General features: G+C 39.5%; 105 protein-coding genes, 9 pseudogenes and 1 riboswitch (1 of these 115 running past the window's edge). Of the genes and pseudogenes, 47 read left to right on the forward strand and 67 right to left on the reverse strand.

Annotated elements, in window-relative coordinates; all coding sequences use genetic code 11:
* Both MKY22_RS16130 and MKY22_RS16135 read left to right on the forward strand, forming a co-directional pair.
* Positions 1-2983 (forward strand): CDP-glycerol glycerophosphotransferase family protein (locus tag MKY22_RS16130; RefSeq protein ID WP_341090213.1); only part of this gene is annotated, 2983 nt, incomplete at its 5' end.
* A 76-nt stretch (positions 2984-3059) separates the two neighbouring features.
* Positions 3060-3689 (forward strand): annotated as a pseudogene (locus MKY22_RS16135) (AbiU2 domain-containing protein).
* A gap of 102 nt (positions 3690-3791) precedes the next feature.
* On the opposite strand, the gene MKY22_RS16140 reads toward MKY22_RS16135, so the two are convergent.
* The 8 genes and pseudogenes from MKY22_RS16140 to MKY22_RS16175 form a co-directional block, all read right to left on the reverse strand.
* Positions 3792-4061: a hypothetical protein gene (locus tag MKY22_RS16140; RefSeq protein WP_341090215.1), complete on the reverse strand. Its 270-nt coding sequence runs from the start codon at positions 4059-4061 to the stop codon at positions 3792-3794.
* 37 nt (positions 4062-4098) lie between these two features.
* Positions 4099-5241 (reverse strand): annotated as a pseudogene (locus MKY22_RS16145) (CDP-glycerol glycerophosphotransferase family protein).
* A 43-nt stretch (positions 5242-5284) separates the two neighbouring features.
* Positions 5285-5674: a glycerol-3-phosphate cytidylyltransferase gene (gene tagD / locus MKY22_RS16150; protein WP_341090217.1), complete on the reverse strand. Its 390-nt coding sequence runs from the start codon at positions 5672-5674 to the stop codon at positions 5285-5287.
* A 238-nt stretch (positions 5675-5912) separates the two neighbouring features.
* The gene (locus tag MKY22_RS16155) at positions 5913-7937 is read right to left on the reverse strand and encodes an acyltransferase family protein (RefSeq protein ID WP_341090221.1); all 2025 of its coding nucleotides are present in this window, start codon (positions 7935-7937) and stop codon (positions 5913-5915) included.
* Between the two features lie 63 nt (positions 7938-8000).
* On the reverse strand, positions 8001-8867 hold the full coding sequence (gene galU / locus MKY22_RS16160) for a UTP--glucose-1-phosphate uridylyltransferase GalU (protein ID WP_341090223.1): 867 nt from the start codon (positions 8865-8867) through the stop codon (positions 8001-8003).
* 57 nt (positions 8868-8924) lie between these two features.
* Positions 8925-10412: a glycosyltransferase gene (locus MKY22_RS16165; RefSeq protein WP_341090224.1), complete on the reverse strand. Its 1488-nt coding sequence runs from the start codon at positions 10410-10412 to the stop codon at positions 8925-8927.
* Between the two features lie 409 nt (positions 10413-10821).
* Complete coding sequence (locus MKY22_RS16170; protein WP_341090228.1) at positions 10822-11178, reverse strand: hypothetical protein; 357 nt, start codon at positions 11176-11178, stop codon at positions 10822-10824.
* Between the two features lie 29 nt (positions 11179-11207).
* Complete coding sequence (locus MKY22_RS16175; protein WP_341090229.1) at positions 11208-11444, reverse strand: hypothetical protein; 237 nt, start codon at positions 11442-11444, stop codon at positions 11208-11210.
* Positions 11445-11634: 190 nt separating this feature from the next.
* Between MKY22_RS16175 and MKY22_RS16180 the strand changes: the two are divergent.
* Positions 11635-12965: pseudogene (locus MKY22_RS16180) on the forward strand (IS3 family transposase).
* A gap of 122 nt (positions 12966-13087) precedes the next feature.
* Here MKY22_RS16180 and MKY22_RS16185 read toward each other — a convergent pair.
* The 7 genes and pseudogenes from MKY22_RS16185 to MKY22_RS16215 form a co-directional block, all read right to left on the reverse strand.
* Complete coding sequence (locus MKY22_RS16185) at positions 13088-13450, reverse strand: hypothetical protein (protein WP_341090231.1); 363 nt, start codon at positions 13448-13450, stop codon at positions 13088-13090.
* A gap of 35 nt (positions 13451-13485) precedes the next feature.
* Positions 13486-13920 (reverse strand): annotated as a pseudogene (locus tag MKY22_RS16190) (SAR2788 family putative toxin); the annotation flags it as partial.
* Positions 13921-14268: 348 nt separating this feature from the next.
* Positions 14269-14997 carry a GntR family transcriptional regulator gene (locus tag MKY22_RS16195; RefSeq protein ID WP_341090233.1) on the reverse strand — a complete coding sequence of 243 codons (729 nt, stop codon included), beginning with the start codon at positions 14995-14997 and terminating at the stop codon, positions 14269-14271.
* Positions 14998-15079: 82 nt separating this feature from the next.
* Positions 15080-16501: a glycoside hydrolase family 1 protein gene (locus MKY22_RS16200; protein ID WP_341090234.1), complete on the reverse strand. Its 1422-nt coding sequence runs from the start codon at positions 16499-16501 to the stop codon at positions 15080-15082.
* A gap of 47 nt (positions 16502-16548) precedes the next feature.
* Positions 16549-17886, reverse strand: a complete 1338-nt coding sequence (celB, locus tag MKY22_RS16205) for a PTS cellobiose transporter subunit IIC (protein WP_341090237.1) — start codon at positions 17884-17886, stop codon at positions 16549-16551.
* 15 nt (positions 17887-17901) lie between these two features.
* Positions 17902-18231 carry a PTS lactose/cellobiose transporter subunit IIA gene (locus MKY22_RS16210; RefSeq protein WP_341090445.1) on the reverse strand — a complete coding sequence of 110 codons (330 nt, stop codon included), beginning with the start codon at positions 18229-18231 and terminating at the stop codon, positions 17902-17904.
* Between the two features lie 5 nt (positions 18232-18236).
* Positions 18237-18533: a PTS sugar transporter subunit IIB gene (locus MKY22_RS16215; protein ID WP_341090239.1), complete on the reverse strand. Its 297-nt coding sequence runs from the start codon at positions 18531-18533 to the stop codon at positions 18237-18239.
* A 146-nt stretch (positions 18534-18679) separates the two neighbouring features.
* On the opposite strand from MKY22_RS16215, the gene MKY22_RS16220 reads away from it, so the two are divergent.
* Both MKY22_RS16220 and MKY22_RS16225 read left to right on the forward strand, forming a co-directional pair.
* Positions 18680-20473, forward strand: coding sequence for a type I phosphomannose isomerase catalytic subunit (locus MKY22_RS16220; protein ID WP_341090241.1), 1794 nt, complete (start codon positions 18680-18682; stop codon positions 20471-20473).
* Between the two features lie 241 nt (positions 20474-20714).
* A complete protein-coding gene (locus tag MKY22_RS16225) occupies positions 20715-20795 on the forward strand; it encodes a hypothetical protein (RefSeq protein WP_341090447.1) in 81 nt (26 codons plus the stop codon).
* A 98-nt stretch (positions 20796-20893) separates the two neighbouring features.
* Here MKY22_RS16225 and MKY22_RS16230 read toward each other — a convergent pair whose 3' ends face one another.
* Positions 20894-23515, reverse strand: a complete 2622-nt coding sequence (locus MKY22_RS16230) for an Ig-like domain-containing protein (protein ID WP_341090243.1) — start codon at positions 23513-23515, stop codon at positions 20894-20896.
* Positions 23516-23791: 276 nt separating this feature from the next.
* On the opposite strand from MKY22_RS16230, the gene MKY22_RS16235 reads away from it, so the two are divergent.
* On the forward strand, positions 23792-24529 hold the full coding sequence (locus tag MKY22_RS16235) for a hypothetical protein (RefSeq protein WP_341090246.1): 738 nt from the start codon (positions 23792-23794) through the stop codon (positions 24527-24529).
* A 145-nt stretch (positions 24530-24674) separates the two neighbouring features.
* Positions 24675-25484, forward strand: coding sequence for a hypothetical protein (locus MKY22_RS16240; RefSeq protein WP_341090248.1), 810 nt, complete (start codon positions 24675-24677; stop codon positions 25482-25484).
* Between the two features lie 100 nt (positions 25485-25584).
* Here MKY22_RS16240 and MKY22_RS16245 read toward each other — a convergent pair whose 3' ends face one another.
* The 13 genes and pseudogenes from MKY22_RS16245 to MKY22_RS16295 all read right to left on the reverse strand — a co-directional run bounded on the left by MKY22_RS16245 (position 25585) and on the right by MKY22_RS16295 (position 36386).
* Positions 25585-26391 (reverse strand): hypothetical protein, encoded by an 807-nt coding sequence (locus MKY22_RS16245; RefSeq protein ID WP_341090250.1) that lies wholly within the window; start codon positions 26389-26391, stop codon positions 25585-25587.
* The gene (locus MKY22_RS16250) at positions 26388-27167 is read right to left on the reverse strand and encodes a ParA family protein (RefSeq protein WP_214725417.1); all 780 of its coding nucleotides are present in this window, start codon (positions 27165-27167) and stop codon (positions 26388-26390) included. Before MKY22_RS16250 ends, MKY22_RS16245 begins: the two co-directional genes overlap by 4 nt.
* Positions 27164-27850: a DUF3102 domain-containing protein gene (locus tag MKY22_RS16255; RefSeq protein ID WP_341090257.1), complete on the reverse strand. Its 687-nt coding sequence runs from the start codon at positions 27848-27850 to the stop codon at positions 27164-27166. The genes MKY22_RS16250 and MKY22_RS16255 overlap by 4 nt, the downstream gene beginning before the upstream one ends.
* Positions 27834-28649, reverse strand: coding sequence for a ParA family protein (locus tag MKY22_RS16260; RefSeq protein ID WP_341090449.1), 816 nt, complete (start codon positions 28647-28649; stop codon positions 27834-27836). Before MKY22_RS16260 ends, MKY22_RS16255 begins: the two co-directional genes overlap by 17 nt.
* Before the next feature lie 621 nt (positions 28650-29270).
* The gene (locus tag MKY22_RS16265) at positions 29271-30347 is read right to left on the reverse strand and encodes a hypothetical protein (RefSeq protein WP_341090259.1); all 1077 of its coding nucleotides are present in this window, start codon (positions 30345-30347) and stop codon (positions 29271-29273) included.
* Positions 30348-31472: 1125 nt separating this feature from the next.
* Positions 31473-32906 (reverse strand): hypothetical protein, encoded by a 1434-nt coding sequence (locus tag MKY22_RS16270; RefSeq protein WP_341090261.1) that lies wholly within the window; start codon positions 32904-32906, stop codon positions 31473-31475.
* A 137-nt stretch (positions 32907-33043) separates the two neighbouring features.
* A complete protein-coding gene (locus tag MKY22_RS16275) occupies positions 33044-33283 on the reverse strand; it encodes an SDR family oxidoreductase (protein ID WP_341090263.1) in 240 nt (79 codons plus the stop codon).
* Positions 33280-33501, reverse strand: a complete 222-nt coding sequence (locus MKY22_RS16280) for a hypothetical protein (RefSeq protein ID WP_341090264.1) — start codon at positions 33499-33501, stop codon at positions 33280-33282. Before MKY22_RS16280 ends, MKY22_RS16275 begins: the two co-directional genes overlap by 4 nt.
* Before the next feature lie 369 nt (positions 33502-33870).
* Positions 33871-34386: a DinB family protein gene (locus MKY22_RS16285; protein WP_341090266.1), complete on the reverse strand. Its 516-nt coding sequence runs from the start codon at positions 34384-34386 to the stop codon at positions 33871-33873.
* A gap of 79 nt (positions 34387-34465) precedes the next feature.
* Positions 34466-34804 carry a hypothetical protein gene (locus MKY22_RS17390; RefSeq protein ID WP_445298385.1) on the reverse strand — a complete coding sequence of 113 codons (339 nt, stop codon included), beginning with the start codon at positions 34802-34804 and terminating at the stop codon, positions 34466-34468.
* Positions 34802-34864: pseudogene (locus MKY22_RS17395) on the reverse strand (WYL domain-containing protein); the annotation flags it as partial. The gene MKY22_RS17390 and the pseudogene MKY22_RS17395, both read right to left, overlap by 3 nt.
* A 15-nt stretch (positions 34865-34879) precedes the next feature.
* Complete coding sequence (locus tag MKY22_RS16290) at positions 34880-35371, reverse strand: helix-turn-helix transcriptional regulator (RefSeq protein ID WP_341090268.1); 492 nt, start codon at positions 35369-35371, stop codon at positions 34880-34882.
* Positions 35372-35621: 250 nt separating this feature from the next.
* Entirely contained in the window at positions 35622-36386 is a 765-nt protein-coding gene (locus tag MKY22_RS16295) for an excalibur calcium-binding domain-containing protein (protein ID WP_341090272.1), read from the reverse strand.
* 807 nt (positions 36387-37193) lie between these two features.
* Positions 37194-37294, forward strand: a riboswitch (TPP riboswitch).
* 133 nt (positions 37295-37427) lie between these two features.
* Between MKY22_RS16295 and MKY22_RS16300 the strand changes: the two are divergent.
* The 3 genes and pseudogenes from MKY22_RS16300 (at position 37428) to MKY22_RS16315 (ending at position 41999) form a co-directional block, all read left to right on the forward strand.
* A pseudogene (locus MKY22_RS16300) lies at positions 37428-38178 on the forward strand (3-oxoacyl-ACP reductase).
* A 1066-nt stretch (positions 38179-39244) separates the two neighbouring features.
* A complete protein-coding gene (locus tag MKY22_RS16310) occupies positions 39245-41287 on the forward strand; it encodes a DEAD/DEAH box helicase (protein ID WP_341090274.1) in 2043 nt (680 codons plus the stop codon).
* Position 41288: 1 nt separating this feature from the next.
* Positions 41289-41999 (forward strand): hypothetical protein, encoded by a 711-nt coding sequence (locus MKY22_RS16315; RefSeq protein WP_341090277.1) that lies wholly within the window; start codon positions 41289-41291, stop codon positions 41997-41999.
* A 78-nt stretch (positions 42000-42077) separates the two neighbouring features.
* Here MKY22_RS16315 and MKY22_RS17400 read toward each other — a convergent pair whose 3' ends face one another.
* The 12 genes and pseudogenes from MKY22_RS17400 to MKY22_RS16360 form a co-directional block, all read right to left on the reverse strand.
* Positions 42078-42272: an IS3 family transposase gene (locus MKY22_RS17400; protein WP_445298386.1), complete on the reverse strand. Its 195-nt coding sequence runs from the start codon at positions 42270-42272 to the stop codon at positions 42078-42080.
* Positions 42251-42598 (reverse strand): DDE-type integrase/transposase/recombinase, encoded by a 348-nt coding sequence (locus MKY22_RS17405; protein WP_445298387.1) that lies wholly within the window; start codon positions 42596-42598, stop codon positions 42251-42253. The genes MKY22_RS17400 and MKY22_RS17405 overlap by 22 nt, the downstream gene beginning before the upstream one ends.
* A gap of 85 nt (positions 42599-42683) precedes the next feature.
* Positions 42684-43201 (reverse strand): annotated as a pseudogene (locus MKY22_RS17410) (IS3 family transposase); the annotation flags it as partial.
* A 57-nt stretch (positions 43202-43258) separates the two neighbouring features.
* Positions 43259-43360: pseudogene (locus MKY22_RS17415) on the reverse strand (IS3 family transposase); the annotation flags it as partial.
* Positions 43361-44331: 971 nt separating this feature from the next.
* A complete protein-coding gene (locus MKY22_RS16325; protein ID WP_341090281.1) occupies positions 44332-44502 on the reverse strand; it encodes a hypothetical protein in 171 nt (56 codons plus the stop codon).
* A gap of 451 nt (positions 44503-44953) precedes the next feature.
* Positions 44954-45484, reverse strand: coding sequence for a hypothetical protein (locus MKY22_RS16330; protein WP_341090284.1), 531 nt, complete (start codon positions 45482-45484; stop codon positions 44954-44956).
* Entirely contained in the window at positions 45456-46175 is a 720-nt protein-coding gene (locus MKY22_RS16335; protein ID WP_341090287.1) for a hypothetical protein, read from the reverse strand. The genes MKY22_RS16330 and MKY22_RS16335 overlap by 29 nt, the downstream gene beginning before the upstream one ends.
* 18 nt (positions 46176-46193) lie before the next feature.
* Positions 46194-47030: a hypothetical protein gene (locus MKY22_RS16340; RefSeq protein ID WP_341090292.1), complete on the reverse strand. Its 837-nt coding sequence runs from the start codon at positions 47028-47030 to the stop codon at positions 46194-46196.
* Positions 47031-47282: 252 nt separating this feature from the next.
* Positions 47283-48311: a tyrosine-type recombinase/integrase gene (locus MKY22_RS16345; protein WP_341090296.1), complete on the reverse strand. Its 1029-nt coding sequence runs from the start codon at positions 48309-48311 to the stop codon at positions 47283-47285.
* Positions 48312-49585: 1274 nt separating this feature from the next.
* Positions 49586-50356: an endonuclease/exonuclease/phosphatase family protein gene (locus MKY22_RS16350; protein ID WP_341090298.1), complete on the reverse strand. Its 771-nt coding sequence runs from the start codon at positions 50354-50356 to the stop codon at positions 49586-49588.
* A 298-nt stretch (positions 50357-50654) separates the two neighbouring features.
* Entirely contained in the window at positions 50655-50897 is a 243-nt protein-coding gene (locus tag MKY22_RS16355; protein WP_341090301.1) for an AAA family ATPase, read from the reverse strand.
* Positions 50898-51006: 109 nt separating this feature from the next.
* Positions 51007-52701, reverse strand: coding sequence for a hypothetical protein (locus MKY22_RS16360; protein ID WP_341090304.1), 1695 nt, complete (start codon positions 52699-52701; stop codon positions 51007-51009).
* A 553-nt stretch (positions 52702-53254) separates the two neighbouring features.
* Between MKY22_RS16360 and MKY22_RS16365 the strand changes: the two genes are divergently transcribed.
* From MKY22_RS16365 to MKY22_RS16445, 17 genes are all read left to right on the forward strand, one after another.
* Complete coding sequence (locus MKY22_RS16365) at positions 53255-59170, forward strand: DNRLRE domain-containing protein (protein WP_341090306.1); 5916 nt, start codon at positions 53255-53257, stop codon at positions 59168-59170.
* Complete coding sequence (locus MKY22_RS16370) at positions 59170-59592, forward strand: hypothetical protein (RefSeq protein WP_341090308.1); 423 nt, start codon at positions 59170-59172, stop codon at positions 59590-59592. The genes MKY22_RS16365 and MKY22_RS16370 overlap by 1 nt, the downstream gene beginning before the upstream one ends.
* A 280-nt stretch (positions 59593-59872) precedes the next feature.
* The gene (locus MKY22_RS16375; protein WP_341088539.1) at positions 59873-61054 is read left to right on the forward strand and encodes an IS256 family transposase; all 1182 of its coding nucleotides are present in this window, start codon (positions 59873-59875) and stop codon (positions 61052-61054) included.
* Positions 61055-61577: 523 nt separating this feature from the next.
* Positions 61578-62066: a helix-turn-helix transcriptional regulator gene (locus tag MKY22_RS16380; RefSeq protein ID WP_341090309.1), complete on the forward strand. Its 489-nt coding sequence runs from the start codon at positions 61578-61580 to the stop codon at positions 62064-62066.
* Between the two features lie 359 nt (positions 62067-62425).
* On the forward strand, positions 62426-62614 hold the full coding sequence (locus MKY22_RS16385) for a hypothetical protein (protein ID WP_290774284.1): 189 nt from the start codon (positions 62426-62428) through the stop codon (positions 62612-62614).
* Between the two features lie 14 nt (positions 62615-62628).
* Positions 62629-62853 carry a TrbC/VirB2 family protein gene (locus tag MKY22_RS16390; RefSeq protein ID WP_341090313.1) on the forward strand — a complete coding sequence of 75 codons (225 nt, stop codon included), beginning with the start codon at positions 62629-62631 and terminating at the stop codon, positions 62851-62853.
* A 92-nt stretch (positions 62854-62945) separates the two neighbouring features.
* Positions 62946-64037 carry a hypothetical protein gene (locus MKY22_RS16395; RefSeq protein WP_341090315.1) on the forward strand — a complete coding sequence of 364 codons (1092 nt, stop codon included), beginning with the start codon at positions 62946-62948 and terminating at the stop codon, positions 64035-64037.
* On the forward strand, positions 63991-66429 hold the full coding sequence (locus tag MKY22_RS16400; protein WP_341090318.1) for a VirD4-like conjugal transfer protein, CD1115 family: 2439 nt from the start codon (positions 63991-63993) through the stop codon (positions 66427-66429). Before MKY22_RS16395 ends, MKY22_RS16400 begins: the two co-directional genes overlap by 47 nt.
* Before the next feature lie 12 nt (positions 66430-66441).
* The gene (locus MKY22_RS16405) at positions 66442-66693 is read left to right on the forward strand and encodes a hypothetical protein (RefSeq protein WP_029343409.1); all 252 of its coding nucleotides are present in this window, start codon (positions 66442-66444) and stop codon (positions 66691-66693) included.
* A gap of 19 nt (positions 66694-66712) precedes the next feature.
* Positions 66713-67129, forward strand: coding sequence for a hypothetical protein (locus tag MKY22_RS16410; protein ID WP_341090322.1), 417 nt, complete (start codon positions 66713-66715; stop codon positions 67127-67129).
* A 26-nt stretch (positions 67130-67155) separates the two neighbouring features.
* The gene (locus MKY22_RS16415) at positions 67156-69060 is read left to right on the forward strand and encodes a pLS20_p028 family conjugation system transmembrane protein (protein WP_341090323.1); all 1905 of its coding nucleotides are present in this window, start codon (positions 67156-67158) and stop codon (positions 69058-69060) included.
* Positions 69061-69064: 4 nt separating this feature from the next.
* Positions 69065-69376 (forward strand): DUF5592 family protein, encoded by a 312-nt coding sequence (locus MKY22_RS16420; protein WP_341090326.1) that lies wholly within the window; start codon positions 69065-69067, stop codon positions 69374-69376.
* Between the two features lie 4 nt (positions 69377-69380).
* Positions 69381-70016: a hypothetical protein gene (locus MKY22_RS16425; RefSeq protein WP_341090331.1), complete on the forward strand. Its 636-nt coding sequence runs from the start codon at positions 69381-69383 to the stop codon at positions 70014-70016.
* A 7-nt stretch (positions 70017-70023) separates the two neighbouring features.
* Positions 70024-71967, forward strand: coding sequence for a VirB4 family type IV secretion system protein (locus tag MKY22_RS16430; protein WP_341090334.1), 1944 nt, complete (start codon positions 70024-70026; stop codon positions 71965-71967).
* The gene (locus MKY22_RS16435; protein ID WP_341090337.1) at positions 71967-73073 is read left to right on the forward strand and encodes a lysozyme family protein; all 1107 of its coding nucleotides are present in this window, start codon (positions 71967-71969) and stop codon (positions 73071-73073) included. The genes MKY22_RS16430 and MKY22_RS16435 overlap by 1 nt, the downstream gene beginning before the upstream one ends.
* 13 nt (positions 73074-73086) lie before the next feature.
* Positions 73087-73644, forward strand: coding sequence for a hypothetical protein (locus tag MKY22_RS16440; protein ID WP_341090339.1), 558 nt, complete (start codon positions 73087-73089; stop codon positions 73642-73644).
* The gene (locus MKY22_RS16445; RefSeq protein ID WP_341090341.1) at positions 73645-74484 is read left to right on the forward strand and encodes a hypothetical protein; all 840 of its coding nucleotides are present in this window, start codon (positions 73645-73647) and stop codon (positions 74482-74484) included.
* 221 nt (positions 74485-74705) lie between these two features.
* Here MKY22_RS16445 and MKY22_RS16450 read toward each other — a convergent pair whose 3' ends face one another.
* A complete protein-coding gene (locus tag MKY22_RS16450; RefSeq protein WP_341090344.1) occupies positions 74706-74852 on the reverse strand; it encodes a hypothetical protein in 147 nt (48 codons plus the stop codon).
* A gap of 138 nt (positions 74853-74990) precedes the next feature.
* Here MKY22_RS16450 and MKY22_RS16455 point away from each other — a divergent pair, with 138 nt between their 5' ends.
* Together MKY22_RS16455 and mobP2 are read left to right on the forward strand one after the other, a co-directional pair.
* Positions 74991-75242 (forward strand): hypothetical protein, encoded by a 252-nt coding sequence (locus tag MKY22_RS16455; RefSeq protein WP_341090346.1) that lies wholly within the window; start codon positions 74991-74993, stop codon positions 75240-75242.
* Positions 75235-76395, forward strand: coding sequence for a MobP2 family relaxase (gene mobP2, locus MKY22_RS16460; RefSeq protein WP_341090349.1), 1161 nt, complete (start codon positions 75235-75237; stop codon positions 76393-76395). The genes MKY22_RS16455 and mobP2 overlap by 8 nt, the downstream gene beginning before the upstream one ends.
* A 47-nt stretch (positions 76396-76442) precedes the next feature.
* Here mobP2 and MKY22_RS16465 read toward each other — a convergent pair whose 3' ends face one another.
* On the reverse strand, positions 76443-76907 hold the full coding sequence (locus tag MKY22_RS16465; protein WP_341090351.1) for an SRPBCC domain-containing protein: 465 nt from the start codon (positions 76905-76907) through the stop codon (positions 76443-76445).
* 109 nt (positions 76908-77016) lie between these two features.
* Here MKY22_RS16465 and MKY22_RS16470 point away from each other — a divergent pair, with 109 nt between their 5' ends.
* The 3 genes from MKY22_RS16470 to MKY22_RS16480 are packed head-to-tail and all read left to right on the forward strand — an operon-like array spanning position 77017 to position 79216.
* Positions 77017-77472, forward strand: coding sequence for a hypothetical protein (locus MKY22_RS16470; protein ID WP_312068223.1), 456 nt, complete (start codon positions 77017-77019; stop codon positions 77470-77472).
* A complete protein-coding gene (locus MKY22_RS16475; RefSeq protein ID WP_341090355.1) occupies positions 77469-77747 on the forward strand; it encodes a hypothetical protein in 279 nt (92 codons plus the stop codon). The genes MKY22_RS16470 and MKY22_RS16475 overlap by 4 nt, the downstream gene beginning before the upstream one ends.
* 5 nt (positions 77748-77752) lie before the next feature.
* Positions 77753-79216, forward strand: coding sequence for an ArdC-like ssDNA-binding domain-containing protein (locus MKY22_RS16480; RefSeq protein WP_341090357.1), 1464 nt, complete (start codon positions 77753-77755; stop codon positions 79214-79216).
* Positions 79217-79511: 295 nt separating this feature from the next.
* Here the strand turns inward: MKY22_RS16480 and MKY22_RS16485 are convergent, their stop codons facing one another.
* The 8 genes from MKY22_RS16485 to MKY22_RS16520 all read right to left on the reverse strand — a co-directional run bounded on the left by MKY22_RS16485 (position 79512) and on the right by MKY22_RS16520 (position 86825).
* A complete protein-coding gene (locus MKY22_RS16485) occupies positions 79512-80693 on the reverse strand; it encodes an IS256 family transposase (RefSeq protein WP_341088539.1) in 1182 nt (393 codons plus the stop codon).
* Positions 80694-80772: 79 nt separating this feature from the next.
* Positions 80773-81348 (reverse strand): hypothetical protein, encoded by a 576-nt coding sequence (locus MKY22_RS16490; RefSeq protein WP_341090361.1) that lies wholly within the window; start codon positions 81346-81348, stop codon positions 80773-80775.
* Positions 81349-81397: 49 nt separating this feature from the next.
* Positions 81398-81622 (reverse strand): DUF3006 domain-containing protein, encoded by a 225-nt coding sequence (locus MKY22_RS16495; protein WP_341090363.1) that lies wholly within the window; start codon positions 81620-81622, stop codon positions 81398-81400.
* A complete protein-coding gene (locus MKY22_RS16500) occupies positions 81619-82467 on the reverse strand; it encodes a ComEC/Rec2 family competence protein (protein ID WP_341090366.1) in 849 nt (282 codons plus the stop codon). The genes MKY22_RS16495 and MKY22_RS16500 overlap by 4 nt, the downstream gene beginning before the upstream one ends.
* Positions 82468-82606: 139 nt before the next feature.
* A complete protein-coding gene (locus MKY22_RS16505; RefSeq protein WP_341090368.1) occupies positions 82607-82807 on the reverse strand; it encodes a hypothetical protein in 201 nt (66 codons plus the stop codon).
* Positions 82808-83034: 227 nt separating this feature from the next.
* Positions 83035-83238 (reverse strand): hypothetical protein, encoded by a 204-nt coding sequence (locus MKY22_RS16510; RefSeq protein WP_341090371.1) that lies wholly within the window; start codon positions 83236-83238, stop codon positions 83035-83037.
* Between the two features lie 653 nt (positions 83239-83891).
* Positions 83892-84344 carry a JAB domain-containing protein gene (locus tag MKY22_RS16515; protein ID WP_082318459.1) on the reverse strand — a complete coding sequence of 151 codons (453 nt, stop codon included), beginning with the start codon at positions 84342-84344 and terminating at the stop codon, positions 83892-83894.
* 429 nt (positions 84345-84773) lie between these two features.
* On the reverse strand, positions 84774-86825 hold the full coding sequence (locus tag MKY22_RS16520) for a heavy metal translocating P-type ATPase (protein ID WP_445298384.1): 2052 nt from the start codon (positions 86823-86825) through the stop codon (positions 84774-84776).
* 271 nt (positions 86826-87096) lie between these two features.
* Between MKY22_RS16520 and MKY22_RS16525 the strand changes: the two genes are divergently transcribed.
* On the forward strand, positions 87097-87600 hold the full coding sequence (locus tag MKY22_RS16525) for a PCYCGC motif-containing (lipo)protein (RefSeq protein WP_341090375.1): 504 nt from the start codon (positions 87097-87099) through the stop codon (positions 87598-87600).
* A gap of 43 nt (positions 87601-87643) precedes the next feature.
* Here MKY22_RS16525 and MKY22_RS16530 read toward each other — a convergent pair whose 3' ends face one another.
* The 3 genes from MKY22_RS16530 to MKY22_RS16540 all read right to left on the reverse strand — a co-directional run bounded on the left by MKY22_RS16530 (position 87644) and on the right by MKY22_RS16540 (position 89356).
* Entirely contained in the window at positions 87644-88324 is a 681-nt protein-coding gene (locus tag MKY22_RS16530) for a response regulator transcription factor (RefSeq protein ID WP_341090378.1), read from the reverse strand.
* A 319-nt stretch (positions 88325-88643) separates the two neighbouring features.
* Entirely contained in the window at positions 88644-88970 is a 327-nt protein-coding gene (locus MKY22_RS16535) for a four-helix bundle copper-binding protein (protein WP_341090380.1), read from the reverse strand.
* Between the two features lie 89 nt (positions 88971-89059).
* A complete protein-coding gene (locus MKY22_RS16540; protein ID WP_341090383.1) occupies positions 89060-89356 on the reverse strand; it encodes a multicopper oxidase family protein in 297 nt (98 codons plus the stop codon).
* 56 nt (positions 89357-89412) lie between these two features.
* Between MKY22_RS16540 and MKY22_RS16545 the strand changes: the two genes are divergently transcribed.
* A protein-coding gene (locus MKY22_RS16545; protein WP_341086024.1) for an IS3 family transposase occupies positions 89413-90974 on the forward strand; the annotation gives its coding sequence in 2 pieces (ribosomal slippage) (positions 89413-90043 and positions 90043-90974; 1563 coding nt in all).
* 42 nt (positions 90975-91016) lie between these two features.
* Here the strand turns inward: MKY22_RS16545 and MKY22_RS16550 are convergent.
* Complete coding sequence (locus tag MKY22_RS16550) at positions 91017-92255, reverse strand: multicopper oxidase family protein (protein WP_341090385.1); 1239 nt, start codon at positions 92253-92255, stop codon at positions 91017-91019.
* 186 nt (positions 92256-92441) lie between these two features.
* Here MKY22_RS16550 and MKY22_RS16555 point away from each other — a divergent pair, with 186 nt between their 5' ends.
* Complete coding sequence (locus MKY22_RS16555; protein ID WP_341090387.1) at positions 92442-93014, forward strand: YdhK family protein; 573 nt, start codon at positions 92442-92444, stop codon at positions 93012-93014.
* Between the two features lie 61 nt (positions 93015-93075).
* Here MKY22_RS16555 and MKY22_RS16560 read toward each other — a convergent pair whose 3' ends face one another.
* From MKY22_RS16560 to MKY22_RS16575, 4 genes are read right to left on the reverse strand one after another with little or no spacing between them, the layout of a single operon-like run.
* On the reverse strand, positions 93076-93747 hold the full coding sequence (locus MKY22_RS16560; RefSeq protein ID WP_341090389.1) for a response regulator transcription factor: 672 nt from the start codon (positions 93745-93747) through the stop codon (positions 93076-93078).
* Positions 93744-95060: a sensor histidine kinase gene (locus tag MKY22_RS16565; RefSeq protein ID WP_341090391.1), complete on the reverse strand. Its 1317-nt coding sequence runs from the start codon at positions 95058-95060 to the stop codon at positions 93744-93746. Before MKY22_RS16565 ends, MKY22_RS16560 begins: the two co-directional genes overlap by 4 nt.
* Positions 95061-95109: 49 nt before the next feature.
* Complete coding sequence (locus MKY22_RS16570) at positions 95110-95916, reverse strand: hypothetical protein (RefSeq protein WP_341090393.1); 807 nt, start codon at positions 95914-95916, stop codon at positions 95110-95112.
* Between the two features lie 37 nt (positions 95917-95953).
* A complete protein-coding gene (locus MKY22_RS16575) occupies positions 95954-96652 on the reverse strand; it encodes a cytochrome c biogenesis protein CcdA (RefSeq protein WP_133208791.1) in 699 nt (232 codons plus the stop codon).
* Positions 96653-96882: 230 nt separating this feature from the next.
* On the opposite strand from MKY22_RS16575, the gene MKY22_RS16580 reads away from it, so the two are divergent.
* Positions 96883-97602 (forward strand): peptidoglycan DD-metalloendopeptidase family protein, encoded by a 720-nt coding sequence (locus MKY22_RS16580; protein WP_341090398.1) that lies wholly within the window; start codon positions 96883-96885, stop codon positions 97600-97602.
* Positions 97603-98117: 515 nt separating this feature from the next.
* Here the strand turns inward: MKY22_RS16580 and MKY22_RS16585 are convergent.
* Positions 98118-98408 (reverse strand): type II toxin-antitoxin system RelE family toxin, encoded by a 291-nt coding sequence (locus MKY22_RS16585; protein ID WP_341090399.1) that lies wholly within the window; start codon positions 98406-98408, stop codon positions 98118-98120.
* Positions 98409-98411: 3 nt separating this feature from the next.
* Complete coding sequence (locus tag MKY22_RS16590) at positions 98412-98732, reverse strand: hypothetical protein (protein ID WP_341090401.1); 321 nt, start codon at positions 98730-98732, stop codon at positions 98412-98414.
* Positions 98733-99335: 603 nt separating this feature from the next.
* Here MKY22_RS16590 and MKY22_RS16595 point away from each other — a divergent pair.
* The 5 genes from MKY22_RS16595 (at position 99336) to MKY22_RS16615 (ending at position 106587) form a co-directional block, all read left to right on the forward strand.
* A complete protein-coding gene (locus MKY22_RS16595; RefSeq protein WP_312086051.1) occupies positions 99336-100238 on the forward strand; it encodes a DNA/RNA non-specific endonuclease in 903 nt (300 codons plus the stop codon).
* A gap of 116 nt (positions 100239-100354) precedes the next feature.
* Positions 100355-101713 carry a hypothetical protein gene (locus MKY22_RS16600; RefSeq protein WP_341086190.1) on the forward strand — a complete coding sequence of 453 codons (1359 nt, stop codon included), beginning with the start codon at positions 100355-100357 and terminating at the stop codon, positions 101711-101713.
* Positions 101714-101715: 2 nt separating this feature from the next.
* Positions 101716-104247 (forward strand): hypothetical protein, encoded by a 2532-nt coding sequence (locus tag MKY22_RS16605; protein WP_341086187.1) that lies wholly within the window; start codon positions 101716-101718, stop codon positions 104245-104247.
* Positions 104244-106019, forward strand: a complete 1776-nt coding sequence (locus MKY22_RS16610) for a hypothetical protein (protein ID WP_341086185.1) — start codon at positions 104244-104246, stop codon at positions 106017-106019. Before MKY22_RS16605 ends, MKY22_RS16610 begins: the two co-directional genes overlap by 4 nt.
* Positions 106000-106587 carry a hypothetical protein gene (locus MKY22_RS16615; RefSeq protein ID WP_255178788.1) on the forward strand — a complete coding sequence of 196 codons (588 nt, stop codon included), beginning with the start codon at positions 106000-106002 and terminating at the stop codon, positions 106585-106587. The genes MKY22_RS16610 and MKY22_RS16615 overlap by 20 nt, the downstream gene beginning before the upstream one ends.
* A gap of 652 nt (positions 106588-107239) precedes the next feature.
* Here the strand turns inward: MKY22_RS16615 and bcrC are convergent.
* The 3 genes from bcrC to bcrA are packed head-to-tail and all read right to left on the reverse strand — an operon-like array spanning position 107240 to position 108470.
* A complete protein-coding gene (bcrC, locus tag MKY22_RS16620; protein WP_341086184.1) occupies positions 107240-107584 on the reverse strand; it encodes a quaternary ammonium compound efflux SMR transporter BcrC in 345 nt (114 codons plus the stop codon).
* Between the two features lie 17 nt (positions 107585-107601).
* On the reverse strand, positions 107602-107919 hold the full coding sequence (gene bcrB / locus MKY22_RS16625; RefSeq protein WP_255178789.1) for a quaternary ammonium compound efflux SMR transporter BcrB: 318 nt from the start codon (positions 107917-107919) through the stop codon (positions 107602-107604).
* A gap of 11 nt (positions 107920-107930) precedes the next feature.
* Entirely contained in the window at positions 107931-108470 is a 540-nt protein-coding gene (bcrA, locus tag MKY22_RS16630; RefSeq protein ID WP_255178790.1) for an efflux transporter transcriptional regulator BcrA, read from the reverse strand.
* A gap of 499 nt (positions 108471-108969) precedes the next feature.
* Between bcrA and MKY22_RS16635 the strand changes: the two are divergent.
* From MKY22_RS16635 to MKY22_RS16650, 4 genes and pseudogenes are all read left to right on the forward strand, one after another.
* Positions 108970-109428: pseudogene (locus MKY22_RS16635) on the forward strand (DNA/RNA non-specific endonuclease); the annotation flags it as partial.
* 325 nt (positions 109429-109753) lie between these two features.
* Complete coding sequence (locus tag MKY22_RS16640; protein ID WP_341090404.1) at positions 109754-110056, forward strand: hypothetical protein; 303 nt, start codon at positions 109754-109756, stop codon at positions 110054-110056.
* Positions 110057-110578, forward strand: coding sequence for a hypothetical protein (locus MKY22_RS16645; protein ID WP_341090407.1), 522 nt, complete (start codon positions 110057-110059; stop codon positions 110576-110578). It abuts the gene before it with no gap.
* 221 nt (positions 110579-110799) lie between these two features.
* Positions 110800-111786, forward strand: coding sequence for an Abi family protein (locus tag MKY22_RS16650; protein WP_341090410.1), 987 nt, complete (start codon positions 110800-110802; stop codon positions 111784-111786).
* Positions 111787-111913: 127 nt separating this feature from the next.
* Here MKY22_RS16650 and MKY22_RS16655 read toward each other — a convergent pair whose 3' ends face one another.
* Positions 111914-112726, reverse strand: coding sequence for a polymorphic toxin type 44 domain-containing protein (locus MKY22_RS16655; RefSeq protein ID WP_341090413.1), 813 nt, complete (start codon positions 112724-112726; stop codon positions 111914-111916).
* A gap of 112 nt (positions 112727-112838) precedes the next feature.
* Here MKY22_RS16655 and MKY22_RS16660 point away from each other — a divergent pair, with 112 nt between their 5' ends.
* Together MKY22_RS16660 and MKY22_RS16665 are read left to right on the forward strand one after the other, a co-directional pair.
* Entirely contained in the window at positions 112839-113126 is a 288-nt protein-coding gene (locus MKY22_RS16660; protein ID WP_047392391.1) for a hypothetical protein, read from the forward strand.
* A 684-nt stretch (positions 113127-113810) separates the two neighbouring features.
* The gene (locus MKY22_RS16665; protein WP_341090418.1) at positions 113811-114011 is read left to right on the forward strand and encodes a DUF6290 family protein; all 201 of its coding nucleotides are present in this window, start codon (positions 113811-113813) and stop codon (positions 114009-114011) included.
* A gap of 213 nt (positions 114012-114224) precedes the next feature.
* On the opposite strand, the gene istB is transcribed toward MKY22_RS16665, so the two are convergent.
* Both istB and istA read right to left on the reverse strand, forming a co-directional pair.
* Complete coding sequence (istB, locus tag MKY22_RS16670; RefSeq protein ID WP_341088992.1) at positions 114225-114926, reverse strand: IS21-like element helper ATPase IstB; 702 nt, start codon at positions 114924-114926, stop codon at positions 114225-114227.
* An 11-nt stretch (positions 114927-114937) separates the two neighbouring features.
* On the reverse strand, positions 114938-115343 hold the end of the coding sequence (gene istA / locus MKY22_RS16675) for an IS21 family transposase (RefSeq protein WP_341090422.1). It continues 1031 nt past the right edge of the window; only the last 406 of its 1437 coding nucleotides appear in the window; its start codon lies beyond the right edge, outside the window — the gene reads right to left on this strand; its stop codon occupies positions 114938-114940.

The following is a 115343-nucleotide window of genomic DNA, read 5'->3' on the forward strand; positions in this document are numbered from 1 at the left end:
GCAGATCCCTGCGCCGCTCGCGCCGTTGATGGATGAGACGTTCAACGAATTCGTCCAGTTGTATACGGACCTAAAAGGCAACCTGCGTCTGTTGCTGAACAAAGAACCGCAGACGAAGCCAAAGATTCAAATCGATGCGGTCCGCAATGAGACGAAAGCGACGACGGTCATCAGCGGAAAAGCCTTTACCCGTCACGCGTTCATCAAGACGGGACGTTTGCTCCTCGTGCACCGGGAGAGTGGCAATCAAGTCCCGGTCCCGATCGATTGGTTATACCAAAATGAGACGAGCGCGAAGAAATTCGGATTGTATCGCTATCACTACACGGCGACGATCCACTGGTCGCAACTCTATCAAGCAGCACAATTACAAGAAGGCGTCTACGATGCCTTCATCGCGCTCGACTTCTATCACCGGTCGGAGCCGAAATTACACCGTCTCGGTCGTGCTCGGTACATCACACGTCAATTGACACCGGAAGCGTTAGGAAAAGATGAGACATCGACGATGCATATCATCCCGTACTACACGGTCGGTCACCGGAATCTATCGTTTGAGATGACCGAGTTCACGAATGAAAACTACGCCTATTTGAATCATTTGATGACGTTCGCCCCGCTCTACCGGCTGTTTGCCGAGAAGAACACGTGGCTCGTCGGAGAACGTCCCTATAAAGCACAGGACAACGGGTATCACTTTTTCAAATACATGCGCGAGACCTATCCGGAGCGACCTGTCTATTACGTCATCGATCCGACGTCAAACGAATACGCACAAGTCGCTCCGCTCGGCAACATCTTGCCGATCAAATCAAAGGAACACATCTATCACTCGTTGATGGCGAAGAAGGTCATCGGGACACACCACGCGGAATACTTGTACCCATTAAAATCAGAACCCTTTAAAAAGAAAATGAAGGCAGACCGAATTTTTATCCAGCATGGTGTTTTAGGTACTAAAAATATGAATGAGCAGTATGGAAAATTCGCACCGGCATTTAATACGGATTTGTTCCTTGTCAGTTCTGAGCGTGAAAAGCGTCTCGTTACCCAAGATATGGGTTATTTAGACCGAGAAGTCAAAATCACTGGGCTATCTCGTTTTGATACGTTACTCCGAGATGATGTTGAGGTTAAACGTCAGATGCTCGTCATTCCGACGTGGCGCTCGTGGCTACAGACGCCACTCCAGTTCTTCGAATCAGAATATTATCAGCAGTACCAAGCGTTCCTATCGAGTGAGCGTCTGCATGCATACGCAAAACAACATCGTCTCGAGATCGTCCTTTGCCTGCACCCGAACATGCAGCAATACTCGAGTCACTTCGAGAACTTACCAATCACGGTCATCCATCAGGGTGAACGTGATGTCCAAGGGTTGTTAAAGGAAAGCCTCTTGCTCGTCACCGACTACTCGAGTGTCGCTTTTGACTTCAGTTTCTTGAAACGACCGGTCCACTACCTGCAATTCGATCCGAAACGCTTCATCGGTCCACTCGGTTCATATCTCGATCTCGAGAACGAATTACCAGGTCGAATCTCGAAGACGATCGATGACTTGTTCGAGGATCTCGACGCGACGGCGCGCCGTGACTTTGAAATGGATGACGAATACAAACGACGCGCTGACGTCTTCTTGACGAAAACGGATACGACCTATTCCGATCAGGTCTATCAAACGATTACGAACTATACAAAACAGACAAGTCTTTTGGAAAAGATTCAGACGAACGAAGCGGCGAACATCCTCTTTAAGGTCTATCGTCGGAGCCGGTTCTACTTCCCGACGATGAAGGCAGGATATCGACTCATGCAACGCGTCTTACCTGTCGACCCGAAACTCGTCGTCTTCGAAAGCGGTCTCGGTAAACATTACGCGGACAGCCCGCGTTACATTTACGAAGAACTGAAGCGACAAGCGCTCGGTTATAAAGTCGTCTGGATCTATAACAAAAAGCTCTATCTTGGTGATCCGAACGCAAAAGTCGTCAAACGCCTGTCTCCTGCCTACTTCTATTACATGGCGACGGCGAAGTTCTGGGTCAACAATCAGAACTTCCCGCACTACATGACACGACGGAAAGAGACGACGTACATCCAGACATGGCACGGCACGCCGTTGAAGAAGATGTTGTTCGACTTAGATGAGATCCATGGACGGGATGAAGGTTACGTTGAACGGGTGACGAATTCGATCGCGCAATGGAGTGTCCTCTTGTCTCCGAGTCCTTACGCGACGAACATCTTTAGAAGCGCGTTCCAGTACGATGGACCTGTCGTCGAATCCGGTTATCCGCGAAATGACCTTTTCTTTACAGCGAATGATGAAGCAACGATCGAACGGATCCGGACACAGCTGCAACTACCGGAAGGCAAAAAAGTCATCTTGTATGCACCGACCTTCCGCGATCATCAATCGCTCGGGAAAGGAAAGTTCTACTTCGACTATCCGTTTGATTTCGACCGGGTCGCGGAAGCTTTAGGCGATGAGTACGTCTTCTTGATTCGGACGCACGTGCTCGTCACGAAAAAACCGAAGATTCCAGTACAGCACCGGGAACGATTCATCGATGCGACAGCGTATCCGGACATTCAGGAACTGTACTTGATCACCGATTTACTGATCACAGACTATTCTTCTGTTTTCTTCGACTTTGCGAACATGAATCGTCCGATGATGTTCTATGCGTATGACCTTGATCTCTATCGGGACACGCTACGCGGATTCTATCTCGATTACTACAACGATCTTCCGGGACCCATCTTAGAGACGGAAGAGGCTTTGCTTCACGCCTTATCGGACATTCCGCGTCTGACGAAAATGTATCAAGCGCAACTCGATACGTTCCGTGCGACGTACGGTCCGATGGAGGATGGGTTTGCCGCCTCTCGTGTCGTCGATACTTACTTCAATATGGATCAAACGATGCGCGCTGATGCACTCGAATTGCGTGAACAATCGGACGGTAGTTATTCAAAGTAAATAACATAATATAAATAAGGGATATGTATATTTTATCCTTTATTTATATTAGATATTTAGGGGGGAATTTACTTTAATGAATCAACTCAAAAATCGATTCAATAATGATTTAGAGGGATATATAAATGAAGTTCAGAACATTCAAGATAATTATACTTTGCATAAATATTTAAAGGAAAAGACTTCTATTCCAGAAGATTTAAATGCATTAAATAAAGCTCCTGCATTTTTCACTATAGCAACGCACTCATTTCAATATACAGTTATCATGGGCTTGGCAAAATTATTTGAACCTTCTAGAGGAGGGGCTAAGAATCTAAGTAAATTGTTAAAGTTTCTCGAAGTGAATCATTCTTACATCTTTTCTAATGATCCTCAAGAGATGGAGAGACTCGGACGAACTACAGTGATTGATGCTTCTACTGTTTCTTCACATAAAAAAACTCTTGAAGAAATGCAACCCTCGATTAAACATCTAATCACATGGTGAGATAAATTGTTTGCCCATAATGATCCAGCATATTTTGTTGATAGATCTCGTTTAGTCACAGATTATCCTATCACTTATGGAGAAATTGAAAGATTAATTGGTTTTGCTATTGAAATGCTAAATACGTATAATGTAGGCTTTAGCGGAAGTGTACGATCATTTGACTCAACGAACATTAATGATGTAGATAATGTACTTAGGGCTTTAAAATTATAATTATGTACTAAATCTAAAGCACTCATTTCAACTTTAAAATGAGTGCTTTAGATTTAGTCTAAAAAGATTATTACTGCGCTACTGATAAGTTATTAATTTATATTAATCAGATAGACAGGTAATATATATGTTCCGATCGTGGAGAAGTTTTAGATTTTGCTTTATTTCCTCGTTTGAATCTCCAAAAACTTCAACCGTTGCAACGATAAGTTCTTCTTCCGGAACTAACAGCTGAATCATTTCTTCGAGAGACGACTTACTATTTTCCTCTCCTTCGCAACGAAGAATCATAAGTTGATGATGCTCATTAATAAGTGTGACTTGTTTTTGACAATCGGAATCGTGATTTAAAGGACGTACCAAACCAATCATTCGCCTACTCCTTTCTAACAAAATCATGAATTAACAATCATACATAGTAATGTCGGATAATGCGATCAACTGCTTCTCCTGGCTTCTCCTCATACCATATACTTTGAAAGACGTGCATTGCTTCTTTACCTTCCATCAAACGTTCGTCAGACTTTATCCAGTCCAATACATCATCGAAGAATGAAGAATACGTAACCGGCAAAAGACCCGGATAATTTGGAATGACACCTTGCGTTTCATCATATCGTTCATAGTCCGGCGTATACAAAAAGGTAGGGATCGCAAGCAAACAACTCTCATACGGAATGGAAGAGTAATCTGTAATCAAAACATCCGTGATCAATAAATAATCGTTGATTGTGTAAGTATCATCTACAATCGTTATACCTGGAACTTCATCCAAAGACAGATGTTGCTGAACAGTAGGATGCAGTTTAACGAGCACCTTCCAGCCTAATCCGTGGAGCTGCTGTATTTGCTTTAATGTCTCACTGACATTTCACTCATATTCTCGATAAGTCGGAGCATATAGCAAGACACGCTTTTTTTTAACATCGAGCGTTCGTCTCAATTGCTCTTTTAGCCCCTCATTGTTATCGAACCAGTAATCTGTTCGAGGCATCCCTAACGTGATAAATCTTTCTCTTGGTAATGACATAGCACGCCCAAACAATTCCGCACAACCTTCTCCTGGGACAATAAAATCACCATAGTTTAAATAGGTCTTTTTAAAACGCTTAATCGTTGATCGAGTTGCTGCATACGTTTGAGGAGTCATTAGTGCAAACTCTTTTAAAGTACCTGCAGCATGCCACAACTGCACTCGCTTTGTTCCTCTTCTAATCTTAGAAACACTCAGTTCGGATACATAATTGTCTAGGAAGACATATTTTGATATGGCTAAGTAGTATGCGAGTAAGATGCACTGAGTCACGCTATATCGTATAGATCGCTCCACGTGCCAGGATTCAACATCCTTTACGTATTTTTGATCATGAATCAGGACACGCTTGTGTTCACGACGTGTCCTCTTCAATCGATCATTTATAGGCTTTACATTGTCGCCATACGTGACCCAGAAGACGCTTGTGTCTTGTAACGGAAGTATGGAAAACAACACATAGAAACATCGAAATGCGAAAAGGTAGCTAGTGATTAACCGTTCACGCATATAGTACATCGGATAGGATTGATTCCGTATGCTTCATTCCTGACCACTCCGTTCATTTCTCACTTAATTCATTCTTTATCTGGCTAGTCGAAATCCCTTCAGTTCTGCTTAAATATACGACTTCACAATAATCTTTTAGAAAATCAAATTCTCCCGCCCAGTCATCACCCATAACAAATAGATCGATACCATGGTTTTGAACGTCTTGAATTTTTTGTTCCCAATCATTTTCTGGAATGACTTCATCTACATATCGGATTGCTTCTAATATCATTTTCCGATTTTCATAGTTATGGTACGCTTCCTTATGTTTTAATCGATTGAATTCATCTGTAGAAATCGCAACTACTAAATAATCGCCCATTTCTTTTGCTCTTCTTAGAATATTGATGTGTCCCCAGTGCAATAAATCAAACGTACCATAAGTAATCACTTTTTTCATATTCATTCTCTCCTTTAATTGGACTCGTTTTTTTTGATCTGTGAGTCTCTCTACGTCTTACTATAAATCAAGAATATTATATGAAATATACAATCCGTTTACGAATCTCATATTTCGTTTACAATTACTATTAATTTGTATACCCAGCTCACACTCATTTTAAGTATTCCTTTGAAAGAAAAAGAGCTGTAGCGCCTCCCGAAGGATTTCCTACAGCTCTATTTCATATTTATAACGTTTACTTACTACCTAATTTTTCACTCAAGACTTCAGTAATCTTTTCTTTAAATAAAGGTCCGAAACTTTTCGCGTACGTGTTAGTCATATGACTGTTATCGCGATAAATGACGACATTACCGATAACTGGACGATATTCACCCTTCACGTGGAAATAGCGTGTCAAATCCATTTTATAAAGTGATTTATTCGTTTTTTCGAAGTTTTTCCAAAATGCTTCATCCGTTTGATTATCTTGAGCATTCATTTTTTTCGTCGTGTCCTCAATGCTGGAGGTTTCGAGAGCTTCGAGAACGTTAAAGTCATACCGTGGATTATCACGCAATGCCAAGCCGTCGATTCCGTACTCATCTTTCACAAATTGCATTTGATCAATCATTTGTTGATGAATCCGATCTTTTGAAGCATCCGCTGCCGTGACGTGAGAAATAATCAAATCAACATCAGCATCTTTTAAATAGTCGAGGACATTCTGATTCCAAGTTCCTTTTAGTGAGTCTGGTTCATACCCCGTCGAAAAGCGTGTTCCCGATCGCGTTAAGTTGATGAGTCGGATATCTGTTCCCTTGACGGCTTCATGCAAGGCACCAAACCATTGCTCTGAGTGTGAGCTACCGACAAGTGCGATGGTTGCTTTATAATCCTTCTTCTTCCCATATTGACCAACTTTGACATCACTGTCTTTCAATCCTTGGTTACTGCCATCTGTATGGACAAGCGGTAAATCGTTGAAAACATTCGCATATGAAGGGAACGGATTTTCTTCCGAAACATTTAATGCGTTCTTGATCGCCATAGCACCAGGATAGCGATCACTACTCACTTGCTTTTTCAATTCCTGTTCCTGCATGTATGACATGCCGAGCAATGAACCAATCAAGAGAATATTTACTCCCATCATCGCCTCTAGCTTTTTAAAGGCAATTTGATTTACAGTAGCTGTTCGAATCGGCTTTTCAATCCATTCGGTCATTAAATAGGATAAAGCAATCGAAGATACGATAATGAGTGATCCCATCAAAAGACCTGGCGTTTGTTGTACGTTGTAGCGGTAAAATTCAAGCAGCACCCAATGCCATAAATAAATACCGAACGCGATGCCTCCTAGCTTCACCATCGGTTTAGAGCCAAGAAAACGCTTCAGACCGAAACGTGTATCCTGCGTGCCTGAAAGAACGATAAATAAAGCACACGTCATCGGCCACAGTGCGATGTATCCTGGAAACATTTGTGACACGTTGAAGAGGATACCCGTCGCAATTAAACCAACGAGTCCTAGCCAACCAATGATCACCGCAATCCATTTCGGAACACGGATTGCTGAGAGATTGATACACAACAAACTACCCAACGCAAATTCCCACACACGCGTCATCGTAATGAAATACGCCCATGGTTGATTTACCTCAGTCAGATAAATCGAATACGACAATGACGTAACAAACAAAACACCCAAGATCATATTGATCACAGTTTTAATCGACTTGATCTGATATTTGTTCATCATCCATAAAATGAAAGAGAACAATACGAACCAAATCAAATAGAATTGACCTTGAATCGATAATGCCCAAAAATGCTCGACCGGGGACTTCATCTGAGTAGCATCTAAATAATCGGTACTCGAGATTGCTAATTGCCAGTTCTGATAGAAAAACATCGACGCGACGACTTCTCGTATCGTTTTTCCAAGAATCGACTCTGGTAAAAGAAAGGTACTTAAGATTAATACGACCGCCAGTATAAATAAAACGGAAGGTAATAAACGCTTAAGCAATTTCGTCACATACGGCAGAAACTTAAACTCACCCGTTCGATTGATTGTCGAAATGATTGATGTTGTAATTAAGAACCCTGAGATAACAAAGAAAACATCGACGCCTCCCGAGACGCGGTTAAACCAAATATGGTAAATCGCAACGAGAAGTGCTGCTACGACTCGTAACCCTTCGATTTCTGGTCTAAATTTACTTTCAATATCAATGCGCTTCTGCAGCCCCAGTTCTTTTATATTACGTTCGTTCATGTATTGTTCCCCCTGAAATGAATGAAGAGCTCCCCCTGCGACCCTCCACTTACGAATTCACTTTTATAGATTTAATCCTTTAATGAACGCTTTGAGTTCTGTTTGCATTTCTGCATCTTTCAACGCATATTCGATTGTCGTTTTAACAAAACCTAGTTTTTCTCCCACGTCATAACGATTGCCTTCAAAATCGTAAGCATATACTTGATTGTCAGCATTCAAGCGTTCAATTGCATCTGTTAGTTGGATTTCTCCTCCTGCACCTTCTTCTTGATTTTGCAGATAAGCAAAAATGTCTGGTGTCAGAACGTATCTACCCATAATGGCAAGATTCGAAGGTGCCGTTCCTGGAGCAGGTTTCTCGACGAATTTTTTCACATCGTAAAGTCTACCTTCTTGTTTTTTCGGATCAATGATGCCATATCGCGATGTATCTTCCGCTTTTACCTCTTGAACACCGATAACCGATTTCTCCGTCTGCTCATAGACTTCCATCAGTTGCTGAATCGCCGGTACTTCCGAATCGACAATATCATCACCAAGTAGCACAGCAAATGGTTCGTCACCGATAAACTGCTTAGCGGTCAAGATAGCGTGTCCTAGTCCCTTTTGCTCTTTTTGGCGCACATAAAAGATATTTGCTAGGTTTGTCGAAAAGCGAACCTTCTCCAGTAGTTCAAGCTTATTCGTTTTTTCTAAAGTAGCCTCTAATTCACCTTGATTATCAAAATGATCCTCAATTGCGCGTTTGTGCTTTCCAGTGACAATGATGATATCTTCAATCCCTGCTCGCGCAGCTTCCTCAACAATGTATTGAATCGTTGGTTTGTCAATGATAGGTAACATTTCTTTTGGCATGGCTTTCGTAGCTGGAAGAAAGCGTGTACCGAGTCCTGCTGCTGGGATGATTGCTTTAGTAATCTTTTTCATGGTAATCTCCTCGAAATACTCTGTCTCTCACTCTAAACTAGTTTGAATGATGATTGATTATTTTTTTAATTCTTTGATTAATTGATCATAATTCTGAACCGCTGTCGACTTGAACAACGTTTCTTGTGTCCGAACATCTTGAAGTGGATGTTCTATACAGTGAACCATCGCTTGAGCAAACGCTTCAATATCGTTTGCCGGAACGAGATAACCATTTTCACCATGGCGAATGATCTCACGTGGTCCATACTTTACATCATATGAAATCACCGGACATCCGACATTGATACTCTCCATGACAGTTAGACCAAATCCTTCAAACTCACTTGTTAAGAGCGAAGCTTTGGATTCACGGAATACTTGACTCGGATTTTCTGTATAGCTATGAATTTCGACACTCTCTCGGATGCCTAATTCATCAATTAACTCTACCATCATCGCTAACTGCCCTTGTTCGTCCATGCCGTATAAGACTAATTTTGTTTCATGTCCTGATTGTTTGAATAGGGCATAGCTTTTGAGTAAGTGATCCATTTGTTTTTGTAATCCAAAGCGTCCAATGAAGCAAAACTGATCTTTGATAAAAACAGATGCTAGATTTGATTCTGGCTGTATGAAATGAGGAACGACTGCCATCTTTTCTTCAGGAATATCGAATTGTGCTAAAATATCTTCTTTCTGATGTTGCGTAAGCACAAGGTATCGTGTGATCTTTTCAGATTCTAACAATGCACTTTTATAAGAAGATTTTAATTCTTCACCATCTAAGTGTGAGTTATGAAGAACAAATACTCGCTTGATATTTGCAGTAACATCTAAAATTGGACGATCCAACAATCGTGCATCGACGAACACAATGTCTTCGTCTTTAAACAAATGATTGAAGTAATATGCAAATAGCTCTTTTTCTTTTTTAAACGATTTCATCATACGACCATCTCGATACAAACTAATCAAGATAAGACTTGGTTTTACCTCATCGCTATAGAATTTTCTACAGTAAACTGAACCAGCGGTATCATAAAATTCTTCGACGAGTTTTCCGTGATACGTTGGCGAGTAAATAGTCTTCCGATGTAATTCTCCATAAGCATTGTATTCCCAGCGTTCTGTTTTCTTTCGGGAAACCTCACTCATGAAGTCTTCAATTTCTAAAATATTTGTATTTGGTTGGTATTTTCGATATAAAACATAGCTTTCTTGATCGTAATATCGAACGACATCACCTTTCTCAACACTTTTTAACCCTGGCATCGAACGATCCGTTGTCACTTTAATCGCTTTATTTAGAAATCGACTGGTCGGAATCTTAAATAGTTGACGTCCAGATAACCAATCATATAAATTGTCAAACTTCACTTGTGAACCAGCCTTACCGTCTTTACGAAACTGGTCGTAAACGGTCGGATAATTGGCGTTGTAATTGGTCGTGACAATAGTAGAGTATTCATTTAATTCATTTTCAATTAAGGCAATCCGACTTAAAAGAGCTTTCGTTCTTCCTCCGTGTTTTGGAGGTAAGGTTGACGTGATGGTGTATAGCATTCTCTTTTCTCCTTACTCTCTGTATCTAAATATGGTCATTACTGCATTCGATTTATCACTTTAGACAAAAACGATAACTGTTAATTATGTGTGTATTTTTATAATCAAGTCAATTACTTTAACAACTTTTTAGTCCTATTCGTTTGTTTACTCAATTTAAACTCATAAGAGCAACCATAAATATGTATTTATACTCCAGCTCGAATAGTGTAAGGATTGAATTTATAGTTGCTTTACATGCTATAACTGATCCAAATAAAAAACCTTAAACAAAGTGCACAATGTCCACTCGAATAAGGTCTCAATGTATGATAAAACAATTGTTTAAATATAGAACCTCCGAATAGAAGAAATTGATTCCTATTTACATACAAAATCATTCTTGTTCTCACTGTATCGAAATTTCGATTTAATTTAATGGACTTGATTTTGAAGCATGTGCTTCTGAAGCATCAACCACAATATGATCAATCTCAACTGAGTCGGAAATTTTATTAGGTTCACGTTCTGCGATGTTTTCGAGTGCTTCTTTTTGATCATTCTTTGCTAGAGGTTCGGCCGAACGTTCGTCTAACCATTCTATTTGAATTCCCTTCAAAAAACTTACTAATATAGCTACCCTATCTGCATATAAATTAAAGAATGGCTCACACATTTTTAAGATAACGTGCACAATAAAAGCTGCAAGAAAATAAATTACAAAATAAAGGACTAACTCTTTATTGGTTACTTGAACCTTATTGGAAAGAATCGAAATCAATGTCACGCCGATAACAACAAATGGAAGAGCGACACCTAACCGTTTCTGATTTCCATCTCGCTCTTCAGCGAGAGTTTAATAAGTATATCAAGTTGAGCACTATTAACTATATTTTCTTCATTTAATTTTTCTTTTAACTCTTCTTTGTATTTCTCATCCTCGTATTTCTCATCCTCGTTTACAAAAAATTCTGTTTCTCTTTCTAAATAATTGAAATGACGGTATGTCCCTATCGCAAATATAGTAGGTAGTATCCATGAAACTGGAAGCATGAACTGTTTAGACAATAACGGAACTAGAATTACACTGCCAAAAAAAACACATTATCAAAAAAACACTGAAGGCAAATTCTGAACTGAACCCCGAATGATAGACACTTGAAAAAAAGTGTATCATTCGGGGTTTTTCGTGTGGATACGACTCTCTATAATGAACCTATTCATTCAGACAGGAGAAACAACTATGAGTAAAATCACCTTCATTATGACTCAAATCAACCAGCTCGAAGAAAATCCGAACGTCGCTTCAGTATCAGAACGCTCGATCCAGTACACCGCCGAGTTCAAGGTCAAGGCTGTACGTGAGAATATGGAGGGAAAGAGACCTCAACAAATCTTCACGGAGGCCGGATTTGACCTGACGGTGATCGGGAAACGAAAAGCGCAGTCCGCGTTGATTCGCTGGCGCCAAACGTTCCGAAAAGACGGAGAAGAGGGTCTTCGGAACGATAAACGTGGGAAGGCTCTGGAAGGCGGACGTCCGAAAACAGACGAGTCGATAGAGAGACGGTTGGCGAAGGCAGAGGCACGGATCAAATACCTGACGGCAGAGAACGAGCTCTTAAAAAAGCTAGAGAAGTTAGAAGGGCAGGCGAAACGTACGAACTAACACCAGCAGAGAAATATCAGGTCATCAACACCGTCATCCGCATCGCACAGCTTAAGAATCTCGTCCGCCCACTATGTGAGATCGCCGGAGTGAGCCGCCGTAATGGCTATTACGCTTGGTTGAACCGTACCGAGGCGTATTCCCTCCGGGAAGAGCGTGATTACCTAGATGCGACACTCCTCAAGAAAATCCATGATCGTCACAAAGGCAAAGTCGGTTATCGGGGACTGTACATGGAGATGTTCGCTACCCTCGGTTTTCGAATCAACCATAAACGGATTCTCCGACTGATGCGCAAATATAACATCGTGACCAAAATCCGAAGGATGAACCCTTATCGAAAGCTCTCTCGAGCGACACACGAGCACCGCGTCGTGCCGAACCGGTTGAACCGCGAGTTCCAGCAGAGCGAGCCCGGGAAGGTGTTCGTGACCGATATCACCTACCTCCCCATCGCCTCCGGCGAGAACGTCTATCTGTCTTGTGTGAAGGACGTCGCCACACGCGAGATCGTGGCACACAGACTGTCCACGGATTTTCGTATGGATCTCGTCTTTCAGACGATGAAAAAGCTCGAAGAGCATCTCCAAGGGAATCGACATCCCGAAGCGATGATTCATTCGGATCAAGGCTTCCACTATACCCACCCGGACTACCAGCGACTCGTTGGCAATCTCGGACTGGTCCAGTCCATGTCCCGTCGGGGCAACTGTCTCGACAACGCGCCGATCGAATCGTTCTTCGGTCATTTGAAGGACTATGTCACCAACCGTTCGTGCGGATCAGTCGAGGAGGTCCGAGAGATGGTCGGGGACTACATCAGCTATTAAAACTGCGAACGCAGTCAATGGAACCTAAAAAAGATGACCCCGAAACAATATCGGGACAATCTGATCGCAGCATAGAAAACGTGGTCTTTTTATTAAACTGTCCATTTTACGGGGCTCAGTTCAATCAGAGAAAAATTGCGTTTTGCCATCAGTTTGAAATAAAAAAGCATATTACTGTGCCTTTTAGTTTATTACAATTAAAAATCTTCAAAGCCTTTAATTTCAAAATTAGATAAATCTAATTTCAAATTCTTTAAATTTTTTACTAAAATATCAAACTTTAAAAATTCTTGGTTTCTTTTATCGTCAGGAATAGATTCTGGATTGAAAATTTTTATCCCTTCCTCTATCCATTTTTTTCTATAAAGTTGAAAAGCCACTTCTATAAATTCTTCAGGTATTGTTATGAAACCATGAATCACATCATTATCTTCGCTAAAACCATATTCAAATCCGCAACAAGGACATATTTCATATGTTTTTAAATATTCTCCCTCTACAAATACTGGTTCTTCCAACCCTTCAAACCCACAAACTGAGCATAGATGTAATTTTTTCATTTTATATAATATACTCCTCATGAAAACTTGTATTTTTATTGATTTTTAAAATATTTATAACCCGCTTCTTTATTCGGATGTTTAGGTTTAAAGTACGTAATTATTGTATCTGTATCTCCATTTTTTTCAACTGATAAGAATTCATTTGTATCTTTGTTGTACTTGTAGTATCTATATTTACCATTAAATTTTTTCTTGCTTTTTTTCTCTAATACTGTTTTACTTGTAGCTTTTCCCAATAGAGTACGTGCTTTATTTAAATATTGAGATTTAGTAATATACTTACCCTTTATTTTGCTAAACTCTTTTTTATGCTTATCATAATGAGCATCTAATTTTGACATTTTTACTGTTCTTACTGCGTTTGAAGCTGATGTCTTAGATCCATGTTTTTTAACTGCCTTGCTAACACTCGATTTACCAAATTTTTTAATAGCTTGTTTCATTCCTACACGTGCAACAAAAATAGAAGAGAATTCACGACCTATTAAGTCTTCTCCTTAGATTGTAGACAAAACAACAGGACCAACGCACAAATACTTTAGAAGTAACCGTGCGTTGATCCTTTTCTTAATCATCAGTCTATTCGTTGTTCAGCTGTCTTATTAATATCGCTCAAAGTAGATTCCTCTTCATCTACATAATTATCAACAATTATGTTCATAAAAATAGCTTGAAAGAGCATAAAAAAAGGCGTGTACATTTCGATGTCGAAATTTGTATACACCTTTCCTATTAAAGCATTATTGAATTAACTAATAGCATCTCTTAAGTTCAATCAGAACGAGAAGATGCTCATCCACTTGACCCTTCTTCATTCATCGACCGATGTGAACGGAAGTAAAGACGAACTTATCGTAACGGTGTCGCGAGAACGAATACTCGAACGGCTTCCCGTTCCCGAGAAAGACGACTTGCTCGACCTCGATGATTGGATCGGTCTCCTCATTCCCGAGATAATCGCGGTCCCACTGGTCCGGTTTATCCGCCCGGATCATCTTGTGTGAGCTCGTAATCGAGTAACCGAGTTCTTCCTGGATGTATCGATAGATTGAACTATCGAGGACCTCCTTCGTCACGCCAGTGATCAACGAGGAAGGCATGAACGTATGCTCGATCACGTAAGGTTCGTCATCGACATAACGGACGCGCCGGATTTCATAGACGGGATCCGTCTTCTCAATCATCAGGTGACGGGCGACCTCCGCATCCGGGAAGCGCACCTCGAACTGGAGGACTTCACTCCTGACGGCCCGCTCGCCGAGAAGCTTCGTCAGCCCTTGGGATTCTTTGTTCAACACGTTGATCCTACCCTGCGAGAAGCTCGAAGGTAGGATGAAGGTCCCTTGCCCTCGCTGGCGGTAGATGATGCCTTCCGACACCAGGATTTCGAGGGCCCGCTTCATCGTCATCCGGCTGACCGCGAACTCCTCCGCGAGTTGGATCTCGTCCGGCAACGCTTCCTCAACATCATAACCTCCGTTAAGGATTCGTCCGCGCAGTTCATCTGCGATTTTCTCGTACTTTGGTTTCTTTTTAGTAGACATGATTACACCCCATGTATAGACATATACGTATAATATAACAAAAAAGGATGACCAGGGCTAGATATATCCTGATCATCCTTCATCATCTCACGAACCCATCCTCTTCGATCACATGCTTGAACCAGTGACCACTCTTCTTGACCGTCCGGCTCTGACTCGTAAGATCCACGCCGACGAAGCCGTAGCGGTTCTTGTAGGCGTTACTCCATGACCAGTTGTCCATGAAGGTCCAAAGGTGATAGCCTTTGACGTTCGAACCTTCCTCCAAGGCCAGATGCACCCACTTCAGGTGCTCCGCGATGAAGTCGATTCGGTAATCGTCCTGGATGCTGCCGTCCGCGTCGCGATAGCGTTCCTCCCCCTCGACCCCCATCCCGTTCTCTGAGATGAAGCACTCGATGTTCCCGTAGTTCTCACGAAGGTTCGTCAGGATGTCATAGACGCCCTTCTCGTAGATCTCCCAGCCACGATGACGGTTCATCTTCCGCCCTGGCATCTCATAGTAGTCGAACAGGTGCTCCGGCATGAACGGTGCCTTCGGGTTCGGAAGATGTTCCTTCACCTTAATCCGTCTCGGCTGATAATAGTTGATGCCGAGCAGGTCGACCGTGTGGGTCGCAATCTTCTGTCGATCCAGTTCCTCCATCAGAGGAAGCGCATCCTGCTCCTTCAACAGGTCTATCAACTCTGACGGAAATGTCCCGAGCACGGACGGGTCCAGGAAGGAACGGTTGAACAGGATGTCCGCCAGATGCGCGGCATGAAGGTCAGCCTCGTTCTGGCTTCTCGGATATGACGGCGTCAGGTTGAGGATGATGCCAATCTTACCAGCCTTGCCCGACTCCTTATACGCCTCGATGGCAAGGGCACTCGATAAGATTGAATGATAGGCGACCTGGACGGCGCGCTTGAAATCCACCACGTTCGGATAATGGAAGTCGTACAGATAGCCTCCCTCTACCGGAACAATCGGTTCGTTGTGCGTGAACCATTTCGTCACGCGGTCCCCGAACAGCTCGAAGCAGACCTTAGCATAGTCGACGTAACGTGTGACGACTTCTCGGCTCTCCCAGCCACCCTGCTGCTGCAACGCGAGCGGCATGTCGAAGTGGTACAGGTTGACGAAGGGCTCGATGCCGGACTGGATCAGCTCGTCGATCACGCGATTGTAGAAATCGACGGCGAGCGGGTTGACCTCCCCTTCCCCGGTCGGGAACAGACGGGACCAGGAGATCGACATCCGGAACGAGTTGTGCCCGAGTTCTTTCATCAAAGCAATGTCCTTTTCGTACTGATGATAGAAGTCGGACGCCACCGTCGCACCAACGCCGTCGAAGAAACGATTCGGCTCCTGCTCGTACCAATAGTCCCAGATGTTTGGTCCTTTTCCGCCCTCATACGCAGCACCTTCCATTTGCGTCGCGGATGCGGCTGTCCCCCACCAGAAGTCGGTCGGGAAGGTATACTTTTTCTCCTGCGTGGTCGTGTTCTCTGTCTGATTCATCCTATGCACATCCTATCTATAGTTGTTTTTCACTCAACCGACGTCGTTCAGCCGATTTGTTCCTTCTTCTCCTGCGTAGCGTTCGCCTCCTCACGCTCCTTCTTCAGGTTCAGGCGATCGATGAAGACGAGGAACGGGAACCATACCGCCATGATGATGGCGAAGTTGACGAGCTGTAACAGACCTCCGGCGAGAGAGTTGGTCGCCATCATGCCGCTGATGAACATCGGCACGGTCCACGGCACGGCTACGCCGGTCGGAGGCGGGACGATGCCCGTCGACATGGCGAAGTATGTCACGGTCACCGTGATCAATGGTGCGACGATCCATGGAATCATGATCAACGGGTTCATGACGATCGGGAGACCGAAAATCATCGGCTCATTGACGTTGAAGACACCAGGCCCAATTGATAGTTTCCCGATCTGCTTCAATTGCTTGGAGCGCATGAACAACAGGATGGCGACGACCACCGCCAGCGTCGAACCCGAGCCTCCGATCCCGACGGTGTAGATTTCGATGAACTGTTTGCTGATGATGTTCGGGATTTCTCCGTTCGCGGTATAGGCGTTCAGGTTCTCGAGGGACAGCGTGTTCCAAATCGGATCCATTACCGAGTTGACGATGACCTGACCGTGGAGACCGAAAAACCAGAACAATTGGACGAAGAAGATGGCAATCAATGTCGGGACGAGACCATTCCCTAGGTTGACGAGTGGTTTTTGGACGAGATTAAAGATGAGATCATGTAGGTTCGTGTCCAAAAGTGAAGCGACTGCGATGTTAATCCCGAGGAAGACGGTGAGCGTAAGTAATGCCGGTACGAGTGCCGAGAACGATTTAGCGACCGCGGTCGGTACACCAGCCGGCATCTTGATTGTCCAGTTCTTCTGGACGATCAAGCGATAGATCTCTCCTGCCAGGAATCCTGTGATCATGGCGAGGAACATGCCCTTCGCGCCGAGTCGGTCGAGCGGGATGACGTTACCCACCGGCTCCGTGACGTTTTCGACCGAGACGAAGAACGGAGTAAGTAATAGGAACGAGACGAGGGCGATGACACCACCGAATACGGCTTCGACCTCATAACTCTTGGATAGATAATAGCCAATACCGAACACGACGAACAATGACATGATGCCCATCGTCGCAGATGGTGCATTCCCGAGCGACGTCTTGAAGGCGTCGAGCACGCCAGGGGACATGAACTTGTCGAGGAATGGTAGGTTGGCGACGACGACGATCAAGGAACCGAACATCGTAATCGGGAAAGCAAGCATGAATGCGTCACGTAACGTCTGCAGGTAGCGACTGTTGTTCAAGAATGCCGCCATCGGCATCAGGAAACGGCTCAACAGGTCGAACCACTTACTATTCTCTGTCATCTCAAACACTCCTTATCATTTTTTAGAGAACTTATGTTCCATGAGCTCGATGAGCCCAGCCGTCAGATCCAGCATCGTCTGCGTCGACATCAGATGGTCCTCCGCGTGTAGCAACAACAAGGATAGCGTCGTCGGTTCACCGCTCGCTTCCTTCTGGACCTGCCCGAAATGGACCTGATGTGCTTCTTGTAGTTGAGCGCGTGCATCCGACAGCAACCGCTCGAACTCCTCGAACGTCCCTTCCTTATAGGCTTCGATCGCCTCACGAATCGTACTTCTGGCATTCCCGCTGTGTAGGATCATCATAAATGCGACTTGCTCAATTGTCTGTTCGTTCATTTGCATGTGGTTCACCCCATCAACTTTACGGCTTGTTCATAGGCTGCTTTTCCATCTGCCATGCCGTATGCCATCATGTCGATTACCTCGACGGGCTTATCGGTCGCTTTCTGAAACTTCGATAAAAGGAATCGCATTTGTGGTCCGATCAATATGACGTCGGCGCCAACCATCTCCTTCATCGCCTGGTCCTGTCCGACTGCCCAAATCTTCGCTTCTTCTCCGATACCCTTCGCATGCTCCTGCATCTTCGACACTAAGATGCTCGTCGACATTCCTGAACTACACGCCAACATGATTTTCTTCATCTGAAATCTCCTCCTTTTTGTAATCGCTTACAACTATGATTATACGTGTTTTTCTTTTCATGTCTATACTTGATATTTAATTTGTTTATTTTTATTTTATAAAAGTGTAGAGTTGTAATTGAAAACAGGATGAAGGAGGAGTTAGCATGCAGGAAGCGATTTATTTCGAACCGATCGTCAAGGAACGGATATGGGGCGGACAGAGACTTCGTGAGTATGGTTTTTCCATTCCCGAAGGCATTCCGACGGGAGAGGTCTGGACACTCGCGAGTCATCCGAACGGTACTACGCGCGTTAAATCCGGACCGTTCGTTGGTCTCGATCTGGAAGAGTTGTGGTCAAACCAACCTGAAATCTTCGGCATAAAGACGGATTCCGATTTCCCACTCCTGTTGAAGTGGATCGATGCCTCGACGGACCTATCCGTCCAGGTCCATCCGAACGACTCCAATGCCAGACGTTACGAGCAACAACCTTTCGGAAAGAACGAATGTTGGTACATCATCGATTGTCCGGAGGACGCTTCGCTCATCTACGGTCATTCTTTGTCTTCCCCGGAAGAGTTTGACGAGGTCGTCCGTCAGGGGACGTTGTTGCAGTCATTGCATCACGTACCGGTATCGAAGGGTGACTTCCTCTATGTACCGGCGGGGACCGTCCATGCTCTGACCGAAGGATGTGTCGTCCTCGAGATCCAACAGAACTCGGACACGACCTATCGTCTGCACGACTATGATCGTCTCGATCCAGTCACCGGAACTCCACGCACACTCCACATCGAACAGGCCCGTCGCGTGATACGGTTCCCTCACTATCGTTACTTAGAGCCTTCCGTTTCGTTGTCTCCATTCAGAAGACGGCTGACGCGGAATCCTGATTTCTTCGTCGAGGAATGGACCATCCGTCAGACCCATGCATTGGACCCGAGTCCGTCGTTTCGTATAATTACCGTCGTCGAGGGGTCCATCGAATTGGACGACGTCATGTTATCGGTCGGAGCAACCGTACTCCTCCCCGCCGGCAGCAAGCATGTCGTCTCCGGAGACGGTCTCATGTTGGTCACTGGGCCAGCGACGAGGACAACGACATCACTCCGGATCGGTGTCGACCTTGGCGGTACGCAAACACGCGTCGCCGTCGTCGATCAGGAGAAGGTCATCAAGCAGTTGTCTTTCCCGACTAATCCAGTCGCCGGCCCTAGGCAGACCATCTCGCACATCGAACATGCCATCCGATACTTCTCGGAAGAGTTCCATCTGACGAACATTGGCATCGCCGCGCCTGGTCCACTCGACGCGAAGACCGGACACCTGTTATCCCCACCGAATCTGCCAGGCTGGGACGACGTCGATCTCGTCACTCCCATCTCTTCCAGCTTCGGGCTCCCGACACACCTCGAGAACGATGCGAATGCAGCAGCGCTCGGCGAGGCGTTGTTCGGAGCCGGAAAAACATCCTCTTCCGTCTATTATGTGACGGTCAGCACTGGCATCGGCGGGGGCTATGTCCATGAGAAGAAGCTCATTCGCGGGGCCAATGGGTATGCGGGAGAGATTGGCAACACCATCATCGATTCATCCGGGCCTGTCCATCCGGTGCTCAACGTCGGATCCCTCGAGGGGTTGGCGAGCGGCACCGCACTCCAATCACGTGCCTTGGAGAAGGAAGCCTCGTCCATCGAGATGCTGCTCACCGTACCCTCAGAACGAACCCGGTTCATCAACCACTTGGCGACAGGGCTCGCGAACATCATCCACACGATTGACCCTGAGACCATCATCATAGGAGGGGGCGTCACGGAATCTGCAGATGTTTTCTGGGAAGAGTTGATCTGTCGAGTCCGTGAACTCGTTTATCCTGCTCTTCGCTCAAGCATTGATATACGTCTTGCGACGTTACAAGGGTATGCGGGGGTCATCGGTGCTGCTTACTTTGACTGATCACGAACAAGAGAGCCTTGAACATCGCACTAATTAGCTAATCAATCATAAGCGATGTTCAAGATGAATGGATTAGCTGATGATGAATCGAAAAACAAAAATTGTATGCTTTTTGGGGAGCTTTTATATGGCTACATCTAAGTTTCCGATGAAGTCTTTTGGATAAAATTTGAAGTACGAAAGTTATTATCTACATAAGTTTACAGAGTTCGACGAACTCTGAATCGCGTTCTATAAATATATTCACTTCTACAATGAAGAACGATATCAACAACGATTAAACGGCTTGGCTCTATTAGAATACAGAGCACAAGCCGTTTGAAAAATCTTTATCGTTTGTTATGTCTACTTGACAGGGAACAGTTCACTTTTTATTTTTTCAATGAGTATTATAGACTTCAAATTTTTTTCATATACATGTTATTGTGTAATTTTAATAACTTCTCCTCTACTTCTATTTCCAAATTTATCTTGAGCATACACTTTTAAAATAGAATCTCGTTTTTGATTTTTAATTTTCACATTAAAATTCCCCTTGGAATCAACATTTCCATCTCCAATTTTTTTAGAACCATTATAAATTAATATTTTAGAATTTTTTTCTGCCTTGCCGCTTACAAATTTACTAATTGTGGTCACTTTATTTAACACAAAAATCTTCGGTGGTGTTCGATCTAAAACAACAATTTGTTTATTAACGCTTTTATTTCTTGAAACATCTACAGCATAAATCATTAGTTTAGTTCCAGGCTTTTGTTTATTTATTTTAACACTGTATACACCATTCTTAGCAGTAGATGATCCAAGCGATTTAGAACCCAACATTACAAATACCTTTGAACCATTCTCAGATTTACCTTTAACAGCTGTTGATAGATCAGAAACTGAATATACGACTGGAATTGAAGGTGGTGTTTTATCTAATACCTTTATTTTAGTTGGCAAACTTATATTTCCAAATTTGTCTGCAGCATATACTAGTAATTCTGTATTTCCCTTTTGTCTCGGGACACTTACATTGTATCTTCCGTCTTTTTCAACAAAACTCTGTCCAATTAATTTAGATTTTGTTTTAACAATAACTTTTGCATTAGGTTCTGAAACGCCACTGACAATAATAGACTGATCTGTTACTGTATCTACTTTTGGTTTTAACGGAGCTGTTGAGTCTTTAACGGTCATTTCAGTTGGTTGACTGATATTTTCGTCATAATCAATTGCGACGATTTTTAGTCTTATTCCTGCTTCTTGTCTAATAATTGGTACTTCAAAATTTCCACTTGAATCTGCATTCGAATAACCGATTTCTTTTGTTCCTAACATAACCACAACTTTAGAAGCACTCTCTGCCTTACCAGTCACTAAAGTTGTTTTGTCTGTAATTTCATAAACTATTGGTGAATATGGAGGTGTTGTATCTTTAACAATTATTTCTGTTGCTGCACTTCTGTTTCCTGAAGGATCTATCGAAAAAATCATTAACTTTTTACCTGCCTCTTGTTGATCGATATAAACTTGATAATCTCCTTCTGAATTAACTTTTGCTGTACCTAACAATTCCGCTTCATTCATAACATAAATAATAGCGTTAGGTTCAGATTTTCCACTGACTAATGTAGTTTTATCAGTAATTTTATATACAGTAGGTGATTCTGGTGATGTTGTATCTTCTACAATAATTTCTTTAGCTGTACTTTCGTTTCCTCCATAATCAACCGAAACAATTGTCAGTTTTGTACCAGCTTTCTGTAGATCAATTGGTATGCTGAATCCTAATCCTTGATACATTGTCCCATATATTCTTTGATTCATAGGGACATTGTTAATTGCTGTTCCCAAAATTCTCATTCCACTTTTTATGATCACTGTTGATCCGGGTTCTGCTCTTCCGATAACAATCTTAGTACGATCATTTATTGTTTCAACTATTGGAATAGGTGGAGGAGTAACATCCAATGCTATTATTTTTGTAGCTTCACCAGTAACCCCATTTTTGTATGTACTTAAATAAAATGTGAAGTTTCCACTCATCTCAAGATTTATTTCGAATTCACCATTAGAATCAACAAATATTTTTTTACTTCCACCACCAGCATCGTAAGGACTAGTAGTAATATATGAGAGACTAAGAATTGAATTAGGTTCTGCGAATCCTTTTATAGAAGTGCTGTGTTCATTAACTTCGTTTATAACGGTTGGTTTTTTCATTGTAACGATTTCTGGAGTTTCTTTATGAGGAAATTCTAAAATTGAATTTAAGTCTATTGTGTTATTAATACTTAAGTCATCATTCCCATCAAATATCTTATTTTGAATTTCTTCTTTTTTATCAGTGTTCCAAAAATTTTCTTCAAAACTACTTACCTTTGCATTTGCGTTATTCAATCTGATTTGATCAGTTTCTTGGCTCAAAAAGCTATTATATTTAAAATATATTTGTTCTTTTCCTTCAATAATCAAGTTACTTTTTTCGAAAAAGATGTTATTTGTAAAAGTTGAGTTATTATCAATATGTATAGGCGATACATTAGAAAATATATTTTTTTCAATTTCGGTGAATGTCCCAAAGTAATTTGTGTTTCCATAATATTCATTTTCACTATTCTCATTTTGTCCTAAAGTATCATCCATCCAAGAATTTTTAAGTTGAAAAAAAGTCCCTATTCTCTCAAAATTGAAATTACATCTAAATAAATTACTATTGGAGATCTTAACTGATCCTTTACGACTTTCATTTCCACCACTTAAATCCAAATCAACAAGCCTTACTTTATTTTCAGCAGTACCTAAAACTTCTAATTCACCAAAGACAGAAATTTTTTTTCTATTTCCTTTGACTATTACTCCAGGTTCTACTTTAAGTTTGCCACCAATCTGAACATTTCCTACTAAACTGTAAGGTGAACCTTCTTTGGTCCATGTTACATCCGAAGTTATAATACCACTTACTTGTGTTCCACTAGATGTTTCACTTGCATTAATTTGATGAAGATTAAAGATTAAAGCTACGAACAAAATACTTATACAGAATAGTTTTTTCATTTTTTAAGACTCCAACCCATTTTAATTTGGACATCCAGTAATTTCTGGCAAAAAAAATACGAATTTAAACTGTAAATTTAAAGTCACTTGCCATGGAAAATATGTCCGATTTATATTCTATCTCAAAAACGAGAGTTTTCTTGAAAAAATTAATAGCAAGCTTAACTTATTGACCTATCCTCTAAAATCTTCTACCTTGCTAATTTCGAGCATTAAATATTAAATATTTCATCATGATATAATGATAATAAATATTTTGAATTGAGAGGTCTACATATGTCATCTAATGAAATGAAAAATAAATCTTTTCGTTTGTCGGAAGAAGTAACAGAAAAAATTGGTGAATTACTTAAAGGTCGTCAAATCACAACAAACCAATTATTTGAAGAATTCATCTTGCTTGCTGAACAAAAGGAAATTGATCCTAAACTCAGTGAAGAGGATGCTGTATTAGAAGCATCACTTAAGCAGATTACGCTTCTCTTCCAAGAACGAGCAGCACGACTTGAGACATTCCAATATGAAAATCAACGAATTCAATCACGTCATCTAGACACAGTCACTAGGTTAGAGTCCGAAGTGGTTCAAGCTAAAGAAGATTTAGAAGCAGAGTATTTAGAAAAAGTCTCTCTCCATAAGCAAGAACTTGAAGACATAACTGCAAAATTGAAACAAACAGAGCATGAATTGGTTCAGATGAGAGATCAACAAGAAAAGCTGGAAATATCTAAAAAGGAAGCAGTCACCTCATTAAAAAGAGAAGTATTTCATTTGGAAGGAAATATTAATAAACTCGAGGAAGAACGCGATCAATTGTATCGTCAAAACAAAGCATTAACCGACCGAATTGATGAACTAAAAGCACGTACCGAGCGTTCCGAACAGTTAGAAGAAGAAAACCGAAAATTGTCGTTAGCGTTGACTATTGCCCAACGAGATCTAGAATCGTATGAACGTCGTCTTCATGAACAAGTCGAGCTAGCTGTTTTAAGAGAGCGGACACAGCAAGAGTAACTTCATCAAACAAGTTATTCTATTGAAGATTCGCAGTGTATACAACATTTAATTGATAGAGACCTGATTATGTTAATTCAGTCAAACAAATATAGTTAACATTATAATAAAATCATAAAAACTAACTCAAAGGATTCACTAACTAATGGATAAAATACAAGAATCAATATTATTTCCACTAATTGTTATACCTTTTGTTTTGATGTGTCTAAAGCGCTTCACATATTTTTTTAATCTAGAATGGGATAAAGCCCATATTACATCGTATGAAAAGTTTAAACATAAAATTGTAGATGCCTTGTTAATTACATTATTTATAATAGTGACTCAGATTTCTATTATTGTTGCAGATAACAGTAGCTTTTATTATAAAGAATATAAAAATCAAATAGATAAAATAAGTGACTCTGCTTTATTGATTTTCAGCTTCTTTTTAATTTTTTTTAGTGTGTATATGTTAATCGATATTTTTTATAAAAATATTTTATCTACTAATAAAATTCAAATTAAACAACAAAATAACTATTTTTCTTCAACGCGAGGCAATGATGATTCACTGCATATTATGATTTCCACAAATCCAAAGCAATTTAAAAAATATGGAAAGACATATTTAGATGAGACTATAATAGAATATTCTATTTCAAAAGAACCTAGTAAAGTGAATAAATGGATCGAACATAAAGTTAATGAAAATGCTCGTAACAAAACTTATAAAGTTAATACTAGTTTGAAGTTTATTGTTCATTTATTATTAGCTTTTGTAATTATAACGTGTTATATATTCTTCGCTATGTTTTTATTCAATGAAAAATTTGAACCAAAAGCATTTTATATTTTCTATTTTCCTTTTCTATTTTTTGTGACTTTTGTTGTTTTAGAATTATCATCTGGAATATATATTCCTCTAGCTACTCGTTTTTTGAGAAGAGATTTTTTTAAGACAAAACAATAAAATTTTTCTTAGATGATGAAACTACAGACAATTGGTATAGAATTAACCCCAATGTATCTACATTACATTGGGGTTAATTCTATTAAAACTGATTTGCAAATTAGAAATTATTTAAATATTGTTCCAACGCTGCTCGAATAATCTGATCCGGCTTCATACCTTGATCTTGCGCTCGCTTTTTCAGCGTTTGATATAATGGATCATTTTTATCAGAAAAATCTACATGGACGCGTGCTGGTTTTGGCTGTACAGGAGCTGCATCAATCACGTTTTGTTCGTTCCGTTCATTTAACATTTTTTTCACTTCACGTAATTGCTCACGTGTCATTTCGTAGACCGTGAACTCCCCATCTTTTATCTTATACTTTCGTTCTTCGAGCAACGCGAGTTTTGGATCTTCTGGCCATGTTAATAGTTCAGCTAATTTAGAAGCACTAAAGTCTTGTTGAATCGCCTTATCTAAGATCGTTGGTCCAAATACATTCCAAAATGAGATAAAACGACTAACTTGAGGTTGAGACATTCCAATATGATTTAAAAATTCTTTCCAACTTCCTTGCTCCTGTTGAAACGCTTCTTTAGTTTCAGCATCACGGAATACTTCATTGGCATGTGCCAATATACGACACTTCTCAACAAAACTTGTTGCTTGGATTGTATCAATGTGATTGTAATATTGAATAATACCTTCCATGTCTTCCGGAAGTCGTTTTGATAACACACGTGATAAGCCGACAGCTGGAAGCGACTGATACGGATTTGACATCGCAGGCGCAGCAAACTTCTTCACCGCTTCGACTTGCTCTTCTCGTAACGCTTCTATGCTCTCTTCTTGAACAGGTGTTTCAGCTACTGTGCTCTGAAAGCTTTTGAACGTTGCTTGTCCTTTTTTACGTCGACTGCTCATAGTGAGAGTACCTCCTCTGCTAGCTGTAAGTAGGCATCTGTCGCTGGACTTTTATGGTCAATGACAGGACGTGCTTCTCGTTGTAAGGATTGAATCTTGACGATATACGGAATCGTTGTCAGTACAGGAATACCAACTTCCTCTCCTAATTCCTTTAACTCGTCCACTGTCGCCATATCCCCTTTAGAGCGGGCATTCACCATTGTGGGAATGAATGCTGAAATATGAATATCTTCTTTGTATCCATTTCTCATTTCTTCCAACTCTTCTGGAGCTGTGTAAACAGCATCCATCGAGAACTTCTGCATCTGTACCGGCATGACAATCCGGTCTTGAGCAACAAGAGCACAACGAGCGTATGGGTTTAAAGCGGACGTTGATCCCGGGCAATCAATTAAACAAATATCAAATAAGTCTTCAAGTCGCGCTAGTTCTTCAATCAAGCGGTATTCATATCCCATCTGACTCGTCAGTCCGGTAGGAGAAGCAGAGCGACGCGTTGGTACTAAGTGAATCGTTCCTAGTTCATAATCACAGGTAACAATCACTTGTTCAATCGGTGCGTACAACGGATCGTATTCTTCTATCAGACAATCAAGAAGCACTTTTCCATCGTAATCATCGGTTAAGCCTAGTCCGTTTGTCGTCGATGCTTGGTCATCTGCATCAATGACTAGAACGCGCAATCCTTGGCGAGCATATGCGTGGGCTAGATTAATCGTGGTCGTTGATTTTCCGACGCCACCCTTTCGATTATATAAGGCAATTTTTTTCACTGTTCCTTCTCTCCTTCCACGATCTCACTCTGATCTTCAATAATGTTTCGCTGAATTGTCTCTTCGATCATCTTTGAAATGTATTCACTAATGCTGAGTCCTTTAGCACGCGCTAACACATGAATCTGTTCTGATGTTTCTGTAGGAACTCGTGTAGAAAGGACGGTCGATGTCACTTCCGGTTGTTGAAACGATTTGACTTTTACTTTAGGTGTCGTTGATCGAGCAGCACGAATTTCTCGTACTGTCGCACTGTCTAATGACTTCCGTCCTTCTTCTACAGGTAAACCATTTAAAACAACGTCTTCTGGGTCATCGACATACATCAGTTCGAATACTTTGGATGCAGGTAACGTTTGGAGTTGTTCTTCAAATGGTTCTAGAGTGTCAAATGCTTTAACATATCGGGAGGCGAGTGAATTGGACATGTTGACGAATTCTAAAAATGTGCGCCATTCTTGTTGATCATGCATTTCTGATTTAGCAATCGACAAGCGCTTACCAATCTCGAAAACAGAGATCGTTTGAATCTTAGCTAACTCCTTGATCTCGACTGCGAGATTTTCTAAATCGCGGGAAACCGGTAACTTCTGCACGACAGAACTCAGATCAGTCAATCCACTCCGATAAGGATGTTGATCCTGTGGTCTTACTTTATGGATTTGTTTATTCCGCGCTTTCATGTTTCGGACCTCCTGTCATCAAGAGTGCTAGTTCACGAAATGGTTGGGCCAGTTCCATGCCTTCCTTCGACTTGTACTGTAAAACACTCTTTCCGCTATCTGCTGCCTTTTCAATAAAAGCAGCACGTCGTACAGAGGGGAGAACATGTAATTGCTCTGTTGTTGCCAACTGTTTCATCGCTTCTGCGTATTCGCGATCGCCTTTTAAACCAAGATCGATTGCGACCGGCATAATGCCTGTTAGCTCTAGCGAAGCATTATAATACTTCTTCACTTGTCGAATCGTTCGAACCGTACTTCCTAACTGATCAAAGACAAGCTTTTTCGGCATAAATGGAATGATCACCTCGTCTGCACACGATAAAACGACTTTAGATAATTCATTGATTGAAGGGACTGAATCGAGAATGATCCAATCAAATTCATGGGCAAGAGGTGCTAATAAGTCTTTTAATAGAAAAATCTTATCTTGTTCAGATATTAAATTGATTAAACGGGCATTTCGTTCATTGGAGGGAAGAAGACTAATATTATGTTTTTCATCATCAAATAAGATTTCTTCTATCGCTAATCCTTTAGACTGGACGTCGTACAGTGTCATGTATTGAATCGTATCCGACTCTTTCAGCATTAACTTACTTAATGATCCCTGCGGATCTAAGTCAACGAGAAGCGTACGATACCCGAGTTCACCAAGGGCATGACCCATATTGAGCGAACAGGTTGTTTTACCGGATCCTCCTTTTGATATGTAAAACGTCATAATATTCATCATCTCTCCCCTTTCTTCATTCATCATGGCACACGAAAATAATAATTTCAATGATTATCAGTACTCAAAAGATAATATGTACAAAATTTTATGTATACATTATTAAATAGCCTGTAAACATTTCGACATCGAAATGTTTACAGGCTATTTAATCTTTTCTACTTAGATGCTTTTGTCTACATGTTTGAAATGCCTCCCCATATTTTTATTTTATTCTTCATCATAATAATCCGTGATCGACCAGATTATTATCATTCAACACATTGGAAGAGATTAAAAAGATTAATAAAGAATTAATAAGAATTAGAAAAAGACTTCACCACCGCAAGCCTTTAATACCAACAAAAACAAGACATTTTGTAATTCGAGAAACGAACAGCATAATTTGTAGAAATTCAAAAAGTATTGTTTTTTATGAATTCATTCAATGATTTCGTTCAGAATCTATTGAATAAGCAACTCAATAAGCTGTTTATTTAACAATAGAATTTGTTTTTTTTCCTAAATAGTATGGCATATTGATATTGTCCTTGGATGGATCAATAAAATGAGTAGCATGAAGATGCATTCGATCAAAAAGACTTAAAATGGCGCGATTTTGTTGCCTTTTCACGACTATTTTCAAAAAAAAGCATGACAAATAGACCATTATGCAATGGCCAATTTTTCCGATACGACTCGGAGTCGTTCATTTAGATAGAGAATTGGTGATTCAAAGAAGAGACGATAGAGTTCTGCATCTTCAAGACGGTCCCCGTATTGGTAGAAATCGTTTCGAATTGAACGAATGACTGCATCACAGGCAGCAAATCCGTACGTATCACTCAACGACTGCAGCGATGTTTGCGGAACTTCCAATGCATCAAAATCTACGTAGTCACGAGCGACTTCTCGAAGATCGAACCAACTAATCAACGTACGCGCCCGTTCCGCTTCCCGAATACGCTTACTGTTAATTTGGTCTTCGAGTTTCACGTGAAACATTAGAGGACGTGTTACGGTATGTATGCGTTTCTTAAGCGAGACGTTCTCTTTGACTGCAGATAAGAAATCTTTCGTATTCTCAACCAAATGCACATTGAAGAACTGCGATAGTTGATCAAGCATGCCTTTTACAGCCAAACGGTGTCCACAGTAACGCGGTAAGAATCCACGTACTTCATCATAGGTTAAAGTCGCTTTCTCCTGAGACTGAACATTCACGTCCCGCTCTACTTGCACAAGGGCACGTAACGCGACGCGAAGGATATTCACATGCTCAATATCCATCAGTTGGCGTACCATCCCACACCAAAGAGACGTATAACCGGTCTTCGATGTATACGTACCACTCTCTTCAAAAAGATCACGGTAGTTTTCAAGATAATCTACGAGTTCAATGGTGACGACTCCAGAGAAATGAATCGAATAACGAATAAGCCCAGCTGATTCAAAAAGGCGTAGGTTATTGTGTAACGATCGAACGGAAGTACGCGCATAGTGAGCCAATGCTTCACTTTCCACTAATGAAAGAACACCTTGATCATCGCAATGCGATAAAAGCGTCAACAAATGACGAATACGAGATTTTGTCCACTTCAATGCCAGGAAAGGTCCTGGAATGTTATAGTGATGCTGTTCATATAAGAAACTGTCTTGACGTTTTGTCCAACGTGTTAAACCGCTCATCGCGATCAATAATTTATTAGCGACCAATACATGACGATTTTCGTGTTGAAATGACATACCTACACCTCCCCTAATCTGAACTATTATTACTAGTATCCTGTTCAGAAAAGGAACTGTCAAAACGCGGTTTCGGTACGGTCAAAAACGACCAATGTGCTAAAAGCGTTGATATGAAGCCGTTTTAAAGTATAAAAAAGATGTCATTTCAGTACGGTCAAAAACGACCAGAATCTCTGAAATCCTTATATGATGCGCTTTCTAGAGGTTTTTCTTGAGTAAATTCATACATGTAGCGATGCAATATGTCATTCTGGTACGGTACATAACGACCAAATGATTAAAAGTGTCATTTCAGTACGGGATAGAGCGACTAAAATGTCCAAAAGTGTTGTTTGAGTACGGTATATGACGACCAAATGGATAAGATAGCCGCTTTAAAATAATTTTTAAAAAGTGTTCTAAAGTGCAAGATGGTCATTTTGGTACGGTAATCAACGACCAAAAACATAAAACTGTTGTTTTGGTACGGTAATCGACGACCTAAATCGATGAAGTGTTGTTTCGGTACGGTCAAATCCGACAAAAATGCTGAAAATATAAGAAAAAGTGCTGTTTCAGTACGGTAAATAACGTCTGAATTTGAAAAATGGTCGTTTTCCGACACGATTCGACATGTACGATCAATAGATATTCTGGAGAATAAGACATCCAATAATATGTGAGTTCTTACAACAAGAAGAAAAATAAAAAAACTAAACAGAACATATGTTCCTATTTTTTATTTGGTACTTCATATACGACCATTTATGTTGGTACTACATTACAGATCTTTTGATATGATGGTTTACATAAATATATGATTGTGATTAGCGAAATGTACATGAACATAGCTGAGTGCTTGATGCTGCTTATTTTTGATTATTGTATTGCTGTTAAAGCAATCATAAAGCGACCATATTTTTCAATTGCAACATGACACGATAGCTAATCTCGATTTTATAGGAAAAAGACAATGTAGGTTAGGCATATGAGGAAAAATGCTTATTTACTATCATATAGTTTCAAGGAGAATCATAGTTAGTATTCAAAAGAGCGTACGAGATTCATGATCTCATACGCTCTTTTATTTGAATCTATGAAGAATGGAAGAAGACTACTTTCTATTGATCTGCTCGATATTCCTTATAGGAGAAGGGCATTGCGGCGATCATCATGTTCCCAGCGTTCCAAGGGATGGAAGTATAAGAAATAGTAGTCACCGGACCGATGCCAATCTTGAATGATAAAATCAAGTTCTTTGATACGATCCAAATTGGTTTCAAGCTCTTTCAAGTTTTCTGCTTTTCGACTCTTATTAAATCGAATAGAGTGTGTAAACTGACGCCAATGCCGTTTCGCGGGCATTGCTTCGTTTAACTGATACGAGTTAAGTCGTTCCTTTTGAAGTACAAAAGATAAATGATAAGCGAACGTTCCTTTTAATCGCTCAATCTGTTCTCCATAGATACTGATGATCTGTTGTTTCAATAAATCATCATAGACTTCCTCTGAGACGGTGACAGTGATTTGCGTGTCCCGCTTAACAGAAGAAGCATTACTAATTTTAACAGAGGAGAAGAGACCGAAGATCGAGAGGTCCCCTTCCTCATTTCTAACAGCTACGCGATAATAACCGAGTTTTACAAGACGTTGGGTTGTGAGGGTATAGCTTTTCCCGCTATCGTTTCCATAAATCTTCTTAACAAGTTTTGAGATTGGGAAGACGATCTTTCGACTCGTTTGAAACGTCACATCGCGATATGACAGAATTTCGTTAAAGACCTCAAAATCACGAGCATCAAGATCCGGGACTTTTCCGTCGAGTTCTGCAAGGAACTCGTTACTGACGAGAACCGATAAATTCGTCGGTATACCTTGTTTGTATTTAGGAACGACAGCGGAGAAGTCGTGGAGATCAAGAGATAAGTCCGTCAACATACCTTCTCCTTGATTGAACTTTTCCGTCGTATTTTTCATGCGATCAGCGATTCCAAAGAACGGTACCGTAATCGACGTAGAAGTCGCAACGTGTGCCTTTGGTTGCGAACGTTTCAATTCTTTTGCAACCTCTCCAATGACCATTAAAATATCAGTCCGCATTGTTGTCGTTTGCTGGTTCTTCGTTTTTTGTCCCCAATGCGGATACGTATGAATTAGCAAGTTATTATTTTCAGCCCATGCTTCAAGTTCCTGTATGTGTTCTTGCATCAATTTTTCAACACTATCAGCGGAGAACTTTCGCTGGAAACCTTCTTTTCCCGCAATGTCCCAATACTCAAGGTACATTTTATGAAGTCCTCGTAGTTCTTTCATCGGACCTTTGTTTTCAACATAGTTTTTTACGGCTGCTCGTACCCAGCGCCGTTTTAATTTTTTAAAGGAATAATAACGAAGCTTGGTATAAACATCTTCTTCATTTTGAAATTCATAAAATTCTTCATAAAGTTGATTGACATAGGCTTCGACATCAATGATATCGATGGAGATTAGTTGTTCGGTAACATCGTTCTCGAGCAGTGTCTTTGCTGCTTGAGAGACAACAAGTTGTCTATGTTGGACGGATGAGGTAGAGTCCATAATGCACGCCCCCTTAATTCGATATAGCTAGCATAGCATGTCTGAAGTGAAGTGGGGAAATTAGATAAAAAGCGTGCGCCGGCGCACGCTTTTTGAAAAATGATATCGATTTAGATCTATCTTACAGTGTCTAAACTTTAGAGCGTTTGCCCGTTATCAATCAAGAAGACTTGTCCCGTAATGGACGATTGTGTCAACTGGAATAGAATAGCCTCCGCGATATCCTTCGGTGTGGAGATTCTCTTTAAGGGAAGGTTACCTACTAAACCATGCATTCGTTCCTCATTACCAGCCCACCAACGCGTGGCGACCGCTCCCGGAGAGATACAATTAACGCGAATGTCAGGTGCGAGTGAGATAGCAAGTGAGCGTGTCATCGTATGAGTGGCTGATTTTGTGGTGCATAGGGAAAGAAAGAACCGATACCGTACGATCTCCAAGTTGACGATTGCATCTTCGAATTGTTTTTCATGTGTGGGATGACAGTCTCTAAGAAAGGGAAAGTACCTTTTATGTTAACTGCAATGAAGAGACTCCATACTTCTTCCGTTACCTGATTCAAAGGAGTTTGAGAAGTGATGCTTACGTTGCTCACTAAAAATTAATCCTCCCAAACATAGAGATGGTATAGGAGATTACATCTAAAACCTTACGCTTTTGCGAAACATCAGCCCGATAAGTATAAATTGGGAAAACATAAAGTAGATAAGGTTTCACGTGAAATAAAACAATATGTACTGTGAAGAAACCTTTTAAAGAAAAATGAGTTGATCGATTAGAGAATAAATTGGTTGATGGAACACGGATGAAATGAAATTACTCCTCCGATTTTTATTCTTAGGATATAGTTCGTGTATCTTAAAGTCTTACCATGAATCATATAAATAAAAAAGTGTGCGCCGGCGCACACTTTTTTGCTTTAAAACAGAATTTCTAATTGATTGCTAAGTATTAGTACGCCACTTCATGTTGTAACTGTCGTGTCTTCATACCAAAAAAGAGAATAATCCATCATGAGTGAAGTTTCATTTTGTTGTCTAAGCATGGTAGTGATATTACCTAAATGGTACGTCCCATGGTTAGATACGTGTAAGAAAATTTCTTCATAGGTTGTTTGACGTGGACCTGACCAAGGATAATTTACATCTATCATCACAGTGAGATCTGAGTTTTCGTTTAAGAAGGTTTGATACTTTAATGCTACATTTTTAAATGCCATTTTGAATTCTTCAATTGTATAGGCATCAGTAAGCGGTAATTGACTCATCGCATCCTGTAATGCTTGTTGAAAATCTACTTTTTCTAGAATTTGAATCCACATGGTATCAACAGCAAGAATATGGCTGAGGGTTTTAGCAATAGTAGGATAAGAGCTTTTGATCTCCTTTTTTAAAACTTCTTTCGGCAATTTAGCTAGATGATCTAAGATCACTCTCATTGCCCATTCATGATAAGAAACCATCGTTTTTCCAGCGTTCATTCAAATCGCTCCTTTAGTTGTAATAGTAATCGTTATCTAACTACGTTTAGTATAAAAAAGGATATATGACAACTGACTGTCATATATCCTCATATAAATTCAATATTTTTTTAGCTTCATTTTTTAAGACATCTTGTAAGTATAAAGGTTGAATGACTACTACGCCTGATCGGAAACTTAACAATATGTTAATGAGCCATTCTGCATGCAATGGTGGAGGTAACATCAATGTCATTGTGATACTACCATCTTCTTTTTGCGTCATCGAGTGATGTTGAAAATGATTTAATACTAAGTGAATGGATTGAGGATGGACACGTAAAATGACACGCTCTTTTGGAGGGAAAACTACTGGTAGCTCCTTGGGTAAACGATGAGTATCCTTAATAGGAGTTGTTAGTCTCTCAAGGTTGAGTATATATGAGACTTTAAACTCGCGATAGTCGTTTCTTAAATGGCAATAAGCGTATAGATACCACGTTCGGAACTTATATTATAGTGAAAGCGGATCTACCTCTCGAGTAGTCTGTTCATTTTGAGAGCTAATATACTGGAAACAAATGCGTGTTAATTCTTTAATGCTTTTTTGAAGATTGATTAAAAAAGAGGGATCGACTGAGAAGTGAGTTAAATCAATATGTAGATGATTCTTTTGTTCTTCTGATGTGAGAATGGACAGACGATCAACAGTCTTTTTAAGATCGTGATCATTTAATTGGTTCGATAAATTTTTGACTAAAGACAATACCTCAAGCATAGAAGAAGCGTCTAAAAACGTTTTATCCCATTTGTAATTCTCTATAATACCGAATCCACCGTTTGTTCCATGGTACGAAGTAATAGGAATACCAGCTGGACTAATGGTTTCGATATCTCGATAAATTGTTCTCTGAGAGACATTTAATTCTTCAGCTAGTTGTGAAGCAGAAATGGTAGAGCGATGAAGTAGCTTAAATATAATAGTTAGTAAACGTTCAAGTTTCAATGGAATCTCCTTTACGTTAAACACGACGGAAGTTTTTATGTATATCTATAAAGTGTAAATGATTTCATCTTAATTAATAATTGAAACGCATTTAGTATCATTAAAAATAAAATACAATAACAAAAAGTATGCGCGGGCGCATACTTTTTGTTATTTCACTTACCACACTATCAGTTAAGAAATTTAATCATTTATTTAATCTTAAGTAGATCTACCAATTGTCATGCGCGAGAAAATTCATACACACTTGTCAATTCCAATCACATGCATTTCCATCGTTATCGCGGTCTAAATCATGGGGATCAACTGCAGGACCTCCGGCAGCTATATAAAAATCTTGAGCGGCTTGGGCGCTGGAAAAATCACCACAGTCGCGATCTGCTCCAGAAGGGTCGTATTCAAAATCAGTTGCTACTTCTGTATTTACTTCATCAACGTATTCCTCATCAGATATACTCTCATCTTCATTTATCACTTCACTATTTGCTAAAGAGGCTTCGAGTTCGTCGATTTTCTCTTCTGCAACAATGCGTTTCGTCTCTTCTTTATTGAGTTTATTCTCTAAGGTAGTACGTTTGTCTGCTTCCTCCTTATAGCTTTCAACGGTTTGCAAACGTAACTCTTTTTCTTGTGCTAACTCCTCTTTCAATTTTTTCGTTTCTTGTTGTTGCTCTTTTAGTTTAAATTGCGTGTCTTTTAAAGATGTTTCTAACTCCTTTGACTCTATCTTTAATGATTCCAACATCTTTGTTTCCTTGGTAGAAGACCCGGCTTCTATTTTTTGAGGCTCATTTATTCTGTCTACCATATAGATAGAAATTGCAAAAGCAATGAATACGCCTAGCCAAACGGCAAAGGTTGGGTACTTCACTGGATTTCGAAACCTTGGTTTAAAGTAAAAGTATAGACCAACTGCTGAGATCAATAAGCCAATGAGACTCCAAAAGGTGATAGTGAAGAGTAAAAGATAGACAATAGCAATTACGACGAGAAATAATACTTTTCGGATGTTCATAAGTTCAGCTCCTTTAAAAATATTTGTATTTTTATTGTACATATTTATAAGGGAAAATTGATTAGGAATTTATAGTTCTTTTCTAAAAAATCGCTTATAACGCTCGAGTACTAATTTGAATAAAATATAAGCAATTACTGATCAAATATAATTGATAATTTTTAAGAGAATAGACGTACACCAATCTAAGCGAATTAAAAATAATCAGAAAAGGTTGTATGTCGTAGTCGATACAAATAGGACTGTATAAGGAAATTTGACATAATGAGTTAGAAGAAAAAGATTGATTAATTGCTTAGATGATGAGAAAGGCATTTACCGTATCAAAGCACTTATCTCTTACGCAATTGTGAAGAACTCCAATGATATTATGGAAAAGAAAATGAATTGTTGATTGATTTGGTACGTTTTTATTCAAAAAGCAATAAAAGCATTAAATAGAGCACGTATAAATTTAAGACGAAAAAAGTAAGGTAATCAACACGAAGAGAGAAGACGACATACATACTACTTAATGGCTCTCATACGATGATTAAGCAAGATAAGCTTACTATATTGCAGACATCAATGATTCGGACTTTTAGGTCACGTAATTGATCTGCAAAATCGAATCGCTCATATATTAAGACATTATCAAAGAAAAAACGATAATTAGGATTGTCTAGTATAAGATATGACCGTAACAAAGCAATCCGGATAAGATCATAAACCTATTTTTACGCTCGATCTTTAAAGAAATACTATTAACAAATCACACTCATCATTATTAACAGATGTATAAGACGACTAAAGTGAAGGTAATTTAAATAGAATCACTAGGGGTGTTATTAAACTGAGATGAGGAGCGACTCAAACCCTTTGTACCTGAACTAGGTAGTACTAGCGTAGAGAAGTGTAAACCCTAATGAACAAACAGAGACAATAATGTCGCTCTTTGCTATGTGATTGTTTAGACGTGCACAACTTTCCATTTAGAGAGTTGCGTTTTTTGTTTACTACTTCACTATTAAGTTGCAAAAATTGATAGGGTAGCGGACAGGAATGACCAGAACAGTGTTAATGACGGGAAGTAGTCAAGACTCTAGGGCGACGATTGCAAGGATGTTAGTGAAAATGGATTTAAATGATGATTAATTACTTTAAAAGCAAAGATGCGGCACAAAGGCGTGTGAGCGAACTAGGAGTAGAGAATGCACTTGCCTTGTATGCAGATGTCATGAAGCGGGAAGATATTGAGAGCATGATGCAATCCGCAACAGCACATTATGGTCAAATCAATGTTGTTATTAATGATGCATTAGTAGAATTCAAATTTGATCCAGTTTCTCAAAAATCTTTCATCGATTTGCAATAGGAGGACTACTAGAAACAATTGGATGCAACGTTAAAAACGGCGCTTCACATCATTTAAAATTTTCTTCCACAATTATGGAACGACATAACGGTAGTATCATTAGCATTAGAACAAACCTCTATCAAAACCCAGTAGTTCCTCATCATGAATACTTAACAGCAAAAAGCAGGTCTAATTAGTTTTACACGCAACCTGGTCGCAGAACTAGGTCAATACGGTATAAACGTGAATGTCGTCTCCGGCGGATTGTTGAAACTTACGGATGCTAGTGCTGTGACAACCGCTGAAGTATTCGATTTAATTGATCAATCGAAACTGTTGAAAAAAGTGACTACCCCAGAAGAAGTAGCACAAATGGTTGCCTTTATGGCATCAGAAGCAGCGTCTGGGTTTAACGGTCAAAACGTAACGGTCAATGGTGGATTAACGATGAATTGAAGCGGGCGTTTTAAAAGATTCTCAGCTTGTAAGAGAAGGGATTCGTGAACAGAAGATGACGAATAGAAATCAGTTAATATCGGCGTTTTATTATATGAATGTGGTCATCCCCAAGCCACATGGTTAATGGCTGATTCCGCGATTAAAGAGATCGGAGAGAGCCGCTATTATTAGCGTTTGGCTCAGATAGCGGCAGCTAGATGTTTGAATGAAGTATTTTTTGCGGATAATCATTCCTTTCCGGCTAATAATGCAACTGATTTACCTGCTTTTTGGTTGGATCCTTTGATCAATTTAACTGTTATTTCTCAAGTGGCGGATCATATTGGATTAGTCTCCACGATATCGAGTACGTTTTCCAATCCATATATGGCAACAAGACAACTCCTAAGTCTTGAACATCTGACGAAGGAACGAGTAAGCTAGAACTTAGTGACCTTGATGAAATACCGGGAAGCATCGACCTATGATATGAATGCACTTTCTATGAGAAAAAATAATATAAAAAGACGTAAAAATTAGTGACTTTAACTTTAATAGAGAGGCTATTCTTATGATGGAATCAAGCCAATTTTCTTTAAGATTAATTAGCTAACAGTTTTAACAATCTTGTGAGAACCCAAGCTATTCGGTGTATCGTAACATGTTTCATCGTAATTTTTTAACTTCGTAATTTCAAATGAAAATTAGTAGCCATATGAGTTTTGAAATGATGCGGCTCGATAGAAATAGAAGAAAATTTTACTAGTTTAAAAATTATCTAAGAAAAAAGATTAGACGATATATTTAAAAGCAGACAAAGAGTGTAAATCAAAAAAATTAATATAGTATATACAAAGCGCTAAAAAGTACTTGGATGAAAATCAATTAATAAGTATTATTAAAGTAACTTTATACAAAAAATCTAAATTTAATAATTTTTTGTATAAACTCATATAAAGTTAAGTGGAGATTTAAATTTTCGTAATTATCTATTCAATACTATAAAATAATGTTGAAATATAATCTTATTTAATAGGGATAATATAGTGATTTTTTATAATGTTGGATGAAGGAGAAATGATTTGTGATCAGAAACAGTAGTTTTTTTTATAAAAATTTAGACAAAAGTAATTCGGAAGTTGATATTTTTATAAATCGTATAAATAAATATTCAGTAGAAAATCAATTTCAAATTTATGTATTAGACAAGCCAGTAATGGAAAAAGAAACAGATTATGATACAAGTAATATTATGATTTTACTAAGCCCTTCTCATACTATTAGTCTTATTAGTTTGAATAATAATAAAGACACTGATGAAGTTGAAGAAATATTCGAATATTTAATACAGGATATAGGCTTTACTGCTAAAAAGTTTAAATATAATAGTGTAATAGGAAGATCAAATAGATGGGAAAAATACTTTAAAAAATATAATTTTAGTGAAATACAAAATATAGATACAACAGAAAAGATATCACATTTTTTTGACTCGAAGAAATACATCCAACCTGAAGAAAAACGAGTGATTGATTTAATAATATCGTTAATTACAGGTAGTATTAATGATATTGATGCAGTTGGAAAAACTGTACCAGAGACTTTGTTGCAGAAAATTAGGCAAAAAATTGTATTATTTGATGGAGATCAAACAAGGTTTATCTATGAAGAATTAAATCAGGATATTGTTAAAATTCAAGGTTTGGCTGGTACGGGAAAAACTGAACTGTTGTTACATAGGTTAAAAGAGCTATATACAGAAAATGATACAAATAAAATAGCCTTCACTTGTCATAATATTACGCTTGCAAATAAATTGAAGTCACGTGTTCCGGAATTCTTTGATTTTATGAAAGTAGATGAGCAAATTAAGTGGAATGAACGTCTATGGGTGTTTCATGGATGGGGATCATTAAATAATAAAAATAATTTAGGACTCTACGGATTAATATGTAATATTTATGGCTTACCATTTTTTAATGTAAAGGATGTAAGAGAAGGTAAATTTCAGCGTGCGTGTCAACAAAGTTTAAGTTTTTTAAAAGAGATGATAGAAAATGGTGAAGAAATCAATCCTTATTTTGACTATATTTTAATTGATGAAGCTCAAGATTTTCCTGATGAGTTTATTGAATTGTGTAAAATGGTTACATCTAAAACGGTATACTTAGCGGGAGATATATTTCAAGATATTTTTGAAATGCAAGAATTAGCATCTGAACCGGACTTTTCATTAAATAAAGTGTACAGGACACATCCTAAAAATTTAATGTTTGCTCACGCTGTTGGGATGGGGTTATTTGAAAATCCTACTATTAATTGGTTGGAAAAAAGTGGGTGGGATGCATGCGGATATTTAGTAAATAATAATGGTCGAAATTACAATTTGACCAGAGAAAAAGTTCTTCGATTCCAAGAAATGGATATGGATGGTTTGGAATGTACAAAAATAATACCAACAACGGATATTTTGGAAAGCATTCTTAATGTAATTAAAGAAATTGTAGAAATACATAATGATGTTATTCCGGATGACATAGCTATTATTTTTACAAATAATAAATTATCACAAAATGACTATGATTTTATAACTTATGTACAAGCACGTATTTTTGAGAACTTTAACTGGAACTCAAGTGTTACTTACAAGGATAAAAGAGTAGAAAAAGGAAAAATTACTATTTCCAATAAAAACAATATTAAAGGGCTAGAATTTCCTTTTGTAATTTGTGTAGCTAATCATCAAATTACAAGGAATTTTGCGGAAAGAAATACCTTTTATATGTCTTTAACAAGATCCTTCTTAACATCTTATCTAGTGGTTCAAGAAATAAATAATCTAGAAATTATAGATATTTTTAAAACGGGATTAGAAACGATACAAAATACGGATGCAATTAATACTATTGAACCGACGGAAAATGAAAAGGCACTACAAAGAAGATTACTAAGGGAAATTAAACAACCTAAGAAATCGCAGTATGAAGTTTTACATGAAATTTTTGAAAAATTGAATTTAGAATTTAATGACCAAAATCGTATTCAAGCAGCAATAAGCATGTTAAACACCCCAACTACAAAATATGAAACTTTGGAAAATTTAGTAAAATCTATGTTGGAGGCTTAAAATGCTTAAAAACTCGTATATAATTAGTAATTTCGAAAATTTAGATAAAATGGTTCGATCAAGATTAAAGAGTAAAGCTCAAGTCATCCATATACTGGTTGTTACTTTAAAAGTAATTTTAACTGACCTGAATCCTGTAGACACAGGAATAGGAAGTTTTGCTATTAGAGATAAGGGATCGACGAGAAGAATGTATTTTACTATTCAGGATGAAGAAAATAAGGTTTTAAAACATTTCTCTATTATATTTCCGTTTAATATTTCAATAAAAGGTGAACAAACATATTTCTTTCTTAATAACAGAGAAATAGTTATTGACCTATATGTGTTAGAAATCTTGTCAACTTTGTGTAAAAATAAATGGTTTTCAGATCTTAATGAAGATAATCACGATATAGTAGATTTTATTTACATGTATGATGATTTACTAAGAGAGTTTAATATTTCGAAAGAGATGGAATCAGATTTATGGTCAGTAATTAAGTTTTTAATGACATTTGAACCTTGTTACATTAGATACGATTATGATTTAATAAATGAAAAAGAAGATCATCCGTTACATCATGTTGACGTTAACTATTCAGATATCGGAACATTTAAATTAGGATTTAATGAATCAATTCAAATATTAGAAAGACTAAAGCTTGATGAGTTTGAAGATATTTTATTGAATGGAAAATCTAGGTTGGAAAATTGTTACAAATTGACATAATAGTTAAGTTAACTGGTTTATGTAGCCTTGAGCTGAGCCCTAGAGTTTGGAGACTTTAATAAAAGCACCTTTAACACTTTAAGCTGCTATAAGATGGCTTCGGTATTGTATCGGAGTCATCTTTTGTATTTTCCATTGTCTTCGTTCGCAATAGTAATAATTAATGTAAGCATCGACCATGACACTGACCTCATCGGGGTCAGATGCTAATTTATAATCGACATAATTTTTTAAGTGCCTAAAGAACGATTCTATCGGGGCATGATCATGGATTGAAGCATTTTCATCTCACGGTTGTGTGTTTGATAAACAGGATGCTTATAATGGAATCCTTGATCGGAATGTATCATGGATTCCGAGTGTATATTCTCTTCAAGTCTTTCTATGAATTTATTCGTTGTATGAAGGACGAGTTCCATATGGAGGTTTGTAGATACATGATGTGTCATAATTTCACGAGTAGCAACATCCTTCACACAAGAGATATAAACAGTTGGGTCAGATCCTATACGGAGATAAGTGATGTCTGTGACGAATATCTTACCAGGCTCCTCCTGATCGAACCGACTTAATGATTGTTTCAGTAAAACAGTATTAATTACCTGATAGGGCTCAGATACCGTTAGTTTCGGTACTTCGCCTCTCTTTCGAGAGCTTCTAGCTTTTTTATCAAATGTTTACCATTCAAGGTTCAGTTTTTTTTGGTCGTCTCTTGATACGATGATGATTATAGAATTCGATGTAATGTTCGAGCTCACATTTGAAGTGGTCCATGTCATTGTATTCCTTGAGATACAGGAGCCCTGATTTGAGCATGGCGAAAAAGCTTTCGATGGCTGCGCTGTCGAGGCAGTTGTCCTTACAGGATATACTTTGCTTAATGCCGTGCTCGTGGAGCGTACCGACGACCGTTCGATACTGATAATGCCAACCTTGGTCGGAATGCAGAATCGGTCGTGCTTCCCGATTGCCTGGTCCAACATTTCGCCAACGAATCGATATGTAGGGCGGTCCGATAGGGTATAGGCAATGATTTCACGGTTTCCCAAGTCCATCATCGGCGAGAGGTAGATCTTCTCCCCGAACAGGTGAAATTCAGTGACGTCAGTCACCCATTTCTGGTTCAGACCGGTTGCCTTGAAGTCACGTTGAAGAAGATTCGGTGCGACCTTTCCGACCCGTCCTTTATAGGAGCGGTATCGCTTCATGCGGACGAGACATTTGAGACCGAGCTCGTTCATAAGACGGCGCACGGTCTTCGGATCGTGCCGGAAGCCCTGGCGTTCGAGAAGTGCGTGGATGCGACGATAGCCACATCGTCCCTCGTGTTCGTGGAAGAGGGCATGGATGGCTGTCTTCACTCCCGCATACTTGTTTCGCCCGTCAGGCGCGTCCGCCAATAGTAATAAACGCTTCGTGCCATACCGAGCACGCGGAGGAGTCGCGGAACGGGATAGATTGATCGCAATTCGTCGCGCATTCTCTTCTTGAACCAAGGCTTTCAATTTTTTTACGCAGCGTTCTCCATCTCGAGATACTCGATCCGCTCTTTGAGCTTCTCGACTTCTGTCATCTCTTCAAAATCCTTCTTCTTGCTTCTAGCCATTGGGGTACGTCCTTTCGTTTTGACGAACAGACTTGCGGTCCCTTCCCGTTCATACCTCGATCGCCATATCGTTTAATACCTCCAGTTTAAATGCCGGCGAGTATGTTGTATAGAAAGGATCGAAGATCGTTACCCCCCAACGCTCATAGAGACGTGACCACTCACAGATCAGGTCACGCGCTATCCCGAATTCTTTCACCACACTTCGGTATCCGTCTCATCCCGTTAGATAACGCTAAGCAATCTGGACTTTAAATGCCTTCGTATATTTGACCATAAAAAATACCCCATAAAAGTTGGATTGTTATGTCCAACTTTTATGGGACAGTTCACATTTCGTGATTGAAGTGAGGTTTTTTACATGGGTTACTCACTAATTAGATATTTATCTTTAAATATTTTCAATACAGAAATTTAATTAAATTGTTGTTCCATATTAAGTTGTCTATCTGTGGTTCAAGAAATAAAGGTGGATTATTCTTGTTTTTATGAATCATAAGAGAAGTGCAATTCTTGTAAAAAATATAAAAAAGTCATACTCCTGAACATGACTGTTAATGAGTATGACCCACACACGAGAGAGATGATCGAATGAATTAATAGCAGTGAAAACTGATATCATAGTTAAATTTAAATATTAACTCATCCGATTGCTGCGACACACTGGTCACAATTTCAAGATTCCGTGAGAAGATAGATCCTCTCACGCAGTATTATCTTTGTCCGTTATCCTAAAATCAAGATAATGAGCACAGGACAGACAATGACTTTAAAAAAATCTTCTAAGCCACCCCAAGCGATAATCAATTCGCTACCCGAGTAAACAATTACGTCGCATAACACAAGACCTATCACCATTAAGATCATTAATAAAGAGTACTTTGCTGCTTCCTTCATCGAAACATCTCCTCCTTAGTGTGTTACACCTTTACCAAGTTAAAACGACACTTTATAAAAAGAGAAGCACCACAATAAACTACTACAAATAAAAGTAATGTCCCAAAAGGCTACTTTACATCAATAAAATATGATGCAGAGTAGCCTGATCAAATGTCTTTATATGTTCTTTATAATAGGTGAGTTAATTTATTATGGTTGGTTTTTTTAGTTTGACGAATTGTAATAAGTACGCACATGACAGAAAGTACCAAAATCCTTCAATAGCAACTTCGTATAGAGTCAAGTTACTATGTAAAAATTAACAGTATATTCATAATAAATTATTGATTAAATGCTAGCTCAGATTGATGGTGGATTAAGAAAATAATCTAACTGAATAATTAATAATTACACATAAGGTTTTCTTTAATCAGTATTGTACATACTTAAACAAACTCCATCAGAAAAATTATTTACTACTTGGTTCAATTAGATAATTTACATTTTCATATTTAGATTTTGGGAAAGATAATTCTAAAACTTCACTATGATCTAAAGAAGATAATCTTTTAATAATATCGATTGATTGATTAATTGATATATCTACTACTTTTTCCATTATAGTTTCCCTAACAAATTCAATGAATTCTTCATTTTTCTCATATGACTTTAAATTCTCATCTAGATTGATATCAAAGTAAAATCTAACAGATAAATCAATAGATTTTACAATAAAACTAAGTTCTTCTCTTGTAAAATCACTCAAATCGATTTCTTCTTTTACTCTAATATCTAATTCAACAAATAACTCATCAAGGTCTCTGTGAGTAGCTAGCTTAATAGAGTTATCTTGAATAACTTTTGAATTAAAATCATGTTCTTCTAAATCTTCATGTGAAATATCAGGAATAAGTTTTTTTATATCAGAAACATCATTTCTAAATTGATAATTAATATTGGATATAACAAATTTATTTAAGTTTGTAGTTATAGTACTCATTTGTATTACCTACTTTTCTATTATATTTTGTATATGATTTAAATTGTTTAAAATCATTCGCACTAAATTCCAATAAATTATCAAAATTTGATTTAATTACTTGGTTAATATCTTTTATTGTGGAAGAAATATAAGTGTCAATAGAATTATTGAGTTTTAAAATCTCGTATTCTTTTTCTATAAGATGTTTCTTTTTTATTAAAAAAAGTTCATTTGCAATGTTAGTTAAACTACATTTGTTCGGAAGTAAAGGTGAGAAATAAAAATCATCTTCAGGCAATAAGTCTTCAATTATTAAATCCATTTTGTGATAATCAGGCAGTGATAAATAACTATCACAAGGGTCTCCTAATTTTATCTTGTTAGAAATATATTTTTTGTTGTTGAAACTAAAAAGATTGACATTATGATTGTACTCTTCGTCGAATAAATCAAAAACCGATAAATTGGCTTTAATCATTTTTTCAATTTTTGAATAGTCTTCGATTTGAGTAGTTATAACATTAAGCTTCTTTTCGTGTTCGTCATGGTCTATCACATATGATAAGTATATTTCATCATTTTCTTCATAGGAAAATAATATGGGAAACATTAATTCTAGATAAACAATTTTGTTTTTCAAAATTTTATCTTGTAATATATTGAATTCATATATTATATCATTTGAAATAGAATACTTAATTTCTTTCATTTTTAAATTCCTCCTTTCTTAACTTCTTCTTCTTGAGTTTTTTCTTCTTTGTTTAAACTGGCTTCTATTTAAAGTGATAAAATTATCTAATAAATTAAATTGAGATGAGATATTTGAATAGCTAACACCATTAATATCTTCGCATTGCTTGTAAAAATTATAGTGTGAGTTTGGTGGATCATTATAATAGATATTATCTCCGCCCTCAACTATCCCTTGATTTTTACGAAGTTTTCCTAGAGAGATTAAATGGTTTTTTAATGAAATCAAATTACAAATTGATAAGCCGCAGTAAATTAGCATTTCCTTTCTATTTACAGTATCTAAAGAATCAATGTCTCCAAAAGTTAGCATATTTTTAGGCGAGTAGCTATTACTGTCTGCTTTCTGAACTTTATCTCTATTATATAAGATATACATTGAAGTACCATGATTTTTTCTTTCGTCTAAACTAATCATTTGTTCTCTATATCTATGATTTTGATAAGTTTCTACAGAGTCTCTTGTTTGGAACATATCATCTGAATAATAATCTAATAGATCCTCAGCAAAAGAATACACCCCGCGCTTATCCTTCTTTTGAAGCGTATTTAGTAATTCTTTTTCTTTATTCCAGGGAAGAAAAAAGAATTTATTGATAATATATTGACCTTCTTCGTCTTTTTCATCAAAATGATTTTCTAATAAACTAGCTTTAATAAATCTTATGAATACTAAATCATTTACTTCAAATAATAACTCATGAATTTTAAAATCATCTTCTTTTAGTGGGATTTGTTCAAAATCAGTTTGCAAATAATAAAGGTCATCATGTTTTCGACAACTTTTTATTAAATCAATTGTAGTGTCATTCAAAGAAAATCCTCCTTTGGGATTTTTAGTAATTAAATCATCTATAAATTATTATATCTTTTTTTTTTATTAAAACAATTTTTTTACTTGCAAGCAGTTTGTCACAACATACATGATTATTTTTATTAAATCTTAGATTACATGTTTTTTGGAATGTATATAATTTTTGTTTCATTGAATTCATGTTTGCTTACTTTAATTACATCCTATGAGCTAGTATCATTATCAAGTTACAAAAAATAAAAAAAGTTAGTACTAATTAAAAGGTATTATAATAGTTTCGTTTTTTAGATCTTGAAGATATTTGTTAGTAGTTTGTATAGATTCATGACCTGACACTTTCATGACCTGATATAATGGGATACCTTCGGTTAACAATTTTGTTATAAATGAGCGTCTGAACCAGTGTGGTGAATGGGCTTTTGAATTTTGTTGTAGTGGTACAGACTGTGCGATTAATCTTAATGCTTCGTATGAAATAGATTTATCTTTTGACCGAATATTAAAACAAATATGAGGGTTTTTGAAGTCTTCGATTCGCATTAACGTATTTAATCGTTGAATCAGATGAAGCGATTTTTTTGACAAAGGGATACGTCTCCATCTATCGCGTTTTCCTTTGAGTTCTATATAATTCATTGTTGGTGTTTCATGAACATGACTGAATTGAAGTGATAATAGCTCAGAAGCACGCATCCCTGTAGTTAATAATAGATACCCTATTGTTTCGTTCCGCAGTTGCAGCAGCTCGCGGTTCTTTTTTTGCTTCACGGTGTGGCGGAAGGCGAGGGCGATCGCCTCCATCTCGTCGAAGTCGATCTCGCGACGGAGCGGCTCTGGCTTCATCTGGTCCTTCACTTGCACTGACAGGTCGCGCACGTGGTAGTCATTGACATGCAGGAAGCGTAGGAAACGTCGCAACATAGCATTTCGTCGCTTAACGGTCCGGGGGGCATACTGGTCATGGACCTCTTTTAAGTACTCATGCAGATTGAGGATCGTCAGCTGCTTCACACCCTGCGTCTTGGTGACAAAGAACCGCAAAATATAATCGAGATCTTGCTTGTAAGCCCGCTTGGTATGCGGGCTTTTTTGGCTATAAATCGGAAATAACTCCGTTGCCCAAAATAGTTCGAAAATCTCGAGATCGCTTAGCGCTTCCATATTTAAGTGATCGTCCTCAAGCACCGCGAGTAACTTTTCGCGGCTATCAGTAAATGCGAGTGCTGCTTCTTCTCTGATCACAACTTCATTTGTTATTTCTTTTGTTAGTTCTTCGTTCATAATCCATCCTCCAGTCTATTTTTTCATCGCTTCCTCTTTTGAAGACTTTTTTGTTCGATTGATACATGATTTATCGATTATTTTTGTATTACATCATATTATGATTGATATACAAATGTATATATAGCGAAGTTGTCTATTTTTTATTGTATTACATATTATATCTATAATTATTATAACAAACAACTACTTGTGATAATACCTAATTATCACAAGTAAATTAAAATAGAATATTAGTTAACATAATGCAATTATCACAACGATCGGTGAGGGGAGTGACGATCGCTGGATATGTAGAAGGATGCGCGCTTATCGGGAGACTACTAGTAGCGATTACGTGTTTTGTCTCATTTTGATAAGTATTCTTATGATAATGAGACAAATGGAAAATAGAGTGAATTGATACAATGATTGTAGATGAACAGAGAGATATAGAAGGGAAAGTTTCGTTTCGTTTCGATTCGCGTGTAGGTAAGAAGGGAGGTACGTAAAAGGAAGAGGGAAGTCATGCATGAGGAGTAGGGTGCAAGATCGAATGAGACAAAGCGGTATTTCGTAGTAAATCCTACAGCCCCACTCATCAAACAGGGGGCATTGTTAGTTCTAGACGAAAATGAGCAAGCTCCCCTTCTCATGCATGTATAGTCAGTAGATAAAATATCAGGAACCTCCGTCATCTAGAGACTTATAGATGACGTTCAGACATACGATTTGTCGTTCAATTGGAGTCTCTACAAATGAATAAGATACACGCTGCGAAGGTCATCGCATTCGATCAAGTAAGAAAAAAGAATAAGTACCACATCTTTAAGTTCTAACCTATTGGTTAGGTCATATGATACAGATGTGAAATTCACTGCTTTTATCTATGAAGCATAACCCAGCGTTCGGTCCTGCAATCGAGACTTTTATGAATGGATCGCAAGAGCAGGAACGGCACGATATTTGGATCTACGGACTCTATCAAGGTGTCACTCGTCACTAAACAAAACGCCCTCCAGCTTGGAAGGACATTTTTCTTATTTCTTTTTTTTCGTCCTATTGCTGTTTTAAGGGTTCTTAGGCGGCTACGTGCTTTTCCCCAGGTCTTTCTTGCTGATCGTGATCGTAACGTCCCTTTAAAGGCTCTCAAGCTCGACAACACTACTTGTAAATCGCGACCTTTCGCTACTTATTCGCTGGAGCGATTCTTCATGGCGATATCTTGATAATCGTTTATGGAATCGAAGGTTCATGATAATATAAACGGCTTAAATTCCACCACAATCTAGTTCCTATTTAAATTCTGTCAATACACCATAGTGATCGCTCGGTAAAACCATGTCGTGCTTCGTTAACTTACTTCCAAAAACTTCTACTGATTCTATATGTAAGGCTTCTACATTGCTATCATTTTTCATGAAAATCCAATCATAGCGTACAGATTCTCGTGATTCTTTATTTTCCTTTAGATAACGGTTCTTCTCGAAGTCTAAAGTCGATTGAGGAGTTGTTTCATTTTTTGTAGCATCTAACAGTGCTACATCGTACCAGCTATCTTTGATTAAATGCTCATAAGTATTAGAGAACGGAAGATCGTTAAAGTCACCACAAAGTATTTCGTAAGGGTTCTGATTTGCTGAAATCCAATCATTGACGAACGTAATTTGTTGTTGACGTATTTCTTCTGTTCTCCAGTTTAGATGAACATTAGTAATACCATAATCAACATTATCATGATTGATGGTTATTCTAATAGCACAGTAATTAGACTCAAGTGTATCTGTATTCCAAGTTGTATTAATTGATGTGACTGGAATTTTGCTTAAAAAAGCTAAGCCTTCATCCGGAGAGGCTGGGTACTCTTTAAAAACACATTGATATGACTCTAACTCGTCACAAATATACTGAGCAACGTTTAATTCATTTATTGAATTAATCGTAGATCTCACTTCTTGAAGAGCAATGATGTCAGGATTTATTCTTTCAATTTCATTGCGTATTGCTTTTATTCTACTCTCCCACTCAATGTCCTTATTCCAAATATTAAATGTTGCTATTCTCATAATAACCTCATCCTTTAGTTAGTGAACTCAGACAAAAAGCGTCATTTTGTAGTATTGATTCGACGACCTCGTTTACTGATAAATTGGTAGAGTCAAGGAAGTATTTATGTTGATTTTTTATGGATAAAAACTCATCTCTTAAAACGTTAACACGGTCCCCCATCTGTTCAGTTACATCTCTAGCCATATCGCGTTCTAAATTAACGTTATGATTTGTCCACAGAATTACAAATCTTACTTCGACACCCGAAGTTATCAATTCTGATGCGTACTTTTTAATATCTTCTATAGAAATGATCTAATCTATTATGACTTCAAAATTGGCATGTAATAGATTAGTTGTTAATGCATTGATGTTTTCCCAAGTTAATTTTTTAGCTGCCTCAGACTCCCAAGGTTTTTCGTGACCTGAAACTGGAAGATGGCTGATAGTATCTCCAGAAATATAAGAACTTTTCTGTAATGCCTCAGCTAAAGCTAGTGAAGTAGTTGATTTACCTACTCCTGCAGGACCTGATATAAAATACACTTTTTTGCTCACGCCTTTTCCCCCTATAGATGCGATACCCCTTTACTGTTTACAATAAATCTGAATCGTTTCACTTTAGATGTAGTCTTTTCTCCCTCGACCAGATAAGAAAATACTCTTATCATTCTGGTTCAGATTCAAAGAGATGCATATAACGTGCAAATCCTTTACTGTCATAAACAACTTCTAAGGCATGCTTTTTCTTTAAAATATAAAAGCTCGTCTTTTTTATAGTGTGTTGCTCTAGAACTTTTTTTCCAAGTGTCACTTTAGAAGACATGCCATCTGATTTTTTATACGTTTTATTAGCTTTTCCGAATACACTAATTATTTGTTTTTCAGTAATATCTGTTCTTTTCTCGAGACTTAAAGGAAGCATGATTTCATCAACTGTTTTGGTTTTTCGATATGTTCCGTAAAGCCATTTATCTTTTAACACACCACTTGTATAAACACTTCCATAGTAATAAAGTTTTCCATTCGGTCCTTTGACTTTAGAATACGCATCATACATTTTATAAGGTGCGTTTAAAAAGCTGCCTCGTTGATTCAGTGTATTCTTTTGACTAGTTAGCCATTGGATATTCGTTGGTCGCGGATCCTTCTTTACAGTTACTAATAAAGTCGCCGTGAAGTCTTCAAAAGTAGCTTTAATTGTCGCTTTTCCAGGTGATTTAGCGATTAATTTACCTTTTGAAAAATAGACGACTTGAGAGTTATCCGTACGCCATGTAATAGGAGATATGATAGTGGAACTCGTTCCATTTTTTGAAGTTAAAATGATAGACGGTGTTATTTCTGTTCGCTCCACCAGTGAATTTAGCTTAGAATTGACGCTTACTTTAACAGTACGCTTATTCAAATTTTTAGAATCGTATACTTTTACAAAATCCCCTACTGCAAGAATCCGCGAAGTGTTCTGATTAAAGCCGATTGAACCCCCTATCATATTCGTAAAGATTCTTTTAGAAGTTTCCATATCATAGAGTGCTCCACCACTTGTCCCTAAAAATAAGCCACTTTCATCTAAATCAATTGAAGCAGTTGTTTTTAGTGAAGACATGGATACCTTGTTGAGGTCTTTTGTATACCGATACACTCGACCACTCACTGTATTATAAATGAGATCATTCGCTAGCGTTAAATCATACGACACCATTGATTCTGAAGGTAGAATTTCGGTTACTGTTTGTCCTTTATGATCAATGACCCGTATAGAAGAATCATCTCCGATCATGATGTATTGATTAGAGACAGCTAAAGTTCCGTGTGTGTCCATTCCACGGATAAGAGAGACGGTATCCGTTTTTACATCGTAAAATATGAGATTATCATTTGTTGCAATAATCAGTATTGAGGAATTTGGTAAGAATTTTGCTTGGATGTCATAACCTAAATCATACTCTACACCGTTGTAGTTTAGGCGATACAAATCAGAGACACGCTCACCGAAACGATTATGGATAGAGAGTGTATCTTCTTCAGACTCTTTTTGTACGGTCCATGCTTCGTCTGAGCTAACATCCAATAATTTGTCATAAGTGTCGTCTACTCGAAGAAGTGTTCCAATGTTTAGATCATAAAGCTTAGTCCCGTCATAATCTGAATAATAAAACGTATTTCCCCGTACTACATAGGTATTATTAATTTCTTCGTTAATTTGGCTGATTGTTGGTAAGCTCAAACTTGCATCAACAGGCAAACTAACAGATGCAAACAATAATGCTAACCCTGCTATGAATTTTTTCAATAACTTCACATCGCCTTCCATTTTTAAGTAAAAAATTATCCTCATTTCAAATTTTAGATTAATCAAAAATGATTAAAAGGCTTACTTTTTAAGTTAAGTAAATAAGATTTTAAAAATTTACTATAATAACCTGTTACTCATAAATACGCAGCTTAATTGAGAACTGTGAATTATATTGATCTCATCTCAATTTTCATATCAATCTTAATTAATAAACATTATCAAATTGCAGTGTATTTGATGAGGGTAGTTCATTTATAACTGAAAAATATTAAAGTATTAAGTTTATTGATCGCATGTATATTTCTTTAAATAGATTTAACTATTATCCAATCATTACGATCATCTTTTCTGACGGTGTTAAAAAGCTAATCCATCTTTCAAAATATTCTAAACAATTTTTCAGAGACACTAATATTTTTTCCAAATATTTAGGTTGATTATTTAAAATAATGTAATTAAATTTTCTGAAACATTATTAAGATAAAAATAAAAAACAATTTTTATAAAAAAATTAACATTTTATAGAATTATCATTTCTAATTTGTAATTATCATGGTACTATTTCAAATGGTGGCGTTTCCACTACAATTTTTACAAAATAGGAGATGAAAAATAGGTGAATATTAAAAAGCTTTTTAGCGGACTAATTGCCTCTACTTTACTGATTAGTTCGGTTCCTTCAAGCTTAGTGTTTGCAAATTCAAATCAAGATGATCCTAAAGAAAAAGAGGTTTCATTGAATCAAGCTATCACTACTGACGGAATGGACGAAATTGAAGCAGCACGCACAGCATTTACTAAAACATTCAAAGATAACCAAGGGAAACTGTATAAAGAAATTTATGCAGAACCAGTACATGCTAAAACTAAGGATACATTTGAAGAAATCGATAACACCGTATCGACAGATCCTTCCGATAAAGACATTCTTGCAACGGAAAATACGTCGCTTGTAGCCGAGTTCCCTAAGAACCTACAACACGATACCGGATTTACATTTAAAAAAGGACCTCACCAAGTCGAATTCGAATTGACGGGTGCCTCCAAACAAGGACAAAAAATAAACCCTAATTTATTAAGTAAAACTTCATTAGAAAATAATAAGGTTCAATATACCGATGTGTATCCTGATGTCGATCTTCGTCATATCACGTTTAACGAAGAGGTTAAAGAAGACTGGATCATTAAAAAATACACAGGAATTAATCAGTTTTCTTACACACTGCGTACAAAGTTAAAGCCTGTGCTACAACAAGACGGGTCCATCGATTTTCTTGAAAAAACAGGTGACTCTGAAGCAGTATTTACTCTTCCTGCCCCTGAAATGATGGACTCGAATATTAATGAAGGAAAAGGCGAAGGAACATATTCTAAACAATTACGTTATCTTCTTGAAGAAAACACGAATGGTACTTATAGCCTGATCTTAGATATTGACAAAGAATGGTTAGCTTCAAGTGATCGGAAATATCCAATCTACGTTGACCCTTCTGTGTCTATTGATGCTTTAGGTGATGCCTATATTTCGAGTAAGGCACCAACAACAAACTTCAATGAAAAATGGGATCCTGTTCAAGGTGAATATGTACTGCAGACAGGATACTACGATAGTACATCTGGGACGAACTACGCTTTCATCAAATTCAGTGTAGCAAACGAACTCAAAGGTGCTGTTATTGACTCCGCTTCTCTTCAAGCCTACGTTACGCATGCTTATTATGCGACACAGAAGAATGGACTATGGGTCGATGAAGCCAATAGTAAATGGGCAATTAATGAAGTCAACTGGAACAACAAACCGTCTTCAACTAAAATTTCTTCTACGTTAGTTGGTCGAGACGAATGGGCAAAGCTTGACGTTAAGAGTACGTTACAGGCATGGGTATCCGAAGAACGACCAAATACGGGCTTTAAGTTGCATACAAATGGTAACGGACAAACGTATTGGAAAAAGATTACGGCATCGGAAAGTGCAAATAAGCCGAAGTTAGTCATTTCTTACCACTATGATCAAATGCCAACACCGACGATGTCAGCTCAATTAGACAATGCTACTGCTAAAACAGGATCCGTCAACGTGAATTGGAAATCTGTTTTTGGTGCTTCTTCATACAAACTCCAAATGTTTGATGGGTACCGATATGAGACGGTTTACACAGGTAGCGGACTTAGTTGGACATCGAAGGATAAAAAGATCTTCCCAAAAGCACCCTTCACTTCTTCGTCTCGTTATAAACTCGATGGTACAGGTACCGAACTACCAGTTGATCCGTCAGCATTTTACTCAGCTAATTTAGGGAGTGCAACGACAGCGAAGGCTTATAAATTCCGCGTTATCCCTGTTTACCCGACGGGAGACGGCCCATCTTCAACTATTATCTCGAAAGAGATTCCTGTCCCAGCTGGAGAACCAGATTTACCAACGGTAACTACAGGAACGTATAGTGAAGCAGACACAATCAATAAAGGTCGAGGCTGGCTAAACGTTAAATGGAACAAAGTAGCTAACGCGACAGGTTATAAAGTTCGAATTTGGAACGGTTCCGTGTATAAAAATTATACTGTAGGAAAAGATACGACTTCGATCAGTACGAAAGGCAAAAAAATCTGGCCAACAGATGATCAGATTAAAGCGGGCGTTACAGATTTGTATGACGTGAACTTTGATGATGCTACAAGCATCGCTAAAGGTGCTGAACTTCCAATCGATCCAAGTGCTACGTATGGAAGTAGTTCAAGTCGTTATAGTGTACGTGTCATCGCAACGTCAGCTGCGGGTGACTCTCCTTCATCAGATGTTAACTACGGATATATGAAACTATATGCTCCGAAAAATGTAAGCATCACAGCAAACGACGATAATCTTGTTCAAAATAAAACGAGTTTAACGATGAAATGGTCGCCATCAGTCGGTGCAAATTATTATGAAGTTCAATTGAATAATGGCACGTCGATTGAAAAGTACAAAGTCAAAGGAACAACGTCCTTTACGACACCTAAAACAGCATATGAGTTAGGTAAAACGTATACAGCCAATGTAGTAGCCTTTTTCGATGACGATGATACGGCTTATGAATCAGAAGAAGGAAAAGTATCTGGTCAGCGTGGTCTGAGTAACCTTTCAGGAACTGCTAAAAATTCTATTAACCTTCATGAAGATTTAATAGGTATCGAGGACTTCTATTCATACGATGAAACTGAATTTGGTAATGCAACTTCTTATGTTAATGTAACAACTGGCAATATGGCATTACAATTTACAGACGAATCACTTATTTCAAAAAGTAAATTAGATTATGATTTTACAAGAACATATAATTCTCGTTCCTTTAAATCATCTTCTCTAGGATTAGGTTGGACATTTATTGGAAATGAAAGTTTGGAAGAAGTGACTGGAGGCGACGTTCATTATTCAGATGAAGATGGAACAATTCATATATTTAAAAATATTAATGGAAAGTTAATATCTCCAAAAGGTACGTATCAAGAACTACAAAAAGAAAACAATCGATATAAATTGAAAACTAAAGAAGGTCTTATCAAATATTTTGAAGAAGATCAGTTATTAAAAAAATATGTATTATCCTCATACGAGGATGAATTACAGAATAAACTTAATTTTATTAGAAATGAAAAGAAACAATTAATTGAGGTCTATGAAACTCGTGAAAATTCTAGTGCACCTGAGGATAAAATAAAGATTGAATACGAGAATAATCGAGTTAGTCAAGTGAAGCATGGTGATCATTGGACTAAGTTTTACTATTTAAATGATTTACTTGTTAAAACTGTAATTGGAAGTGAAAAAACGACTCGTACAATTACTGAAGAATTTCAATACAATACAAATAAAGAACTTCAGAAATACATTGACCCTAAAAACAGTGAAACAATTTTTGAGTACAATGTTAACAAGTTAATTTTTTCATCAAAACCAAAAGATGAAATTAATCCTTTTGTCATGAAGAGTTATAATTTTGACTCATCTCATAACGAATTCTCTGTAACAGATGAAAGTGATAATGAAACAACTTATAAGAGAGATAGTAATGGAAACAATTATGTAGTCATTGAAAAAGTTTCGCCAGGAGAAGAAAGTGATGAGAAAACACTATTTCAATACGATGATCAATACAATGTCATAAAGAAAACGTCTTCCAATGGAATAAATGAAACAAAGTCATATGATAGTAAGGGTAATGTTTTAAACATTACTACAAGTGAAGGTACTATTTCTAACGTTTATGATGAAAATAACAATATTATAAAATCGACTGACATTAATGGAGAAGTTGTGAATAATGTATACACTGACTCTCTGTTAACAAAATCTAAGATTAAAGATGAAGAAACTAATTATTCATATGATGTTTTTGGCAGAATAACTAAAGTAGAATATCCAAATGGAACGACTGAAAAAACTGAATATGATGATACTAAAAATAAAGTAAGTTTGACAGATAACCAACTGAATACTACTTCCGTCATTTACTCAATTCATGGTGAAACACTAAAAGAAATAGATGCTGAAAATCATGAAAATTCTTATGAATATGATCCATTACATCCACATCTTATAGTATCGGTTGAAAATAAATTGGGTCAAAAAACATCTTATCAATACGATGACAATAAAAACTTGAAAGTCGTTACAGATGCGTTAGGTCGTTCAAAGACTTACACATATGATAAGAATGATCACCTAATTTCAGTTAAGATGCCAACTATTGAAATAAACTACGAATACGGAATAAACGGTGATATTGAAAAAATATTATGGCCCTCTAAAAAAGAAACCAGCTATTCTTATACAGTTGATGGACAAATTGAATATGTAAATAATGGTAAAGATTCATTTAAGTACATCTATGATGGAAACGGAAATATTATAAAAGTTTTAAAAAATAATTTGTTATTAAAAAATTATTTATTCTCTGAACAGGAAAACTTATTACAAACATATTCATTTGATGCTTTTAATCAAAATTATAATTACGACGATGTTGAACGTGTTAAAGAAGTAAGTTCATCTATTGGAAAAGAATTTACCGTTTCTCAAAGCAACTCTTTTAAAGAGGAAAGTGATGATTTAAACCAAGTTCGATACACAATTGATAATGTCATACATGATTATAAAATTGATACAAACTCTTTAAATGTAAGTTCTACTGTAACTTTAAATGAAGATTTATTGAAATTAGAGACGGAATCCTATGGATTAAATTTAATTAAATCGTTAAAGTATACTTCGAAAAAACAGAAACCATTGTATATAGAATATCAATATACAAAAAGCGGTAACATCTCTAAAGAAAATATGAATGGTAAAATTACTTCTTTTGAGTACAATCTAAATGATCAATTAATAAAAGAAGTATTACAAGATCGTACCAATTCTTATATGTATGACGCTGTTGGAAATAGACTATCTGCAAATTTAGGAAATAAAGAGAATAACTATGTCTATAATAATTTAAATCAAATTACTAAAAAGAATGATATTCCCTATTTATATGATTTAGATGGAAATTTAGTCAAAGATGAAAAGTACCAATATAATTATGATGAACAACAAAATTTAATTAAGGTGCAATCTTTAGATGGTAAATTGTCTGCAGAATATACGTATGATGAAGATGGACAACGAATTTCTAAAGTAGTTGGCAATAAGACTCATCAGTATTTTTATAACGATAATTTATTATCAATTGAAGTTATAAAAGTGGGAAGTGATATTTCACAGTATCGTTATTATGAGTGGAACGAGTCTACACCTCTTGGTATGATTACTAAAACAAAAACTGACACTGGTACGTTCTCTACAAATTCTTATCAATTTTTAACAAACTATCGTGGAGATGTTTTAAGTATTCGTGATGAACTGGATAATGAAGTAGGATCATATCAGTACGATGCTTACGGGAATATCTTATCTATTCAAGGAAAAATTGCTGAAGAGAATCCGATTCGTTACGCTGGTTACTATTTCGATGACGAATCTCAAAATTATTATTTGCTGGCTCGTTATTATAATCCTGAGAATGGCGTATTCTTGGCATTAGATCCTAAAGCAGGATCTATTGATTCTCCTGAATCACAAAACCAATACAATTACACAGACAATGATCCAGTCAATCATATTGATGCAGATGGTGAAGCTAGACTAAGAATGGCATTCACTGCAGGGAAATGGTTAGCGAAAAAAGCAGGTTCAGGTATTAAATGGGCGTGGAAAAAAGTAGCGAAGTCACCTAATAAAATCGCTAAACCTATTGCTAATTTAAAAAGTAAAAAAATATCGCACATTTTGGCAAAAAAACACGATTGGGATAAAGTTGTTAAGAATGATAATGATTGGAAATCTATAGCTAAAGTAATGTCTAAAGTGCTCTCTAAAGGGAAGGAAAGTGCTTACAAAGACAGTAAAGATGTTAGAAAAAGAGTGTTGAAAATTGGTAAGCATAAAGTAACTGTAATATTTATTAGAATTAACGGGAAAATTGTAGTATCGAACGGATGGGTGAATAAATAATGAATAGAAATGTAAACTTAAATAGGTTAGAAAAAAAAATAAAGAAATTAATTTTTGACTTAGAGTTTGAACAAGCAGAGGAATTGACAAAAGATTTAAGTGAAGAGGAATTAAAAGATCTAATTTTAGCTTTAGGTGTTTATACAGAAAGTATAGTGATATATACTTTTGTATCATTTATCTTACAGCGTAATGAATCTAGCAATTTACACTATATTTCTTCTGTTTTAATGGCAGCTCCTTTATGTCATATAGAAGGTGCTTATGAAGTAGGATTATTTCATGCTAAAAAAGCGATAGAACTCAGTCCAAATGAACTTAGTTTGTATAAATACATCTTATTTTTCGAAAATAACCCTGACGGTGAATTTCCAAAAAAATATTTAAAATTTATAAAGCAAAAAATCAAAGAACTAGAATAATAAAAATTTATACTAAAAAAGAAAAAGGTTAATGTATTGACTTAATGACACTCTCCTTTCAAAAAGTAAACAGTTGAAATAAAAAACTGTTCACTTTTCGAAAGGAGTTTTTTATGGATAAATTTAAATTTTAGATACATGAGAAGTGTATATTATTAAGGTGTATGTAATAACAAAGAGAGCGTAAAATATCTTGTGTAAATGAATAAATAGAAAAAGGAAGACCTTTTCTTGTAGAATTAAGTCACCACAACCCATTCACAGAAAAGAGGCCTTCCCTATGACTCAGTTTACAACAGATATCATGCAAGCTCTAGTAAAAAAAGAAGACATCTCCGAAGTTTTCCGCAAGCATCTGGAGACAGCGGTCAATACGCTCCTTCAGACCGAACTCACAGCTTTCCTGGATTACGAAAAATATGACCGCATCGGCTTCAACTCCGGCAATTCCCGGAATGGCGTCTACACGCGGACACTCCATACGGAGTACGGGGATTTAAACCTGTCGATTCCACGTGACCGGAACGGCGAATTCAACCAACAGACGGTCGCTCCATACAAGCGCTCAAACGATACGCTGGAATCTTTCGTCATTCACATGTTCCAGAAAGGCGTCACGATGTCCGAGATCTCGGATCTGATTGAGAAGATGTACGGCCATCACTACACCCCGCAAACGATTTCCAATATGACGAAAGCGATGAGTGAACAGGTCGAAGCGTTTAAATCTCGTCCGTTGGATAAGCGCTATGCCTGTGTCTATCTGGATGCGACTTACATTTCCCTCAAGCGCGACACCGTCTCCAAGGAAGCCGTCTATATCGCAGTTGGCATCCGGGAGGATGGCTCGAAAGAAGTCCTGGCTTATACAGTGGCGCCCACGGAATCCGCGTTCGTTTGGGAAGAAGTCCTATTGGACTTAAAGGAGCGCGGTGTCGAAGAGGTGCTTCTGTTTATCTCCGACGGCTTGAAAGGCATCACCGATCGCATCTTTGCGGTTTTTCCGGATGCCAAGTATCAAGCGTGCTGCGTCCATCTGTCGCGCAACATCTCCCACAAAGTCCGTGTCGCTGACCGGCCAGAAATCTGTGAAGACTTCAAATCGGTGTACCGGGCGGAAAGCCGGAAACTGGGCGAAGAGGCACTGAAAGCCTTTGTCGAGAAATGGAAAACCGCCTATCCGAAAGTGACAAGATCATTGGAATCCAATCCCTTTATTTTCACCTTCTACGACTTCCCAAAATCGATTTGGCGAAGCATCTATTCGACAAACCTCATCGAGTCGTTCAATAAGAAAGTGAAGAAATACAGCAAGCGCAAGGAGCAATTCCCGAACGAAGATTCCTTGGACCGCTTCCTGGTTTCCCAATTCGAAATCTATAATCAGAACTTCTCCACCCGTTGCCATATCGGATTCGATCAAGCTCGTGCAGAGCTGGTTGAGATGTTCAAACAGGCTTAATCAACATATATACAAGAAAAGGATTTACTTATTTACACATAATTATTGACGGTCTCATAACAAAACAGATTTGATTAATGTGATTGTCTCTCTTACCGAACGTTTAGTTACTACCTCACATGAACGGAGAATAAATATTGTAAGAAAGATTTCGAATAATTAGTAAGCAAACATAGTAAACATAATATTGTGGAAATTAAAGACGGAGAATGTATATGTAGCCTTAGATAAATAAATATCGTTAAGTTTGAAGTGCACATTTCAGATTACTTAAGAAAGACAATTAAAATTATTGATCTTATCTCGTTTTAAAATATTTTTACAATTTAAATACATATTTAAACTTTTAGATGCCAAATCGAATAGTTTTTCATTGATAACGCATGTATCGTCAAAAATCGACATATGTAATAAAGTTGACATATTAAAATATAAGTTGAATTAACAGAATAATCTGCTATATTCTAACTATCATCAGGAAGACATTGTCATACTATGGTTCTCGAAGGAAAGGAGCATATTTATGTACCGATTCGGAGAATGGTTGCGACGTGAACGTCTGGAACATGGATGGAGTCAGGTAGAGTTAGCTGAAAAGACATACGGAGAAGTATCACAGGCAGCCATCAGCGCTTATGAGCGGAATCGTTCACTTCCTTCTATCCTGGATGTCCAAATCCTTGCGACAGCCTGTGAACAGACATTAGGATCTATTCCTTGGGATGAGTTTGACTTAAGGATGGAGAAGAAGAGAAATTGGTCCAACCTAAAGCAAGAACGTTTCGATCTAGCAGAACTGCCACTTGCGGATTCCGTCCGCACGTTTGACGGTAAGACCTATCAGCTGCACGGACGAATTGCGATCGAACAAGAGAGTAAAGAGACGCAAGAAATTTCGCAACTCTATTACCGAATCCGTACGGTCGTCGGAGAGAATCAAGTGATTGCAAAAAGAAAGCATCCGAACGATGAACTGATTCACGTATCACGCCGCAGACTAGTTCACCAGTAATAAATGCTTTATGAATACGTATCTACTTATGAAATATCACGAACCAATGATAATAGGAATAGGATTTGATGACCGTAGCAGCATATCGCTAAGGACAGTCCTTCCAATCATATATCGGCGTGTCCCTCACGTGTGACCGGATGAGCGGGATATACGCAGAAATGGTTCGGCGAGAGTCGCCTAAAACTCGCCCACAGGTCACATGTTCGTTGAGGGTCAGCGAAAAACCCTAGACAGATGTCCGGTACCGGACGTCAGAGTTCGTGGGAGAACGTGCTCCAAACCCACCGCCCTTCTCGACTTCGACTGTCCTTAAGGATGTGCTGCTGCGCATCGATCTCAAGGAAGGAGTGTACGTTATGCCGACACGTGAACAGAAGCAGAACAAGACCTTTGCTGAGAAGTTGCTCCGGATCCAAGGGAAAGACTATGAAGAGTGGCTCGACGCCCAGCATCAGCTCGTCATCCAAGAGAATCAAGAACTGATCTTGGAAGCACTCGACTCGAAACTGAACTTCACATCACCTGCAGCCACTTCACGGGATTGAGAGGAGGAAAACAGATGGGATTGAATGAGACAGGGCTTAGTTTATTAAATTTCTTTCAAGGACTCGCCGTCATTTCGGCAGCGATTGCTTTCGTAGTTGCTGGTTATTACTTCATTTTCGGGGGAGATCGTGGACGATCGAAGGCAGTCGGTTGGCTCATCGGTGGTGCCGTTGGTCTGATCATCATCACGGGCGCCGTCACGCTGGCTGAAATGGTCAATGACAACATCAAATTCTAATTGAACAAGTGATCGCACAGACCGTCATTCCAAACTGGATGGCTTTTTTTATTACCTTCGTTACGATGTCTCGCTTCAAAGGAGGAGAATATATGCTCTTCGTCCGTTTCACGGATGTACCAAAAGACGCCTTTCCGAACTATGAGCGTCTCCCTTATGAGGAGGCACTTTTATTATCGACGCAAGTCCATCAAGAAGCCCAGCAAGCGAACGAACGCTTCTCGAGTGAGTTCCGGATTTTTGATGATGCTGACCAACTCGTCTACAAAGGAATGTTCCAGTTTGGTGATCCAATCTATCCGAATCTTTATCTGCAGCTGAAGGATCGGATCCCGCGCATTCGGATCCGAAAGGAGGATGCGACGAAGAAGATCCTATTACTCGAAAACCTAGAACGTTTGACGCCGAAATCCTACAAGACGATGACGACGTCAGTGATTCAGCAACAGCCAAATGCGACACACGTCTCCCGCTTACGTCGCGGGCAACGTCGTCTTGTCTACGGAGTCAGCGGTGTCAGCCTCTTGCTCCTCGGTGCGTTGTCCGTTGTCCAACTCGTTCAGCCGGATCCACCGAGCGGCGTCCAAACGGAAACGTCAGATTGGCAACCGTTGTATGAAGCAGCGTTGACGGGAGAGACGGGTCCACTCGTCGAACGACTCGAAAAACGAAAGTCGTTGAACGATGAACAACAGCAATTCCTGATTACACAGTATGTCGAAGAACAGGACTACGACCAAGCGGTCTCCGTGACGAAGGATCCAATCGATGTCGAGACGATTATCACGCAGTCGAAACGATTCGCGACCAATCGTCAGGATACGCTGCAAGCCTTCCAAGCCGTTTATCCGACGGACGAAGGAACGTTCGATCTTGCTATCTTGCAGAAAGACTATAAACGTGCCGTCTCGCTTACGGGCGTCGAGATGACGACAGCTCGTCAGGAAGCCAAAACACGCGCTTACATCGCATTGAAAGATGTGACGAAGGCACAAGAGAGTGTTAAGACGGTCCATGACGAAGAATTGAAGAAGCAAGTCGCAACACTCGTCCAGCTGGATGACGAGATTCAAGCACTCGAGGATCAAAAGCGCCAGTTATCAGAGAAAAAAGATAAGGAAGAACTCGAAAAGCTCGATGCGTCGCTCGAAGCGAAGCAAAGACAAGCGTCTTCACTTCTTTAATGAAAGTGTGGTGACTGAAATAATGATGAACTTCTCACTTCGTTCTCTTGTTACATCCGCTTGGCTGTGGCGATGTCTTGTCTTTTTGATCGCTTTACCCATTATATTGTTCTTAGTACTCAACGTGGCGTTTCAGTTCCTGCAGCAGACAGTCCAAAACCTCTTCCAGGATGGGAAGTTAACGACCGGATCCCCGCTACAATACGATCCGAATTGGTGGACGACGCTGGCTTGGTCGACCTCCTTCGCTCTCGCTTTGTTCGGAGTCTGCTTCCTACTCGGAGGGTTTCTCTTATTGAAGTATTGGCTCAACTTCCGCGATCTCAAGGCAGCTCAAAAGGGCAGTGCCCGCTTCACGACGTTCCAAGAGCTGAAACAGCATTATCGGGACGTGCCGGATCGTAAGGAGTCTTATAGTGGATCTGGCGGTGTTCCGGTCGGGCGCTATCGTGATCGCCTCTACATCGACGATAGTGCCGTCAACAATCTCGTCATCGGGACGACCCGTTCCGGGAAGGGCGAGACGTTCGTCTTCTCGACGATCGATCTCTACAGTCGTGCCGAACGCCAAGCGAGCCTGATCATCAATGATCCGAAGGGTGAACTATTCGCCGCCTCCAAAGAGACACTCGAAGCACGCGGCTATCAGGTCGAGGTCCTGAACCTGATGAACCCGTCGCAATCGATGTCCTATAACCTGTTGCAGCTGACGATCGACGCCTATTTGGACGAAAACTACTCTCTCGCCCAACAATATTCCCGTTCGGTCGCCTACATGCTTTACCATGACCCGAAGGCAAAGGATCCGTTCTGGAGCAACTCCTCGACAGACCTCTGTACCGCCCTGATTCTCGGATTATGCGAACAAGCAAAACATGAACCGGAGAAGATCACGATGTATAACGTCGCTTTGATGTTATCCGATCTCGGATCGCGGATGGTCACGGATGACATGGGACAGGAACAATCGGCACTCGACGCCTTCTTCGCATCGTTTCCGGAGAATCACCCGGCACGTATGCAATACGCGACGCTTCACTTCTCCAGTGGTCAGACGCGCGCGAGTATCCTCGCCAATACGAATGCCAAGCTTGGGATCTTTACGCTTGATGCGACGGCACGTTTAACAGCACAGAACTCACTCGAGATGAAACTGATCGGTTTCAACCGTTGGATTCGCGGACGTGCGCTTCCCTTGTCACGGTTGACGTTCTACTTTCCAAGTGGGAAACAACTCGCCTTGACGACGGACGACGACGGGAGTTTTGTACTCCATCACGAAGAAAACCTCGAAGTGGATACCGATATCACCGTAGAAAGTGAAGGACAGCAGTACACTGTGTCACTCTCAGGTTGGAGAGACGAGACGGACGGTGTCTTCGACTGGACAACGGATGCCCCGTTCGACATACGGGAGATTCGTCAGCATCCGTGCCCCGTCGCCGTGTTCCTGATCGTTCCGGATTACGATCCGACGCTAAACGTCATCGCCTCGCTGTACGTCAAACAAGTCTATACCTCCCTCGCTCGCGTCGCCTCGCAAGCGACGAGCGGACGTTGTGAACGCCAGGTCATCTTCCTGCTCGACGAATTTGGGAACATGCCAGCGATCGAAGGGATGGCGAACATCATTACCGTCTGTCTCGGTCGGAACATCCGCTTCAACCTCGTCATCCAGTCCTATGCCCAACTCGAGAACTTTTACGGAGAGGATTGGAAAACAATTGACGGAAACTGCGGGAACACCCACTACCTACTGACAGCAGATGAGTCGACGGCAGAATTGATTTCGAAGAAGCTCGGGGAGCAGACGATCGTCACGAAGTCTCGTTCGGGACAGACGTTCTCGCTCTCAAAGTCGAAGACGGAGAGTGTCGATGGTCGGCGCTTGCTGACGGCAACCGAAGTGATGGGACTGAAGGAAGGCGAGATGTTGATCATCCGCGTCATCAAGCGGCAAGACAAACAACAGAAACGAATCCAGTCCTATCCCCTCTTCCTGACCGGACGGACGGCAATGAAATACCGCTATGAATACTTGGCAGACGACTTTAACACGGATCGTTCCATCAATGATCTCGTCATTCCCTGCGCGCATGCCCATCTCGACCTGAATACGCTTCGTATCCCGTTCCATCTCGGCGCCTCAGTTGCATCGAAAACGGTTGAGACGGATAAGGAGACGCTTGACGCAACAGAATGGCGCGTTTGTGATGTTCTGCAGCCGAAAATCCTACGCTCGATCTTCGAGACGACAGAATACGATACGTTACCGATTGATCTGTTCGAACAAGGCATCCTAGATAAGACAATACCTGTGACCGACAACCAGCGCCATTTCTTGAAGACGATCATCAGCAAACGACTCGAGAAACTTCGTCATGGCGTCTAAGGAGGGCATCAAATGACAGAACTGACACGCACCGAACGCGTTCAGCGTGAACTCCGCGTCATCGCAACCATCATCAAGGAGAATAAAAAGCGTCTCCGCCGCGGTGAAGTTTTGAATATCCAGACCCGGGACGGCTTTCTCGTCGTATTTGAGGAAGAAGACCCAGACTCAGGCGACCGAAAAACTGTTACGCTTATAGACACATTCGATTTCCGGGTTCACGTCAGTAATGGCGATTTAACGGATCCGGAACAGGTTTTATAAATGGAAAAGGGGTGGAGGCATGCAAGCGAAACGAGTACTCTCCGGACTATTGATTTCCTCTGCGTTACTTTTGGTCGGTTGTAGTGAAAATAGTGAAGAAAAGTCTCTTAAACAAGTTTCTGTAAAAGAAATTGATCAACTAAAAGATAGTGATCAAAGCAATTTCTTACTTGTTGATAGCGACAGTAAAGCAGAATTTGAGCCTTATGTAGATAAAGTGAAGGACATCGCTGAGAAAGAAGATGTACAAGTAAACTTGTTTAATCCTTTTCAACCTAACGGAAAAGATTTAGAAAATCGTGCTACAGATGAACATGGAGAATTAAAGGGTGGTCGTCTGTACAAACTAGAGAATGGTAAATTAGTTCGTTCTCTCGACCTTACTACGTTAGATGACAAGGCAATCGAAGATGAAGTAGCCTCTTTTATTAATTAAAAGCAGACAGAGAAGGGAGGACCATCATGGCTAATGGAGATCTAGCATCCAAACTGGAGGAATTTCAAGACTTACTGAGCATCAGTGATTTAGTGAGAGATGCGCTTCGTTCTATTGGTTGGCTTCTCGTTAGAGGTCTCTCCTTCATCATCGATGGTCTTGAACAGATTACAAACGACATCCTCCTCATAAAATCATTCTTTAATAATCCTCAAGTGGTTGAATTCGTTCAGACGATTCAACCTTTTTTGTATGTCATTTTAGCCGGGAGCTTTTTATTCACCGGTTACTTGATGATTTTTCAGAAAAAATTTGATCGAGAAGGGTTTCTCATCAATCTGTTTATCACTTTGTTAGTTTTAGGGTTGTTATCTCCGACAATGATAAAGACAAGTGAGTTCACAGACAAAGCCATTACAAGCATCAATCAAGATGGAGTATATGAAAATCGGGATCATACTCTATCACAATCAGTGCTCCAAAAAAATGTACATGATTTAGTCGAATACGATAAAACTGCTTTCAAAGATACAAAAATTAAAATTCCAAACTCTATTCCAGCAAGCCAAATCAAGAATATAGACATCAATGATGTATTTGATAGCGATGAGTATCGATTGAGTAAAGAAGGTGAAGATATTTCTCAGAACAAACTTGCTTGGAATGGGAAAGAAATGACCGAAACCGAGTTAGACCAGAGCGGTGTTGAATGGAACAACCAGTACTACTATCGCTATCATCCGAACTGGCTGACGATTCTTGTCACGCTTGGCGTGATGGGCTTCACTCTTTTCTCGATTGCCTACAAGCTGGCTCGACTTTCGTTCGAGCTGGCTTTTAATTATGTTCTAGCGATTTTAGTCGCTCCCGCTGATCTACACAGCGGACAAAAGACGAAGAAAGTCATTCAAAGCATCCTGAACACGTTCCTCGTTATCATCTTGATTTTCGTCTCGATCAAGCTCTATACGATCGGGACGGCTTATCTTGCTGATACACTTGACGGTCTCGCCTATTTGATTGCGTTGATTGCTTTCTCCGCTGCCTTGATTGATGGACCAAACATGGTCGAACGTCTATTCGGGATTGATGCGGGTCTGAAACGCGGGTGGGGTGTCGCACTTGGGGCGTATGCTGTCGGGAAAGGTACTGCAAAAGTCGGAACTCACATTGCTGGACAGACGATGAAGAGGACATCACGCCCTACTACTCCATCCGCCTCAGAAGCTGCCAGTACAAAATTACCGCCGAACCCACCACCTAATGGTGGTACACCGACGGGTCGTCCGGATCGTTCGTCTAACAGTGTGCCAGTTCGTTCGCAAGCACAAGAGCGCGCTTCACGACCAACTGGACAAGAGAACCAACGTATCGAATCGGCTGATTTATCAATGCATAACGCGAATCCGGAGAGTTCGACTGCAACAACATCAGAGCAGTCCACGTCACGTCGTCCGGACTCCGTCTTACCACCAACATCTGCGACTACTTCGCCATCATCGCCAACATCTGTTGCACAACCGAAGATGCCTGATGAATCGATGAAAGAACAACCAACTACTTCACCTGATGCGTTCAATACCTCTGAAACATCTGCCGCGTCGCAGACTATTTTATCGTCGGAGCAACCCATTGGATCACGTGCACCTCGTCCAACTTCTGTTCACTCAGGGTCAACATCTGACATGACATCTGAAGAGGCAACACCTACCGTCTCCTCTTCAGGAGCGAGCAATCCTTCGCCTTCTATCACTGAGTCGCAGGAGACATCATCCGGAACACAGCGGCAACGAAAGTCGATCTATCAGACACTTGAAACGACGACACAAAAAGAACTCAAGCATGTCGAACAAACACAGACACGCGTGACGTCAGAATCGTCTCGCATGTACTCGACGGATGTTCCGCATCTAGACCCGAAAAAGGAGTGAGGATATGCAACAGCGCCAATACCGGATTCCGAACGAAGTCACGACCGAACTCAAGATCAACAAGATGCTCTACCTCTATGATTTACTATTCCTCGTCGCCTTGATCATCGTCCGTTTGATTGCCCTACCGTTCATCCCGGACGTCTTGCATCTACCGTTCACGTGTTTCCTCGTCGGGTTTGGACTTTTCCTTGTCATCCGACCGACGACGAATCCGGAGAAACGGATGATTCACGTGCTCTATTACGCGCTGATCAAGAAGAAGGACACCTATATCGCGTTGACCGACCGGAATGAATCTTCGAAAGGAGCGTGATCAGATGAGTTTATCGGAAGACACACGATCGAAGACGAATCTTACGACTAATATCAACTGGCTCGACGAGGTACAGTTGACGACACCGAAAGCACTCAAGGAGAAGCGCGTCCGAATCCCACCGTCTGTCGTCTCCCTCTTGCCAATCGTCGACTCCACAACGCTCGATGTTTTCGAGATGCAGGATGGGACGTTTTGCGACATCATTCAACTGACTTCAAAAGATATTTATGGACTATCTGAGACGGAGAAGGATCATGACATCTTCTCCCTCACCTATCTTTTGCAGGCGTACATTTATCCATTGAAGGTGATCCCCCTCAATACACCGCTCAACCTGGAGAAACAGAAACAACGGATCGAGCGACAGCTACGTCAAAATCAAAACGTCGCCTATCGCCCATTCCTTCAAAAGAAGAAACAGGAACTGATTTACCTTGAGGAGCATCGCACGAATCGCGATTATCTCCTCTTTTTTTATGCCCCGGACGAGGCGATGCTTCGGGAACGGAAGCATCAACTAACGAAACTACTTCGACGCAGCAATCCGATGGTCGAACTGACGCTCGAACAGAAAATCCATATCCTGTTCCAACTACACAATCCGAATACCAAACCGACACAGGATGGAAAGGAGTGATGATGGCATGTGGCGTACGCGTTTTCTACGGAAGCAGGACCCGGAGACGGTCAAACAACAGGACGGCTACAATCCGACATTCGTCCAAACGATCCAACCACAAGGCGGACTCCGCTTCGAGCCGAACTATGTCCGGACCGGTGACGGCTATCTCGCCTGCCTCCATGTCTATAAATATCAATCAACGGTCTATGATTTCTGGCTCGAACCAATCCTCAACCTGCCTGGTGTCTTGACGACGCTCGATATTGGGACGGCAGACAAACGGGAGATGATCCGGACAATCAACAAATCGATGGCCGAGCAGAATACGCGCTTCGAGAATGCGAAGGATAATGTCGACCGGATCGATGCGCGTGAGACGTACAAGGAACTGAATGAACTCTATGAACAGATCACACAGGGTGAGACGATGAAGTACTTGCACCTTCGGCTCTACGTGAAAGCGAAGACACTCGACGTACTCGAACGTCAGGTACAGGACGTGATGGAAGAACTCGAAGCACGGAATTTTCGCGCAACCGTCTTCCTCAACGAACAGGAATGGGAGTGGCAAAGTCTCTTCCTCAGCTATGAGCAACAGCAAAAATTACCGAATAGGCGTCGTGGGAAAGAGATTCCGTCGCTCTCGATCGCGGGTGGTTATCCGTTCCACTTCACGTCGCTACAGGATGCGACCGGGACCTACTACGGGACAACGGATACCAATGGTAGTGTCATCTTCGATCTGTTCCATAAAGACAAACAACGGAAGTTCTATAACGCGTTGATGATCGGGAAGATGGGATCGGGGAAGTCAACCTTGCTCAAGAAGACGGTCCTCGATCAAGCGATCAAAGGCAATCACGTCCGTATCTTGGACGTGACGGGTGAGTTCTCCGACCTCGTCCGACAACTCGGCGGGAAAGAGATTGCCCTCGATGGTTCAGCTGGTCGGATCAATCCGCTCCATGTCTATAAGACGGTGACGCACGCCGACGGTTCGGCAGACGAAGCACTATCGTTCATGCAACACCTGTCGAAGATTGCTGTCTTCTATCACTACATCAATCCGGCAGCAACGCAGGAAGAAGCAAACGAGTTCGAGATTCTATTGCGACAGCTCTACCTTGAAAAAGGACTCTGGAACGAGGACGGTGACGCACCGATCACGACACATCCAGCGAACACCTATCCCGTCTTCTCCGACTTCTTAGCGCTGGTCCGTTCCGAATTGTATGTCGATGCTGCGCGGACGACAATCCGCGAGACCATCAGTGCAAACCGTGTTAGACGCCTCGAGAACATCGAGCTCGCGATCACGAACCTCGTCCACAATTACGGCAACATCTTCGATGGACACTCTTCGATCGAACGGTTCGATGAGGAAGCAATCGTCTCCTTCCCACTACGTAACCTGACGAACTTAAAGGACGAAATTTTTCAGGCACAGGTCTTCAACCTGATGAACATGCTCTGGGACGGGATGATCCTCAACGGTGCCGGACAACTCCGTAGCTACAACCAGGGCGAACTGTTGATCGAGGATGCCTTCAAGTATTTGATTGTCATTGATGAGGCGCATCACCTGATTAATACACGGGACATCGCCCAACCTGCGATTCTATACCTGCAACAGTTCATGCGCGAAGCACGGAAATACTTCGGTGGTATCTTCTTCGCCTCCCACTTGATCACGGACTTCGTTCCGACCGGTTCAAAGTCGGAAAACGCGGAGAACGTCAAGACGTTGTTTCAGCTGACGCAGTATAAGTTCATCGGCGAGCAGGATGCCGAGAGCATTCCGACGATCCAGATCGTCTTCGACGGACAGTTGACGGAGAGTGAGACGCGGTTGATTCCGTCGCTCGAGACGGGACGGATCGTCCTCAGCATCTCCGGTGTGAAGACGCTGATTTTCGATGTCGATGTCTCACCCGAGGAGTTGACCTTATTCGGAGGTGGTGCCTGATGTGGAGTACGGTCCGGCAGTCGGCACGTGTCGCCGTCCGGATGAAATGGCGACTCCTGACCTTAAAGTATCGTCTAATTGCTCTCGGAATCGCGCTTCTGCTTCTCCTACTGATCATCCTCGTCGCAGGGATTCTCGATACGTTGACCGGGATCGAGAATGAACAGGCGACGGAGACACCGATCGCTTACTCGGACGCGAGTCTGCAAGTCAGTGATGATGTTCTGCGATACCGGGAAGAGATCGCGCGTGAATTGAAGAAGGAACAACTCGAGGGACAGACGAACGTCGTCCTTGCGTTGATGATGCAGGAAAGTGGCGGACGTGGGAATGATCCGATGCAAGCGAGTGAATCGAAGTGCGGACGGATCGGCTGCATCACCTCTCCTGATGAGAGCATTCAGTACGGTGTGAAGCACTTCGCGTCGGTCTTCCGACAAACGAACGAGGATGTCAAGTTGACGCTCCAGAGTTACAACTTCGGAGGTGGCTTCATCGATTACGTTCAAGACAATGGTGGACGTTATACAAAGCAACTTGCAATCTCTTTTTCACAGATGATGTATCAACGCGTCAAGAAGAGCGGCATCTATCAGTGCCATCGTCCGAGCGCGATCGAGCATCAAGCCTGTTATGGCGACATCGAATATGTTGATGCCGTGCTCCGTTATCTGACACCGGCGGTACTAGCAGAAGGCAAGACAGGACCGATCAAAGGGACACTCCATGCCCCGCTCGACATCCCGCTGCAGATGACGTCGGGGTTCGGATCACGGATCGTTTTCGGAAAGACGGACGTCCATACGGGCATCGATTTTAGTTGTCACGATACGGATACCGTCCACGCCGTTCGCTCCGGTACCGTCACCTATAGTGGCTTGCGCGGACCGTATGGGCAGTTGATTCAGATCAAACAGGGCGACTGGATTACCGCTTACGCGCACCTTTCCGCACGTCAGGTTAAGACGGGACAGAAGATTGAAGCTGGGCAGGCGATCGGGATGTGTGGATCGACCGGACGGTCGACGGGTAATCATCTCCACATCGAATTCAAGACGAGCGACTGGTCCGGACATATCGATCCGGCACCATTGTTTTCGCTATAAGGAGGGATGCACCATGGCATTGACGAGTCGGCATCTCCTGTGGCTCGTGTTGTTCTGTCTGCTGCTATCGATCAGTGCCAATCTCTATCAATATCGTTCCCTGGCATCAGATAGACCGCATCGAATCGAAGAGAAAGCCGAGAAGAATGTGTTACCAAAAACGACGGTGTCGGATTCAACTATCTCGACTGACGAACAAGAGCAAGAACAGAACTCGACTATTTCTAAGACAGCAGAACGCTTTATCACATTCGCGTTTACATGGGAGGACGGGACCTATCCAACACGCAAACGACAAGCTGATCAGTATATGACGGAGTCCCTTAAACGGACGTTGTTCGCAAGTAACGGAAGCGATGACAAGTTCACCGCCTCTGTCGCTGACATCGAAGTTTTTCTAAACCGTGACGATCCGGAGCATTGCCTTGTCCGCTTCAAACGCACGTTGACGATCGATTCAAACGACTATGAAGAGACATCCGATGAGCTGGTCGAACTGACGTTTACGAACCAAGACAGTCGTTACATCGTCGATCAAATGAAGAGTCTCAAGTCGTCAGGAGGTGTTTAAATGCAGACAGGAAAACGAAAGACGTTGACCCGTGACTGGTCGCGCTTATATCTCGGAACAGGGATGTTTTTCTTAATCGGCTTTCTATTTTTCGGTTTCTCCTCCCTCTTCTTTGCTGAGGAACAACCGATCAATGCAACACCAATCGGTGAAGAACAGCGGTTGACGAATGGACAAACCGTCACGCTTCTTGACTGGTCGCATGATACGAGACGGAAACAGATGCGTGTCCGCCTCCAGTTCGATCAACCCCAAGACTACGCGACGAGACTTGTCACACGCGTCGCTTACAAGGAACGACCGACGGATGAACAGCGCGTCCAAGTCGTCTATCATCAGGACGAGCACTACGTCTTCGAAATCGAAGATGTACCGCACGACTTTGATCAGCTAGCCCTTCGCTTGTATGTCATTGAACCTCAACAGTCATTCGAGAAGCTGAGTGCTACGAAGCGAGAAGAGGCGCTCGTCGAATCACTTTACATGGATCAGCGACGTGTCTTAAGGACATCACTTTCTATTCAACAAGCAGACGACTATGCGCAACTTTTTCTCGCTGACGAGCACGTGCAAAGTCAAAAACAGGTCAAGAAAATGAAACGCGAACAGATGGCGCACGCTTCTCTCATCCAGCAAATCGAACAGGACATCGAGACAAAACAAGCCACCTTACCCGACCTGACACTCGATGAACAAGTCGAACGTGAGGACGAAATCTTCAATCTGAAGCAGGACAAAGAAGACGCACTGTTACGACAAACGGAATTGAAAAAACAACTCACGCAAGAAGAAAAAAGACAAGATCAGCTGCGCATTAAAGCACGTGAACTGAAATGGTAAGGTGGCAAACGCCGTGCCAAAATGCCGTTTTTAGTGGCACGCTGTGTGACCTTTTCGCGATTTTCGTGATATCAGGGAAACACTAGGCTCCGCCTAGGCTAGCACGCTGAGTGATAGCAGTTTCCTCTTATGCTCTTTTTCACGCAATTGAACCGTTTTTGGTTTTTTAGCTTTCAAAAATCTAACGCACCTTCATCCATTTCATCGATCTTTATCAGCGCTTAATCCGATTTTGTTACGTCACATTTTTCGAATCTTTTCACCTGATGATGCTGTACCTTCGACCAGATATTTTTCAAGAGTTCGACGATTAAGGAGACGCTCACGGCTTCTCCAAGGGCGTAACTTTGTTCAATGGTCGACTGCATGTTGATTCCTCCATTCCTTGTCTGAGTGGTATCACCTTTCTCACTTCTAATGACAGGAGGAACAAAAGAATTGTTCGGAAATCTTTTCATTTTTTTAGAACATTGAGACTCACTTTCGTGATGGAAGGAGGAAAGTAGATGGACCTCTTGATTCGTGATATCGATCCAATCCTCGTCAAACAACTCGACGAACAAGCGGAGAAACGGTCGTGTTCCCGACAAGAATTATTGAAAGGATTGTTGACCACCTGGTGCGCAGACGGTGTCCAATCGACACAAATCGCGCGTCTTGAACGACAGCTCGAAGCGAACACGTTACACCTGAAGCGGAGCGCAACCGAACTCGAAGTATTGAGCAAACTCTTCCGTGAGGTGATGCACGATGACTAACGTTCCCGGTGTCATCATCAAGTCGAAGTTCAAACTCCCTCAAGCAACACGACGTGCACGTCGCTATACGACATACCTGAGTTACATCGATCGTCCGGAGACGAAAGCACGATCGCATCAATTCGAGAATTACCACGACTATATGGAAGACGAACTGAAATCAAGTGGTCTCTTTACAGCGACGCAAGACCGATTGAATGCGAGGGAACGAGAGCAGTTACGCGATATCTTCCGACGGGCACAAGAGAACGGCAGCATCCTCTGGCAAGACGTCATCTCGTTTGATGAAGCCTGGTTACAGGAAGTCGGCGTTAAAGAAAACCGCTACATCGATGAACAACGATTGATGCAGGCGACACGAAACGCGATCGCTTTGATGATCGAAAAGGAACAGATGTTGCATGCGACATGGACCGCCGCCATCCATTACAACACGGATAACATTCACGTCCATGTCGCGACAGTCGAGACGGTTCAACCACGTGAACGGGGTAAACGCAAACCGAAAACGATCGAGAAGATGAAAGCGCAAGTCGTCCATACACTCGCCGACCGGACACGTGAACAAGAGAAATTGAATACCTTTATCCGCGACGAGGTCCTCGCGCACAAACGGACTCATGAAACACTAGCCGTTTCGAATCGTGTGCTACACCCGGAACTCGTACGCCAATACAAAGCGATTCAGAAACAACTACCGGACGATAAACGGCAGTGCTACTACAACATGAACGGCATGCAAGAACTGCGTTCGTCGCTTGATCAATTCACTGACACTTATCTTGCGACGCACTTCGAGAAAGAACACGCCGCATTCAAGCAACGACTCGATACTGAGGTCGGATTCTACGAGCGAAGTTACGGATCGGCATCGCAAGCATCGGCTTATCGGAAGACGAAAGAACAGGATCTCTACACGCGGATGGGAAACGCCATCCTGTCTGAGATGCGTGAGTCGGATAAGTCGTCCCCGAAGCGTGCGAAGAACGCTGCATCCTCACCTAAACAAAAAATCCGATCAGCGTTTCAACGCGAGCGGATTATGCAAGAGACACTTTATCGAATCGGACGACATATGAACGATGAATGGGAACACATACAAAATCAAAAAGCATTTGAACTTCTTCAGCAAGAAATCGATCAAGATCGCTAAAAGAAAAAGTCACCCTTTCGACAAAAGGATGACAACCAGCAATTTATTTATCGATGATTCATTTGAATTGCATAGTCACTTAAACGCTGGAATTCTTCATTGTACATTCGATTCAATCTTGATTTGGAGAGTTTGTAAAGAATGGCATAAGCCCATTTCGGTGTATCTACTATCAAATCGATTTGTAGCTCTGTTTGATTCTGTTTCGATTGCAAATGGTATTGACCAATCATCGTTCCCATCTCATTCGCAGTCCTGATATCAATGAAGGATGGTGCCTCGATGTTCTCGATCCAAGCATCAGCGGGATAATTTTTTCCGCGGTACTCTTGGATGACTTGAAGTTTCTGACCCGCGTATGAATATTGCAATGGTTCTCCCTCTGCATAGATATGATCTTTAGTCATATTGCTCCAACTCAGAATGTGTTCATTCTTCGTCAAGTAATCGTATAGCTTTTCTATAGGGACATCAATCAATTGAACGGAATTGTAAAAATGAATTTTTGACATGTTCGTACCTCGCCTTAACTAATTTATTTGTTCATCATACCATTCGAACGGAGTCTTGTTTCTTTGACAGTCGTTTTTACAGTTCAAAATTTTAGGAAGGAGCATACAAATGGAAGAAACCAAGCAAGTCCGGATTCGGATGAGTGCTGTGACTGCTGAATTTTTAGAGGAATACCGGGAGCGAGAACGGTTGTCCGGGATTGGTCCGGCAATCGATCACATCATCCGCGATTATCAAGAGATGATCAAAAAGCAATGGGATTTGAACTATGTCAGTCGTTCTGTCTCGAAACAGATCGAGCAAGAGTTGACACTCTTCTGGGAAGAACAGATTACAAAAAGTCTCTCTCCGTTACGAAAGAGCGTCCAACAAACAGACCTCCAAACACAGGTATTGATCGAACTCGTACAAGCCTTGATGCAGACGGAAAGCATCGAGGACATCATTCCGACGACCGAATATCGTCCCTCATTCCTCGAGACGGCAGAGACGGCTGTCAAAAAGCGAATCGACCAGCGCAAGCAATATAAGCACTCGGATGAAGAAAGGATGATCCACAAATGAAACGACTAGAAGCCTTCACACTCGCGACATTTCTCGAATTACATCCGACCCACGTCACCGTCATGATTCATCAATCGCATTATGATATTCCAGTTTCTCAGGATGAACGAGCGTTCCTTCAGCTCTTGCAGGAAGAACCTTTGTTGTTGCTACCGGTATCACGTGATCGTCGTCATCTACTACTGAACCGACTCGCTACCGACCCGATTGTTCTACAGGAACTAGAAGATTTTGAAGGTGCTGCTGATTCGTCCGTTTCGTCGGAAGGAGCGTGAAAGGCATGGGATACAAGAAGAAAACACGTGAGGATTATCAGAGGGAAGTACAAGCGTTGACCGACAAGATGGAGACACAGCTCGCTTCTCACTTCGTCAGTCAAGAGAGTATCAAAGAACATCTCGACTTCATGAGCCGGTTCCATCGCTATTCAACACGGAACATGCTGTTGATCGAGGAGCAGTTCCAAGGTGCACGTGCTGTCGGTTCCTATGCCTACTGGGAGAAGCAAGGTGTCCAAGTCCAAAGGGGTGAGAAAGGCATCAAGATATTCGTCCCCTCCCCCGTCACGTTCATCAAACGAGAGACGGATTGGGTGGCATGGAAGGACGCGACAAAGGCGGAGCAAAAGCGTGCAAAAGAAGGCAATCTTCCGACGCGGAAAGCGATGTATTATAAGATTGGTCACGTCTTCGAGTACACGCAGACCGATGCCCGGGAGAAGGGACTCGAGGTCTCTGAACTGTTTGCTTCCTATCACCGGAACGGATCGATTCGTGAGGCGGAATCGTTTCGCCACGCGTTGAACGGGATTGCCGAGACACAAGACGTGACATTACTCAATCAACCATTGAACGAACTCGGTACCGCGAAAGGATGCTTTTATCCAGAACTGAACGCGATCGCCTTGAATCCGCGGAACTCGGATATTGAGAACGTCACTGTTCTGATTCATGAACTCGCGCATGCCAATCTGCATAATATGGAGCGGAACGAAGAACGTGGAATTGAGTTGAACCCACACGAGAAGGAGTTTCAAGCGGAGATGGTCGCCTATACTGTTGCGGCACACTTTGGTTTCCCGACGGATGAGTTTTCATTGTCGTATCTCGCCAGTTGGACGCAAGGGAAAGACTTGCGCGACAAGGAGGATCTGTTGCACGAAGTCCATCAGACATCCGGTCACTTCATCCGTGAAATCCATACTTCGCTCGAGCAGGAGCATATCTTGGAACGCGAAGCATCGCCGCTTAAGATGATTGAGTATATCGAACAGACTGCACAGATTACTGAACAAGGATTACCGTTGGCAGAACGGCTGGAGCGGATCACACAACATTCACCGAAGGACGTCAGTGTCTACCTGACGAGTATCGCCAAGCAGGACACGCAACAAGACCTATCAACGTTTGACAAACCGATGATGCTCGTTCATGGAGCGACAGACTTCTTCGAACCGTTTGCGAAAGCCAATGACCGTGACTTCAATGAACATGAGACGGTCGCCTATACGCTGATTATCCCGGGCGAAGAACCGATCAGCCAACACTTCCGCATCCTCGATGACGCTTCAGGACCGCTTCATCATATCCTGAACACAGAAGTCGTCAGTAAGGAGACAGAACAAGTACTTGAAAAAGCGTGGTACGACGAGATGATTTCGAAGGAAGATCGTGACATAGAAAAGATCCGACAAATCGTGACGTGTCACTTTAACATGCCTGAGCAGGATTTTCATAGTCGCTAATTAATTTCTCGAAAAATTGAAGAGAACTACCACATTTACAGACAAAGGAGTAGCTCTCTTCAATTGATTTATAGAATAGTTTAAATGAATAAATTTAAAAGCAATAACCATTTATAAATATTCTTGTTCGAATTTCTTTTGAAAATCGTTTTGTACCTTATTATAAATTTCATTGAGAACTTTTTCATTCCAAGTATTTTTTTTTAATTTACGAATATCTGATTTACTGATCTTTGATAGAGACCGTCAATAATTATGTGTAAATAAGTAAATCCTTTTCTTGTATATATGTTGATTAAGCCTGTTTGAACATCTCAACCAGCTCTGCACGAGCTTGATCGAATCCGATATGGCAACGGGTGGAGAAGTTCTGATTATAGATTTCGAATTGGGAAACCAGGAAGCGGTCCAAGGAATCTTCGTTCGGGAATTGCTCCTTGCGCTTGCTGTATTTCTTCACTTTCTTATTGAACGACTCGATGAGGTTTGTCGAATAGATGCTTCGCCAAATCGATTTTGGGAAGTCGTAGAAGGTGAAAATAAAGGGATTGGATTCCAATGATCTTGTCACTTTCGGATAGGCGGTTTTCCATTTCTCGACAAAGGCTTTCAGTGCCTCTTCGCCCAGTTTCCGGCTTTCCGCCCGGTACACCGATTTGAAGTCTTCACAGATTTCTGGCCGGTCAGCGACACGGACTTTGTGGGAGATGTTGCGCGACAGATGGACGCAGCACGCTTGATACTTGGCATCCGGAAAAACCGCAAAGATGCGATCGGTGATGCCTTTCAAGCCGTCGGAGATAAACAGAAGCACCTCTTCGACACCGCGCTCCTTTAAGTCCAATAGGACTTCTTCCCAAACGAACGCGGATTCCGTGGGCGCCACTGTATAAGCCAGGACTTCTTTCGAGCCATCCTCCCGGATGCCAACTGCGATATAGACGGCTTCCTTGGAGACGGTGTCGCGCTTGAGGGAAATGTAAGTCGCATCCAGATAGACACAGGCATAGCGCTTATCCAACGGACGAGATTTAAACGCTTCGACCTGTTCACTCATCGCTTTCGTCATATTGGAAATCGTTTGCGGGGTGTAGTGATGGCCGTACATCTTCTCAATCAGATCCGAGATCTCGGACATCGTGACGCCTTTCTGGAACATGTGAATGACGAAAGATTCCAGCGTATCGTTTGAGCGCTTGTATGGAGCGACCGTCTGTTGGTTGAATTCGCCGTTCCGGTCACGTGGAATCGACAGGTTTAAATCCCCGTACTCCGTATGGAGTGTCCGCGTGTAGACGCCATTCCGGGAATTGCCGGAGTTGAAGCCGATGCGGTCATATTTTTCGTAATCCAGGAAAGCTGTGAGTTCGGTCTGAAGGAGCGTATTGACCGCTGTCTCCAGATGCTTGCGGAAAACTTCGGAGATGTCTTCTTTTTTTACTAGAGCTTGCATGATATCTGTTGTAAACTGAGTCATAGGGAAGGCCTCTTTTCTGTGAATGGGTTGTGGTGACTTAATTCTACAAGAAAAGGTCTTCCTTTTTCTATTTATTCATTTACACAAGATATTTTACGCTCTCCTTTGATAATGAGTTGAAGTTAAATCTAGTAATAGATACTAAGTCATTAAATCCTTCTTCAAATTTATTAAGATTACGTGCTGCAATTAAATAAGCATGTACTCGCATAGAATGTTCAATACCATAACCTACATTACTATGAAGTTTTACTTTTAATCTTTTCAGTACTTTTAAACTGTATATCAAAAAAAACAGTTGTATTTCTAGTTTACGAGTATATTCTTGTTGTTCAACATCGTAAGCATCTAATGAATTATATTTACTATCTTCCTCTATTCTTTTATAAAGAAGATTCTCATCGCCATACATTATATTTTTTAAAATCGGATCGACATTTGTTCTTAGATCCTCTAAAGAAGATTTTTCAGAATGATGATTTAAAGAAATTTTTGATGTAAAATTTAGAATATTGCTTATATTCGGTACAATATAATGATCCGATATATTTTGTAGTATTTTTTTATTTTCTCGTTTGTTACTATAACGTGCATTCATAATTTGTGCGATTATTGCAGCAATCAAACTGATGTATATTGCAAAATCTATCTTCAAATGATATCCACCTCTTAAATTTTTTTAAAAGCTAACTCACCTTTCATACTTAGTCTTCCCATAACTCCTCCATCAATTCATCGATTTCATTTGAGAGTCGTTCTCGTTCACAATCATCCTTCTCGATATGACCATACTCATCGATCCAAATAACATCGCCTGACTCCACCGTCATTGGAAAGCGAGAAATTAGAATGTCGCGCATCCCATCGTCGAACTCGACGACGACCCACTTCCCTTCAATCCGGTCGATGATCCCTTTCCGCTTCGTCATTTCGACTTCTTGATCGTATAGGACGATCCGTTCCCTTCGAAGACGATTGTGCCGCTCTTATCCGTCCGTAACATCGTCGCCTTCGCACGCTTCAGGTTTGTCACGACTTCCTTCGTCGGATGTCCGTACGCATTCTTCCCGACACTGATAACGGCGTACTTCGGTTTGACATATTTGAGGAACGTCGCGCTCGTCGATGTCTTCGCTCCGTGATGCCCAACCTTGAGGACGTCTGCACGCAGTGTCTTCTTCTTCGCGATCATGTCCTGTTCCGACTTCAGTTCCGCGTCTCCCGTGAACAGGAACGTGTTCTTCTTATAGGCGACATGTAGGACAGCACTCCAATTGTTCAGGTCACTCTTCGCATACTCTTTGACCGGTCCGACGAATTGCGCCTTTACGCCTCCTTTGACAGGAAGCGAGACGCCAGCCTTCGCCGTCTTGATCGTCAGCTTCTCGCGTTTGACCGCCAACAAGAAGTCCTTGTAGGCTTGCGTCGTATGCTTGACCTTCGGTGCATAAACGCTCTTGACCTTGAACGAATCAAGGACTTCATCAAGACCACCGATATGATCGGCATCCGGATGCGTCGAGATCAACACCTCGATGTCGCCGACCTTCTGTTTCTTCAGATAGGTGACGAGTTCATCACCTTTCCCTTTGTTGCCACCATCGATGACGATATCTTCACCGCTCGGCATCTTGATGTAGATTGCGTCGCCCTGACCGACATCGATATAGTGGACCTTAATTTTCGGTGTTGCTGCCTCTGCGCCTTGAAGTGGTCCGACGAGTAATCCGATACTTGCGAGCGCTAAGCTAGCACCCATCCATTTTTGTTTCATCTTCCATCGCTCCATTCCTGATTTGTAAGTTAACTTCAGTATACAGTGAATATCAGGAGAAAGTTGGACATTTTTCCCACTCATTGATTTTTCTAGATAGGTCAGTTGATATGTAGATCGATATACAAAAAAACAGACCTCAATGGGTCTGCTTAGTAAAGTGTTTCTGCATGAAATTTGTTAATCGATCAACATCGATGAACCAGGTTACGTGCTCAATCGATCCATCTACTTCCCGCACGAATCGAAGCTGAGCATCCATTAATGTCACCTTACCCTGCTTCGCCTCTTTATGCCCTTTATTTTGATCAAGCATATCAAACAGTTCTAGCACGCTCATCTACTCCACTCCTTACTGTTTTCTTGATTACAGCATAAAACGAATCGAGCATGCTTACGAATTACCTTAAATCAGATAAGCAAGAGGTTATAAGAGATAACCGAGTTTTTACGAAGCGATATACAGTTGATTTTCCACGCAAGGACTAAAAAAGACCTAAAAAAGAAACGACCTTTTCTAGCATCGTTTCTGACATAAAAATGGACATGATTTTCTTGCATATCAAATTAATAGAGATAAATAAGTACACCTACGATCAGAATGAGCGGCACCAATAATACCTTACCGGTACGGCTTAAAAAGCTTTTCTTTTCTTTCGTAAATAAGAAATCAATCAATAGGAAAAGTCCGAATGCAATCGGTACGAGGTAGAGTAGATTGACATTCGTAAGTGCTGCAACGAATACATCGGTCGACCCATCAAAGTTCATATGTCGTTTCTCCTTCTTTAGACATCCTCGCATGAGATATATCATTTACTACCGAAGCGCTAATGACGATCTAATACGTGGACAAGACTCTTTCCTTTAGTATGCCATTCCTTCCACTAAATCCTAACCTTTTATTTTTCTTTTTAGCATTCTATGAAACGCTCCGTGCCCTCCGTCTCAAGGAACAGGAACGTAGAGATGCCTCGCGCAAGCGAGTCGCAGCTCTCGTTATCGGTCCGGCAGGAGGACAGCGGTGCGATGAGGCTGTAGGCTGCATGCAGCCTACAGCCTCACGCATGAGCCCGAAAGCTCTTTTGTTTTCTACATGACTATAGAAAGACTAGACAGAAACATCTACGTCATCATCAATCGATCTAGATCAATCCACTATCTATAGAACTCCATCCATTCAATTACTTCTCTACTCACCACTACATCAAGAAAGACACTCTCTCTTATAGAAGATACGGTGCACGTACGCTTTCCCGTAGTGGATCCTTCCACTGCGGGCGTCTCACTGCCTTTGGATTTGGGACAAATCCATTCTTTATTCGCTCGTACTCTCTTCAAAGAAAAACGACGTCGTTTTTCGTCCATGCCCTCGCGCGCGGACAGGACGGGGTTATCCCGTCCGTCTACGCTATATTATGCCTTTACAGGACACCCTGCGCTTTCAAGCTGACGTATTCTTCTCCCGCACCGACGATGATGTGGTCAAGCAATTGAATCCCGACGATACGCCCGACCTCGACGAGCCGTTCTGTCACCTCGATGTCTTCCCGTGACGGATGCGGGTCACCGCTCGGATGCTGGTGGCTGACGATGAGCGACGTCGCATTATTGAGGATGGCGGACTTGAAGATTTCTCTAGGGTGGACGACGCTCGAGTTGATGCTCCCGACGTGTGCCCGATGGACGGCAATAACGCGGTTCTTCGTATTGAGTAGGATGACGAGGAACACCTCACGGTCATCGTCCTGGATGAAGCGTTTGGCGACACAGAACGCGTCCTCTGGGGACGTGATGTGTGTCGTCTCGAGCGCGACGTCCGGCTCACGGACCTCTTGGCGGATACGAGTGATTTCAACGAGTGTAGTCAGTTTCATGGGATAGCTCCTTTCGCGAGTGGGATGCAGTCCGACACGGTGCCGTCCTGTTGACGGGAACGCAGCGAGCGTCGCGAGACGGGGCAAGGGTGACCGCAGGGAAAGATCAAAAAAAGCGGACAGCGCACCGGGACGAAGGCTTCCGTAGCCCGCGAGCGAAAAGCGTGCTTTGAGCCAAAACGTGGAGGAAGACGAGGAACGGCAGCGGCTTTTTTTGATGGCCCTTGCGCCGACGAGGAGCGAGCTAGAGTACGGAAACAGGACGGCTTGCGGTCCCTTTCCATCAGGCAGAGCGGGATCGCTCTGTTCCATGCTTTTACTTATGGAATTTCATCTGATTGTAAACAAAAAAAGAACACATTCTAACTCTTGAAATGAGATAGAATGTGTTCTTCCAAAAAACGTACAAAACGTAAAGATAAATATCTATTAAATTCTCAATGTTTTCGCATTAATAGCGACAATGACTGTACTTAAACTCATCAAAACTGCTCCAATTGCTGGTGAGAGAATGATACCGTACGGTGCTAAAACACCTGCAGCTAGCGGAATCGTAATGATGTTATAACCAGCTGCCCACCATAGATTCTGAATCATCTTATTGTATGTCTTTCGCGAAAGTTCGATGACAGATAAGACGTCCTTCGGGTTACTTTTGACAAGGACAATGTCCGCCGTTTCAACAGCCACATCTGTTCCACTACCAATCGCAATCCCTACATCCGCTTGTGCGAGGGCTGGCGCATCGTTGATTCCGTCTCCTACCATCCCTACTTTTTTCCCTTCGGCTTGCACTTGTTTTACTTGACGTGACTTATCATCCGGTAGTACTTCTGCATACACTTGATCAATCTCGAGTTGGGAAGCAACCCACGAAGCAACCTTTCGATTATCTCCAGTCAGCATGATAGACTGGATCCCTTTCTGCTTTAACTCCTGTACAGTCTTCTTAGCTTCCTCACGAACAAGATCGGCAAGGGCGACCATACCGATTAATTGTGTTTCCTTTAAGACGAAGACGACCGTTTTCCCTTCTTCAGACAACCCTTCGAATGTCGCTTCGTCGATTTCGAGTTGTTTGTCTCGTACATATCTTGGACTAACGACGCGGACTTGTTCTCCTTCGACTGTTCCCTCCAATCCGATGCCTGTCATTGATCCAAATCCTCTGACCGATGGTAAGTCGAGTTTTCGTCTTTCGACTTCAGTCATGATCCCGCGAGCAAGTGGGTGTTGCGAAGACTGTTCAATGGCTCCTGCAAGGCGCAACACTTCTTCATCACTTATACCTGTGCTTGCCACGACGTCCGTCACTCCAAAATTCCCTTGGGTTAAGGTACCCGTCTTATCAAAGATAATCGCATCTAATTTTCGAGCTTCTTCGAATTGAGTTCGATTTCGGATCAAAAGACCCCTCTTAGCGGAAAGTGCTGTAGAGACCGATACGACAAGTGGCGCTGCTAAACCAAGCGCATGCGGACAAGAAATCACCATAACCGTTACCATACGCTCGATTGCTGTACTAACCGAGTATCCAAGCGCAACCCAAATCACGAAAGTCAGTATCCCTGCTCCGACCGCAAGATAGAAGAGAATTTTTGCAGCTCGATTAGCTAAGTTTTGTGTCCGTGATTTGGAAGATTGCGCTTCACTTACTAATCCGATGACTTTTGAAAGATAGGTTCCCTCACCGGTATCCGTTGTCTCAACTGTCAGACCACCTTCTTGATTGATCGAGCCAGCGATCACGGTGTCGTTCTCTTGCTTATCTACCGGAAGCGATTCACCGGTAAGCATCGATTCGTCAATCGTCGTTGTCCCTTCGACGATTTTTCCATCTACCGGCACCTGTTCTCCCGGCTTGATTCGAATGAGATCACCTGCCTCTAGTTCAGTAACCGGTACCTCTTCAACTTTCCCATCCTTCACTCGATGCGCCACACTCGGAAGTAACTTCACCAATTCCTGCAACGCATTCGATGCACCCATGATTGATTTCATTTCAATCCAATGCCCGAGTAGCATGATGTCGATCAAGGTCGCTAACTCCCAAAAGAAATCATGCCCCTGCCCGAAGCCGAGTATGATAGCGACACTATAGAAATAGGCTACACTAATTGCTAAAGCGATCAACATCATCATTCCAGGATTTTTTTGGCGTAGCTCATCGATACTCCCTTTCAGGAAGGGCCATCCACCGTAAAAATAGACAATTGTGGATAATGAAAGCAAAACAACGTCGTCATATGGAAAGCTGATGCTGATACCAGACCATTCTTGAATCATTTTGGAAAGTAGCAGAATTGGAATAGTCAACATTAACGATACGAAAAATCTTTTCTTGAAGTCTCCAATCATTCCTTCATGTTCATGATGGGAGGTACTCATTTGGTGGTCTTCGTGCTGAGTGTGTTCGTGATGGATTTGATGATTCATAAGAACTCCCCCTTTTACATACTTTATATTGTGTATGATGTACATAGATATCATGATTATATAGAGTGACCTACCTTGTTCCCTTTAAATGAAGCTTGTATATAAACATAAAATATACTTTGACACACTAAAAAATAAAAATTACCATACAGATACATGCTATATCTTTTGAAACAAGAACATTAGTTCGAAAAAAATATTTTGAAAAAAGAATATTTATCTTAAACAGACAAATGAGTAAATAAAAAAATACAAAAATCTCTAATTAAAAAGGTTTTTATACAACTCTATAATTATCACGAAGGAGAATAGAATGATGAAATTTAACATACTCTTAAAAAGCGTAAGCCTTTTTAGCCTATCCTTGATTGCGGTCGGCTGTACTCAAGACCCGACGAAATCTTCTACCCCCAATCATTCAAAGGAAGCCAATCATGCGGAACATATGAGCGGTGACAAGATTGAAGAAACATCATCATCGGTGATGCTTCCTACATTTTTAAAAACTCAACCTGAAGATGTAAGAAATGTTTATCAAGCTGTAGCAAAGAATCGGAAATTACTCGAAAAAATACCTTGTTATTGTGGCTGTGGTGAAACAGTCAATCACAAAAATAATTATGATTGTTTCATAGAAGAAAATACGACGGATGGGTCGGTGAAATGGACAAGTCACGGAACAACGTGCAGCACCTGTCTCGAGATTGCTGTAAAGTCCATTTTGAAGCAACAAGATGGAGAGTCGGTTAAAGATATTCGTTCTGCAATCGATTCTTCATATAAAGATGGCTACTCGAAACCAACACCTACTCCTTTATGATTTTTATAAGGACACTTTTGCGCCTATAAGCAAGAGTGTCCTTTCATTTCGTTTCATCTTCACTCCAACGATACCCTCTCCCCCAAATGGTTTTCAGATGCCTATCTATCGGATAATCTAACTCTCTTAACTTTTCTCTAATCATCTTAATATGAGAGTCCACTGTCCTCGGATCCGATTCTGACGTGTAAGACCAAACGAATTCATAAAGCTCCAGTCTGTTGAAGAGCCTTCCAGGATGTTGAAGAAAAAGTCGTAATAATGCATGTGCTTTGGGTGTAAAGTCAATCGACTTGCCATCCAATAAAATTAAATTGTTGCTCTCATCGAACGTAAGTCCATGGTATATAACGGGATCTTTGGCTTTCCTTCTCATGACAGACCGAACTCTTGCTAAAAGTACGTCCCCGTTAAACGGCTTTGTGACATAATCTGTAGCTCCAGCATCTAGCCCTTTAACGATAGATTCAGCATCATTCAAAGCCGTTATCATGATGATCGGGACTTCCGGGTGAGAATCCGTTATTTTCTTACATACTTCGAATCCATCGTACATTGGCATCATGACATCCAATAAAATCAAATCAAAAGTTTCTTTTTTCACTTTCTCCAAAGCTTCGATCCCATCATTCGCCATACTACATTCATATCCTATTGGTTCTAGATAGAGTCTTAATAATTGCCTCATTCTTATTTCATCATCAACAATTAATATTTTATCCATCCTAGCCACCACCTCTTCCATTAGAATTTTTTAATAATAAATGATTGTTAATCCATTTCCTCATTAATTTCACGAACTTTTTATACAATCAACTCAAACTACAGAATGGAGTTGATTTTCATGAAAAATTTTATGAAGAGTTTAATCGTTACTCTGTATGTATCCTTCTTTTTTCTCACTATACTACTGGTCTATAAAGGTTATGAACTTTTTCACAACTAACTATCGTATTTTTTATAGATAAAGGAGCATCTGATTTTCAGCTCACACTTTTTTGGCATGGCGGCTCTAGATGCTCCTTCATTTTTAATTCTGCACTTTAAGCAATTAATTTACGACAGACCGTTGCACATTCATTACAAGCCTCAGCACACTTTTTACAATGCTCATGATCATGTTTCGAACATTCATCGGCACATCTTTCACAAATTTCAACACAGCTTCTAGCAAGAAGATCGATATTGCTGCTATTTCGAGAAATAGCTTGTACTAGAAGACTACAAATTTCAGAACAATCTCTGTCTAAACGTATACACTCTACCATCGAAGAAACATGATGTTCACTCAAACATGCATCAAAGCATTCATTACACGTCACTATACAGTTGTGTAGAGCACCTAAGATTTCTTGTTGTCCAGTATGCATTCTAAAATCCCTCCATTTTCATCTTTATTGGGTTACACAAAGCCTATTTCCTTAGTTTGTGAAGAAAAGATGAAAACAGCCCTCTATTTTTAGTCTACTTTCAACTGACCCATCATTCCGTTTTCTTCATGTTCAAGGATATGGCAATGGTACATAAATACCCCTTTTTCTTTGAAAGTCATCTGAATCTTAACTCGTTCGTTCGGTTTTATAGCGATAGTGTCTTTTAGACCTGTTTCTTGCTCATCCACTTTCTGTCCGTTTCTCTCTATTACCCTGAATTGGACTCCATGAATGTGGAAGGGATGAGTCATTCCACCCATCATGTCCTTTTTATTATAGATTTCCCAAATTTCCGTTTCTCCTTTTTTTGATATGCTCCCCAAAAAGTAGACAGTTGAAATAACAAAAACTGTCTACTTTTTTGAAGGGAGCTTTTTCTATGACTAAATCTAAGTTTTCGTCAGATGAAAAACTACGAATCATTAAGATGTGTGAAGACCGAATCGACTCGATCAAATCGATTGCCTCGCTCTTCGAGCTTTCAGTCACCACCTTAAATAGATGGAGGACAAAATATCGTACGGGCGGCTCCATGGCACTTCGTAATCGAACAGAGTGGACGCGTTATCCGGAAGAACTGAAGATGAAGGCTATACGTGCAGTACTCGACCAAAAGGAATCGCTTATTAGCGCTACGGCACGGTTTGATATCTCGGATAGAAGCCTACTTGCGAAGTGGATAGAGAGGTATACTAGTCATAGTACTCAAGGGAAACCATTGAAGGAGCGATCCACTATGACTAAAGGTAGAACCACTACATTCGAAGAGCGTGTCCAGGCAGTCATGGACTGTATACAGAACAGAAAAGACTATCAAAGCATCATGAAGACCCATCGGGTCTCGTACCAACAAATTTATAGCTGGGTAAGAAAGTTCGAGAAGGACGGAATCGACGCACTGATGGACCGTCGCGGACGTCAGAAGCCAGTAGAAGAATTGACGGATACAGACCGTTTGGCGTTGGATCTGAAACGACTCGAGAAAGAAAATGAGCGTCTACGCATGGAGAACGATTTCTTAAAAAAGTTAGAGGAGATCGAGAGGAGGTCACGTTAAGTCAAATTCGTCTTCAAGATAAATATGAAGCCATTCAATCATCGGTAGAGCAATTTGGTTACCCGATCATCGCCCTGTGTCACCTCGCTGGAGTCTCGCGCGCTGCCTACTACAAGTGGTTACGCCGGATTGGTATACCACAGACTCGTGAGACGGAGAACATGAAAATCATCGAAGAGATGAACGAGATCCACCTTACGGTGAACGGAATCTATGGCTACCGACGGATGACATTGAACCTGAAACGTCGTTTCGGAAGAAACGTCAACGCGAAGCGTGTCCGTCGCCTGATGCATGTCGCCGGTATTCATTGCGTCATACGCCGGAAACGTCCTTTGTATATTCGTAATCGCCCTCAACAGACTGCAGAGAACATTCTGAACCGTGATTTCAACGCCGCAGGACCGAACCAAAAATGGGTGACGGATGTCACGGAACTGAAGTATGGCGCCTCTCAGAAGGCGTATTTGAGCGCCATTCTGGACCTATATGATGGATCCATCCGTGCCTTCGTTCTTGGGCATTCCAATAATAATCAGCTTGTGTTCGATACTCTTGAACACGCCCTACAGGGCGCATCCGGAAGTCGTCCCTTGCTTCATAGTGATCGAGGATTTCAATATACTTCTCATGCGTTTCGTCATATGACACGCGTGGCAGGCATTACACAAAGTATGTCTCGGGTTGGAAGATGTATTGATAACGGACCGATGGAGTCCTTTTGGGGAGCGTTGAAGTGCGAAAGTTATTATCTACATAAGTTTGCGGAGTTCGACGAACTCCGACTCGCAATCCAGAAATATATTTACTTCTACAATGAAGAACGATATCAACAACGATTAAACGGCTTGGCTCCATTAGAATACAGAGCGCAAGCCGTTTAAAGGATTTTTATTATTTGTCCTGTCTACTTGACAGGGAGCAGTTCATTTTGCCTGAATATCGATTCTCGTCTTATCAAATTTTTCACCATTAATTTCAACATTTTTGCCCATTCCGAACAAAGTTAACTTTTGATTCACTGTAGTCAAGGTCTTTAGCGGCTTTTCATATCCATTTTTCGATGCTAATGCACTTCGGTTCGTCCCTTGTTTATCCTTCAACTTAAAGTTAACGATTCTTACTCCACTCGTATCAAGTGAAACAGTCTCACCAATTTTTCTTTTTGAAAAGTCTATCACTACCTCTACACGTTCACCTGGACTCAAATCAATTTTTTTCACATTTTTTGCTTTCGACATGTAACCACCGTCATCAGCAATTTTTTTAAAGGATGAGCCGTCAGATAACTTCACTGAATAGTTCCGTGCATTGGATCCATTTATCAACCTGACTCTAAGTTGCGAATATTTAACGTTAAAATACGGATTAATCGTTCCGTTTACGAGGAGCGTATCGCCTAAAGCACCATCTGTTTTTTCTACATCAGCATATCCAAGGACAGTCCTGTTCTTAACTTTTCGATCTTGAAGAATTAATGGAATATCATTTTCACCATATTTTCGAGGTAGCATCGTCTCTTTAGTTTTTTCATCTTTTACGTATAACAATCCTGCTAATCCCTCGTATACTTGTTCAGCAGTCTTACCCATTGCATGTGGATGAAACCACAATGTCGATTCATTTTGCTTCACTTTGAACTTTACTACTTTCGTCTCACCAGCTTTCACAATCTGATGTGGTCCGCCATCTACGGATGATGGTACAACCAGACCGTGCCAATGGAATGTAGTCTCTTCTGATAAGCGATTCACCGTACGGATTGTCACCGTTTTCCCTCTTTTCAACTCCACTACAGGACCTAAATAATTTCCGTTATACCCGAGAGTTTTAGTTTTTTTACCATCTCGGAAGAACTGTGTTTCCCCTTTTTTAGCGACAATCGTGTATTGAATGGAATTTTTGGTTTCACGATCGGCTTTTAACATCTTAGGGATGTTTAATCGCCGCTCTTTTTCTTTAGTTGATTTTAAATCGACACTCGCACCATGCCCCATTCCTTCCATCATGTTTTGATTTGTAGTGCTGTTTCCTCCATTCATCATAGATTTCATGTGTTGTTTGTTATTTGACATAGTACCTTGGGTAAGAAGTAAATACGAACCGCCCGCTATGATCAGTAGAGTAAAGATACCGATAGTTGCGATTAACCATGTTTTCTTCACATTAATCATTCCTCTCAATCAATTATTATCTTCAACTTAAAGAATGATTGTGAAAAAAATATGTCTTTATACAAATCAATTTTATATTCTTTTTCCAATGTGCTACTTGTCTACTCTCTGCAAAGTTTCTGCAAATTTGTGTGATAAAGTCTAAGAAAAGTATAAAAAAATTGGAGGTAATTTTTTATGAAATTAAAGAAAAAGATTTTTATGACAACCATGGCTGCTTCACTTTCTTTAGGTCTTGCTGCTTGTGGAAGCAATGGTGATGATTCTAAATCAACGGGAAGCATGGACAAAAATATGGATGGTATGGATCATTCGACGATGGACATGTCTGGATCGAAAGAGGTCCCGAAAGGACTACAAGAGGCTAAGGACCCTAAATTTAAAGTAGGCGACATGGCGATGATCAAAGAAGCACATATGGAAGATATGAAAGGGGCCGAAGCAAAAGTTATAGGCGCTTATGATACTACTGCTTATAGTATTTCTTATGACCCTACAAATGGCGGGAAACGTGTCACAGATCATAAATGGATTATTCAAGAAGAGATTGTAGATGCCAAGTCATCGCCTTATGAAGTAGGCGATGAAGTAAAAGTGGACGCGGATCATATGAAAGGAATGAAAGATGCTATGGCTACCATCGATTCAGCTAAGCAAACAACGGTGTATATGATTGATTTTGAATCGACTACAGGTGAAAAAGTGAAAAATCATAAATGGGTGACTGAAGACGAACTGTCTGCAGAATAAACAATAGACAAGAGAGGAACGGTTTTTTAACCGTTCCTCTCTTGTCTTCTTTCTCATTTATTCAAGGGACCCACTTATAACCAATTCCCCATACTGTCCGAAAGTGGTCTTCAATAGGGAATTCGAGTTTCCTGAGCTTTTCTCTTAAGTTTCGCACATGAGAATCGACGGTTCGTTCATCTGTCCATTCATTTGCTAACCATAAACTTGAGAGCAGTTCCTCTCTTGAATAGACACGTTCTGGATTTTTTAATAATTTAGCTAGTAACGAAAATTCCTTTGGCGTGACTTTGACCAAGTGATTATCGTAATACAGCTCATGGGCGTCTTCATTTAAGATTAGACCCGACGATTCGATTTTTGATCCTGAGGAAACTGTCGTTCGTCTAAAAATCGATTGAATTCTTGCCTTCAATTCCGCCTCGTCGAACGGTTTCACAATGTAATCATCTGCTCCCAGTTGCAATCCTCTTACGATTTCTTCTTTTCCGTCGAGTGCTGTCAATAAAATGATTGGTACATTTGAAACTTCTCTTATCCTTTGACAGGTCTCAAAACCATCCATTAAAGGCATCATCACATCTAATATGACTAAGTCAGGCTCATCTACATCAATCAAGTTCAAAATCTCTCTTCCACTGTTCAGTTTAATACAGGTATAACTGTCTTGCAGATAAAGTTCGAGTAGTTCTAACATTCGATTCTCATCATCTACCAAAGCAATGGTTCTCATCCTGGAATCCCCCTCAAGTCAATGACAACCTTCAGCCCGTTTTCTACATTAATAGCTACAATGGTCCCTTTGTGTGCTTCAACAATTTCTTTCGTAATGGCTAAACCGAGTCCAGTACCTCCTGTTTTGCGATTTCGCGAAGAATCTACTCGATAAAAACGATCAAAAAGATACGGGAGTGATTTTTCATCCACGCCGCCACCTTCATCTATAACTTCAATAACGTTTTCATTTAGTTTTAAAAATACGCGTTTGTTCGCATGTGTATATTTCAGCGCGTTATCGAGTAAATTTAAGAGAACCTGATCAAATCTAGCTTGGTCTATCTCTTTATAGATGGGTGTTTTATTAATTTGAAGGATTAATTTCACTTGTTTCTCCTCAAATTTAAAAATTATCCTTTCACTGATTTGTTTTAAGAAATCATTCATCTCTGTGATCTGAGGATCTATTTGAAAATGTGGCTCTTCCAATCTAGCAAGTTCAAACAAGTCTTCAATCAGTTCTTGAAGTCTTTCGGACTCCTCATAGATGATGTCTCCAAATCTCGATTCGTCTTTTTGGAGAAGTCCTGCATATCCCTTAATATAGGTAATCGGCGTACGCAACTCATGTGTGATCGAAGTCAGAAATTGCTTTCTTGTATTTTGAATATGGCGTAAATCAATAGATAACTTAGTGATGGCTCGTGCTAAGTCCCCTACTTCGTCGCTTCTCTCAGCTTCTCTGATTTTCAGTACCTCGCCTTGACTTAACTTTACAGTCGCCTCTTTCATTGATAGAAGTGGTTTTATAATGACATAACTTAAAAAATAAACACTTACTAATAGAAAAAGTACTAATAAGAATAGAGAAAAAATCACTTGTTGTTTCAATTCCTCCATCAAATGCTGGATATACTTCGTCGGCTCTAACATGATTATTTGACCGCCATCTTCAATAGGACTCGCCGTCACTAAAAATTTGCCTTTTCTCCAATTTCCTTCTACGATTCCATCTTTTTTTTGAATCCAATCCGGATTCAAAAATCGTTCGGCATCGTTAGATGAGTCGACGACTTGATTATTTTTGTCTAAGATAATCACATCAGTCATCGCCTTTTCCTCCATTAAAACGACGTGTTCCACAGTTTGTTTGTCAAAGTTAGTGGAAAGAACGTCTCGATGACTATTACCTCTCTCTTGAAGGCTCTCCAGTTCACTTTCTACTTGTTGATGTTCAAGAATGTTGTATACGATAGCAGATGAGAGAATGAAAATCATGAGAATCCCGAAAAAATAAAATAGCGTTATTTTAAATGAAAGTTTATTCATAGGGTACCTTTCTCATTTAAGATGATTACATATAAAAAACTTTTGAGATTTAGAAAAAAAAGTATTCTTCATTTAGGCGATACACAAAAGGACTTTTATCATTTGATTCTTTTAAAAGGACAATCCCTTGAATATTGCTCCATAAATAATTAGCGAAATCATAATCACTTAAAATAGCTTCGCGAGTAGAATCCGTCATGAAGCATTCTATTTTTGTAATCGTATACATATTCTTCGAATCACGTTGATAATCTAAAGAAAAAGAACCCTTTATGTTAAGCCTTTGAGCAATTATTGCTACGCATTGCTTTAAAATCGAGTTAGAAAACACCTCATATGAAAGCACCGTATCTTGGTACCGTTCATACTCTTCTCTCATAAAACAACAAATCACTTCATCCGATCGATAATCGATATATGCATCAATTTTACCCATTTTTACATCTTCATGCGCCTTCTTTATTTGGTCAAAAGAGTAAGTGAAGGTATTACCTTGAACCGAAAATGAATCTTGAAGTGTTGTTTTATCCCAGTCAAAGGATGTTATAAACATTACGTTATTTTCTTTCATTTTTAACTTGTGTTTCGCTAGCGTAGATGCTTCTTGTTCGCTTAAAGGAATAATCCAGTCTATTTTTTGAAATGTACAATATTCAATGAGATCACTAATATACTCTTCTTCTGATTCTTTTTTTGAAAATGAATCAAAATATTTAAAATCAGGAAGTAGCTTTCGAACCCATCCTTCTTTTGAAGAAATATGAATCTCTATACCTGAAGGTTTAAGTTGTTTTATGTTCTCCATCACTTTCCAGTTTTCCTCTACTCCCGTTATCAGGACATTTTCACGAAACATGTATGATTCATCTCCTCTTGAAATAGAAAATAGAGCGTCAGAACCCTCTAAACCCTGTAAAATCAATCAATATTGTAGTTAGTTTCGTTAGACCATCGAAATACAATATGATACCTAATAAAATCATAAGCCCTCCACCTATTTTTGTAACCTTTGAAGAATACTTCATTAAGTATCTTGATTTCCCGACCAAAAACGACATTATGAAAAATGGAATGGAGAAACCTAGAACATAAAAGAGCATATATAAAAATCCATTGCCAGGATTTGTGGCAATCAAAGCAATAACTCCAGCGAGAATTGGTCCTGTACAAGGAGTCCATCCAGCGGCTGATCCGATTCCGACCAAAAACGTTCCGATATAACCACGCTTTCTTTTTCCTAAGTTCAATCTTCGCTCTTTAAGTAAAAATGTTGGAGTCCATAGACCAGTTAGAATAACACCAAAGATGAATAAAATAAGCGCACCGCTCATCCGTAAAACATCTTTATACACTATAAAAAAATCAGCCAAGTAGGACGTTGAAAAACCCATCACTAAAAATACGCTCGAAAATCCAAATAGGAAAACTAATGTATGAGGAACCCCATTCCAGTTCCACTTTTCATTTTCTTTTAACTCTCTCACTGAAACTCCTGTAATGTAAGATAAAAAAACGGGATATAAAGCTAGACAACATGGTGAAATGAAAGATAAAAAGCCTGCCCCAAAAGCTAACAAAAAAGATAATTCCATCAAATTCCTCCTACGTACAAAAAAAACTATTTTTTAGAATATTTATAGAAAAAGAAATGTGTTTAATTTTTATCATAAAATTTATTTGTGAAAGAACTATGCATTTTTTGATTAAATCTCTTGTCAATTTTTGAAATGAATTTGATATACTTTTTTGTAATATAGTGATGCTATACTCCTTTTAACAAATCGTTCGTCACTGTATCTTTATCTTTAAAGGAGTACAACTAATGAAAAACAAGGTAATACTTATTGCTTCTAGTGTCTTACTCACAGCAACTTTTTCGATGCATAGTCCAAAAGTCGAAGCAAGTAGTGCATATAATGTAAAAGTGAAGACAGACGATCTTCGTGTTCGGACTGGTCCTTCTCTCAATCACAAAATTGTCGGTATCACAAACACTGGCCAGACCTTTTCTTACTTAGGGAAAAAAGGAGCTTGGACAAAAGTACTTTATAAAGGAAAAGCCCGGTATATCTATAGTTCTTACCTAAAAAAATATAAGAACCACGTTGCCAAAAAAACATCTTATAATAACTCTCTTTTTGCTTCTCCTACAAAAGGTCGGCTGACCCAAGGATACGGAAAATCTAATGGTGCTTACGGTTATACATTCCATAATGGCGTTGATTTAGCTGCAGCAAAAGGCACACCCGTCTACGCTTCAGCTAGTGGAAAAATCATTACATCTAAGAACAGCGGTGCATACGGTAAACACGTTATGATCTCACATAATTTACAGAATCAAAAATACGTAACCGTTTATGCACATATGAATAGTCTTTCGGTAAAAAGTGGTCAGACAGTTTTTAAAGGTATGAAGATTGGCACAGTTGGGAATACAGGAAACTCGTTCGGAAATCACTTGCACTTTGAGATTCATAAAAACAGTTATAAATACAGCAGTTATTCTGCAGCGAATAGTGTCAACCCCATGAACTATTTGTAACCTAAAAAAAGAAAAGATGATGTCCTCGGATATCATCTTTTCTTTTTTTAGTTCATATTAATAGCTGACAAAGTATTATTTACTTACTTTCTTCTTTACTGATATCTTTATCAAATTCAGCAATACCTTTTTTAATCTTTGAAATTTTGTTCGATACATAGAAATACTCATTTTTAACTTCACCTTTCATAGAACATTCCTTCCTTTAATTACATCTCATATTTTTTATTTATTCCGAAAAGTAAATATATATTTTAGTTCCTATTTAAATGTTTTAATATGTTCGTAAAAGTACCGTTATGTGTACAATAATGATTATTCTTTCACATAAGTGAATCTAGTGGATAAATTACAATATCAAAGGCTATAAACTCATCTTTTTATCAATGTGTTTTTAATAGTCCTTTTATGCATAAAAAGATAATAAAGTTCGGTCATACTTTTCAAAAGCACGACAAAAAGGATCAACGTATAGATATCTTCGAGTATCTGCGCGTTGATCCTTTTCTTAATCATCAATCTAATCGCTGTTCAGCCATCTTATAAATCTCATCTTTATCACGTTTACCAATCGCTACAATTTGAATGATTTGGAGTTTACCGTCGATTTCTCTAAAAACAACGCGTAATCCCATTTTTCTATTTTTCAACTTATTGCAATGCGACAAGTTTCCACTGAGTGGCTGTCCTGCTGCCATTCCTATAGAAACGATTCGGTTCAACGCTTTGTCTACGAATATCTTTTGACTACCATCGAGGTTATCGTAATCTTCTTTCGAATACTGCGTCCACTCAAGCTGATACAATGATCATTCCCACCCGTCCATTTCATCAATAGTCGTTGAATGAGTTTCTTGTTCTCCACGGACTTCTGAATCGGTATAGGTGCGGACATTTTTGTTAGATAGTCGCATCTCAACAGTCAAATCATCTAATCGACTGTACAATTCTTCAATTTCTTTATTGAGTGATTCGTATTGCTGTTGCGTCAACATGACACCCGCAACTTTTTCACGATTAAAGACATATACACCGGCTGCTTCACGATCTGCTCTTTGAAATGTTTCCATAGGAGATCGTTTCACGTCAGATATAGAAGCGGTTGGAATATCAAGTATTCTCATTCCCATCATCATGCCCTCCTCTTATTTCCTTTAGTATACACCATTTAAAAGACTTTCAAAAGTCTTTTAAACACTCTCTTCAATTCTTATAATGTTTATATTAAATTCTCTTTTTAGAATAAAAGTCAAAAAAATAGGGTTCTCATTTACTGAGTTCTTTATTGTTTGTTAGGTGCTACTTAATCTGAGTATACGTTAATTCGTAATCAAAAGATTATTTAATGATCTTTAATTGCACATCTGCTTGAGTCTCCAATACATCGCCCTCCTCACCCAAAAATGTATACGAGTTTACTTCATCTACACCAAGAATCGTTTTTACTTTCAAGTCTCCACCTATAGAATTAACCGTAAAATTCGTCCCTTCTCCAATGCTCTCAACACGGTGTAGATAGACTGAAATACCATCGCCGACTCGCTCGGTGGGTATAGGACACTTTTTGAACAAAACTTGTAAACCTTAATATATTTTATCTAAAAACCTTTCACATCAATTATTGTGGAAGGTTATTTTTTGTTCAAAAATAGTAGACGATGAACAAAAATGTAATGTACAATAAATCTATCTTTTTAACAAAAATTGTAATAACTATTACTAGGAGTCTTAAAATGAAAAAGAAAATGAATTATTTAATCGCCCCTTTAATGACCATCTTTATGGTTGGGTGTACGAATGTAGAAGATGCGTCTATTACAAATGGCGAAACAAATTTACAAGAAGTAACAACAATTAATACAACTGCTGCTGAATCAGTAGTAGAAGTTACATCAACTCAATCAAAAGATGAACTGTTCAAAGGCTACAAATTAATCGAAGTGGATGCTTGTGATTTATCCGGACATCGTGAAGCTAATGTTGTGGTAGACATAGGTTTTGTTGATCGAGAATATTGGGCATTTACGAACGAGTATGGTCAATTAGTGAAAGTTATTGCTGATAAAATTATTTTACAAGATGACCGTACTGAACCGGTTACATCATCGGGAAGATACTGTAAAGATGAAGCAAAAGTGCCTGGAGTAGAAAGAAGTGACTTAGATGAAGGACATGTTATCGCTGACAGCATGGGCGGTGTATCTAGTGCTTTTAATATTACTGCTCAAAATAGCTCATTAAATAGGCATGGCGACCAAGCTTACATGGAAGATGCGATTCGTAAAGCAGGTGGAGCTACAGATTTTGAAGCAATTATTACATATCCAAATACTGAAACTCAAATCCCTTCTCATTATAAGTACACTTACACAATAAAAGGTAATAAGATTGTTGATGAATTTGACAATGGCAATCCTGATGAAACAAATAAATCTTTAGGTTTAACTGAAAATAAATCAATAGACTCAAATAATTCTAATGATGATAAAGATATTTCTAGCATTGATACAAATAATGATGGGCAGGTAACAATTAAAGAAGCTAAATCAGCTGGCTTCAAAATGCCAATAACAAAAGATCATTGGTTATATCAATACATGGATGATCGTGATGGAGATGGTTATGTAGGCGAATAGCAAATTTCGTTAGTAATTTTTAGAATGATACAGATTTTTGTAGCAGGTCATGTTTTAGAAAACGTATGAAGATTTTAACAGCTAAAGGAGAAAATATATTGTAGGTGGGAAGATAAATGAACAAAGTTTCAAACAGTCAAAACCATAGCAATGTTGTGGGAATAAATAAAAGATTGGGTGTTTATAGGTACTACTGTAAAAGAGTATCAGCAACTGAAACTTTACCTAATGGTAAAAATCATACTGTCGATAAGATGATGATTATGTTGGAGCAGAAGAAAAACGGATGTGCAGTAAGTGTTGTCCACCCTATTTCTGAATTCATTCATATGCCATTAAAAAAAGGTGGTATTCCTAGTATTAAAACACAAGAACAAGTTGCTAACTCTATTGTGAACTTCCTAAATTTTGTGTTTATAGAAAATCAAGCAAAGTATAAGTTATCAAGCGTAAAAGGCCTTCTTTTTGAACATGGAGTGGATTATTTGAATATGTATGGTTTAATAGGACGAAATAACGCTCCAGTGAAAAAAGAAACAGTCAAAAGATGTGAATGGAATCTTACTCGTTTATACTACTTCCTAGCCAAAAAAAATATTTTAAAGCATATAACGATAAATGATTTCGATTTCATAGAATACAAGTATGATGTTTTAGAAGTCAACAGGAAGCCAGAAAGCCCTTTTATCAACGTGAACTATCCAAAAGATGAGGAAGAAGCATTTCTTATCCATGACCTTCCTCGTGAATTAATTATTCCCTTCATACACACCGCAATGTCATATACACCTAGAATAGCTCTTGGTGTGGCATTTCAGTGTTTCGGGGGCTTACGTGCTGGCGAGGTTGTAAATATCGCTAGGACAGGTATTACTCCATCAGGAGAATTCGGATTATATGGATTTCAAATAAAAATACAAAATCGTAATTTCAGACCCGAACTAAAGGATATCAAGGGAAAAGGAACCGTAAAAAAACGAAGAAGGCAAGGTATTTTCCCTTTTAATGGCGAGTTATTACAACTTCTATATAAAACGCATATTAATAATTATTTACCTACCGACGGTAGCAACGCTCTCTTTTCCAACAGAGATGGAAAAGCAATGGAGAAATTTACATATCAACGGGAGTTTAGAAAATTGAAAAATATATTCTTAAATTTATTGATAAATTCTAAAGATCCTTTACTTAGAACATACGGCTTGGAATTAAGTAGCGCTAAGTGGTCTTCTCACATCGGACGTGGAATCTTCTCGAATTTGATTGCAGCAGAAGCAACTAATGTACTTCAAGTGATGACAGCGCGTGGAGATGACAACCCCATGAGCAGTATTACGTATCTAAACAATACAGATAAGATGCTTAGACTTCTAAAGGGTAACTACGATGATATGTATATGGATTTATTAGAAGTAAAGGAAGTGATTATTTCTGAACTAAAATTAAACAGTCGAAATCGAAAAAAGGGAGATTAAAGGTGACAGTATGGTATAAACCCGAAGAAGTAGCTAAATTAATCAATAGAAGTGATTCGAATTTACGAAAACTTGCACGAACAGGGTTAATACCCGATTCATTTTTGAAAGTGGAACTTTCTTCTGGCGGACAAATCAAATATTTGATTCATGCAAACTATGTTGAGCAGCAACTATGCTTGCAAGCTAAACTTTCAAATGATTATTACAAAAAAGCCGAAGTTAAAAGTATGCTAAATGTATCAGACAAAACACTAAAGATTTTACAAGAGACAGGAGTATTCGAGGATGTCTGGCTTTTTGAAGGATTTCTATACTTTTCAAAAAAAGAAGTTGAAATATTTTTAAACAGTAAAACAAGCGCAGTTAGCCTAGTCCAATTAATTAAAGAAGAATTAAATGTATCAACAGATAGACATATTTTAGTTGACTTTATATTCAATGACCCATTTTTATCAAAACTTGTATATAAAGAAGCTCAAAGCTACCAAATTAAAATTGAAGATTGGGAGGACTACAAAAAAGGATTAGTCTATGTCGAAGAGGCTTCTATATATTTAAATATGCCTTTAGAAGTGATGCAAATGTTATGGAGTAAGAAACATATAAAATCATTTACAGCGAAAGATAGGGGTGTTAGAACGCATCTTGCTTACTTAGATGAGTATAAGAGACGTGGACTGATCCCAATTGAGCAATTAGCATTGGAGATGAACACATCTTTGCATGTTATAAGGAAATCTTTTAATTCTGACGACTATATTCTTCTTCCAAATAATAAAAAAGATTTTTACATCAAAAGAGAAAGTGCTGATGAACTTATAAATAGTTATGCTGCAATACAAATTAAGCATAATCATTATATCCATAGTGTAGAAACTAACTATCATCAATTTTTTGAAGACAGTATTACATACTTTAAGAACAAAGCCAATATAAACCTTACAGTGGATTTATATAATAGATGGTCTAGAAAAAAAATAGAGAAAAGCACACAGCCACTCAAAAAACTCACGCTTCATTATTTACGTGTTTTAGAGGTTTTAGCAACTCAACTAACTAAAGAATTAATGGAATATTCAGATTTAGAATTAAAACAACTTTTCGAATCACTTCCTAAAAATCAAACTCGTAGAGTTATCCAATTTCTTGACTATTGCAAAGAGAAAGTTGATTGTGCTTTTAGTGGCGATTATGTTTTTAAAAAGACCTTAAATGGGGTTGGTGATGAAGCGTATACCAAAGAAGAGTGGAAATTATTAATCCTTCATGTTTTAGATGTGGACAAACATTTCGAAAATGCAGTTGAAAACAGAGAGTATGCTAATACATGGCTATTCTGCTTGTTACATTTTTCATTGGCATGGAGACGCTCAGATATGATTTCATTTAAATCGATATCACTTGATATAGTGGGCATTGATGACTTTGAATGGTTCAATGAACACACATTTAAATTAGAAGATGCTCAAAATATATTAAAAACAGTCAGTAGAAGTATGCAAGAATATTTATCAAGAAAGAACAAACAAAAATCCGTATACGTTGTCCCTTTTATTTTTGAAATGCCTACAGCATTAGCCTTCATTCTTAGTGAACTACACCGTAAAAATGAAAACGCAAATAGCAAATTTTTAGTTGAAAATATAAGCGACAACAATATTAAAGATTTCTTTGGAGAAGATTTGCCAAAATTCAAAAGTAAAATGAGTAACAAATCGTTAATGACTTACGGTTGGGAAACAGCGGTAAAAAACGGTAAAGGTGCATTGGCTTATTGGCTAAGTGGTTTTTCTCGTTCTCATACTCATAATATTTCAATGCCTAACTCTATCACTCAGGTATATCTAGTTACGCGAAATACTGATGTAGATGTTGAAGAAATGGCTCGTCACGCCTTCGATAGAGGGATTTTTGGATGGCAAGTAAAAGTTATGATAGACGCCATAAATGAAAATGAACCGATGAGCTTAGGAGAAATGACAGCAGCCATAACAAATATCAATAAAGAATATTCACCTGTAATGATAAACGAATTATCAAAATTCGCTGTCACTAGGCACGAGCAATCAATTGCATTATTAAAAGACCTCATGAAAATTCCAAAACAAGAGTTAAAAGACAAACTAAAGGAGATTTCCAGATTACGCTCCCCTTCATTGCTAGACCATTCACAATGTCTCGTAGGATTAGAAAATTGTCCGTTTAAAAAAGAGGTTGAATATAATCTAGAAATGCCATGTCTCGGTTGCAAAAATCGCATCGATACAAATTATATTTTAGATATTGTGAATGTGAAAATATTTTCTTTGATTGAACGATTAAAAAAAACAAATCAAGACGAACGTATCACACGTATCAAATATACACACATGATTAAATCGCTTTTGTATATCCTAATGGATTTCAAAAGAATGTATGATCAATTTGATACGAATTATATTCGCAGTTTCATAGATTTAGACTTGTTGCAAGTAAATATTAGAGAATTAAATGTCACAAAATTTTTAACTATAAACGAGGCGAATAATTGATGGCTGTAAAAAATTTAAAAGTAGGAAATGGAGATAAAGGATTACTTATTTACGAAAAGACTTCCAACTCAGTTGCAGAAAAAAAGTATCTCAAGTACAACGAAGATGAGTTAATTCAGTATCAAGAAAAATTCGAGCTTTTACAAGACGATGGGATTATTAAATCCCCTTCCGAATTTCTTGACCATCAATGGAACGTAATGGGACGCGAATATTATAGGAGTCTTGATTTTACTGAAATAGAATATGATAAAGAGCTTTATTTATCTTTAAAATGCTACGTAATAGTACAACTATATGATCGAAATATATCCCCGGATAGCATTTTTGAGGGGTTTGGCAACATTTTAAACATCATTAAATTAACAAGTTGTTATGACAAACGAAAACTAGTGGAATTCGAGGAATGGAAGTTAGAAAAGGAGTCATTAAAAATTAATTTAAGTACATACAGAAACTATAACTTAGGATTCTTGTACTTTAATCCTATAAACGACGCAGCTGATTATATCCCTTTATTTGAATCCATACAGGGCGCTGATTGGGATATAGTCAGAGAGATACCTACTTATGAAGAATTTGTCCGTTTTGATTTTTTAATTAACGATTTCATGAACAAAGCAACAAATAATATGCGTTCGAAATATTACCCAATTTTTATTTGGTGGAAAGTATCGACAATCCTCCCTATTCGCCCAATAGAACTCGTTAAAATAAAAAATAACGATATACGGTATGATGCGAAAGAAGAAAAATATTACCTTACCAAAGGGAAAAGAAAGCTATCGCCTTCCAAAAAAGAAAAAGGAAAGCATCACGTCTCCATACCTAAGGAAATTCAGATAAACAAGGAAATATTCGAAATTATTGAAGATTATAAAAAGGAAACTAATAGTGAGAACGAAGAATATCTGTTCCATCTTTCTCACCATTATGAACATTTAACAAAGCCTAAGTATAGCAGCTTCATAAATAAAGGAGTAACAAAAAAATATAACGACCATCGAACAACCGATTTAATGTCAAAGCTATTGGTTTCATTTTTCAATGAAGTGATACAAGACGGTATGGGCATTAATGTTGTAAATTCAAGAGACGAATTAGATTTAGAAAATCCACACAAAACCATTACTCGCCTTAGTCTAATGGATACACGCCATTTCGCTATTTGTTCAATGATGATGCAAGGATTCAGTGAATTAACAATCGCCCAAATGGCAGGTCATACTAAGATTGAAACTCAATCCGCATATGCATCTCATATTGATGATTTTCAAAGGTCTTATTCTAATTTACTAGCTAAGGATATCCAGCGAAGTATGACAAACCTAAATACTTCAGGATTCGATCATTTTACATTTCGTCAAAAGCAGATACTCTCTTATTGGAATTCTGACTACTCTAAAGAAAAGAAAATAGATTATGGTTACTGCCAATCAAAAAACTTTCCGTACGAATGTTTCGAAGATGATTGTATCTTTTGTAATAAGATTCATATAGATTTATCTAATTTGACCACTCTAGAACAATCTGAATTGGCAAACAAAATTACAAAAATTCAAGATGAAATACAAATCAAATTAAATTTCATCAAAAAGTATTACCGATCAGCTTATAGGAAAAAGGAGTCAGAATTCGATAATAACGAAAAAAACTCTAAAGACCTTGAACGAAACAGCGCAAATCTCGCAATTTTATTAAATAGAAAAGCAATGTTAGAGGCGCATCTAGCCAAAAAAATGGAGGTACAAGATGACAACAGAAAAGTCTAAGGGTGGCAGACCGCAAAAATATTCATATGAGGAACTAAGATCCGTTTTATTCGAATACGCAAACAAAAAAAGTGGGAAATTAATTACTCTCGCAGATTTAGGGCGCGAAACAAAGTTTCCTCGGTACGTATGGAGAAATAATAAACAGATTCGAGAAGACATTGAAAAGCTTAACAAAACCCCTATAGCAATCGTAGGTTTAATGAAAGAGAATGTAAAAATTCCTTCGGCTGAGGATTTAGTAAATTCTAATTATAAAAATAAAAACCTACTAATCACAAGGGTTCAACAAGTCCTTGACGCATATCAAACTACTTTTGAACAAGTGTTAAAGACAACGGAATTAGAAAATAGCCTAAATATTAAGGAGAAAGAAATAGCCTCTTTAAAAGAGGAAATCGATGCCCTGAAAAAGCAGGCTGCATTCTATCAAGAAAAATACGAATCGATGACATTACATAGCACTACTCTTCTAAGTCGGAAAAATTTTGATTTGAAGGAAAATGTCATAGATGTGGAAAAGAAATTTAAAGAAATTGACGATGAATTTGAGGATTTATTCAAATAAACAAAAGTCTATCAAAAGTCATAAAATAAAGTACTTTTAGGGTTCACTTCAAGCTCGCTTCGGGGACGTTTTCGTTATTCAACAATCAAAGCGCTATTGCCGTACAAAGGTAATCGCTTATCAATTAACTACATATGATTTAATAACTTCACATTACAACTATTGTTGTTCTAACTTGAGTAGAACTCAAAGCGAATGGCGCAATTGTCGAACAACATAAACTGGCTTTCTACTTTGTGTTCATATAAACATAGTAGGAAGCCTTTTTTATTCTATAATTTCTTCATTTTAGTCTTGATTTCCCGAAAAGGTTTATTATAAAAAAACCTCCTGATTTGTAACAGATTCAGGAGGAACTTTGTAATATTTGAATGAATGATGTCTATTTTGGGGTAGCTTCCCGTAAATGCGTATTTACAACGTTAAGCTGTTTGTGTTGATAAAAATAAAGCATATACAACGATAAGAATTTTGAGACAAGTCATACAAAACACTAAATAGCTTTATTTGACGTAATTTCGATTATATCTCAATAGATTAAACCTTATTGTACAAGGTTTCCTGCTTTATCATTGTAAATCCGTATAATCCTGATGCTGCCCCTCTAAGAAGTAAGATGTTCTCATACCAATAAGGAGCTCATACCATTTAATTAATGAGAAGTGCTTGTTTTCGTGTCAGCAGATCTTTGATTAAGTATAATTACTCCACCGATAATCATAACTAAACCAATAAATGTAAGAATGTTAAATGGTTCATTCCACACCAAAACACCTATTAAAGCTGTCAGAGCTGTTCCTACACCTGACCAGATTGCGTAAGCTAAACTTAAAGGCAAAGTTTTTAAAGACAATGATAATGTATAGAACGCTATGAAGAAGCCAATTGCTACTCCAATTGTGGGGTATATATTCGTAAATCCTTCAGATAATTTCAACATAGATGTTCCGAATATTTCACCAATAATCGCAATTCCTAATGCAACATACCCTTTCATAATCCATCAACCTTCCTTTAATGAGACAATTTAAGTACCACAACACCAGCTATAATGATTAGTAAGCCAAGTAATATTTTTAGATTAAACTTTTCTTTCCAAACAAGAATACCAACAATCGCAGTAAGAGCAGTTCCTGCACCAGACCATATTGCATAAGCAGTTCCTAACGGAATGTGTTCTAATGCTTTGGAGAGAAGGTAAAAAGCACTCCCCATACCTATTACTAAACCAACTGTAGGGACTAATTTCTTAAAGCCATTTGATGCCTTCATCATAGAACTTCCGAATACTTCAAATAAGATTGAGCCAATTAATAATACATATGGATTCATGTGATATCCTCCTAGGTTGTAGATTCAATTAATTTTTCGATGATTTTTTCTCGTAAGTCAAAATTGATTTGTCCCAACTTAAAGAACTCGGAATAATAAAGACCATCGAGGGTAAGCCGAATTGTTGTTGCTAGTACAGAGTCAATACCATCCTCATCAATTTTTGATTGAATATACTCGAAGTGGACGAGGATGTTTTCTGTAACAGTATGGTTCAATTTCGAAAAAGAATGAGATGCTATATTTAGAACTTGAGAATTGTTTAAATCATCAGTGTATGCATGTATTAAGGCGCGAGTCCATTTTCCTTTTTCTATAGGATCATTCTCAGCTAATTCATTAAATCGGTATACAAAGTCTTGAAAAATTAGTTCAGTTATTCCAGCATATAATGCTTCTTTTGAGGGGAAATGATACAATAAACCACCTTTGCTAACATTGGCTTGCTTTGCGACTGCTTCTAATGTCAAAGTATCAAAATCGTTTGAACCTAAGAGTTCTATTGCAGCATTTAGCAGATGCGCTCTTTTGTCCTGTCCTTTTGCTGACATGATTACCCTCCTTTTGTTATTCCATGAGATTATTATACCGTCCGGACGGTTTTTTGTCAAAATAAATTTACCTTGAATTTATTTTGATAGGGATGTTCCAGAATCTAAGTTTGTATTGTTTCTTAGAAAATGATTCTGTTAAAGGGCGCTATTCTGACATATGAACCAGCGTCCTTATTACATATAAGAAGCGCCATTGTTGAAGAAGCGCCTCAAAATTCAAGATACCTTAGTTCATTAAAGATTTATAAAGTATGCAAAATCATTCAAAATAACGTTCCCAAATAAAAGTTTGGACGCAAACGAAAATCCTAGAAATCTTGCTTAAATAGTATTTCTTGGATTCATTAAGGTTGTAAATACGCATCTTTCTTACACTAACCCTACGATAAAAGTGTAGGAATTTTAAGTTTTGTTCATCATTTAGTTTTGTTCATCGCTCAAATTGAGGTGTATCAACAGATAAAAGGTTTTATCTCTTAAAAGAATATCCTATACCGGTGGCGTCTCGAACGCCTACAACATCACTCCACAGGATAGTACTTTGAACCGTCATGGTGATCAGGCGTACATGGAGGACGTCATCCGCAAGGCGGGTGGTGCGACAAACTTCGAAGCGCAGATCACCTATCCGGATGCGTCTACGATGATTCCATCCGCGTATCAGTATACCTATACGGTCCGTGGAAACACCGTCGTCGACCGGTTCAAGAACGGCAATCCGGACGAGACGAATGCGGCACTCGGTCTGACGAAGAAGAATACGAAACAAGAACCGGTAGCGAAATCAGCTTCTGGTACAGCGACCAAGGATGTCTCGCGCATCGATACCGATGGGAATGGTCAAGTGACGATCCAGGAGGCGAAGGATGCCGGCTTCGCGATGCCAATCACGGAGAAGCACTGGCTGTACCAATATATGCGGGACAACGACCATGATGGCATGGTCGGAGAATGAATCTTTAGTCCAATCGAATAGCTGAAACATACTGAAGCAGTGACGAGGTACTCGTCGCTGCCTTTTTTATCTCCCCGGAACAATGAAATTGATGAGGTGTCGAGAAGTAGATTGAATACGAAAGAAATGAGCACTACAATAAGAACGTATGATCTTATATAATATCGCTAAAGACTATACTTTTATGCAAATTGATTTGTAATTTTCAATATATTATGTAATTCAAAGATTTAATACCATCTACAATTGCCTAGGTTTTATATTTGTCTATCATCGGTATTGGCAAAGAAACTAGGGAATCTATAGTCTAGGAGATGAAGAAAGTATGATTAATAAAGAATTATCAAACAAGTTTCGCTCTAACATTAAAGAAGTGCAAGATTCCCTCTCAAAGATTGCTGAGATTCAACTACATCAAATACGTGAAGCTACTAGAATTATACAAAAGTTTCTTGATCAAATAGACTTAGAACTTCTTGAACAGACTTTTATTGATTCTTATGGCTATCTCGGTAAGCAAGCCGAGATAGCAGCAAAACATAATCTCTTTCTGAATATAAATATGCTCGATGACATGACACTACCTGAAATACCAGATGTCTTAAATTCAAAGTGGATTATAAAATGAATGGAAATACACTATGATGAAAAGGTTGCTGAATTGATATCAGATAATTCTTGTTTCGGAGACACGACGATTCTATTAAAACAATCATATAATGCTTATTTAAGAGAAGATTATGCTATAAGTTTTATAACTTTATATCCTGTAATCGATTCGTTCGTTTCACATTGGTACACAAGTATTGATGGAGAGGTAAAGATTTCACCTAACAAACATATCAAGTCACTAGAAAAAAAAGATAAAGATGATATAAAAAAAGCACATAAGAAAATCAAGGAAACTCTAAACTCAGGAGAGCGTAACGCTTTGGAACTTCTCTTTATTTCATACGCTTTACATGCGTATTCGTTGATGAATAGTAATAAAGGACATTATGGCTTTAAAAGACACCATGCTTTACACGGGAGTTTGCAATACACAAGAATACAGCGACAGGACTGTATAAAACTTTTCTTTTGTCTATATTCTTTATATTGTTCTCGCGATATACCGAAGAATAAATATATGAGTTTTGATGAAAAGTGATTAAACTGAAGTAAGCACGAGTGCCATGAAACAAATTGATGCATCAACCTAGTCTTTTGAAGGATTTGACACGCTGTCTATCGTATCCTATACTTAAGTTAATAAATGAGCAGGCTGGATGATCCAGCCAACAACGGTCTCTTACCTTTTGGTGAGGGACCGTTTATCATATCAACCCTACTTTAACTGAAATATACTCTGTCACTTCAAGGAGCCGAACTATGCCGAAAGCCGAGAAGGTTTTTACCTCAATTACTGATCAATTGAAACTACTACAACAACGTGGTCTCATCATCGATGATCCCGTTTTTGCAGAAGAGTCACTCATTCGGACGAGCTATTATGAAATCATCAATGGGTATAAAGATCTTTTTATCGAAGTGGATCAAAAAGAAGAGCAGTTCCTGTCCGGCACGACGTTTTCCGAACTCTATTACCTCTACGAATTTGATAATGCTTTGCGTTTCGAGATGTTAGCTGCTACATTGAGTGCTGAGAACCTCCTACGCTCCGTCATCGCCTATGTTTTAGCCGAAGAACATGGACATAAAAGAGATACATACCAGCAAAAACACAACTATAATCAAGGGAAAAAAATTATGCATGGGCGCTTTAAAGGATACTATGAACGGGAGTTGTTGCTTCAATTTTTTGATGAAGTGTATCAATCATCACATCAACCGATGAAATACTATCGCGAGAACTACCGCGATCTTCCACCTTGGATTCTCGTTAAAGGACTGAGCTTCGGCAACCTGCAATATCTATTCAAGCTCATGCTACCTTCTTCGAAGACGAAAATCATTGCGCGTGCAACCGGTTTGAATCCGGAGCTGATCACGGAACAGACGAAACAAAGTTTTGCAGAGATATTTGATATACTCGTCGCCTATCGCAACTGGGCAGCACATGGAGGACGCGTGTATAATCATCGCGTCAAGAAAAAACTGACATTTGGTCCTACACATGCTGCGTTCAATCTATCTCGCTCCGCGTACCAAAAACATCGTTATGGTCAAAGCGATATTTTGAGCTTTATTATCGCGCTAACACAGCTTCGCGATCGTACCATCACGGAGCGATTCACTCAATCCATCACTAAAGAAATGGTAGACTATCTGATTCGTTTCCCTCAACATCAATCAAGTTTACTCGAACAAATGAACATCCCGACTTCACTTTTCCAAGAATTGCGACATCGCTCCTGACTTACTAAATTGACAAAGTATATCTATTTAAAAAAATCTATTCTATCTTCGCTTAATTGAATTCTGATTTTAAGCATAAAGAGAGAATACCTAATTGGTTTTCTCTCTTTTCCTTCGGGCATAATTATTAATTTTTTATCCCGAGATCTTCTAATTCAGAATCGTAAGACGGGTCATCTAGAATTTCTTCAGCCGTCTCTTTCGCTTCTTTTATGATACTTGTTCTCTCCTTTAACGATAGCTGACCTAAAAATTGACTTTCAGTCATTCCGTTTGGAAATGCAGACCCCTCTGATGTCCCACTATTTTCTTCAATATTATTAAGGGATGCAAGCTTCATCGAATTAGAGTCATCTCCCTTAACCATGAATGCTTGAACTTGCATGTTTGAACTTGAGGATTTTGTAGGTAAGTTTTTGTTATTATAGTAATTGATTCCTCTAATTATACTTGTCTGATCATTAGGATCATCAAAATATGATTTGTACCATTTAATTTTGGCAGTTTCACTAAAGATTTGTACAGCACCTGCAGCAGTTTTCAATTGAGTAGTAGTAAAGCCTGCAAATTTCCCTACATAACCATAATGCATATTCCCTAAATCTTCGCCTTTCATTGTGCGACCACCGAAAACGTATCTTTCGGTCGCTCCATAAGCATGCTTGTAATCCCATGGTCCTCTACTCTTTACTTTGCTAGCAAAAAAACGACCCGTTCCAACAGGAAAAGTTATATCTGCAATCTTATATTGATAAGCTCTTGCAGCATTTTTTAACATGATCGATGAAAATGAAGAAGTCACGTTCCCTCCCGGATTTACTACACCGTAAGCACTTACCGTTCCTTCAGCAGATTCTGCTTCTTCAGCTTTAACACTTGAATACGAACTTACTGTAATAGCTAACAAAGCTAAAGACGATATTAAAATACTTTTTTTCAATTTAAGCTCCCCTTTCATTGGTATATGCTATAGGATAAAATTATTAATAGAAATACTGTTTTTTACAAAAGGAGTATATCTATTTTTAAATATTTGTAAGAGGAGGACAGAAATGAAAAAAAGTATTTTTACTTTATATTTAGCAACAATCTTGGTATTTTTCTTTATCTACAACTCATTTTTCAACAAGGATTTTCATTCATTCTTTTTAGACAATTTTTCAATAAACCCTGTTATGTTTTCAATCTTTCTAAGCGCATTTTTTGTTTTGCTTTCTTTAGTAGCAATGTTTAAAACAACTATAAAACAAAAAATTGGGCTTACAATTAATCTCTTGATTAATCTTACTTTTATGATTATTACTTTAATCATTACATTAATTGCATTACCATTCTCATAAAACATACTAATCTTTAATAAAAAACAGAGAACTTCATGCTTATTCAATTCAAAACACCATGCTAAATACCTTTAATTGAACTGAAAACAGAGTGGTAGGAACTCGCAGAAAACCCTTTTTAAGGGTTTTCTTATGTTTAAAGATTTCGGTATACTGAATGAAAAAAAGAAGACCAATATTAATATCACTTACACAACGTGTTTCCTCGCCGTCCTATGTATGGTGGGGTGCACAAGATTCGATAGAAAAAGCGATACAAACAGGATGACGCTTTTACGTAAAAGACTGATAAGAAGAATGACTCCGATCACCAACCAGAAAAAATAGCTGGCGCTAGTAAAATCACGCCAAAAACTGATTCTGATCCCTCAACGGAATCAAAAACGAAGACTGTGAAGAATTCTTTCACGGGATATAAAAAGATTACGATTGATGGTGAAGACCTGTCTGATGATAGTCAGACGAACGTTGTCGTCGAAATCGAGTTCGGTGACCTATATTAATGATCGTTCACGAACAAGCACAGTCAGTCGACCGTTTCATCTCGAAGAAGATCTCCTCCAAGATGATGCAACGGAAGGCGTAACAAGTGATGAGCGCTAGTACTCTAATGAATGATAATGGAGCTGATGAACATGATTGCTATTCAGCTAGAATAAGGAAATATACCTCATTAAAGAATGTATGAAAGCAAAGAACATGACTACTTCCGCTCTCGTGCGAGACGCCGTCCTCGAGCGCATCGAGGACGAAATCGACCTGCAATTCCTTCCTGACTTAAAAGCAACATACCGCAAACAATTAAAAAAAATTACTTTTGACGAAGTGATGATTCAATCATGTCTCAAGAAGACAAATTTTCTCCAAATGCTTCATGATGTCTAGATGAACTAGTGTCACCTCGTGCTGCTGTTCCATCGGTGATTACCGCTTGATTACCATCATCTCAATGAAGAATATCCTTACTTGATTCTGGAAATTTGATATTGTCATTCCATTGTTATGGATAAAGCAAAATGGAATGCTCTTGCACGAGTGTATTTTGCAATAGGTTTGTGCAGTGAATTGCAGAAAAAAGTACAGAACTTTGCCAGGCATTCAATTTCTTGATAATGCGTGAGTGACACGATAACTGTCACCCGTGAAGGTTAAAATGTGCGCATGATGGATCACGCGATCGACGAGTGCTGACGTCAATCTTGGATCTGCGAAAACACGATTCCATTGACTGAATTCTAGATTTGAAGTGATGATGATGCTTTTCTTTTCGTACCAGTCTGTTATGAGATGGAAAAGGAGCTCTGCTGACTCTTTGGATAATGGAAGATAGCCCATTTCATCTAAGACGATCAGGTCCGCAGAATCGAGACGTGCGTGGAAGCTACTCAGCTTTCCATCACGCCATGCTTTGGTGAGTTGCTCTACGAGCTCCGAAACACGAAAAAACCGCACCTCCTTTCCTTTACGACAGGCTTCCCGTCCTAAACCAATCGCAAGATGTGTCTTCCCAGTGCCAGGGGCACCTGTGAGCACCACGTTTTGTTGATGATCGATGAAAGAGAGCGACATTAATTCTTCTTTCTTGAGATGACGGGGAAAGTAAATGTTGTCATGCCAACGATAGTCTTCGAGCGATTTGTTATTGATGAACTTTGCTTTTTTTATAAGTCGCTCTGCCTTCGCTTCTTCACGAAGCCTCATCTCCATTTCAAAAAGTGTCAGGAGAAACGTCTCGGACGATTCCATCGGAATCGTTTCGTAAATTTCAGCGACGTAAGCGAGCCGAAGGGATTTGCACATCTCTTTTAGATTCACGACTGCACCTCACTCTGCCACGGTCGATTCAAACTGTCATACTTGCTCCAGTCGACATCGTAGGGGTGCTCTTCGATGTCAGAATAGGCATCGCTTTGGCTCAGTAGCTCATACAATCGTTCATCGATTTCAGTGATTGAATGCAGGACTAATCTAGACCGTAGCCATCCCAGTCTTTCTTTACGTATCATCAGATTTTGGATGTTCAGATACTCTCGAATTCGTCCAGGGAGGTACTCCGCGTGACGTGAATGACCATAACTACGTGGCTTTTTGTACCATTCGTTGAGAATGCTTTCCCAAGGTAACGCCCGTTTCGTCATCATATAAGGTCGTTTTTCTTCGTACAGGATTTCTCCATGACGAGAAATGATTTTCATATCGTCCCATTTTAGGATTGCT

The sequence above is a fragment of the Exiguobacterium sp. FSL W8-0210 genome, from assembly GCF_038006045.1.
In the GTDB taxonomy this organism is placed as follows: Bacteria; Bacillota; Bacilli; order Exiguobacteriales; family Exiguobacteriaceae; genus Exiguobacterium_A.

Excerpts from the sequence above, each read along its gene's own strand:
- MKY22_RS16140 (WP_341090215.1), bottom strand. The coding sequence starts at position 4,061 with ATGATTGGTTTGGTACGTCCTTTAAATCACGATTCCGATTGTCAAAAA.
- tagD (WP_341090217.1), bottom strand. The coding sequence starts at position 5,674 with ATGAAAAAAGTGATTACTTATGGTACGTTTGATTTATTGCACTGGGGA.
- MKY22_RS16155 (WP_341090221.1), bottom strand. The coding sequence starts at position 7,937 with ATGAACGAACGTAATATAAAAGAACTGGGGCTGCAGAAGCGCATTGAT.
- galU (WP_341090223.1), bottom strand. The coding sequence starts at position 8,867 with ATGAAAAAGATTACTAAAGCAATCATCCCAGCAGCAGGACTCGGTACA.
- MKY22_RS16165 (WP_341090224.1), bottom strand. The coding sequence starts at position 10,412 with ATGCTATACACCATCACGTCAACCTTACCTCCAAAACACGGAGGAAGA.
- MKY22_RS16175 (WP_341090229.1), bottom strand. The coding sequence starts at position 11,444 with ATGCTTCCAGTTTCATGGATACTACCTACTATATTTGCGATAGGGACA.
- MKY22_RS16185 (WP_341090231.1), bottom strand. The coding sequence starts at position 13,450 with ATGAAAAAATTACATCTATGCTCAGTTTGTGGGTTTGAAGGGTTGGAA.
- MKY22_RS16195 (WP_341090233.1), bottom strand. The coding sequence starts at position 14,997 with ATGTCTACTAAAAAGAAACCAAAGTACGAGAAAATCGCAGATGAACTG.
- MKY22_RS16200 (WP_341090234.1), bottom strand. The coding sequence starts at position 16,501 with ATGAATCAGACAGAGAACACGACCACGCAGGAGAAAAAGTATACCTTC.
- celB (WP_341090237.1), bottom strand. The coding sequence starts at position 17,886 with ATGACAGAGAATAGTAAGTGGTTCGACCTGTTGAGCCGTTTCCTGATG.
- MKY22_RS16210 (WP_341090445.1), bottom strand. The coding sequence starts at position 18,231 with ATGCAAATGAACGAACAGACAATTGAGCAAGTCGCATTTATGATGATC.
- MKY22_RS16215 (WP_341090239.1), bottom strand. The coding sequence starts at position 18,533 with ATGAAGAAAATCATGTTGGCGTGTAGTTCAGGAATGTCGACGAGCATC.
- MKY22_RS16220 (WP_341090241.1), top strand. The coding sequence starts at position 18,680 with ATGCAGGAAGCGATTTATTTCGAACCGATCGTCAAGGAACGGATATGG.
- MKY22_RS16230 (WP_341090243.1), bottom strand. The coding sequence starts at position 23,515 with ATGAAAAAACTATTCTGTATAAGTATTTTGTTCGTAGCTTTAATCTTT.
- MKY22_RS16235 (WP_341090246.1), top strand. The coding sequence starts at position 23,792 with ATGTCATCTAATGAAATGAAAAATAAATCTTTTCGTTTGTCGGAAGAA.
- MKY22_RS16240 (WP_341090248.1), top strand. The coding sequence starts at position 24,675 with ATGGATAAAATACAAGAATCAATATTATTTCCACTAATTGTTATACCT.
- MKY22_RS16245 (WP_341090250.1), bottom strand. The coding sequence starts at position 26,391 with ATGAGCAGTCGACGTAAAAAAGGACAAGCAACGTTCAAAAGCTTTCAG.
- MKY22_RS16255 (WP_341090257.1), bottom strand. The coding sequence starts at position 27,850 with ATGAAAGCGCGGAATAAACAAATCCATAAAGTAAGACCACAGGATCAA.
- MKY22_RS16260 (WP_341090449.1), bottom strand. The coding sequence starts at position 28,649 with ATGATGAATGAAGAAAGGGGAGAGATGATGAATATTATGACGTTTTAC.
- MKY22_RS16265 (WP_341090259.1), bottom strand. The coding sequence starts at position 30,347 with ATGTCATTTCAACACGAAAATCGTCATGTATTGGTCGCTAATAAATTA.
- MKY22_RS16270 (WP_341090261.1), bottom strand. The coding sequence starts at position 32,906 with ATGGACTCTACCTCATCCGTCCAACATAGACAACTTGTTGTCTCTCAA.
- MKY22_RS16275 (WP_341090263.1), bottom strand. The coding sequence starts at position 33,283 with ATGACACGCTCACTTGCTATCTCACTCGCACCTGACATTCGCGTTAAT.
- MKY22_RS16285 (WP_341090266.1), bottom strand. The coding sequence starts at position 34,386 with ATGAACGCTGGAAAAACGATGGTTTCTTATCATGAATGGGCAATGAGA.
- MKY22_RS16295 (WP_341090272.1), bottom strand. The coding sequence starts at position 36,386 with ATGAACATCCGAAAAGTATTATTTCTCGTCGTAATTGCTATTGTCTAT.
- MKY22_RS16315 (WP_341090277.1), top strand. The coding sequence starts at position 41,289 with ATGCTTAAAAACTCGTATATAATTAGTAATTTCGAAAATTTAGATAAA.
- MKY22_RS16325 (WP_341090281.1), bottom strand. The coding sequence starts at position 44,502 with ATGAAGGAAGCAGCAAAGTACTCTTTATTAATGATCTTAATGGTGATA.
- MKY22_RS16330 (WP_341090284.1), bottom strand. The coding sequence starts at position 45,484 with ATGAGTACTATAACTACAAACTTAAATAAATTTGTTATATCCAATATT.
- MKY22_RS16335 (WP_341090287.1), bottom strand. The coding sequence starts at position 46,175 with ATGAAAGAAATTAAGTATTCTATTTCAAATGATATAATATATGAATTC.
- MKY22_RS16345 (WP_341090296.1), bottom strand. The coding sequence starts at position 48,311 with ATGAACGAAGAACTAACAAAAGAAATAACAAATGAAGTTGTGATCAGA.
- MKY22_RS16350 (WP_341090298.1), bottom strand. The coding sequence starts at position 50,356 with ATGAGAATAGCAACATTTAATATTTGGAATAAGGACATTGAGTGGGAG.
- MKY22_RS16370 (WP_341090308.1), top strand. The coding sequence starts at position 59,170 with ATGAATAGAAATGTAAACTTAAATAGGTTAGAAAAAAAAATAAAGAAA.
- MKY22_RS16375 (WP_341088539.1), top strand. The coding sequence starts at position 59,873 with ATGACTCAGTTTACAACAGATATCATGCAAGCTCTAGTAAAAAAAGAA.
- MKY22_RS16380 (WP_341090309.1), top strand. The coding sequence starts at position 61,578 with ATGTACCGATTCGGAGAATGGTTGCGACGTGAACGTCTGGAACATGGA.
- MKY22_RS16385 (WP_290774284.1), top strand. The coding sequence starts at position 62,426 with ATGCCGACACGTGAACAGAAGCAGAACAAGACCTTTGCTGAGAAGTTG.
- MKY22_RS16390 (WP_341090313.1), top strand. The coding sequence starts at position 62,629 with ATGGGATTGAATGAGACAGGGCTTAGTTTATTAAATTTCTTTCAAGGA.
- MKY22_RS16395 (WP_341090315.1), top strand. The coding sequence starts at position 62,946 with ATGCTCTTCGTCCGTTTCACGGATGTACCAAAAGACGCCTTTCCGAAC.
- MKY22_RS16400 (WP_341090318.1), top strand. The coding sequence starts at position 63,991 with ATGCGTCGCTCGAAGCGAAGCAAAGACAAGCGTCTTCACTTCTTTAAT.
- MKY22_RS16405 (WP_029343409.1), top strand. The coding sequence starts at position 66,442 with ATGACAGAACTGACACGCACCGAACGCGTTCAGCGTGAACTCCGCGTC.
- MKY22_RS16410 (WP_341090322.1), top strand. The coding sequence starts at position 66,713 with ATGCAAGCGAAACGAGTACTCTCCGGACTATTGATTTCCTCTGCGTTA.
- MKY22_RS16415 (WP_341090323.1), top strand. The coding sequence starts at position 67,156 with ATGGCTAATGGAGATCTAGCATCCAAACTGGAGGAATTTCAAGACTTA.
- MKY22_RS16420 (WP_341090326.1), top strand. The coding sequence starts at position 69,065 with ATGCAACAGCGCCAATACCGGATTCCGAACGAAGTCACGACCGAACTC.
- MKY22_RS16425 (WP_341090331.1), top strand. The coding sequence starts at position 69,381 with ATGAGTTTATCGGAAGACACACGATCGAAGACGAATCTTACGACTAAT.
- MKY22_RS16430 (WP_341090334.1), top strand. The coding sequence starts at position 70,024 with ATGTGGCGTACGCGTTTTCTACGGAAGCAGGACCCGGAGACGGTCAAA.
- MKY22_RS16435 (WP_341090337.1), top strand. The coding sequence starts at position 71,967 with ATGTGGAGTACGGTCCGGCAGTCGGCACGTGTCGCCGTCCGGATGAAA.
- MKY22_RS16440 (WP_341090339.1), top strand. The coding sequence starts at position 73,087 with ATGGCATTGACGAGTCGGCATCTCCTGTGGCTCGTGTTGTTCTGTCTG.
- MKY22_RS16445 (WP_341090341.1), top strand. The coding sequence starts at position 73,645 with ATGCAGACAGGAAAACGAAAGACGTTGACCCGTGACTGGTCGCGCTTA.
- MKY22_RS16450 (WP_341090344.1), bottom strand. The coding sequence starts at position 74,852 with ATGCAGTCGACCATTGAACAAAGTTACGCCCTTGGAGAAGCCGTGAGC.
- MKY22_RS16455 (WP_341090346.1), top strand. The coding sequence starts at position 74,991 with ATGGACCTCTTGATTCGTGATATCGATCCAATCCTCGTCAAACAACTC.
- mobP2 (WP_341090349.1), top strand. The coding sequence starts at position 75,235 with ATGACTAACGTTCCCGGTGTCATCATCAAGTCGAAGTTCAAACTCCCT.
- MKY22_RS16465 (WP_341090351.1), bottom strand. The coding sequence starts at position 76,907 with ATGTCAAAAATTCATTTTTACAATTCCGTTCAATTGATTGATGTCCCT.
- MKY22_RS16470 (WP_312068223.1), top strand. The coding sequence starts at position 77,017 with ATGGAAGAAACCAAGCAAGTCCGGATTCGGATGAGTGCTGTGACTGCT.
- MKY22_RS16475 (WP_341090355.1), top strand. The coding sequence starts at position 77,469 with ATGAAACGACTAGAAGCCTTCACACTCGCGACATTTCTCGAATTACAT.
- MKY22_RS16480 (WP_341090357.1), top strand. The coding sequence starts at position 77,753 with ATGGGATACAAGAAGAAAACACGTGAGGATTATCAGAGGGAAGTACAA.
- MKY22_RS16485 (WP_341088539.1), bottom strand. The coding sequence starts at position 80,693 with ATGACTCAGTTTACAACAGATATCATGCAAGCTCTAGTAAAAAAAGAA.
- MKY22_RS16495 (WP_341090363.1), bottom strand. The coding sequence starts at position 81,622 with ATGACGAAGCGGAAAGGGATCATCGACCGGATTGAAGGGAAGTGGGTC.
- MKY22_RS16500 (WP_341090366.1), bottom strand. The coding sequence starts at position 82,467 with ATGAAACAAAAATGGATGGGTGCTAGCTTAGCGCTCGCAAGTATCGGA.
- MKY22_RS16505 (WP_341090368.1), bottom strand. The coding sequence starts at position 82,807 with ATGAGCGTGCTAGAACTGTTTGATATGCTTGATCAAAATAAAGGGCAT.
- MKY22_RS16510 (WP_341090371.1), bottom strand. The coding sequence starts at position 83,238 with ATGAACTTTGATGGGTCGACCGATGTATTCGTTGCAGCACTTACGAAT.
- MKY22_RS16515 (WP_082318459.1), bottom strand. The coding sequence starts at position 84,344 with ATGAAACTGACTACACTCGTTGAAATCACTCGTATCCGCCAAGAGGTC.
- MKY22_RS16520 (WP_445298384.1), bottom strand. The coding sequence starts at position 86,825 with ATGTACATCATACACAATATAAAGTATGTAAAAGGGGGAGTTCTTATG.
- MKY22_RS16525 (WP_341090375.1), top strand. The coding sequence starts at position 87,097 with ATGAAATTTAACATACTCTTAAAAAGCGTAAGCCTTTTTAGCCTATCC.
- MKY22_RS16530 (WP_341090378.1), bottom strand. The coding sequence starts at position 88,324 with ATGGATAAAATATTAATTGTTGATGATGAAATAAGAATGAGGCAATTA.
- MKY22_RS16535 (WP_341090380.1), bottom strand. The coding sequence starts at position 88,970 with ATGCATACTGGACAACAAGAAATCTTAGGTGCTCTACACAACTGTATA.
- MKY22_RS16555 (WP_341090387.1), top strand. The coding sequence starts at position 92,442 with ATGAAATTAAAGAAAAAGATTTTTATGACAACCATGGCTGCTTCACTT.
- MKY22_RS16560 (WP_341090389.1), bottom strand. The coding sequence starts at position 93,747 with ATGAGAACCATTGCTTTGGTAGATGATGAGAATCGAATGTTAGAACTA.
- MKY22_RS16565 (WP_341090391.1), bottom strand. The coding sequence starts at position 95,060 with ATGAATAAACTTTCATTTAAAATAACGCTATTTTATTTTTTCGGGATT.
- MKY22_RS16570 (WP_341090393.1), bottom strand. The coding sequence starts at position 95,916 with ATGTTTCGTGAAAATGTCCTGATAACGGGAGTAGAGGAAAACTGGAAA.
- MKY22_RS16575 (WP_133208791.1), bottom strand. The coding sequence starts at position 96,652 with ATGGAATTATCTTTTTTGTTAGCTTTTGGGGCAGGCTTTTTATCTTTC.
- MKY22_RS16580 (WP_341090398.1), top strand. The coding sequence starts at position 96,883 with ATGAAAAACAAGGTAATACTTATTGCTTCTAGTGTCTTACTCACAGCA.
- MKY22_RS16590 (WP_341090401.1), bottom strand. The coding sequence starts at position 98,732 with ATGGGAATGAGAATACTTGATATTCCAACCGCTTCTATATCTGACGTG.
- MKY22_RS16595 (WP_312086051.1), top strand. The coding sequence starts at position 99,336 with ATGAAAAAGAAAATGAATTATTTAATCGCCCCTTTAATGACCATCTTT.
- MKY22_RS16600 (WP_341086190.1), top strand. The coding sequence starts at position 100,355 with ATGAACAAAGTTTCAAACAGTCAAAACCATAGCAATGTTGTGGGAATA.
- MKY22_RS16615 (WP_255178788.1), top strand. The coding sequence starts at position 106,000 with ATGACAACAGAAAAGTCTAAGGGTGGCAGACCGCAAAAATATTCATAT.
- bcrC (WP_341086184.1), bottom strand. The coding sequence starts at position 107,584 with ATGAAAGGGTATGTTGCATTAGGAATTGCGATTATTGGTGAAATATTC.
- bcrB (WP_255178789.1), bottom strand. The coding sequence starts at position 107,919 with ATGAATCCATATGTATTATTAATTGGCTCAATCTTATTTGAAGTATTC.
- bcrA (WP_255178790.1), bottom strand. The coding sequence starts at position 108,470 with ATGTCAGCAAAAGGACAGGACAAAAGAGCGCATCTGCTAAATGCTGCA.
- MKY22_RS16640 (WP_341090404.1), top strand. The coding sequence starts at position 109,754 with ATGATTAATAAAGAATTATCAAACAAGTTTCGCTCTAACATTAAAGAA.
- MKY22_RS16645 (WP_341090407.1), top strand. The coding sequence starts at position 110,057 with ATGGAAATACACTATGATGAAAAGGTTGCTGAATTGATATCAGATAAT.
- MKY22_RS16650 (WP_341090410.1), top strand. The coding sequence starts at position 110,800 with ATGCCGAAAGCCGAGAAGGTTTTTACCTCAATTACTGATCAATTGAAA.
- MKY22_RS16660 (WP_047392391.1), top strand. The coding sequence starts at position 112,839 with ATGAAAAAAAGTATTTTTACTTTATATTTAGCAACAATCTTGGTATTT.
- MKY22_RS16665 (WP_341090418.1), top strand. The coding sequence starts at position 113,811 with ATGAAAGCAAAGAACATGACTACTTCCGCTCTCGTGCGAGACGCCGTC.
- istB (WP_341088992.1), bottom strand. The coding sequence starts at position 114,926 with ATGTGCAAATCCCTTCGGCTCGCTTACGTCGCTGAAATTTACGAAACG.